A 114,372-nucleotide genomic window follows, 5' to 3' on the forward strand; every position below is an offset into this window, starting at 1 on the left:
GTTGGGGTGACGCCAGAGCGACCGGAACTGTCATTGGGTCGATGAGGCCACAGTCTAACGCCCCGGCGTAGCAAGATAACGACCGCCGGCTGCATATCACCTATGAACAAAATCGATTAGTTGGTTTAGGGCCTCTCAGGGATGCTGGCGCGCCAGTGGCTCGGCTACCGCGACCAGTTGCTGCCGCAGCCAGCGATGGGCCGGGTCATCCTGGTTGCGCTGGTGCCACAGCATCAGCAGGGAGAACGGCTTGTAGTCGAAAGGCAGGGGGGCGGTGGCAAACGGCTTCAGCAACTGGTTCGCCATGCGGCTGGGGGCGGTGGCAATCAGTTCGCTGTCCTGCAGGAAGGCCGGCAAACCGGAAAAGTTCGACACCGTGACGTCCACCTTGCGTTCCAGCCCCCGGGCGGTGAGGGAGCCTTCCAGGGCGGTGCGTTCGCCGGCGCCGAAGAAGATACCGATGTGGTGGGCCTGGAGGTATTCCGCCAGGGTGGCGGGGGGCTGACGGCGCCGGGCGTCGTAGAACATCACCATGCGATCATCCAGCAGCCGGCGCTGGATAATGTCGCTGGCCGACGGTGGGTGGGGCGAGATGATCAGGTCGCAGACATCCTTGCGCAGCATGTCGGCACTGGGGATGCCGGAGGGGATCACCTGCAGGTGAATCCCCGGCGCGGCGGTGCGCAGTGCTGCGGCCAGGGGGGGCAGCAGCAGGTCGCGCTGGTAGTCGTTGGCGGCAATGCTAAAGGTGAACTCTGCCTGACCCGGCTCGAAGGGCGGTCCGGAGGCCAGCGCCTGCAGATCGTCGAGGACCTGTCGCACGTTGGGCCCCACCCGCAGGGCGTAGCGGGTGGGTGCGATGCCCCTGCCGGACTTGACGAACAGCGGGTCCCCCAGCACCTGACGCAGCCGCTCCAGGGTATGGCTCACCGCCGACTGGCTGAGACCCAGCCGTACCGCGGCCCGGGAGACACTGCCTTCATCCAGCACGGCGATGAACACCCGCAGACTGCGGGCATCCAGGTTTAATGTATCGATGGGATTCATGAGTCCCAGTGTAGGGGAAAAGCGACCGGCGCTGAAGGTGTCAGTTCGAGCGCTGCGCCAGCCATTCCGCCATGTCCAGCCAGCTACTGGACGGAGCCTTGCTGCCGGCGAGGATGCCCATGTGGCCGCCGGGTATCACCCGGAAGCTCTTGTCGGTGGAGCTGACGTGGTCCATGACCCGCTTGGCGGCGCCGGGGGTGGCCAGGGTATCGCTGTCACCGGCGATTGCCAGCAGGTTGGCGCTGACGTTCTCCAGGCGGGCGACGTCGTTGCCGATCTGGATCTCCCCCCGGGACAGCTGGTTGTCGATCCAGATCCGCACCACAGTGTCCTGGATGATGCCGCCGGGGTAGGCCACCATGCGGTCGAGGAAGGCAGAGGTCGTGGCATGGTTGCTGACAAACTCGCGATCGCCGAGGCGCACCACCAGCTCCCAGTAACCCATGACGCTGCCGATGGGGTTGGTAAGCTTGAAGCCGATGGTGTTGGCCCAGCCCGGGGTGTGGAACCAGTGTGGCTGGAGGTCATGGAGCCGGAAGCCGGTGCGGCTGCGGACCACCTCGGCGACGCTGGAAATGCGCTGGTACAGCAGCCCCATCAGGCCGGAGGCGTGGCTGTCGATGGGCGAGCCCAGCACAATGGCGTTGCGGATGTGCTGGTCGCGGCTGAGGGCCGAGTAGAACAGGGTGAACATGCCGCCCATGCTCCAGCCGTGCAACGACAGTTCCTGCTCGCCGCTGTGCTGGCGCACCCGGTTGAGGTACTCCGGCAGCAGTTCCGCAACATAGGTGTGCATGTTGTAGTGGCTGTGCTCACGGGTGGGCACGCCCCAGTCGATCAGGTACACCTCAAACCCCTTGGCACGCAGGAAGCGGACCAGGCTGCGTTGGGGAAACAGGTCGTAGATCAGCATGTTGACCGCCAGTGGTGGCACAATCACGATCGGTGTCCGGTGTGACTGGTGATTGACCTCGATGGTCCGGTCGCCGAGTTCGATGTGGTCTTCGGTCAGCGGCGGGTAGTAGCGCAGGCTGACCAGGCCGTCGCTGTGCAGGGTCTGGAACGGCGTCTGTCCGGCCTGCACCAGGCTGGCGGCGCGGAATACCCGGTCAAAGGCGTTGCCGGCATAGAGGGCGGACTGGCGGCCCAGGCCGGCGGCCCGCTTGAGGGTGGACTGGATCAGGTTTGGCATGCTCGGGTCCGTTGGCGCGTGAATCGTGGTAATCGCCGAGTATAGGAGGGTGGTGTCGTGGCGCCATGGCACAAGTGTCTCCGGCCTCGGGCACATCAGTCACCTTGGGCCAGCACTGCCCAAGCCCTGCCGGCGTTGTTATCATGCGCGCCGGAGATGGAGTCCGGCGGCGATCCGCACGGCGGCTCCCAACATCAACAACAACACGGATTCTCACCCATGCTCAGCTTTTTGCCTGCCCCGGTAATCGGCGTTATCAATGCCCTGCTGCTGGGACTCAACACCCTGTTCTGGTGTCTGCTGCTCTACATTCCCGCGGTGTTGAAACTGATTGTGCCGATCCACGGTTTCCGGGTGTTCTGTACCCGCCTGATCATCTGGATCTCGGAATCCTGGGTCGCCTGCAACACCGGCTGGATGAAGCTGACCCACGCCACCGACTGGCGCATCAGCGGTGCCGACCAGCTGCAGCGTGAAGGCTGGTACCTGGTGCTGTGCAATCACCAGAGCTGGGTGGACATCCTGGCCATGCAGCGGGTGTTCAACCGCCAGGCACCGTTTCTGAAGTTTTTCCTCAAGAAGGAGCTGATCTGGGTGCCGGTGATCGGCCTGGCCTGGTGGGGCCTGGATTTCCCGTTCATGAAGCGCTATTCCCGGGAGTACCTGATCAAACACCCGGAAAAGCGTGGCGAGGACCTGCGCGCCACCCGGGCGGCCTGTGAGAAATTCCGCTACACCCCGGTGAGCGTGATGAACTTTGTTGAGGGCACCCGCTTTACCCCTGCCAAGCACCAGCGCCAGAAATCCCCCTACCACAACCTGCTGACGCCCAAGGCCGGCGGGGTCGCCTTTGTGCTGGATGCCATGGGCGATGCGATGCAAACGCTGGTAAACGTGACCATCGCCTACCCCGGTGGGGCGCCGACGTTCTGGGATTTCCTCTGCGGACGGGTGCCGTCGATCATTCTGGAGGTGGAGACCGTGGAGATTCCCGCGGAACTCAAGGGGCGTGACTACGCCAACGACGCCGAGCACCGTCGCAACGTCAAAGACTGGCTGGCAGGCTTGTGGCAGGCCAAGGATCGCCGTCTGGCGCAGTTTTTGGGAGACCGCAGCGGGGACTGAGTTCCCCCTCAGTCCCGCCGGTCGTCGTCCTCTTCCACCTCATCCGGGTGGTCCTGCTTGAAGCGTTCCCAGTCCTCCCAGTCAAACGGGGTACCGGCGTGGGGGCGCTTCAGATGCTTGGCGTGCTCCATTGCGTTGTGGCGCAGGCTGTGGTCACGCTCTTCCTCATCCTTGTCGAAACCGTACTTGCGCAGAAATTCATCGGGGCTCATGGGCATCGTGGATCACCTCGTCTGGTGTGCTCACTCCTACTCTTACGATGCGCCTGGCCCCGCTGGATTTCAAGCGTTGGTGCCGGTGGACTCGGCAGCTGCCTCGGTGGTGTCGGTCGCGGCCGCGGCCGTTTCCACCAGACGGAACAGGATCTGCTTGCGGGTCAGGTCTACCTCGGCGAGGGCCACCGTGACCGGCTGTTCCAGCTGGAAGGTGCGGCCGTTCTTGTTGTGCACCAGACGCAGGGTCACCGGATCAAAGCTGTACTTGCCCTCCAGACCCTTGCAGCTGACAAAGCCCTCCAGGCCGTTGCTGTCCAGGCGCACAAAGAAGCCGGCGGGAATGGTACGGACAATGGTGCCACTGAGTTCAGCGTCACCCAGGCTGGGTGCGAACTCGCACTTGAGCCAGTTCTCCAGGCTGTTGGCGGCCTGGCGGGCGGTGATCTGGCTGCGCTGCAGGGCATCGAGCTGGTCGGCGTCGAGGGCCGGGGCCGGCTGCTGCCACAACGCCGCCTTGATCAGACGGTGAACGTGGAAGTCGCTGTACTTGCGCAGCGGTGAGGTGAAGGTGGTGTAGGCCGACAGGCCCATGCCCTGGTGTGGCGCCGGCTGGAACGACAGCTCCACCCGGGCCAGCTGGCGGGCAACGATGGCCTTGACCGGAACCTCGGCGTCGAGCCCTTCGCTGCGCTGCATCAGCGTACGGAAATCCTCGGCCTTGGCCGGGTCCAGATCCGCCAGTGCGGGGGCGAAGTTGCCCAACAGGGTGCGAACATTGTCCAGACGGTCTTCCCGCAGGCCGGGGTGGGTGATGAACAGACCGCTGTCCTGCTGGCTGAGGAAGTCGGCGGCGCAGCGGTTGGCGGCGACCATGCATTCCTCCACCAGACGATGGGCTTCGGTCTGCAGGGCCGGCTCGATCTGGCGGATGCGCTTGTGTTCGTCCAGGCGCAGGCGGAATTCCGGCCGGTCGCTGCTGAGCAGGGCGTGTTCTTCGCGCCAGCGCCGCAGTGCAGTGGCGGCCTGGTGGAGCTGGTCCAGGCTGGTGGCGACGCCGTCGGCGAGGGCCCGGGTATCGTCACTTTCGCGGCCTTCAAGTACCTGTGCCACCAGCTCGTAGCTGAGCTTGCCGTGGGAACGGATCACCGCCTGACGGAAACGGTAGTCGCTGACGCTGCCGTCGTTGTTGACCTGCAGATCACACACCAGCGCCAGCCGGCGGCTGTCGGGCATCAGTGAGCACAGGCGAGTGCTGATGGCATCCGGGAACATGGGGCGCGGTTCGCCAGGGAAATAGATCGCAGTGGCACGGCTACGGGCTTCGAGCTCCGCCGGGCTGCCCGCCGCAATCAACGCGGTGGGATCGGCAATGGCGACGGACACGGTCCAGCCGGTGGCGTTGGCTTCCGCCATCAGGGCGTCGTCCATATCCTGGGTGCTGGGGCTGTCGATGGTGACGTAAGGCTGCGCGGTCAGATCTTCACGCTCGCCGGTCTGAGCTTCCACCGCCTGCTCGTCCAGCGCCTCGGCCTGTTGTTCGACGGCCTGGGGCCAGGCGTCGTCCAGGTCAAAGCTGGCCAGGGTGAATGCCCGTTCCAGTCCCGGATCGCCGGCCTGGCCGATGATCCGCAGAACCTTGGCCTGGCCCTTGCCATCCTTGATCGGATGCTTGTGGATTCGACAGTAGATGTAGTCGTCCGGCTGGGCGCCTTTGCGTTCCTTGGGCGGGATGAAGATCCAGCGATTGATGCCCGGGGTTTCCGGCACCACAAAGTGGCCCTTGCCCTTGACCAGGTAGCGGCCGACAAACGTGGTCAGCCCGCCGGACAGCAGTTCGTCCACCGCACCCTGGCTCTTGCCCTTGTCGTCCTGGGTCTCGGTGACGTTGATGCGGTCACCCGGCAGTACCTTCTGCATCTCTTCCGGTGGCAGGAACAGGTCCCGACCTTCGTCCAGGGCAACAAAGCCGAAACGGCCGTTGGTGGCTTTGACGGTGCCGGGAAAGACAACCTTGTTCTGCTTGATATCGGTCTTGAGCTGGCGCAACTGGGTGAGCGCATCGGCATTGAGCATTGGGGGTATACCTGGCTGGACTGGCTGGATGGCTTTGGCCGGAGAGTATACCGTTTTCCATCCCCAGCGTCAGACGGCGGCGCCTGAAATTGCTGCCATCTGACACCGGTTTGGACTCAGGGGTAGCTGGCGAACACCCGGCTCTGGCCGTCGTCGTTGAACAGCAGTACCTGATAGGCATCCCGCTGCTGGCCCACTTCCATGCCCGGAGACCCCAGTGGCATGCCGGGGACGGTGAGGCCGCGGGCGTCCGGAGCCTGGGCGAGGAGGCGGTGGATGTCGCTGGCCGGGACATGGCCTTCGATGACGTAGTCGTCGACAAAAGCGGTGTGGCAGCTGGCCAGGGCCGGAGTCAGGCCGGCGTTGGCCTTGATGCGGTTCATGGCGTTGGAGTCGATGGCCTTGACCTCAAAGCCATTGTCTTCCAGGTGACGCACCCAGTCGGTACAGCAGCCACAGGTGGGCGATTTGTACACGGTCACTTCCGGTGCCTCGTCGGCGTGGCTGTGGCCGGCGAGCATCAGGGTGCTCAGGCCCAGGGCCAGGGTCAGTCGTTTCATCAGTGCTTGCCTCGTTGCTGGGGGGCGGAATCGGATTTGCCGGCACGGGGTGACAGCCAGAACCACCAGACGATGGCGGCCATCAGGGCCAGTCCTGCGGTATTGACCAGAAAAGTCGTCATCAGTTTCTCCCTGTTTTGCCCGGGCGGAACAGCCGTAGGCGGTTGGCATTGGTCACGACGGTAACGGACGACAGCGACATCGCCGCCCCCGCCAGAATCGGGCTCATCAGGATGCCCCAGACCGGGTACAGCAGGCCGGCGGCCACCGGGATACCAAGGCTATTGTAGAGAAAGGCGCCGAACAGGTTCTGGTGGATGTTGCGGACGGTGGCGCGGGAGATCGCGATGGTGTCGGCGACCCCGTGCAGGGACCCTCGCATCAGCGTGACGGCGGCGCTTTCGATGGCGACATCGGTGCCGGTGCCGATGGCGAAGCCCACGTCGGCGGCGGCCAGCGCCGGGGCATCGTTGATGCCGTCACCCACCATGGCGACCCGGTGGCCCTTGCCCCGCATTTCTTCGACGATGCGGGCCTTGTCCTCCGGCAGGACGCTGGCGCGGTACTGGTCAACGCCGGCACTGCGGGCAATGGCGGCAGCTGTGGACTCGACGTCTCCGGTCACCATCATTACCTGGATGCCCGCGTCATGCAGCCGACGGATGGCGGCGGCGGAATCGTCCTTGATGGCATCGGCGACCCCGATCACCCCCAGCGGCTGATCAGCGAGGGTGAGAAACAGCGGGGTGCCGGCGTCATTGCTGATGTCGCGCTCGGCGTCGGTCAGCGCGCTCAGGTCCAGACCTTCCTGCTCCAGCCAGCGGCGGTTGCCAAGACGCAGGGGCTGGCCCTGGTAGCGGCCGGCAACGCCCTTGCCGTTCAGGGCCTCAAAATCCGTCACCTCGGCGAAACGCTGACCGGTGTTGTCGGCTGCCTGTACGACGGCCTGGGCCAATGGGTGCTCGGAATGCCGTTCCAGGCCGGCAGCCAGGGCCAGCAACTCATCGTCGCTGCCGGCGAGGGCGTGGCTGTGAGTGACCGTGGGCTGGCCGCGGGTGATGGTGCCGGTTTTGTCGAGGATCACCAGGTCCAGCTTGCCGGCGGTCTGCAGAGCTTCGCCCTGGCGAATCAGCGCGCCGTATTCGGCGGCTTTACCCACACCCACCATCACCGACATCGGGGTCGCCAGGCCGAGGGCGCATGGGCAGGCGATGATCAGTACGGTGGTGGCGGCCACCATCATGTGGACCACGGCGGGCTCCGGCCCCAGGTTGTACCAGAGCAGCGCAGAGATCACCGCAATCAGCATCACCGTTGGCACAAACACCGCCGAGATCCGATCCGCCAGACGGCCAATGGAGGGCTTGGCGCCCTGGGCTTTCTTCACCAGCCGGATGATCTGGGCCAGGGCGGTGTCGCTGCCGACCCGGGTGGCCTGATAGACGATGGCGCCCTGGGTGTTGAGGGTGCCGGCGGCCACGGTATCGCCGATGGTCTTGCTCACGGGCATCGGTTCGCCGGTCAGCATGCTCTCGTCGATGCGGGTCTGGCCTTCGCAGATGTCACCGTCCACCGGCAGTTTTTCACCGGGGCGGACCCGGATGCGGTCGCCGACCACCACTTGTTCCACCGGCAGATCCACTTCCTCGCCGTTGCGGATCACCCGGGCGGTGCGGGCGCGCAGGTCCAGCAGCCGGCGCACGGCCTCGGAGGTCTTGCCCTTGGCGCGCAGTTCCAGGGCCTGACCCAGGTTGATCAGGCCGATGATCATCGCCGACGCCTCAAAGTAGACGTGGCGGGCCGCCATGGGCAGCGCCTCGGGCACCAGCGCTACGGCCATGGAGTAGAGCCAGGCGGTGCCGGTACCAAGGGCGATCAGGGTGTCCATGTTGGCGTTGTGGTGGCGGAACGCTTTCCAGGCGCCGGTGAAGTAGTGGCCGCCGGTACTGAGCATCACCACCAGCGTGGCCAGGCCCAGCAGTTGCCAGCTGGTCTGGTTGGCGGCGGTGATGGTCATCGATCCAAACCCCATGCCCCAGACCATCAGCCCCAGACCCAGCCCGAGGCTGACCGCCATCTTTGCCAGCAAGCTGCGATAACGCTGGCGCTCCTCAATCTGACGGCGTTCGTCGTCGCGGTCCGGGTCCTCAATGGGGCGGGCGCCGTAGCCGGCACTCTCCACCGCCGCCACCAGGGCGTCGGTGCGGTCGCTGCCATAGACATCGGCGGTGCCATCAGCCAGGTTCATGCGGGCCTGGCTGACACCCGGCACCGCCAACAGGGCCTGCTCGATGGTACGGACGCAGGAGGCGCAGGTTGCACCGCTGACCGCCAGCTGCAGGGCAACCTCCTGCTGCGGCGCGGGCTCTGCTGCTGGCTCGGTCTCTGGACTGGTCTTGTTGGACTCGACGGGATTGGCAGCCTTGCAGCAGCTGGAGCCTGCTCGTTGAGCGGGGTACCCGGCTTCGGTGATGAGCCTGGCGGCGGCGTCCGGATCGGTACCGGCGGGCAGTTGCACCGTCTGTTGCTCGAGGTCGATGCTGACCTGCTCCGGGTCGGCGACCAGCTCTGCCAGGGCCTTGCGGATCTTGCGGGCACAGCCCTGGCAGGAAGCGCCGGAGATGGTCAGTTGTGGACGGGGCTGGCTGAGGTCAGTCATGGTTCAGCTCCTTGCTGGACACCGGGGTGGCGCTGGCCGTTGCGGGGCCATCGGCATCGTCCCAGTGCTCGATCAACTGGCAGATGGTGTGGCCATCGGGAGTGCCATCGGGCATCGCCTGCCAGGCCTTGAGGGCGGACTGCATGCGGTCCCGCAGTCGCAGCAGTTTGGCGATTTCCTGCTCGACGTGATCCAGGCGCTGTTCGAACACCTCACGCACCATCGGGCAGGGCGAGTGATGATCGTCGGCGCGATGCAGGATGGTCTTGATTTCCGGCAGCGAGAAGCCGAGCTGGCGGGCCTTGCGGGCGAAGCGCAGCCGGCGCAGGTCGTCAGCGTCGAACTGCTGGTAGTTGTTGGCCGGGTTGCGACTCGGGTTAAGCAGGCCTTCCCGGGTGTAATAGCGGACCGTGTCGGAGCTGGTGCCGGCGGCCTTGGCGAGTTCGTTGACCTTCATGGGCAATCCTCATCGCAGAGCGGGGGCCGTCATCGGCCCCTGGATGAGGATACCTTAAAACCTGTGAGCTACTCATGGGTCAAGGGACCTCTGACTGCTTCAAGAAGTCTGTTAGCGTTTCTCGCGACGGGCTGACGTGACCAAGGCTATCAGGTTAATCATTTTTTGGTGGCGTCATTTGGATGGAATGTTCATGGGTCAACTTTGGAGCATTGGCTTCGGAAGTAGAGATATCTTTGACTGGTTCTGATCCCAGAAGCCACTGAACTAGATTGTCAATCACAAGCGTGAAATCCGCTTGGCTTCTGTTCTTTACTGAGCATTCCCACACGGTGCAGACACGCCACCCTGTTGCTAGCAGTTTGTTACTGTTGCTGCGATCTCTCTTTCTGTTCTGGGTAATCTTCCTTCTCCAGAAGTCGGGTCTACTTTTTGGCCACTTGAAGAGAGAGCAAGAGTGGCCGTGCCAGAAGCAGCCGTTTACGAACACAACTGCATGATATTTTGGAAAAACAAGATCGGGACACCCAGGCAGTTCCTTCTTGTGGATCCTAAATCTGTAACCGAGACGGTGCAAGGCGGACCGGATAGCAAGTTCCGGCTTAGTGTTCTTGCTTTTTACCTTTGCCATCATCTTGGATCGAACGGCCTGATCAACGATATCACTCAATTTCCTGCTGCTCCTGGTTTTGGTATTTGTTAATGGTATCCTGTCAGTCTTTTCCCGGACTATCGCCCTTCAGATGAGTAAGCAGACCCTCATAGTTGATTTGTTCGCAGGCCCAGGAGGTCTAGGAGAAGGATTCTCCCGCTTTACCTATGAAGGAGAGAGACCCTTCAAACTTGCGGCTTCAGTTGAACAAGAGCCGAAGGCACATCGTACCCTGACGCTTAGAGCTTTTTTCAGGCAGTTCCAACGGGTGCCCGACGAGTACTATGAGTACGTTAGGTCAGGTGATGCTAGTCTTCGTGATGAGCTTTTTCGTCAATTTCTGCCTGAGAGTGAAGCGGCCGTAGAAGAAACGCTGGGAGGCCCAAGAACACTCGGTGATACGGACGATGATAGACAGATTTTTAGTCGTATCCGAGCGGCCTTGAGAAACCACCAAGGGCCCAAGGTCGTTATTGGAGGTCCTCCATGCCAGGCGTACTCTGTGGTAGGCAGAGCCAGAAACAGGGGTATCGAGGGATACGCACTTGAAAATGATGGGCGAGCTCAGCTTTACAGGGAGTACCTTGAGGTTTTGAACGAGGTAGAGCCCGAAGTCTTCGTTATGGAAAATGTGAGGGGAATTCTGAGTGCGAAAGTAAACGGTCAGCTCATCTTCGATCAGATCCTCAAGGATCTAAAAAAACCCTCCGAGAGCGTTGGGCAAAGTCATGGCCCGGAATACGACATCTTCTCTCTGGTTACCCCGCTACCGCCTGCTGATGTGCTCGGAGAGCGTTCGTATATCAGCAGCTCCGACTATCTGATCAAAGCCGAGAGCCATGGAATACCTCAAACCAGGCATCGAGTGATCCTGCTCGGAGTAAAACGAGGGCTTCTCAGTCACGACCCGGACATCCTCGATACTGGCCCGAGCACTCCTTTGACTACAGTGGACGCGATAGGCGACCTGCCCCGTATTCGTAGCGGCCTGACCAAGATTGCCAATACTCCTGAAAATTGGCATCGGAACCTGCGCGATGCTGCTAATGCTGTGAAAGAGATACTTGAGGAAGTGCGCGAAGGACTAAGTCTTCCGGATGGGTTTCCGTTAAACGGATCCGATACATCGCTTATCTCGCAAGGTGCAAACTTCCTGCCGTACGACACGGAGCCGGCAGGTAGTGCTTTACCTGGCGAACACCTCCGTAAATGGTTTTTGGACGATAGATTGGGCGGTGTGCTTAACCACAGTGCTCGAAGCCATATGCCGCCAGACATCTATCGCTACCTCTTCGCATCCTGCTTTGCCCTATTGAATGATGGAGCCTCTCCGACAGCCCGCAACTACCATCCGTCTCTGGAGCCGAAGCACAGGAACTGGGCTTCGGGCAAATTCGTGGATCGATTCAAGGTTCAGGCCAGAAACAGGACTCCGAGCACCATAACAAGCCATATTGCGAAAGATGGCCATTACTTTATCCACTATGACCCTACTCAGTGCAGGAGTCTTACTGTAAGGGAGGCGGCGAGGATACAGACCTTCCCTGACAACTATTTCTTCGAGGGCAATCGAACAGAGCAGTATGTCCAGGTTGGTAATGCGGTACCCCCTCTCCTGGCGAATAAGATTGCAAAAATAGTTCATGACATTCTGAGTCACCAGAAGACGAAATCGACAGGAGAGGTTGGTTATGATGCTGAGCACGCCTTGTGAAGGTGAGCGAGACTCCCAAGATCTGAAGGTTTAGTCAGCAGCGCTCTGTTCCGCATAGAGTTTTTTTCGTTTGTTTTCTCGTATAGTCTGAGAAAAAATGAACCAGCTGTAATGGAGTAGCTGACGCTCATGGATCAACATCAAATCCAGTCTTTTTTCAAACAAATCAAAAAACAGTACCCCAGCTGCGATAGTGTGGAACAGGCGGCCCAGAGGGTTAAAGAGGAGCTTGAGGCGTTTTTCCCGTTTACTCAAGAACACCTTGATGAGCTCGATGAGGCTCAGCGAATATTCTCAGAAAGCTTGAAGCCCATCGAGACGCTCCATAAGAACTCGATTTACAGTCGACACCGAGACTGGTACACGGGAACGGCTGCCGGTGATAGACATTGGCCTGCCTTGGAAGATTATATTGCCTACACAAAAGGCTGGGGCGAAGATACTGCTGGCAAAATAGGCACTGCGTCCTATGAAGTAACCTCGCTATTAGCCGACCCTAATCAAAATAGGTTCAAACACCGGGGCTTGGTTGTAGGTTATGTCCAGTCAGGCAAAACGGCGAACATGACCGCGGTGATCGCTAGAGCAGTTGATGCAGGGTACAACTTTGTCATCATCCTCGCAGGCCTCACGAACAAACTCCGGCAGCAGACTCAGCGCAGGATGGTCAAGGACCTTATTGAACGGCATCCAACGAGTTGGCACCAGTGGACGAGCGTCGACGATGATGGCGACTTTCGAATGCCTCCCGGAAGAAGTTTCTTGATGCCTGAGAATGTGCTTCAGCTATGTGTGGTGAAGAAGAACGTTTCACCACTCGATGCGTTCTTGAAAACAGTAGAAAAGTCGCCAGCCCCCATTCTGAATACGCTGAGAGTACTAATCATCGATGATGAATGTGACCAAGCGAGCGTCAATGCTTCTTCGAAGGAACTCGATGTTACAGCAATTAATGGACGTATTCGCGAGATTGTAAAAGCCTTTCCAGCGGTCAGCTACGTTGGTTATACAGCTACACCCTTCGCGAACGTTCTTATTAACCCCTACCCAAACGACAACTTGAAAATCGATGACCTTTATCCAAAAAATTTCATCACTGCCTTGGAGTTACCTGAAGGCTATTTCGGCACAGAAAAGTTGTTCGGTAAAGAACCCGTAGACGCCGATGATATCAAGCCCGATGAGGAAGGCTTGGACATGATTCGGGAAGTGCCCATCGAGGACGCAAGCCTTTTGCAGCCCTCCAGTCGGAAAGAAACTGAGGATTTCCAACCCGAAATCCCCCCCAGTCTTGAGGAAGCCCTACTCTATTTCATCGCTTGTACGGCAGCGCGAAGGGTCCGAGGAGATGAAGGCGAGCACATGACCATGCTTGTCCACACCTCCGTGCGTACCATAATGCACGAGAAGGTCGAATCACTGATCAGTGCATGGGTCGCGCTTCGCAAGCGTGATTTTAGAGGGGGGAGCAGAGAGTGGTTTGAGAGACTCTCGTCGACTTGGTCAAAAGAGTCCGGCAGACTTCCAGATGAAATAACACAAGCGTCACCGGTGCCTTTCGAAGAGCTAAGAACCCGAATACCTGAGGCCTTGGAGGCCCTTGAAGTTGTCGTCGAGAATGGTTTTAGTGATAACCGAATCGATTACGAAGGTGGCCCCAAAACCTACATTGTTGTTGGAGGCTCCGTGTTAGCGCGGGGCTTGACTCTCGAGGGCCTGATGGTTTCGTACTTCCTGCGCAGCACCAATCAATACGACACGCTGTTGCAAATGGGGCGTTGGTTTGGATTTCGCCCGAATTATGAAGATCTGCCCAGAATATGGACTACTGCATCCCTGGAAGATTCTTTCCGTAGCCTTGCGCGAATTGAATCAGAAGTCAGGGAAGATATCTCCGAATATGTTTCCAGGGGGAACATTACCCCCATGGACTTCGCCGTAAGGGTTCGCAGGATTCCGGGTATGGCAATCACCTCTGCCGCTAAAATGAGGGCTGCCCAAGTATGCGACATCAGTTTTGTTGGAAAGCACATTCAGACCATCCGTTTTGATCACAAGGATGAAGCGAAAGTTCTCAGTAACTGGCGTGCCGCGTCTGAACTGGTATCCAGTTGCAAGTCGCTCAACACAGCTGATGAGACTACTGAAGAGCTTTTGTTCAGGCGCGTGCCCAAAAACCTGATTCGTAAATTCCTGCTGAAATACGCGATTCAAGAGAACCACCGAGAACTGTCCACAGAACATCTAATTGGCTACATTGATTCTGGTGGCGATGAGCTATCTGAGTGGAATGTTGGTGTGTATCAAGCGAAGGGTGGTCAATGGTCCAGAGAACCGTTGGGCAACGCAGGACAGGTGAGGTTAACAAACCGCTCAAAGTTGCAGGCCCCTCCTGAAGAGGCCGCCGACATCAAAGCTCTTATGTCAAAGAAAGATGTTCTTTTCGATTGTCCTGAAACTATCCTTGGCGATGACAAATGGGAAGCTCTTAAACGGGCGAGAGAGCAAGAAATCGGCAAGGTCCCGCTTTTACTGGTTTATCCCATCGCACATGATTCAAAGCCGAAAAAAGACAATAGTGAGTTCCGCGAAAAACTCGATGCTGTTGGGGATTTGATTGGGTTTGGAATCATATTCCCGGGCGATTCAGAGGGCAGCGGTAGCTATTACCATGTAGTCGTGGATGCGCCTTCAGCAGACGAACTAGAAAGCCTCGATGAGGAGATCACCAAATACTTGGAGTCGGGTCATGTCATCTGATGGAGAGGCTTCCAAGGCATTTTGGAGACGCCTTCGGGAAGATAAGTGCGAAGCGGGTGCTCTATCCATTCCAACCATACCTGCCAGTGTCGTTACCCTGCACGGGCCTCCAAGACATGCATTAGGTCCGTTTGGAGAGGCGCGACTGCTTCTGCCTATCGGAGTGTCTGAGACTATTCCCAATTTGCCCAGCACCGCAGCTTTGGCAGTATCCGACTGTATCTATACCTATAGAGGCCGTTCTCAGAGGTTTCTGGACATAGTATGCCAGTCACCTGATCTTGAAAGGGTATTTTCTGAGGTTGTCGATGAGCTTTTAAGTAGGGTCAGCGAAGGTGTTAATGCTTTGGAAGCCGCCACATCGACACTTTACGATTTCCAGGAATTACTGATTCCTAGACCTGATAAAGCAGTGAATTTCGAAACCGTTATCGGTTTGGCGGGCGAGCTTGTGTTTCTCAGTTCTCTTTTGGATATTACTTCGGAAGCTATTCATTCATGGAGAGGTCCGCTGAAAGAGCGTCATGATTTCCGCAGGGGGGCCCTTGCTTTCGAGGTCAAAACCTCTAGCCGCGCGGGTAACCATGAAGTTGTTATCTCCGCAGTGGATCAGCTTTTGCAGCCAACCAACGGCAAGCTCATGCTCGTGCATCAAGTTTTAGAAGCGGTCAATGACGGCAATATTAGTATTTCAAGCCTTGCAGCAGAGGTAGGCCGAAAAACTGCCGATCCGAAGCTGTTCGCGGATTTACTCGAAAAAGCTGGCTGCACGGATCCAGATAGCGCTGTTTGGAACAAGTACAGTTTCAACAACGAGAATCAGGAGATATACCGCGTAGGGAACGATTTCCCCCGGATCATTCCAGAAACTTTCCAAGGCGGAAGCTTACCGAGAGGGGTATTGGGTATCTCTTACCCTATCGACCTTTCGGTCGCCTCTGCATTGCGCCTAGATGACATTGAAAGAAGAACGGCATTACAGGAATTCTGTTCGTGACTTTTCCTCGACTCCACCTCCACTCGGAGCGTTATTCCGTAAATGGCAACCTTTCGGCCGACGGTTTCAGAAAACTTCTTGGAACTCCGACCTTGGATCTGCTGCAAACTGTGGTCAGAGAATCGGTTCAGAACAGTTGCGATGCGGCTGATGACGACCATGTGCCAAAGGTCGTATTCCGTCTCAGGACGCTCTCCCAATCCCAATCGGAGGCGTTGGACTCAGCTTTCACCCAGTTTCCCGGTCCGGAAGCTTCCGGTGCAGCCATCCGGGACTTCGCGGCTACCGAAAAGAAATGGGTGTTGGAAATCTGTGACTTCGGCACCGGGGGATTGGGCGGTCCCACCAGGGCTGATCAATTGCCTGGGCCGGAAGAATCAACGGATTTCGTTGACTTCATGCGCAACGTGGGAACTCGAAGAGACACATACCAAGGAGGTGGCTCTTACGGCTATGGTAAGACTTCTCTTTATCTAAGCAGCGCCTGTTCGACAATACTGGTGGATAGCCAAACAACTAATAAAGGGGCTGACGTCAGACGCTTTATGGGTTGTCACTTGGGTTCAGCCTTCAGTGCTCCTTCCGAGGCAGGGGGCCAAATCAAATATACAGGCAGGCACTGGTGGGGGACGCCCGGAGACAATGACGATTATGTCGATCCAGTGGAGGGATCGGAAGCGGAGGTTATAGCCGAACGCTTGGGCTTCTTACAGAGAGGTCCAGAGGAGCGTGGAACCTCTATAATGATTTTAGATCCACTATTTATGCGCTTTGAGGATACAGACCCTAGGGTCACCGCCGGCCTGATTGCAGAAACACTTCTCTGGTTTTTCTGGCCTCGTCTTCTTGAAACTCAGCACAGTCCTCCGAGCCTGAACCTGGCGGTTGAGTTTGAAGGTGAAGAAGTATCCGTTCCCCGCCCGCAAGATTATCCGCCTTTAAATCTTTTTGCTCGGGCGATGCGGAAGATAAAGGACAATGAGGAAGACAGCCAGCAAGTCTATTCGCCGAGGTACAACCAAGTGTTGGGAGACCTTGCAATACATAAAGGTCCTCGTGCAGAACGAACACCGATCGTCCCGGAGAATAAGAGCATTATTCCGAAACAATGTGCCCACATCGCTGTTATGCGCCCGGTTGAGCTGGTAGTGAGGTATTTCGAAGGTGACCCATTTTCGAATGCTAATGCCGAATGGGCTGGCGTTTTCGTAGCGGGAAATGATGAGGAAGTCGAGGAAGCGTTTGCGAGTGCAGAACCTCCATCGCACGACGACTGGCTACCGAACATGTTGCCTAAGGGCAAACATCAAAGCTACGTGAACATAGCGTTGCGTAGGATAAAAGAGAAGGCCAAACAGGTTGCTCACTCCTCGCATACGATAAGTGAGCATGAGAGCGACAAAGAGCCTTTAGGGCTAGTCGCGAAAGCAATGGGTACATTTCTTTCTGGAGCATCGACCAGCCCTCTTCCACAGGCATCAGGAGGCAGGAAAAAAGGCAAGGTTGCTCCGTCTGTGAGTTACGTCCAATGGGCTTCTTTTAAGAAGCTTGAGGCTGGTAGAAATGGTCGTGTGATTGCGCTGTTTAGTGCTGATGTGCCCCATATCAAAGGGGATGCGATTATTGGCACAGCGACGCACTTCTTGGTTGTTGACGGTAAGCCTTTACCAAAAGAAGACGAGAACTTAGGCAGGCACTCAGTCGCAATCCTGTCATGGAAAAGCCGTGATGGTCATTTCTACGGAGAAGGTCATGAAGTTGAACTCGATGGCAATGCCAGCGATGTTCAAATTCGAGTAGAGATTCCAACAGACATGGCTGTGCGTTTAAAGATCGAATTTGGTGAAAAGGAGCTGGACTGATGGGTGATATTGCTTACCCGTTCTTGACTCTGGATCACTCCTCGGTGAACGCTGAGCCTTGGGAATGCCTGGATCCAGAGGGATGGACCAAACCAGTTTCAGGTATGGCAGAGACTTGGGATTATAACTCCGATTTGACTGTCACTCGGAAAATAGAAATCAATCGGGAAATAGCGGCTATGCAGCTGGATATCCCGATCGGTTCTTTAAATTTACAGCTCTGGGTTAGGGCGGGCACCGGTTCTGGAAACCTTCCCCGTATTTGGCTGCAACCGAAAGTTTTTGACTGCTGGGATGAATCGCTTCAAATCGATTACTTTGTGCGCGGTGAGGATCTCTCCAACAGACTGTTTCTCGAGGCCACTATTGTCGCCCTACCTGGAGAAAAATCAGGGACGCTATCGCCAAGCTTTCCTGCGTCCAAGGTATGGCAAGATCACCTCGATATACGACTCGAAGGTAGTGAGCCCCGGTTTCCAATTGAGCTGGCGAGTTTCTCAAGATTGTTTGCAAGCAGGCCTGAAATCCATGCGTTGTGGTATCTGGACTGGGTACCAAGTGAAATGTCTCGGGACTTTTCTGGATCAGTACGGCTGTTAATTAACAAAGACCACGAAAACTTTGCACAGAGATTCGTTTCGGGCGACAGGTATACGTTGCAGGTCATCATGGCTGACGTGATGAGCCAAATAATAACAAGCGCGATTCAGCTACCAGAGCCATTTCGAACGCTCGAAGCGTGTGAATTCGGAACGGTTGGAAGTTACGCACTTTACTGGATAAATCTTTGCTTCCCTGGGCAACGCAGTGAAACAATCATGTCGTCGCTAGAGCACACCCCGAGCAGGTTCCATGCTTCAATACAGAGTAACGCAGATATTGGAGAGGTATCTTGATGCTACTTTTCCCCAGACTTGACCGGGTTCAAGTTGACGCTCTTCTAGAGGAGTTTGAATTAAGGGAAACGGCTCCTAATCACCCGAATGGAATGTATGCACGCCATTTCGGAGCGACCGGAGGTAGCAGAATCAGTGACAGTGCACTGGCTGATTTAAGGCGTAAAATATTGGAGATTGCCAGTGAAAATGGCTTTCCAAATCCGAGCAATTCAGCCCAAAGGTCCACCTTTGACGCTCAACTGACCGCCTTTTTCGCAGATTATCCCAATCTGAACGCTGGTGAAGCTTTAAGGGATGATGTCTGGGCTTACATAACGACCGTTCTCGTCCCCGATGTCGTGGTTTGGCGATTCAAGGGAATTACCCGCAGACGTTTTCAAGGAGGAGTTCGAAACGCATTGCAAAGGCTGTGGCTGCGAGCAAAGGCCCTTGACCGTGGCCCAAAGTCAGAGGATCGCTGGAAGTTTGTTAACGCTCTTACTGAAGATGCATTCGTGCAAATCGTTGAGAGGCCATCTATCTGTAGTGATAGTAGACTAGCTCAGGCGATTGCCGACGGCTGGATAAAAATTGCCCAAAGAGTCGGGAAATCAGCAATGGAGCCTGTTATGCGAAGAGCGGTGGTTAATCTCAGATTGCGGGGGGAGATCCAGGTGCTATTTGCTTTGGATGATACTGATTTGGATAGCCTAGTTAACAGGATTTTTTTTAAGGCTGCGTCATTTTAGCTATTAGGCTCCCTGTTGCCTTTTGTGGATAAGAGAAGATTAACCGGTATTTTTTTAAAGAGAACGTGCCCTAGAAAACCGTGATTACGGATTCAGTTTGAGAGACTCATCGACGATCCGAAAACCTGATCAGCTACTACATCTAACTAATCGAGTTCACGGTATTTTCCCTCAAAATATCAAGTACCGCCTGTTCATCTTCTTGGAAATAGTAAGTATATAGAATTGCTGCTGGATCCCTAGCTCGTTCACAGTAATTAGAATCCTTTATTAATGAGAAGAATTTCGTCTCCTTTTACATAATGGTTGCGATAACAGTCTCGTCCCTATTACCTAAGGGGTACCCTTAAAACTGATCTTCCCCATCGTATATCTCGAGGACGTTAGCAACTTCGTGTACGGTAAACCGCACAATAGTGAGGCGTCCTTTTCGAATGAGTCCATCAGGAATTTCAGTTTCAAGTAGCTGTGTAATCCCCCATTTTTAACCGTTCTTTTGAGTAGGGGTTAAGCTATCCGCGGTAGCCTGGATGGGCTATCCCTCCAATAGTCCCAAGTCATTTTCGAGATTGGCAGAGAAAAACGCCGCAGTGGCGGCACTGGTCAGGCGCCATCAGTTTGGCCTGCCAGCCGATCTTGACGCCGCAGGCGGGGCAGGCCAGGCGCAGCTGCAGGATGATGATGGGGGTGACCAGGGCCGCCAGCAGCAACCCCAGAGGTCCCCAGCTGTCACCACTGGACAGGCCCAACTGGCTGCTGAAAATCAGCACCACGATGAGGGCGAAGAAGGCGAAGATGAAATAGCCCTGGTTGCAGGCTTCCCAGCGACGCAGGCGGCGGTCTTGTTCGGCGGTCAGGTATTGATTGGGCATGGTACTTCCGTCGGTGTCTGACAGGGGATTGTGTGAGGTTGTACCGACAGATTCAATCTTCGGTTCACTGGATGGGTTCTATTCGCTGACCAGCAGGCCCTCGTCCCGCAGCATCTGTTCCAGCAGCAGCGGCTGGATCGGGCGGCTGATCAGGTAACCCTGGGCCAGGTCGCAGTGGTTGTCCCGCAGGAACTGCAGCTGGGCGTCGGTTTCCACCCCTTCGGCGACCACTCGCACGCCCAGGTTGTGGGCCAGGTTGATCACCGCCCGGGTGATGGTGGCGTCATCCCGGCGTTCGGTGACGTTGGTGATGAAGGAGCGGTCAATCTTCAGCAGATCCACCGGAAAGTCCCGCAGGTAGGCCAGCGAGGAATAACCGACCCCGAAGTCGTCGATGGCCAGGTGCACGCCCAGCTCATGCAGCCGCACCAACTGGTTACGGTTGTGTTCGATGTTCTGGATGAAGATCTCTTCGGTCAGTTCCACCTCCAGCCGGCTGGCCGGAACCTCGTGGTGGCTCAGGGCACGCTGGATGGTGTCCACCAGATCGTCCTCGTCGAGCTCCCGGCCTGAGAGGTTGATGGCGATGCGCAGGTGACTGAGGGGGCCGTTGCGCCACTGGGCCAGTTGGCGACAGGCGGCATCGACCACCCAGCGGCCAATGTCGGTGATGCGACCGTTCTCCTCCGCCAGGGGAATGAATTCGAATGGTGGGATCATTCCGCGATCCGGATGACGCCAGCGGATCAGTGCCTCGGCGCTGTTGACCCGACCACTGGCCAGATCCAACTGGGGCTGCAGGTGCAGCTCGAACTCGTTCTGGGCGAGGGCCTTGTTGAGGTCCTTGTCCAGCTCCAGGCGGCGGAGTTCCCGATCCAGCATGCCCTCGGTGTAGAACTGGTAGCCGTTGCGGCCGTTTTCCTTGGCCCGGTGCAGGGCGATGTCGGCGTTGCGCAGCAGTACATCGCCGTCGAGGCCGCTCTGGGGATAGATGGCGATGCCCATGGTGGCAGTGATGTGGTGGGTCTGGCCCTGGATGGCAAAGGGCTCGGCAAAGCATTTCTGGATCTGTCCCAGTAGGTGAATCACGTCGTCAATCTCTTCGACGTGCTGCTGGCAGATCATGAATTCGTCGCCGCTGGAATAGGCCACCATCACCAGTTCGTCGCTGAGGGCATTGAGTCGGCCGGCGACCTTCACCAGCAGCTCGTCACCGAACTGGTGGCCGAGGGAGTCGTTAAGCATCTGGAAACGGTCCAGATCGATCATAAGCAGGGCCAGCTGGTGCTGTTGTCGCTCTGCCAGCATCAGGGTATGGGCCAGGTCTTCCATGAAGAAGCGGCGGTTGGCCAGGCCGGTGAGCGGGTCGGTGGACTCCAGCCGGGCCAGGTCCTGCTGGATGACTTCACGCTGGTGTATTTCCTGTTCCAGGGTATGGCGGGTCTTGAGCAGATCCTGATTGCGTTTGAGCACCAGTTGCACCAGCAGCCCCAGCAGGCTCATCAGCAGCCCCATCACCAGCAGGGTCACGAAGGTCACCCAGGGCAGGTTGCTCTGGTGCTGGGCCAGCCAGTGGACGGTCGGTGTCAGGGTCAGTTCCCAGGTGACGTTGGCCAGAGGAATGGTCACGGTGTGGCTGTACTGGGAGCGGACCGGCGCGTCCGGACTCAGACGGTACGCCGGGCGGCCATTCTCGACGATATCCACATGGAACTGCTGGCGAACCCGGTCGGTCAGCAGCAGAGTGGCCAGGCTCTCCATCCGGAACACTCCGGCGATAAAGCCGCGGTTATCCTCGCCGGCGCCAATGGGGGCGTAGATCACCAAGCCGGTGCCCCCCTGTTCCAGCTCGATGATGCCGGTGGTGTCCATCACCCCCTCGGTGGCGGCGTTTTCCAGTGCGGTGCGGCGGGCCTCGGAGAAGGCGACGTTGAAGCCGATGGCGGCAAGGTTGCCGTCGACCGGCTCCAGCCAGCGGATGATGAAGTTGCGGTCGATCCATTCGATGGCCTGGTAGACGTCAAAGTCTTCCAGGTAATGGCGGGCATCCTCACGCCACAGCCGCTCTTCCATGATGGCGGCGTCGGCCTGGCGACCGGCCATGCGGTCAATGGCGTCGATGTGGGCGCGAAAACGGGATTGCAGTTCCCGCGACATGGCATCGGCCTCGGTGGCCAGCGCGCTCTGCAGTTGTTGCTGCTGTTGTTGGTCGGAGCCCTGCTTGAGGGCGATGGCGGTGATCAGAAACAGCAGCAGAACCAGGGCGGGCAGGGCCGGATTGAGCATCACGGCGGCAAGCTGTTGGGATCTTGGTCTGGGAAATTGCACGGAAGGCTCCACACCCGTGGGCTTAGGCGCCCTTGCTCAGTCTGCTCAGGGGGCTGACGGGTCCATTCCGGCTTCCCGGCCTGCCACTCTCCCGGTATTGGGACGGTATCAATTTATCACTGCTAGTATAGGAAATCTCGCGGTCACTGATCAGCCATCGGCAGTGCAGCGAGGGCAAGGCCGACCGTCAGCGGAAACGCTGTTTTATCCTGCCGCTGTGTCCGCACCGTGTTCCTCCTGCCTAGCGTTGTATCTATATAAGATCAAACAGTTAGAAGTCGCAACTGCTTTTTGATGCGATTTTGATACGACGTGTCGATCCTATCTCGGGGTCATGTCTTGGTGCTCCAGTCCCAGTCGGGGAATTTCCCGCTTGGGGCAGCGATTCATCACTACCGTCAGTCCGGCCGCCTCGGCACGGGCGGCACCGGTCTCATTGATCACGCCAATCTGCAGCCACAGGGCGGGAATGTCCAGTTCGATGGCCTCATCGATCACGGCATCGGTGCGTTCCGGGGCGAGGAATACATCCACCAGGTCTGGACGGCATGGCAGCGACGCCAGATCGGCGGCGACGGTTTCTCCCAGCAGCGGCTCGCCCGCCAGCCGCGGGTTGACCGGCAGTACCCGGTAGCCCTGCTGTTGCAGGTACGCCATCACCTCATGGCTGGGGCGCTGGGGTTTGTTGCTGGCGCCCACCAGGGCAATGGTGCGCACGGACTGCAGCAGCGATCGAAGCTGCTCTGGCTGGTTACTGGGCATGGTCAGTGGTCCCGATGGGCCTCCAGAGAAACGGATACCGATTCGGCGTAACGTAACGCATGGGGCTTGTCGATTTCCACCCGCGCCCAGCACACCGGCTGGTGGTCCATGACAATCGCCAGCACCTCATGGGTCAGGCGCTCCAGCAGGGCGAAGCGGTTGCCGTCCACGTGATGGATGATCTGCTTGGTGATGGTGCGGTAGTTCAGCGCCGATTCGATTTCGTTACGGTGGATGGCATCGCTGGCGTCGTAGGTCAGACAGACGTTGATGCGGACATCCTGCTGGTTGTTGATCTCTTCGTCCTTAATGCCAATGTAGGTTCTCAGCAGCAGGTCTTTAATACGGACGGTGGCCAGTTGGCTGACATCGGATACGGCCATGGTGTCTCCCGGGTTAGCGTTTTTGGATCAGGGTAAGGAATTCGGTGCGGGTGGCCTGGGACTGACGGAAAGCCCCCAGCATCACCGACGTTTTCATCAGCGAGTTCTGTTTCTCCACGCCCCGCATCATCATGCACATGTGCTGGGCTTCAATGACCACTGCGACGCCGCGGGCGCCAGTCACCTGCTCAATGGCTTCGGCGATTTCGCGGGTCAGGTTTTCCTGGATCTGCAGGCGCCGGGCGTACATGTCCACAATGCGGGCGAACTTCGACAGCCCCAGAACCTTGCCCTGGGGCATGTAGGCGATGTGGCACTTGCCAATGAATGGCAGCAGGTGGTGCTCGCACAGGCTGTAGAGCTCGATATCCTGGACCACCACCATCTCATCCATGGTGGACTCGAAAATGGCGCCGTTGACCAGCTCATCGAGGGTCTGTTGGTAGCCGCGGGTGAGGAACTGCATGGCCTTGGCCGCCCGCTTGGGGGTGTCCTGCAGGCCTTCACGCTGGCTGTCTTCCCCCAGGTGTTCGATGATCTGGCGGTAGTTGTCTGTCAGTTGGTCGAGTGAGTCGGTCATGGCCGTGACGGTGTCCTGTCTGTCGTTGTCAGCTCTACAGCTTAAGCGAAACCATTCGCGGGCTCCATGCAGGAGCTGCTTATTAATTACGGTGCTCCGGAACAATCCGACCACGCCAACAGGGCCTTAATTGGCAAAATGCCTCTGGCAATGATGACGTCACATGTCCATTGGACTAAAGTGGCAGCTTAACAATTGTTCGGGGAGAGACTTGATGGAACAGGAATTTCCCGTCGTTCTGGAGCGCAGCCCGGCCCAGGCCGATGCCCTGACCCTGGAGGCCTGGCAACAGGGTGGCAAGTGGTTCCGTTACGACGGGCACGCCATTTTCAGCCGTATGGAAGGCCAGGGCGAAGACCTGGTGCTGGTGCACGGCTACCCCACCGCGAGCTGGGACTGGTCCCGGCTATGGCCGTTGCTGGTGCCCCACCATCGCGTGCTGACCCTGGACCTGCTGGGCTTCGGTTTCTCCGACAAGCCGCCTCACCACAAATACTGCATCGAAGACCAGGCCGACCTGATGCAAGGCTGGCTGGAGGGGCTGGGGGTGCGCCAGGCTCACCTGCTGGTGCACGACTATGGCTGCAGTGTGGCCCAGGAGCTGTTGGCGCGGGAGCAGGAAGGCCTGCTGCCGTTCCGCATCGCCAGTGTCTGTTTTCTCAATGGGGCGCTGTTCCCGGAAGTCCATCGGCCGCTGCTGATCCAGAAGCTGCTGGTGGGGCCGATGGGAGGGCTGGTCAGCCGGGGGCTGTCACGACGCACCTTCGACAGCCAGTTCCGGCGTCTGTTCGGGGGCCGGCACTGGCCGTCCCAGGCGGAGCTGGACGACTTCTGGCAACTGCTTACCTACAACAACGGCCGTGGCATCCTGCACCGGCTGATCCGTTTCATGGAGGAGCGTCGCTGCCACCGCAACCGCTGGGTCAGTGCGTTGCTCAAGGCCGACCAGCCGATCAAGGTGATTTATGGTCGCTCCGACCCCATCTCCGGCGTTGCCATGTGCCGGCGGTTCCAGGAACTGGACGCCAGCGTCGACAGCCAGGCGCTGCGGCGCGTGGGGCACTACCCGCATTACGAGGCACCAGTGGAGGTGTTCGAGGCCTATCAGGCGTTCCGCCAGCAGCGCGACTGATCAGATCGGCGTGGCGTCCGTGGGCAGTCCGTTCCGGCGATTGAGCAGATCGCGGCTGCTGACCATCCGGTTACGGCCTTGCAGCTTGGCCTGGTAGAGCGCCTGGTCGGCGCGATTGAGCCAGGTGGACCAGGTTTCCCCCCGTTTCACCTCGGTGACGCCGGCACTGGCGGTGACCTGGATTTCCCGCAGGAACGGCGCCGCGCTGATGTTGCCAATCAGTTGCTGAGCCAGCTGTTCCGCATCCTTCTGTCGGGTCTCCGGCAACACCAGCATGAACTCCTCGCCGCCAATGCGGAAGGCCTGATCGCTCTCCCGCAACCGCTTGCGAATCCGATCCGCGACTTCCTTCAGCACCTGATCGCCCGCGACATGGCCCCAGCGGTCGTTGATGTGCTTGAAGTGGTCCAGGTCCAGCAGGATCATGCTGGATACCCGCTCGTAACGTTCCCGCATCTGGATCTGGCTGTTGAGGATGTCCGCCAGTTGCGAGCGGTTGAGGCAGCCGGTCAATGGGTCGGTGGTGGCGAGGTGGATCAGCTCTTCTTTCAGCCGACCCACCAGCCAGGCAAACACCAGAACAAACACGCAGGTCAGGCCCAGAGAGAAGGTGATGCGCCAGAACGCCGGCTCCGGAAAGGTGAGGAAGGAAATGCAGGCCATGATCGCCACGAACACCACGTTGCAGGCAGTGGATTCCCGCAACGGCAACAGGAAACAGCAGGCGGCGATGCCGGGATAGGCCCAATAAAGCCCGGTGTGGCCATTGATTGCGGTGGAGTAGGCGGATGACGTCAGCGCCAGCAATACGAACGGCCAGCCCCTCAGGAAATACACTTGCCACCAGCGCAGACAGACGATCACCAGCACCGAGTTCAGGCTGAACAGTGCCAACAGAATGGCCAGCAGGGTGTGATCCTGACGCCACTGCACCAACACCAGGGGGGCCACCGCGATCAGGGCCCAGAAATGGATGTGGTAGATGATCTGGCGACGGAATCCGAGGATCACCAGGGTGGGGTTGGTGGTTGCTTTGGTGAATGCAACGTTTGGAAACGCCAAGGGATACTCCTGACAGTCGGTTGTGACACCCTCTTCCGCGCTGAGGGCTCGTGCTGAGTCTAGCACGGCCTTGGGGGGGGGACGATGGTTGGAATAGCACTGGTTCACGGTCACAAAGGTCGGGCAACGGTTGCGTGGATCCGTGTGATCGGGCCGATGGTGGCGTAGCGGGAACCGTCTTTGCTTGGTTACACTAGTCGGTTCACCTGGAGGAAGTGATATGACCGCAATTCATACCCGGCCACCGGCGCTGACCGTTCGTGCCGGTCGGCGGGCCCTGGCGCGTCTCAAGGCCGAGCCGCTGACGCCAGCGGACGTGCACGTGATTCCCGGCGCTGCCGGTGGTCCCAAGGCTCTGGGGCTGACGGGCCTGGATAAGGCAATCTTCGGCGACTGGCTGCCGCGGGCGCCCCAGGAAAGGGCATTGATCGGTTCGTCCATTGGTAGCTGGCGGTTTGCCGCGGTGGCGTCCAGCGACGACCCCAAGGCCCGGTTGGCGACGCTGGCGGAGCTTTACACCTGCCAGCGCTTCTCCAAGGGGGTCAGTGCCGCCGAGGTCAGCCGTAAGAGTGTGCAGTTCCTGGAGCAGTTGCTGGCGGGGCGGGAGGACTTCCTGCTCAAGCATCCCCATTACCGCCTCAACATTGTGGTGGTGCGCAGCCGTGGGTTGCTGGAGCACGATAGCCGTGGGCGTCTGGGGCTGGGGCTCATGAACGCCATCAGCGCCAATATGGTGAGCCGCCGGCACCTGGGGCGTTTCATGGAGCGGGGCATTGTCCACGACGCCCGCCTGCCGCTGCCGATGGCCAAGCTGGTGGATTTCCCCAGTCACCAGGTGGAGCTGAATCGGGACAACCTGTTGCCGGCCCTGCTGGCGTCGGCGTCGATTCCACTTGTGATGTCCGGGGTGCGCAACATTCCCGGTGCCCCGGAGGGCGTCTACCGTGACGGCGGGCTGCTCGACTACCACCTCGACCTGCCCTACGAGCAGCCCGGTGTGGTGCTTTACCCCCACTTCACCGACCGGGTGATCCCGGGCTGGTTCGACAAGTCCCTGCCCTGGCGCCGTGGTGACGCCACCCGGCTGCAGGATGTGCTGCTGATCGCGCCTTCGCCGGAGTACCTGGCGTCGTTGCCGGACCGCAAGTTGCCGGACCGCAAGGACTTTGAGCGTTACCTTGGCGACGATGCCGGCCGTGAGAAGGCCTGGCGGGGCGCAGTGGCCGCCAGCGATCAGCTGGGCGAGGAATTCCTGGAGCTGGTGGACAGCGGTCGCCTGAAGGATGTGCTGCGGCCGCTGGAAGGGCGTTAGTCTTCCCTGGCAGGGCTGTGCCGCGGTACGGCGCTGAGGCGGTATCCGGTGCAACCGTCGACCGGATGCAGTTGGGCCAGCACCCGTACCGTGACCGGGACGGGCTGGTCGTCAGCTCCCAGCAGGTCCAGATCAATACGTTGCATCTGCCGCTCTTCCCGTGCGGCTTTCAGGGTAGCGATAAAGTTGTCCCGGTAGGACGGTGGCACCCGCTGGGCCAGTGATTGCCCGCTGAGTTCGGCCACGGCAATGCTCAGCATGTCGGTGGCGGGCTCGGAAACGAACCCGATCCGCAGGTCTTCGTCCAGCTCGCAGACAAACCCACCCACCAGCCGGACCAGGTCACGGCTGCGGTCGCCGCTTTCCGCCAGTGCCTGGTGCAGAATGTGTTTTTCCACGCCAATGTTGTCGAGGCGCTGAGTGAGCTGTTGTCGGCTCTGATCCGCCAATGCCCGCTGGCGCTGGTCCCGGCGTCGGCCTGCCAGCAGCCAGGCCACCAGTATCGCCGCGAAGGCAGAGCTGGCCAGCCCCACCAGCCAGATGGTTTGCCGGCTGCGGGCGGTGGCCTGCTGGAACAGCCCGTGGGCGGGCACGGTGGTGACCATCCACTGACGGTTACCGACCCGGACCTCGGTACGCAGTGTCTGTGCGGGCAGGGCTTCACCCGACAGCGGGTATTCGAACAACGGGGCTTTGGTGTGCTGGGTCAGGTCATGGACCTTGACTCCCAGCTGGGCGGTGAGTTGACCGCCAAGGGTGGCACCCAGCCAGCGCTCCGGGGCGATAGCGACGGCGATCACCTCGTTGCCGGAGGCGGGTACAAACAGCCGAATGGTCTGGGCCGGCGTGCCATCGAGCTCCAGGCTGGCCAGCGCGGTGGCGGTGGGAGTCTGCTCACTCAGGGTGGTGGCCAGTTCCTGTCGCCACAGCGGCACCGAATCGGCGAGGATGCCGGCGGTGGTGCCACTGGTGCTGCGGGCCAAGGCCCAGCGCACCACCAGGTACTGGTCTCTCTCGGGAGCGGCATCGTCCGTTGCCTCCGACTGCCAGTCGCGGAACCGTACCGGCTGCTGGGCTTCCTGGCTGAGCTGGGTCTCGACAAGGTCCCGCAGGGCATCGGGGATACGGCGAATCACCTCCACGCCCCGAACGTCCGGATAGTGTTCCAGAAAACCGGTGGCCTGGTGCCGAAACTGCTGCAGCGAGTTGATCCGGGCGTCGGCCAGGCGGCGGGCGCTCTCCTGCATCAGTGCCAGGCGTTGTTCCAGCACCAGGGTGTAGCCCAACTGCTGTGCGGCCAGCCAGCGTTCGGTCTGGCGGCGGGTATCGTCCCGACTGCTGACATCCACTTGCCAGGTCAGTAGGGCGCCGGCAAGCACCAGCGCCAGGGGTAGCAGAGTCAGGGGGGACAGCAGGGGTTTGATGCGCGCCAGGCTCATGGTCGTCTCCGGAGAATCCTTTCTCACTGTAGACCAGGCCTCCGGGCTAGGGAAATGGCGGTGGCGCGGTTCAGGTCCGGGGCTGGCGCACCACGCCGTAAACCAGCACGAACAGGGCGAAGGCGGACACCACCACCGATGGCCCGGCAGGGCTGTCGGCAAACCAGGACAGGCTCAGGCCTCCGGATACCGCCAGCATGCCAATCACCACCGCTAGCAGCACCATCGCCTCCGGGGTCCGCGCCAGCCGTCGGGCGGTGGCGGCGGGAATGATCAGCAGCGCGGTGATCAGCAGTACGCCGACGATCTTCATCGCCACCGCAATCACCAGTGAGAACATCAGCATCAACGCCAGCCGCAGCCGTTCCACCGGAAAGCCTTCCACTCGCGCCAGTTCCTCGTGGATGGTGGCCATCAACAGGCCGCGCCAGAGCCGGTACAGCAGGATCAGAATGATGGTGGCGCCGCCGTAGATCCAACCCAGGTCGTTGCGGCTCATGGCCAGCAGGTCGCCGAACAGGTAGCCGCTGAGATCCACCCGCACCTGGGGCATGAAGCTGAGGGTGACCAGACCAATGGCCAGGGCGCTGTGGGCGAGGATGCCCAGCAAGGTGTCAGTGGCGAGGGTACGGCTGCGGGCCAGCACCACCAGCACCAGCGCCAGGGCGACGCAGGTGCCGGCAATGGCCAGGTTCAGCGGCAGCTGGAACAGGAACCCCAGGGCGATGCCCAGTAGCGCGGAATGGGCCAGGGTATCGCCGAAATAGGCCATCCGCCGCCACACCACAAAGCAGCCCAGAGGACCGGCAACCAGGGCGACGCCGAGGCCGCCCAGCAGCGCCCGCCAGAAGAAGTCACCCAGAATCGCATCAATGAACGCCATGGTGGCTGCAGCCCTCGACAGGTTGGGAGTCGACCACGTCTCCGTGAAGATCGTGACGATGGTTGTGATGGTGGTGGTAGACCGCCAGGCTTTCCGCCACGGTCTGGCCGAAGGTCTCGATAAACGCCGGATCGGTGGAGATATCGGCAGGGTAGCCACTGCAGCAGACATGCTGGTTGAGGCAGATGACCCGGTCGGTGGCGGCCATCACCAGGTGAAGGTCGTGGGAGATCATGATAACGCCGCAGTTGAGCTGGTCCCGGAGGGCGCGGATCAGGTCGTAGAGGGCGGCCTGACCGTTGATGTCGACGCCCTGGGCCGGTTCATCCAGCACCAGCAGGTCGGGGTTGCGGGCCAGGGCGCGGGCCAACAGCACCCGCTGTTTTTCACCGCCGGAGAGATGGTGGACCGAGGCCTCGAACAGGTGATCAACCCCGGTCTGGCCCAGGGCCTGGCGGCAGGTAGCGGCGGACTCACCGGTGAGCATCAGAAAGCGGCGCACGCTCAGGGGCAGAGTCGGTTGCAACTGCAGATGCTGGGGCACGTAGCCGATGCGGGCCTCCGGTTTACGCCAGATGGTGCCACTGGTGATGCGCTGGATGCCCAGTACCGATTTGATCAGGGTGGTCTTGCCAGCACCGTTGGGGCCGATGATGGTGACAATGTCCCCGCGGTTGAGGGTCAGGTTGATGTGATCCACCACCGGCGGGCCATCGAAGCGGACACAGACGTCGCTCAGCGTTACCAGCCGTTCAGTCATCATCGGTGTCCGCAAGGCAGTTGGGGCACTGCCCGGCAATTTCGATGGTGGTGTCTTCTGGCTGAAAGCCTTCGCCGGCCGCCGCGCTGCGGACGGCGTTACTGACGTCCGGTGCGGTCAGCTCCAGAGCGTTGCGGCAGTGCCGACAGATCAGGAACACACTGGTGTGGTGTTCGCCAGCGTGATTACAGCCGATGAACGCGTTCAGCGAGGCAAGACGATGCACCAGCCCATGCTGCAGCAGAAAATCCAGCGCCCGGTAGACCGTGGGTGGCGCGGCGTTGTGGCCGTCCTCGGCCAGCGCTGCCAGCAGGTCATAGGCGCCCAGCGGTTTATGGGATTGCCAGATCAGCTCCAGCACCCGCTCCCGGGTCGGCGTCAGCCGCGCGTTCTGCGACTGGCAGATACTGCGGGCGTCGGCCAGCGCCTGACTGACGCAGGCGGCGTGGTCGTGAGGGCGATAGGGCAAGGCGTTGCTAGACATGATGACCGCACGTTTGGGGAAAGATGAAACATTATAACATCCAGCCCTACGGTCGTCATGACAGCGTCGCCATCGTTCCCGATCAGTGGGTCCGCGCGGCTTCCAGTGCCAGCTGCTCGAGGTATTCCAGGTTGGGAATGCTGACGTGTTCGCCCTCCACGGTCACCATCATCAGGTCGGCGGGGCCGGCCTCGTCATCCACCGTCTGTACCTGATCGCTGGCCAGCCGGGTCTGGCTGGGAATGCCCTGGGTCACCACTGCCAGAAACGGCAGGCTGCTGTGGTTCTTGCCAATGGTGTTGAGTACCGCAATACGGCCGCGGTTGCCGGCGGGCATCCGCGCCTCACCGCCGTTGGCGGCGTCGTAGGAAATCACCGGCAGCCGCTGGCCCCGCCAGTCCAGATCGCCCAGCAGCCAGGCCGGGGCGTCGTCGCGGGTCTCAATGTGGTTGCAGTCGACAATCTCCGCCACCGAGACGTTGGGCAGCAGCAGTTGCCGCTCACTCATCGGGATCATGACGCAGGGGAGGATGTGGCTGGTGTCATTCATGGTTCGGTTCCTCAGGCGGAATCCCGTTGGTGCCGGCGCTTGAGCAGGCAGGATTCTTCAATGGTTTTGACGAGTTCACGGGCCAGTTGCGCTGGCGTCCCGGTAAAGCTGGTGCAGCCGGTTTCCGCCACCGAGTCCGGCATGGAACTGTTGGCGCAGCTGGCGCTGTCCTGGACCCAGATGCGACCGCCGTGGGCGCGCAGCAGCGGCGCCGCGATGGCGCCGTCGTTACCCATGCCGGAGAACAGGATGGCGTGACAGCGGGGGCCAAAGTGATCGCCGACGTTCAGCAGCACCTGGTCGATGGACGGGCCATAGGGGCCGGGCCAGGGGGTGGCTTTCTCGGTCAGGGTGCCCTGATGGGTGAAGGTCCACTCATGCTCCACCGGCAGCAACACCACGTCGCCGTTGTTGACGGTCATGCCCTCTTCGGCGTGGCGAAGGCGGTAATGGGCGTGTCGCCCCAGCACCCGGGTCAGCACCTCGGTAAAGTTGCCGTCGATGTGCTGGGCGTAGACAAAGCCCACCGGCAGGCCGGCGGGCAGATGGTCGAGAAAATCCTTGACCGCGGCAGGCCCACCCAGGGACGCACCCAGCACCCAGACTTCCTCTGCCGGCCGGTCCTTGGCTCCGGGGGTGATCCAGTGCGGCAGTTCCAGGTTGTCGGCGGGGGCCGGGTCGGTGCTGGCGAGTTCTTCCAGGCTGTCTTCGGAATCCAGTTCCTCCAGCGACCCCAGGTGTTTCTCCAGCTTGTGCTGCAACCGCCGTTCCCAGCGGAAGTAGTCGGTGCCGCCGGGCCTGGGCGCCGGGTCGACGCCGAACAGTACCGGGGCGTCGGTGTTGCCCAGCAGGTGATCAAACAGTGCCGGATGGTCGGCCTCGTCCTCCAGGGTGATCAGCCACAGCTGCGCGTCGGGCAGTGGCGAGTACACCAGCAGGCGGCTGGGGTCACCGCTGAAGCCGCCGGCCAGGCCGAACTTGGCCAGCGCCTCCTGCAGCCGGTGGCGCTGGAGAACGCTGTCGGAGACCACCGCCACCGTGGGACGGCCGCACCGGCTGGCCATCAGTTGTCACCGGTCAACCGTTCAATCGTGTCAAGCAACTCGGATTCCTGGAACGGTTTGCCCAGGTATTCGTTGACACCGATCGACAGGGCCCGCTCCCGGTGCTTCTGACCGGTTCGCGAGGTGATCATGCAAATCGGGGTGTCCCGGAGGGCTTCGTCGTGGCGTACGAAACTGGCCACTTCGAAACCGTCCATCCGCGGCATCTCGATATCCAGCAGGATGATATCCGGCCGGTGGTCCTGCAGTTGGGCGACCGCATCGAGGCCGTCTTTCGCGGTGACCACCTCCATGCCGTTGCGTTCCAGCAGGCGTGAGGTCACCTTCCGAACCGTGACCGAGTCGTCCACCACCATGACGACGGTTGCGCTCTCGTCGCGGCGGCCGGATTCCTGGGCGCCTTCCTGTTCGGCCAGACGCTGGCGCTCGGACAGAATGTCGGAACGGATCATCGCCGGCAGATCGAGGATCACTACCACGTTACCGTCACCGAGGATGGTTGCCCCGGATACGCCCCGGACTGAGCTGAACTGCGGTCCGAGGGATTTTACAACGATCTCGCGGGAGCCCATCAGGCTGTCCACCTGCAGCGCCATTGGCTGCTCGGCGCCGCGCACCAGGATCACCGGCAGCGGCAGGGCCTGGCCCTGGAGCTTGGGCTGGTGGTCACTGTTGAGCAGGCTGCCGAGGTACTGCAGGCGGTACTGCTGGCCGGCGTATTCGTACATTGGCGCTTCCGGCTTGTAGTACTCCTCCAGCTCGTAGGTGCTGACCCGCACGATGCCTTCGATGGTATTCAGCGGGATGGCGTAGAAGTCCTCGCCGGTGGACACCATCAGGGCGCGGTTGACCGATACTGTGAACGGCAGGCGCACGGTGAAGGTGGTGCCACGGCCGACCGCCGATTCGATGTCGAGGGCGCCGCCAAGCTGCTTGATCTCACTGGCAACCACGTCCATGCCGACACCACGGCCGGAAATCTGGGTCACCTGCTGGGCGGTGGAGAAGCCCGGCTGCAGGATGAACTGCAGGATCTCACGATCGCTGAGGTCTTCGTCCTCCCGCATCATGCCCTGGCGCACCGCCTTGTCGCGAATCACGCTGGTGGGGATGCCCTTGCCGTCGTCGACCATCCGCAGTACTACATCACCGCCCTCACGGGTCAGTGACAGCACCACCTGACCGGTGTCGGGCTTGCCGGCGGCCTGACGGTCGGCGGGGGCTTCGATGCCGTGATCGAGGGCGTTACGCAGCATGTGCTCCAGTGGGGCAATCATCCGTTCGAGGATGTTGCGGTCCATTTCACCCTCGGCGTTGCGAACGTCGAATTCCACTTTCTTGCCCAGCTCGCCGCTGATCTGACGCACGATCCGCCGCAGTCTTGGCACCATCGACGCGAACGGAATCATCCGCGTCTTCATCAGGCCTTCCTGCAGTTCGGTGTTGATGCGGGACTGCTGCACCAGCAGGGTTTCGGTATCGCGAATCCGGTCCGCCAGGGTTTCCCGCAGGTCCGCCAAATCCGATGAGGACTCGCTCAGGGCCCGGGACAGCTGCTGGATGGAAGAGTAGCGGTCCATCTCCAGCGGGTCGAAGTCGTCGCCGTAGTCGGGGCCATGCTCGCGCTCGGTGCGGAACAGGATCTGGGCCTCGGTCTCGATGTCCATCCGCCGCAGCTGCTCGCGCAGACGCTCGATGGTGGCGGCCATCTCGTCCAGAGTGTGGCCGAAATCGCTGGTCTGCTGTTCCAGGCGGCCACGGGTAATACTGGTTTCCCCGGCCAGGTTGACCAGCTCGTCCAGCAGCGGCGCCGATACCCGGATCGACTCCTGGTTGCCGCCGCGGTTGGCGGCCTTGGCTTTCTTGGCCGCCGGCTGAGTCGGTTTGGGCGCCGCCGGGGCCTTGGCCTTGGCGGGCTTGGCCGGAGTCTGGGTGGCTGCCGGCGCCGGCGCTGGCTGGGTTGCCGGCTGGGGCGCGGGTGTTTCCGGGGTCGCGGCCTGGCTCTGCTGCTCGTAACGGTCGCGGACGTCGCCGACCTGGGCGACCAGGGCGTCGTAATCCCGGGTAATGGTCTGCCAGGTGGCCTCGTCCGGCGCTTCCCCGCCGAGCGCGATCAGCTGGGATTCCAGGCCATGGGCCTGATCCCCCAGTTTCGGCAGCTGCGACAGGCGGGCGCCGCCCTTGAGGGTGTGAAGCACCCGCTGGGCTTCCTGGTTGAAGTGGTTATTGGCCGGCTCCTTGTGCCAGTCGGCGAGCAGTTGTTCGAGCTGATCGATCAGCTCGCCGGCTTCTTCCAGGAAGATCTCGATCACTTCCAGATCGGGCGCGTCGTCGTCCTGGGCAGTGGCGTCACTGGGCGCAGACACTTCGTTACCGCCGCGGACCTCAGTGAACGCCTCCAGCAGGGTGGTTTCCGGCGGTGGCTGGTGGCCTTCTTCCAGGGTCGCCAGCATGCGCTTGAGGGCGAGGTTGGCACGACTGCTCAGTTGCAGCACGGTGTCCTGGTTGCCGGTACCACTGATCAGCGCTTCCAGCGTTTCTTCCCAGCCCTGGGCCAGATCGGCCACGCTGTCGACGTCCGCCAGGCGGGCACCGCCCTTGAGGGTGTGCAGTTCCTGCTGCAGCTGGGTAATGCCGGTGAGCTGTTCGGGCTCTTCGCGCCATTGCGCCAGGCACTCGTTGATGGCCTCGTGAATCTCCAGACCTTCATCGAGGAAGATACCAATCAGGTCTTCGTCCACCGGCTCCAGATCCGTCACCGGTGACTGCTCGCGGCTGGCCGCGGCTTCGGTTGACGCGGCAGGTGCATCCTTCACCGAAGGAGCTTCAACCGGGGCACCGTCCATCACCGCACGGACCTCAGCCACCAGCTCCTGGGCTGGTGGGCAGGGCTTCTGGGTGGCTACCTGTTCCACCATCTGGGCCAGCCGATCGTGGCAGGCAAAGAGCAGGTTTACCATCGGCTCGGATGCGGCCAGGCGACCTTCCGCTACCTGCTCGAACAGGTCTTCCAGCACGTGGGTGAGGTCGCCAATGGCATCGACGCCGGCCATGCGGGCGCCACCCTTGAGGGTATGGACGTCACGCTGCAACTCGGCGGCGATGTCCCGGTTATCGGGGTTCTCGCTCCAGCTGTGCAGGGCACTGCCGGTGGAGTTGATCAGGTCGTAGGCTTCCTCTAGGAAGATGCCGACCAGCTCCGGGTCCAGTTCGGAGAGATTGAACTGGTCGTTGTGGGTCTCTTCCGGGATTTCCGCTGCATCCGGTTCGGCCACAGCGGCCGGTATTTCGGGGAGCTCCAACTCGATCTCGGCGTCCCCCACCGGTACCGGGCTGTCGTCGCTGAGGGCATCACGCAGCGCCTGCAGCAGTTCCGGCGCAGCCGGACAGGCGCCCCGATCGGCGATGGTCTCGACAAAGGCGGCCAGTTGATCGTGGGCACGCAGGGCCAGCTCGGTGCGGGCCGGGGTCGCCGCCAGACGGCCCTCGACAATACGCTCGAACAGCGTTTCCATCTCGTGGGCGATGTCGGCAACCGGGGTAATCTCGGCCATGCGGGCGCCACCCTTGAGGGTGTGCAGTTCCCGCTGCAGTTCTTTCACCAGATCGGCCTGTTCAGGCTGCTCCTGCCACTGGTACAGCAGTTCGGCACTGGTGTTGATGATCTCGCCGGCTTCTTCGAGGAAGATCTCCGCCAGCTCCGGATCCAGACCTTCCAGACCGCTGTCGCCGGACTCGGCGCTGTCGGTGGAGTCAGCGGCTGCCGCCTCTTCACCGGCATCGGCGCTGGCATCCGCATCGGCGGCGGGACTGGTTTGCGGTTCCGGCTGCTCACCCCGGAGGTAACCCTGGATGGCCGCGATCAGTTCGTCGGCCGGTTCCGGGGATTGTTGCTGTTCAATACCGTCCACCATGTTGGCCAGGCGGTCGTGGCACAGGAACAGCAGATCGCCGAGGGTGTCATTGGCGGCCAGCTGGCCGTCAGCCAGGCGCTCGAACAGGGTTTCCAGCTCGTGGGCGAGGTCGCCTACCGGGGCAATGTCGGCCAGCCGTGCGCCACCCTTGAGGGTGTGCAGATCCCGTTGCAGGCCGCGCAACAGCTCGTTGTTGTCCGGTTCGGACTGCCACTGCTGCAGCGCTTCGCCGGTGCTGTCCACCAGGTCGCGGGCTTCTTCCAGGAAGATGGCAGCCAGTTCCTGGTCGTCGTCTTCCTCCAGTGCCGGCAGTTCCGGCAGCTCATCGTCCTGCTCCGGCAGGGTCAGCTCGAGGCTTTCGTCGATGGCTTCCAGATCGCTGTCGAAGGCGTCGCTGAGTTCGTCACTGGCGGCGCTGTTCGCCAGCTGCTCCTGCAGCTGCTGCAGTTGCGACATCAGCGCTTCATCCGGCACCGTCGCCAGACCAGCGGCAACCTGATCCATCATGTCGATGAGATGATCATGGCCGGCCTTGGTGGTGGTGAAGAAATCAGCATCTGGTGTGACCTGGCTGAGTTTGGCGTGCTCGTAGACCGTGGCCAGGGAGCCGGCCAGATCGGTGACATCGTTGAGACCAACCTCGCGTCCGCCCTGGGCCAGGTGCTGCAGCTCCTGGATCAGCGTGTCGAGACGGGCGTTCCGATCCGGGTGACCGGCCCAGTCATCGAGAATGTTGTCGGCATCCAGCAGAATGTCCAGCCCCTCGTTGAGGAACAGTTGGACCAGTTGTGGATCGGTCTTGGGCTTGACTTCAGTGGCTTCAGTCTCGCGCAGGTTGCCAACGGTATGAGCTGCCAGCTGCGCCAGTCGCTCCAGGAAATCGTCGGTGCCGGCCAGCTCCGCCTGCGGGTTTTCGCGGATCTGGGCCAGGCCCTGCATGATGAATTCGCAGGCGTCGGCCATCAGTGCCAGGGCTTCGCGGTCAGCTTTGAGATTGGCGGCACGGGCGTCTTTGACAAAACGTTCCAGCGGCGTAATGACCCGGGCGATGGGGTCGATGGACGCGGTGTGGGCGCTGCCCTTGAGGGTATGCAGCGCGCGGGAGACGTCGTCGGTGTAGCTGGCGGTGGCCTTGTCGCCGGCGGATTCGAGGAAGTCCTGCAGGGTTTTGAGGTGGGTTTCCGCCTCACTCTCGAAAATGTCCAGCAGCACCGGATCGGCCAGATCGTCTTCGTCCAGGCTCAGATCGCTGCCGCCCGCCGCCATGGTTTCCGCCGGCTCCTGCTCGTGCTCATCGTCGTCGGCGCCGGGCATGCTGCGGGTATCGGGGATATCACCGTTGGCCAGGGCGTTGGCCCGGGACTCCAGCGGCGCGGTGTCGATCGAGGCCGGCCGGCGCAGCTCGAAATCCTTGACCAGACCGGGCACTTCCTCGGTGACGTCGGTCAGCAAGCGGGCAACATTCTCGTTCATCAGGATGCTGCCATCGATGACCCGGTTGAGCATGTTCTCCACCGCCCAGGCCAGTTCGCCCACGGCGTTGGCGCCGACCATCCGGCCACTGCCCTTGAGGGTATGGAAGGCACGGCGGATTTCGGTGAGGGCGCTGCGGTCATCAAGCTGACGCAGCAGCATGGGCAGGAATTCACGGATGGTGTCGAGCACTTCCGCGGCTTCCTCGATGAAGATCTCGACAATTTCGTCGTCGATCAGATCGTCTTCTTCGGCCTCCGGTGCGCTGGCGGTCGCCGCTTCCGTCTCGTCGGCAGTTTCTGGCTCAGTGACCGGGGCATCGACCGTCTCGTTGGCGGCTTGCGGTGCTGCGGCAGGCGCCGTATCCGCGCTGATCTTGCTGGTGGTGGCAAGGGCTTCGGCGCGTTCAATCAGCCCGGCGACATCGCCGTCGGCACGACCCTGGCGGAAGTCCTGGATCAGCTGGGGCAGGCGCTCGTTGACTTCGTCCACCAGGGTGAACAGGTCATCGCTGGCGCGGACTGTCTGGTCGATGACCCGATTGAGCAGGTTTTCCACCGACCAGGCCAGTTCCCCAAGGCTGCTGGCGCCCACCAGGCGACCACTGCCCTTGAGGGTGTGGAAGGCGCGACGGACTTCGGTCAGCGCTTCGTGATCGTCATGGTGCTGGCGCAGGCGTGGGTAATAGTTGCGGATGGTGTCGAGCACTTCCTCCGCCTCTTCCACGAAGATGGCAAGGATCTCGTCGTCCAGCAGTTCGGCGTCCGATTCCTTGGCCGTGGTGGCAGCCGGCGCTTCCGTGGGTGTTTCTTCTTCGCTATCAATGGCTTCCGCAATCGGCGCTTCGGCCTGCCAGGTTGGCTCGGCGCCAACCGGGAAGCCCAGGCTGGCGAGGCTGTCGGAGGCGACGGAAAGAATGGAATCGCTATCGCCCATGCCTTCGGCCAGGTGCTCGAGGTAGTACTCGATGCTGGTGATGGCGTCGGCCAGGGAATCCAGTTGTTTCCAGTCCGGTACCTGTTTGCCGGTAAGCAGTACATCGGAGATGTAGCGTTCTGCGGACGCCAGCATGTCGGCCACCCGGTCCAGCGGCACCAGCCGGAGACCGCCACAGATGCTGTGCAGCAGTCCGGGAACGTGCTCAATCTCGCGCTGATCCCACTGGGAGGCAATGAAGTTGACCACTGCGGTCTTCACCTGCTCCAGGGTGTTGCGGGATTCCCGCAACAGGGCGGTGTTGGCTTCGCCCAGTTCCTGGCTGCCCAGGTTGAGGCTGCCACTGTCAGAGTTGGCTGGTGTCTCCACCGCCCGGTCGCTGTCGAGACCGGCAAGGCTGGCTTCGACGTAGAGCAGGGCGCCGGCAATGTCCATCAGGGTGCCGTCATCGACGGTGGCCACCTGCTGGCTGAGTCTGCTGACCAGATCGATCTGGTCGTTGACCACCTGGCGGGGAATGCCCAGCCCCAGGACGGCGAGGGTGTTGGCCACCTGGCGCAGGCCGGGCAGCAGCTCACCGAGCTCGTCGTTCTGGCGGAATTCGGCGCGGACGAACAGGTCAAGCTGGTCTTTCAGCTTGGCAAGCTCTTCGTTAAGGGCGCTGACCACCGAATGAATCGCTTCCCGACCCGGGCCGGAGACCCGGTGACGGGCTTCGGAGACGTCGTCCTCGGAGGGCAGGGCGTCGTCCAGTTTGAAGGTCTTGCGCAGCTCCCGGACAAAGGGCGCGTCCAGGTCGCGGGCGCGGGCAACGTAGTACAGCAGGTGCTTGAACATCGCTTCCGGCAGCGGCTGCTGGAGGATGTCCACATGCTCTTCGATCAGTCGGCGCAGCTCGTTGTCCAGCTCCCGGAGGATGGATTTGGCCGCGGTGTTGACCGGATTGTCGCCACTTTGCAGGGTTTCCACCAGGCCGCCGGCGGCACGCCAGAGCTGCTCCCGGGGGGTGCGCTGACACAGCTTCACCAGCCGCTGGATCACCTTCTGCAGGTAATCAAACTGGGCGCCAAGGTTTTCCTCGCGCACCACGCCGGCGAGGGCGAACTGGTACATCTGCCGCAGTTTGCGCAGATGGCCGAGCACCTTGGGGTCCTGCAGCCGCTGCACCGCGCTATCGGACACGGGCTGTTGCACCGGACTGAGGTCCGGTTTGAACAGCGAGGTGTCGGACAGCAGGGCCTCGCCGCGGGCAGCCCGCAGGTCGTTCAGCAGTGGCAGCAGTACCAGCGGGAAGTCGTCCCGGCTGCTACCCAGGTGTTCCAGGTATTGCGGTAGCTGCAGGATGGCCTGCATCAGCACTTCAACGGCGTCGTCGACGTTGGCCACGCTCTCATTGAGTACGGCGGTGGTCAGCTGTTCCATCTCTTCGGTCAACAGCGCAGCGCCGTAGAGCTCCACCATCTTCAGGGTGCCGTGCACCTGATGGAGGTAGTTCAGGCAAAACCGCAGGCGTGCGGTGTCGTCGCGATTTTCGACGAATGCCTCAAGCGCCTGCTGACCCTGAATCAGCGTGTCCTGTATTTCTCCCCGAACCCAATCCAGGGCGATGCTGTCATGGTGATTGCCCATAACCACTCCGGTTATTCTTCGTCAGACTGGCGACGAATCCACGCCAGTACATTCTCCGAGGGAACCCGTTGCAGGCCGGGAGGCTGCCAATCGGTCAGCTCTCCCTGGCCGAGGACGAGTAAACCCCCGGGCGCCAGCCGCTCTGCTAGTCGTTTCACGATCTCCCGCCGCCGCCAGCGGCGGAAGTAGATCAGCAGATTCTGGCAGTAAATAATGTTCATGCCGTGCATGGGCGCGTGTTTCAGGTCCAACACGTTGAGGCGGGTGAAACACACCCGCTCCCGTATGCGTTCGACGATCTCCACGGAATTCCGCTCGGCGGGGCGGAAATACCGGGTTTTCAGCGCCTCATCCATACCCAACAGCTTGCGGGCGTTGAACAGTCCCCGCTGGGCCTTGTCGATGGCCGGTTTACTAATGTCCGATCCGGTGATGCCAAACAATGGCGGCAATTCCAGCTGGTTCATGCTTTCGTTGAGCAGCATGGCCAGGGTGTACGGCTCTTCTCCGGTAGAGCAGCCGACACTCCAGGCTTCCAGCGGACGCTGTTTCAGCACTTCCCGCGGGCGGGTGAGGATGTAGTCCGCCACCAGCTTGAAGGCATCCGGATCACGGAAAAACCGGGTTTCCTGGACGGTCAGCCGGTCCACCAGAGTGGACCACTCGACCACGGCGTCCGGACTGGACACCACTTTCTCGTAATAGGCCTGATAGCTGCTGCAGCCGATCTCGCGCATGCGAATCCCGAGGTTGGTTTCGAGAAACGACTTGCGCTCGGGCGCCAGGGAAATGCCGGTACGGTGCTCAAGCAACGTCTGCCACTGGTCGAACTGCGCCTCGTCCATATCTGGGAGTCGGCGCATCGACCAGCTGCCGGGAGCGGTGGACAGGTCGTTGCGGGTGGCAGCCATATACCGTCATTCGCCCTGGTGCGGCAATCAGCTGACCACCGGCACGTCTTCCAGTTCTTCGGCTTCGTGCTCGGCGGACTCTTCCTCCGGCAGGGTGAAACCAGCCACCGAGGAACGCAGTTCGGATGCCATTTCCGCCAGGTTCCCGATCGATTTCGCGGTGGCGTTGGTACCGGACGACGTCTGCGAGGTGATTTCCTGGATGACGTTCATGGTGTTGGAAATGTGGGCCGCGGACGACGACTGCTGACGTGCGGCGTTGGAGATGTTCTGGATCAGCTCCGCGAGGTTCATCGATACGTTCTCGATTTCCTCGAGGGCGATACCCGCATCCTGAGCCAGGCGTGCACCACGGACCACCTCGGCGGTGGTGTGTTCCATGGAGATAACCGCCTCGTTGGTATCGGACTGGATCGTCTTAACCAGGGCTTCAATCTGCTTGGTTGCTGCGGAGGAACGTTCCGCCAGGCGCTGAACCTCGTCCGCAACCACCGCGAAGCCTCGACCGGCGTCACCGGCCATACTCGCCTGGATAGCGGCGTTCAGGGACAGGATGTTGGTCTGGTCGGCAATGTCGTTGATCAACGATACGATGTCACCGATCTCCTGGGAGGACTCACCCAGACGCTTGATCCGCTTGGAGGTTTCCTGGATCTGCTCACGGATGTTGTCCATGCCGCGGATGGTGTTCTGTACCACTTCCGCGCCTTTCTTCGCGATCGCAACCGACCGCTCCGCAACCGCGGAAGACTCGGCGGCGTTGGAGGATACCTGGTCGATGGACACCGCCATCTCGTTCACCGCCGCAGAGGCGCCGGCGATTTCCTGAGCCTGGTGCTCGGAGGCGTCAGCCAGGTGCATCGCAGTTGCCTGGGTTTCCTGGGCGGCTGAGGAGACTCGTACCGCGGTTCCCCGAATCGCCTGTACCAGGCCACGCATCTGGTCGATCGCGTAGTTGATGGAGTCGGCGATGGCACCGGTGAAGTCCTCGGTTACCGTGGCCTCAGTGGTCAGGTCACCGTCCGCGAGGTCGGCGAGTTCGTCCAGCAGTCGCAGGATCGCGTTCTGGTTCTGTTCGTTCTGTTCCTGGGTGGTGGACAGACGGTCCTGGGCTTCGCGGTAGATGGTGATACCGATCAGTACCACGATACCGATCATGCCGGCCAGGATGATGAAGGCCAGAGTCGGGCTGACCAGACGGGAGCCGGCATCGCTACGGAACTGGTCGGCCAGTACCGAGATGTCGTCCAGCAGGGTCTGGGAGTTCTGGAAAATGTCGCTGGCTGCGGTACGGACCTTGAAGAGGTCGGGAGAAGCTTCAAGGATCGCGTCTACGTTCTGGCGTACGAATTCAAACAGCTCAGATACGGCTTCCAGGCCGTAGATGGCGTCTTCATCGCTTACCATGGTGATGCCCATGGCGGGGTTACCGTCCACCTGGCCTTCCAGTACGCGACCGAACAGGCTGGCGTCGCGACCGAAGCGGTCAGCGGCGATAACGGCGTCTTCATCACCGGACAGTACGTTGTTGACCGAGCGCACGATCCGCTCTGCCAGCAGGGACTGGCGTTGGGCCAGGGCGATCTGTTCCGCCGGGGCGTCGTTGTCGAGCAGGATCTGTACGATGTCGTCGTACTCCACCTGCAGCTGCGGAATCGTTTCGTTCAGGGTCTGGGCGACCTGGTGCAGGCCGAGCACGGCATCCTGGGTGGAGAGGATGCTGTCAGCGTTGGCGCGAACCGCGTCCCATTTGGCCTGGACGCCACTGTTGGCGGCCAGCTCACTCGCCGGCAGGCCGGTTTCCGGGTTACCTTCGACGATGTAGCTCCAGAGCTGGGCAAACTCGTCACGGGAGCGGCGCAGCTGGTCGAAGGCTTCCTCGGTACCGCCGGCGGCCTCCGTGGCGTTTTTGGCGATCTCCTGGGACAGTACCCGCAGCTCCGCGGCGTGGGCGATGTATTCCTGGTCGTGCTGGCTTTCCCTGTTGATAATGAACAGGACCACGACGAGCAGGACGGTTAATGCGATCAGCGCCGCGATCAGGCCGGCAACCAGCTTGTTGCCTCCCTGTCCCATGCTGATACTTCCGGCTCTCTTTTTCATCTTCTGGCTCCCGGCCTTTTCGTTGGCAAGTTAGGTTCTGTGGTTAGCTGGATGGGTGATGGTGTTCCTGCCATTGCCATCACCACTGGGCAACATCCAGAAAGCGTTCGTCGTTAACCAGTCCGGTGGTCGAGAACACTTTCCAGGTCTCGTCGTTGCGTTCATAGCCTCCCTGAACGAAAGGCTGAACGACTTGAGGAACATTGCTCGGCTCGGCGTCGAAGCTGTCTACCGCGAAGTACTGCATGCCGGAGACGCCATCGACCACCAGGCCACTGAACACGTCGCCCTGTTCAATCACCAGTACCCGGCGTTCCCTGACGCTGCGGGCACTGCGTGGCAGATCGAAGAAATGGGCCAGATCGATCAGTGGCAGCAGGCGGCCACGGACATTGGCGGCCCCCATCATGAACGAACGAACCCCCGGTATATGGGTGTACCGGGGGACGTGAAGGATCTCGACCACTTCACCCATCGGGGCGACATAGCGTTCGCCGGCGAGGGTAAAACCGATGCCGTTCCATAGCTCTATGGCTTCCTGCTGTTCCGGCAGGCCTGCCGCCATGGAGCGGCTACGTTGGGCGATATCCGTCAGAACGGCAAAGGGGGCGGCCTGGGCGGACATGCTTACTCCATTCGAAGAATCAGGCGATCAGACTGTTGATGGTTTTGATCAGATCGTCTTCGTTCACGGGCTTGACCAGGTAACCCTTGGCACCCTGGCGGGTACCCCAAACCCGGTCGGTTTCCTGATCCTTGGTGGTGACGATAACCACCGGGATAGATGCGGTCTCCGGCGCACGGGTCAGCTGACGGGTAGCCTGGAAGCCGTTAAGGCCAGGCATGACCACGTCCATCAGGACCAGGTCCGGGCTGTCAGAGCGGGCACGAGCCACGCCGTCGGCGCCGTTGTCGGCGGTCAGGACCTCGTGGTTGTGCTTCTCAAGGATGCTGGAGATCTTCTTAACCTCGGTGGGGGAATCGTCAACGATCAGAATGCGGGCCATGGTTTCCTCAAACTAGTTCTGGGTGTCAGCAGCGATCACTGTTCCGCCTGGGGAACGTACTGACGGATGGTATTGAGCAGTTCGTCTTTGCTGAACGGCTTGGTCAGGTACTGATCCGACCCGACAATGCGACCTTTGGCCTTGTCGAACAGGCCGTCCTTGCTGGAGAGCATGATCACCGGCGTTTTCTTGAAGGCAGAGTTGTTCTTGATCAGGGCGCAGGTCTGGTAACCATCCAGCCGGGGCATCATGATATCAACAAAGATGATGTCCGGTTGGGAATCGGCGATCTTGGCGAGAGCGTCAAAGCCGTCGGTAGCCGTGATGACTTCACAGCCCACCTTCTTGAGCAGTGTTTCGGCGGTTCGACGAATCGTTTTGCTGTCGTCAATCACCATGATCTTCAGATTCTCGAAGTTGTCATCCATTGTCCAACTGCCTTGCGCTCAATAACATGATTTGGATCGGGGTTTTAACACACTCTGGAAGGGTGATCTATAAGCCCCGCTTCTTTATAGAGTATCGATGGCCGGAGAAAAAGCATAAGTTTGTGACCAAATGTACCCATGACGCCCGGTTCACGCGCTGGCCCGATGCATTCACCGAGTGCATTCAGAATGCGGGTACACTACCATCTGTGCTCTCAGCATAGCACTTATTGTTGGCGCCGCTCTGCTGACCGGTTCCTGTTTTCGACAAACGATCTGAAGAGGCATTATGACAGTCCGACTCGGCATAGTAATGGACCCCATCGAGGCCATCCAATTCAAGAAAGACAGCTCTCTGGCCATGCTTTGGGCGGCCCAGCAGCGGGGCTGGCAGATCGAATACATGGAACTGCCGGATCTATACCTGGCGGGCGGCCAGGCCCGAGCCCGGACCCGGGATCTGACCGTGGCGATGGACCCGCAGGACTGGTACACGTTTGGTGACAGCCACGACCGGGCGCTGGGCGAGCTGGACGTGATCCTGATGCGTCAGGACCCGCCGGTGGATCGCGAGTTCCTGATGGCCACCTACATCCTGGAAGCGGCCGAGCAGCAGGGCGCACTGCTGGTCAATCCGCCGGCGGCCCTGCGGGACTGCAATGAGAAGCTGTTTGCCACCCAGTTCGACGATCTGACCCCGCCTCTGGTGGTCACCCGTTCCGCCGAACGGCTGCGGGCATTCTATGCCGAGCACGGTGACGTTATCATGAAGCCTGTGGATGGTATGGGCGGTCGTTCGATCTTCCGGGTGCGGGAGAACGACGCCAACCTGGGGGTCATCATTGAAACCCTCACCAACCACGGTGCCCACCAGGCGATGGCGCAGAAGTTCGTGCCGGAAATCAGCGACGGCGACAAGCGCATCCTGATGATTGAGGGAGAGCCGGTACCTTACGCGCTGGCGCGGATTCCGTCCCAGGGTGAAAACCGGGGCAATCTGGCCGCCGGTGGTCGCGGCGAAGGCCGGGAGCTGACCGCGCGGGATCGGGAGATCTGCGCCCGGGTTGCACCGGTGATCAAAGACAAGGGGCTGATTTTTGTCGGTCTGGATGTGATTGGCGATTACCTGACCGAGATCAACGTCACCAGCCCCACCTGCATCCGTGAACTGGACGCAGCGTTTGGCATCGACATTGCCGGTCAACTGATGGATGCCATCGCCCGCCGGCTGGATGCCGGACGCCAGGCTGGCTGAACAGTCAGCACATTATATAGATGCAGGAACGCAGGAAGTACTGAGCAATGGCAGCGCAGGTCAGCGATTTCGATCGCTTCACATTTACCCTGTTCATGGCGCTGGCGTTTCACGCGGTGGTGGTGCTGGGCATCACCATTGCGCCGGAATCGCCGCGATCGTCGGCCCAGACCATGGAGATCACACTCTCCCAGTTTGACGATCAGCAAGCCCCGGAACAGGCGGATTTCCTCGCCCAGACCAGCCAGCAGGGCAGCGGCAGCGAGGACGAAGTGCGGGAGCTTACCAGCCCCCAGCCTTCCCTGATGAATCAGCAGGCGGAGCAGCCGGTCCAGCCGCAGGCGCCGGCCCGGTCCGAACCGGTCCGTCAGCAGCAGCGCCAGGTGGTGCAGACCCAGGGCGAGAGCCGGCGCCAGGTGGCTCTGGCGGAAGATGCCGAGCCGACGCCGGAGCCGGATCAGCAGCGTCGCAGCCTGATGGAGCGCAGCCTGGAGATCGCCAGCCTGGAAGCGCGTTTTGACGCCCAGCGCCAGGCCTACGCCCGCAAGCCGCGGGTGCTGCGGGTGACCGCAGCCTCGACCCTGCGTTCCGACAACGCCTGGTACGTGCAGAACTGGGTCAGCAAGGTGACCCGCATCGGCAACATCAACTACCCGTCGGAAGCTCGCAGCAACAGCCTTTATGGTTCACTGCGGATGCTGGTTTCTCTGCGCAAGGATGGCACAATCAAGGAAATCGCCATTCTCAACTCCTCCGGCAGTACCGTGCTGGACGATGCCGCGATCAATATCGTGCGGATGGCGGCGCCGTTCCCGGCCTTTACCGACAAGATGAAGGAGCAGACCGATGAGCTTGAGATTATCCGTACCTGGTCCTTCCAGCGCCGGGGGCTGACATCGGGATGAGCGAGACCACCGCGACAGAAACGTCACTGCGCGATCATTTCCTGATCGCCTCACCCTACCTGGAAGATCCCCGCTTCCACGGTACCGTCATCTATCTGTGCGAGCACTCCGACGAAGGCGCGCTGGGGCTGGTGATCAACCGTCCGCTGGAAATCCAGCTGGGAGAAATCCTGGAACAGCTGGACATGGAAGGCGGCGAGCTGGAACAGCCGGTGCTGATGGGCGGCCCGGTGCAGAACGAACGTGGCTTCGTACTGCACCGTCCGGGCACCACCGACTGGCAGGGCAGCATGCTGGTCAGCGACCAGGTGTGCCTGACCACCTCCCGCGACATACTGGCGGCCATTGGTGAGGGCGAGGGCCCCGGCGAGTTCCTGGTGGCTCTGGGGTACTCCGGCTGGGCCGAGGGCCAGCTGGAAGAAGAGCTGGCCGGCAACTCCTGGCTGACCTGTCGCGCTGACGCCAACATGATGTTCCAGACCCCCTGGCAGGACCTCTACAAGGCCGCGCTGGCCGGCATGGGCATTGACCTGAACCAGCTCAGCGAGTCCACCGGCCATGCCTGACCCCCGCAGCGAACAGGTGCTGGCGTTTGATTTCGGCACCCGCCGGATAGGGGTTGCCTTTGGCCAGCAGCTGCTGGGCACCGCCCGTCCGGTCACCATGTTGCCGGCCCGCGACGGCATTCCGGACTGGAACCTGATCACCCGGCTGCTGGACGAATGGCGTCCCCAGCGCCTGGTGGTGGGCCTGCCACTGAACATGGACGGCAGCGAGAACGACATGTGCGCCCGGGCGCGGAAATTCGGCAAACGCCTGCATGGCCGCTACCACCTGCCGGTGGAAATGGTGGACGAACGGCTGACCAGCTTCGAGGCCAAGGGCGAAGTGATGGCGGAGCAGGGCAGCCGGGACTTTGGCCGTCACGGCGTCGATGACCTGGCCGCCGTACTGATCCTGGAAACCTGGTTCAACCAGCAGGCGGACCGGGCGCCGGACTGATTACCCTGTTCAGGGGCATCTTCAATTACCCAAGCGAGGCATCAATGACCGCATTGCTGAATATGGATGAGTTACTGGACCAGCTGGAGGCCGGGGTGCGCAAGCACCTGCAGGACCGGCAGATCGAACGGCCGGCGCTGATCGGTATTCGCACCGGCGGGGTGTGGATTGCCGATGTGCTGCAGAAGCGGCTGGGTCTGGACGAGCCCTACGGGGAACTCGACATCTCCTTTTATCGGGACGATTTCAGCCGTCTGGGTCTGAACCCCCGGGTCAAGCCCTCGCACCTGCCGTTTGAAACCGAGGACCGGGACGTCATCCTGGTGGACGACGTCATCATGAGTGGTCGCACCATCCGTGCGGCGATGAACGAGATCTTCGATTATGGCCGGCCAGCGAGTATCATCCTCGCCACCCTGATCGACCTCGGCAACCGGGAGCTGCCCATTCACCCCGATGTGGTGGCCCAGACCCTGACCCTGAAGGACTCCCAGCGGGTCAAGCTGCGGGGCCCGGACCCGCTGCGGATCGAAATGCGGGAGACCTGATGCCGCCTGGAGCGAAGGCAACCGGCGCCAGCCCCGCACGGGTGGCAAGACAGAACAGACACAGGCGACGACATGATCCCAAATGACCCATCCCCATCCCTGCAATTGACCGCCGCTGGCCAGCTCAAGCATTTCCTGACCCTGGACGGGCTGGATCGGGCGCTGCTCACCGACATTCTCGATACCGCCGATTCCTTTATTGAAGTGGGCGAGCGCCGGATCAAGAAGGTGCCGCTGTTGCGGGGACGCACGGTGGTCAACCTGTTCTTCGAGTCCAGCACCCGTACCCGCAGCACCTTCGAGCTGGCCGCCAAACGGCTGTCCGCCGACGTACTCAACCTGGATATCAGTACGTCCGCCACCTCCAAGGGCGAATCCCTGTCCGACACCCTGCTCAATCTGGAAGCCATGGCCAGCGACATGTTCGTGGTGCGCCATTCCCAGAGCGGGGCGCCTCACTTCATCGCCGAATCGGTGACCCCGGGGGTGGCCATCATCAACGCCGGCGACGGCCGCCATGCCCACCCGACCCAGGCGATGCTGGACATGCTGACGATCCGCCAGCACAAGGGCGGATTTGAGGGGCTCAAGGTGGCGATTGTGGGGGACATCCTGCATTCCCGCGTGGCCCGGTCACAGATTCGTGCACTCAATACCCTGGGGGCCGAGGAGGTCCGGGTGATTGCGCCGGGCACCCTGCTGCCGACGGACGTCGAGGCACTGGGCTGCCGGGTCGAGTACGACATGGCCGCCGGCATGAAAGACCTGGATGTGGTGATCATGCTGCGGTTGCAGAAAGAGCGGATGGAAGGCGCGCTGCTGCCCAGTGAGCGGGAGTTTTACCGGCTCTACGGCCTGAGTCAGGACAAGCTGGCGCTGGCCAACCCGGAGTGCATCGTCATGCATCCGGGACCGATCAACCGCGGTGTGGAGATTGAGTCGGCGGTGGCCGACGGCCCGCAATCGGTGATCCTCAATCAGGTCACCAATGGCATCGCCGTGCGGATGGCGGTGATGTCGATGGCAATGAGCGGCCAGGTGGCCGAGCGGGGACAGAACCAGGCAGCAGGAGAACAGGCGTAATGACTCAGCCCCAAGGCACCCTTCGAATTATCCATGGCCGGCTGGTGGACGCCCGCGGTGACAGCGGGTCGCCGCAGACCCTGCTGGTCCGTGATGGCCGTATCGAGGCCGTGGGCGCGGAGGCCGAACAGGGCCCGGCGGACCGGGTGCTGGATGCCAGCGGCTGTGTGGTCACGCCCGGCTTCTTCGACCTGCACTGCAACCTGCGGGAGCCCGGCAATGGCCAGAAAGGCAACATTGCCAGCGAAACCCTGGCCGCCGCCCATGGTGGTTTCACCACCGTCTGTGCGTCGCCGGAGACGTCACCGGTGAACGATTCCAGCGCGGTGACCCACGTCATCCTCGACGTCGCCGCCAGCCGGTCACCGATCCGGGTGCTGCCGGTGGGAGCGGTGACCCGGGGCCTGGCTGGCGACCTGCTCAGTGATATGGCGGGCCTGAAGAAAGCCGGCTGTGTTGCGCTGGGCAATGGTGCCCGGCCCGTGGCCAATGCCCGGGTGCTGCGCCGCTGCATGGCCTACGCCCGTACCTACGACATTCCGTTGATGATGACCCCGATCAACGAGGCGCTGGCGGCCGATGGCTATGCCCACGACGGTCTGGTGGCGTCCCGTCTGGGGCTGCTGGGCATTCCCGAGGTGGCGGAAACCACCGCGCTGATGGAGCTTCTCTTGCTGGCCGAGGAAACCGGCGTGCGACTGCACCTGGCGCAGCTGTCGTCGGCCCGCAGTGTGGCGATGGTGGCGGACGCCCAGGCCCGCGGCGTCGCGGTCACCGCGGATGTGGCCATGCATCAGCTGCTGTTCACCGAAGCGGCCCTGGCGGGCTTCGACAGCCGTTTTCACGTGCGTCCGCCGCTGCGCACCGAAGCCGACCGGCAGGCGCTGCTGGCCGGTCTGCGGGATGGTGTGATCGGCGCCATCGTGAGCCAGCACCAGCCCCACGATTCGGCCGCCAAGCAGGCCCCGCTGGGGGCCACCGAGCCCGGTCTGTCCACCATTGAGAGCGTGCTGCCCCTGGGGCTGCGGCTGGTGGCGGACGGCCAGCTGACCCTGAGCCAGCTGGTGGCGGGCCTCAGCCATGGCCCGGCTGCGGTCGTGGGTGAGCAGGCCCTGCTGGCCCCGGGCCAGGCGGCGGACCTGTGTGTGTTCGATCCGCGGGCACCGTGGCAGGCCAGCGATCACGCCCTGCGTTCCGCCGGCAAGCACGCCCCGGTGCGGGATCAGGCGCTGATGGGGGCGGTGCGCTACACCCTTCGCCAGGGTCAGGTGGTCTGGCAGGCGGTCGACTGACCCCTGTGATCGAGTTTTTCCGCCGGCCGTCCCTGTCCTGGGGACGGCCCGGTTGCCACTGCCCGGAATGAGGCAGGCGTTACGGGGCGCCTGTCGAATACGTCACACTTTCTCTCCTTTTTGCCTCAACGCCCTTGAAGCCAGGCACCTGTGCCAACGTATTCTTTGTGGGGCCGCTCTAGGCTCGAACCGGAACAGGTCGGATGCCACCAGCGACGGTCGCCTCCCGTCCGGTGTCTCACAACAATAACCAGGAGTTATCCCGTGAAACCACGCAATGCCCTTCGTAGGGTGGCGGCGGCCTCCGCGCTGCTCGCCAGTCTTGCCCTGCCCGCCCTGGCGGAGACCACCGCCGAACCCATCGAACGCAGCTTCTGCGTGTTCGACCCCGTGGGCGCCAATGGCCCCCTGTTCGCCATCACCAAGACTTTCCAGCCGGTGGCCCTGCGCGAGGGCATCAAGCTGGAACTGCGCGCCTACACCGATGAGAAGGTGGCGGCGGAAGACTTCAAGGCCGGCCAGTGTGACGCCGTGCTGCTGACCGGCACCCGGGCGCGGGAATTCAACCGCTTCACCGGCAGCCTGGAAGCCATGGGGGCGGTGCCCGGTGAAGAGGAAATGCGGCTGCTCTACAACACCCTGGCGCAGCCCAACGCCCGTCCGTTCCTGATCGAAGGCAACTACGAAGTGGCCGGGGTGTTCCCCGGTGGTGCGGTTTACCTGCACACCCGTGACCGCAGCATCGATACCGTCGAGGAACTCCAGGGCAAGAAGATTGCCACCCTCGATTTCGATGACGCCTCGCTGCGGATGGTGCGCCACGTTGGCGCGTCGGTGGTGGGCGCCAACACCGCCAGCTTTGCCGGCAAGTTCAACAACGGCAGTGTCGATCTGGCCTATGCCCCGGCGGTGGCCTACACGCCGCTGGAACTCTACAAGGGCGTGAGCCCGGACGGTGGGGTGTTCAAGTACGCCCTGGCCTACATGAACTTCCAGGTCATCATCCACCGCGACCGCTTCCCGGAGGACGCGGGCCAGATGGTGCGCAACGAAGCGATCAAGCGCATCGACGAGGCCTACGAGATCATTGCCCAGGCCGAATCCGAAATTCCGCAGGACGTGTGGATGCTGCCGCCGGAGGCGGACGTGGTGGAGTACGACAAGATGCTGCGGGAAGTGCGGCTGTCGCTGCTGGCCGAGGGCGTCTACGACGAGCGGGCGATCAAGCTGATGCGGGCCATCCGCTGCCGGGTTGATGGCAGCCGGGCGGAGTGCTCCTCCTGAATGGCATCGGGGCAGGGCGGAGACGGCCTGCCCCGACGGGGCTCAGTTGATGGCGTCCTTGAGGGCTTTGCCCGGTTTGAAGCCGACCGTGCGGGAGGCCGGAATCTGAATGGTGGCGCCGGTCTGCGGATTGCGCCCTGAACGGGCTTCCCGACTGCGGACGTTGAAGGTGCCAAAACCGATCAGGGTGACGTCATCCCCTCGGGCACTGGCGGCGGATATCTGGTCGGTAAAGGCGGTGATTACTTCACTGGCCTTCTCCTTGCTGAGTCCGGTCTGCTCCGCAATGGCGGCGGCGAGTTCAGGTTTGCGCATCAAAGGCTCCTTGTTGTTTTGCCGAGACCAGGGCGGAACCGTTCCACCCCGACAGATCAAGGTTTAGTGGAATCGCCGCCAAAGTCAATTACCGGCCCGGGCCCGGCGCCCACGGCAATGGCGCTTTGAGCGGCTGGTCTCATTAAAACATCTGATTTCCGACGATAATTCTTATCATTGTTACATCGTGTAACGAATCCTGTGGGTTCGCTGCATGGGCATGGACTCCACAGCAACGATTCACAACATCGATCCACAACAACAACGTAAAAGGTGATACAGCTATGACGGCTCTCCAGGGCTTCGTACAACGTTCCGGTCGCGGGTTTGCACGGCTCCGCGGTGTGGCCGCCAGCGTCGCAGTCAGCCTGGCATTGGGTGGCTGTGGGGTGGTCAACAACATGATCTACAAGACCACTGGCGATGTCATGCAGGGCTTTGCCAAGAGTCATACCGTGCCCTATCTGCTGGAATCCCAGGATCTGGCCATGGGCTGTGCCATGAGTCAGGCCACCGCGCCGCTGCTGATGTCCTTCGGTCGGGTCACCTCCGAGCCGGACCAGCTGGCGGTGATGCTGTACCTCACCTCTGGCGCCTGCATCGAGGAGCAGGCGCGGGAGTACGAACTGCAGGGACTGGCGCAGCTGCGGGCGATGTCGGCCGAGGGAGCGGAAGACGCCATGATCCGCCAGAAGCGCGCTTACGCGCTGGCTTCCGAGCGTTACTTCAAGGGCTGGCAGCACCACAACGCGTTCTATGGCAAGCCGGACGAGAGCGAGTGCCCGGATTTTGACGAGGACCTGGACGAGTTCGTCTACTTCGCCGGCCTGCTGACCGGGTTGCAGGCGCTCAATGCCGAGATCCAGTCAACCTCCTCCATCGGTGTTCCCAAGAACGTCGGTTCCACCGTCGCCAGGGCCACCAGCTGTCTGGAAAACGACAAGTGGTGGGGCGCCCCGATGGCGCTGCGGGCCACGGTCTGGGCGATGATCCCCGGCGCCCTGCCACAGGGTGAGGATGCCTTCCACCGGCTGGAGATTGCTGACCGCCAGGGAGAACAGGCCGGCGTGCGCATCAGTCATGTGTTCCATGCCATGGCGGCGATGAACCGGGGCGACACCGAACGCCTGCGGGGCATCATCCGCAGCCACGCCGAGTCGATCAAGGAAACGCCGTCCAACGACCAGTGGCGGATGGTGGATGCCATGGCGACTCAGCTGATCGTGGCGATGTCCGATCGCATGTGGATGGAGAATACCGGCCATCGCACACCGTTTGGCCAGCTCGGAACCTTCTGGGATGACCAGCCGGAAGCCACCGAAGTCATGGATCTGGATGATCTGCTGTAATTCCACGAGTCTGCCGAGTTCCACACTATGTCTGCACTAACCCTGAACCGCAGTGGCCGGGAGTGGTTTTCCTCCCTGCCGGCCTGCCTCCTGCTGCTGGCGGTCGTGCTGTTTTCGACCTCCAGTGACATCCACAACCAGATGCTTCGTCTTGGCGAGCAGTTCTGGTCCGGTTACTACAAGCTGCGGGTGGACATCGCACCGCCGGAATGCAATCCCAGCCGGGACATTGATGCCGCGGTGGCGGCGGAACTGGCCAAGGAAAGCGACCTGGGGGATATGGCGGCGCTGCTGGGCAGTGTCGAGAAGGACCCGGCGGACGTCCGGCGCTCCATTGAGCGCTCGGTGGCGGACTGCCAGGCCAGCCACGCCAGCTACCAGCAGCTGCGGGATCAGCTGACACCAACGGTGAAGGCCTATCGGGCGGTGGAGCTGTTCGTCGCCGATGTCATCGCCCTGGGGCTGGAGTCCCAGCGCTATATCCTCATTGTGGTGGTGATGCTATGTGCAGTGACCGCCACCCTGACCCGGCACCACATCGCCATGCGGCCGATGGAGACCCGGCTCGACTACACCGTCTCGCTGACCCTGCAGACCATCGCCAATGCCATGCTGCTGGGTTCCAGCGTGATCTTCCGCCAGACCACACTGGCGTCCGAGGCAGCGGTGTCGGCGGAGGAAATGATGCTGCACAACCTGTGGATCACCGGCTTCGCTGCGCTGACCCTGGCCAGCCTGTACCGGCTGTTCCGGGTGCCGGCTGACCTGGCGGACGGTGGCAGCCTCAACAAGGCCCTGCTGGCGGTGCCGCTGTATACGGTCATGTGCCTGATTTCCGGGACCTATTTCGGGCTGATCGGACATGCCTCGGGGATCGGTATCTACCTCGGCAAGATGATGGAACTGTCCGACATGTTCCTCAACGTCGGGCTCTACGTCTGGGTCGGGATGATGCTCAAGCAGACCCGGTTGGCGACCCTGGTGTTCAACGTATTCCGGCCCTGGCGTCTGCCGCCAGAGATGCTGGCGGTGGTGGCGGTCCTGGTGGCGGCGATACCGACGGCCTACACCGGGGCCTCGGGGATCTTCGTCATTGCTGCCGGTGCGGTGATCTACAGTGAGCTGCGGGCGGCCGGTGCCCGCCGTCAGCTGGCACTGGCGGCCACCGCCATGTCCGGGTCACTGGGGGTGGTGTTACGGCCCTGCCTGCTGGTGGTGGTGATCGCCTACCTGAACCGGGAAGTGACCACCGACGAGCTGTTCGGCTGGGGCATCTGGGTGTTCGTACTGACGGCGGTGATGTTCACCGCTGTGGCGCTGGCGGTCAATCGCCAGAGCCGCTTCGAGCTGGCACCGGCCAGTGAGGCCTGGCCCGCCACCCTGGCGGCGCTGCGGTCGTTGCTGCCATACGTGGCGGTGATTGTGGCGGTGGTGCTGTTCTATCGCTGGGCTCTGGACGTACGGATGGACGAGTTCTCGGCGCCGCGGCTGCTGCCGGTGATCCTGCTGGCGATCCTGGTGTTTGAGCATATCAGCCTCAAGGGCCGCAGCCACCGCGATGCGGAAGGGCTGGAGGTCAATCACCAGGGCCTGGAGCGCAGTGTCCGCACCGCCACCAATGACACCACCGCGGAGATCGGTGCGCTGTTGTTGCTGCTGGGCCTGTCGGTAAGCATTGGTGGGGTGATTGAGCGCTCCCACCTGATGGAAACCTTCCCCCAGTCCTTCGACAGTGCCTGGTCGGCAATGCTGCTGATGGTGGTGATCCTGGTGGTCCTGGGGATGATCATGGACGCCTTTGGCGCAGTGATCCTGGTTTCCGCCACCGTAGCCACCATCGCCTACGGCAGCGGTATCCACCCGATCCATTTCTGGATGGTCACCCTGGTGGCGTTCGAACTGGGCTACCTCAGCCCGCCGGTGGCGCTCAACCACCTGCTGACCCGCCAGGTGGTGGGGGAAGCGGAGGTGACCGCGGCCCAGCAGGAAGGCGGCACCTTCTACCAGCGCCATGAGCGCATCATCATGCCGCTGATCGCCATGGGCCTGTCGTTGTTGCTGGTGGCCTTCGTACCCCTGCTGTTCTACTGATTGTCTCAGCAGAACGCCTGCAGGCCGGTCTGTCCACGCCCAAGGATCAGGGCATGGACATCGTGGGTGCCTTCGTAGGTGTTCACCGCCTCCAGGTTCATGGCGTGGCGGATCACGTGGTACTCGTCGCAGATGCCGTTGCCGCCGTGCAGGTCCCGCGCCACCCGGGCGATGTCCAGGGCCTTGCCACAGTTGTTGCGTTTGAGCAGCGACACCGCATCCGCAGACGCCTCTCCCTGATCCATCAGCCGGCCCAGTTGCAGTACCGCCTGCAGGCCAAGGGTGATCTCGGTCTGCATGTCCACCAGCTTCTTCTGCACCAGTTGATTGGCCGCCAGCGGACGGCCGAACTGATGCCGCTCCAGGGTGTACTGACGGGCCGCATGCCAGCAGAACTCGGCTGCCCCCAGCACGCCCCAGCAGATGCCAAAGCGGGCCTTGGTGAGGCAGCTCAGGGGACCTTTCAGGCCCTGCACCTGGAGCCGGTTTTCTTCCGGTACAAACACCTCGTCCATAAAGATCGAGCCGGTCTCCGAGGCCCGCAGCGAGAACTTGCCGTCGATGGCGGGGGTCTCCAGGCCATCGCTGCCGCGCTCGATCACGAACCCGCAGACTTCGCCGTCGAGCTTGCCCCAGACCACCAGCACATCGGCGATGGGGGCATTGGTGATCCAGGTCTTGGCGCCACTGAGCCGGTAGCCGCCTTCCACCGCCCGGGCCCGGGTTTCCATGCCGCCGGGGTCGGAGCCGTGATTGGGTTCGGTGAGACCAAAGCAGCCCACTTTTTCGCCGCTGGCCAGCAATGGCAGCAGCCGCTGTTTGAGGGCCTCCTGGCTGTAGCGCTGGATCGGATACATCACCAGCGACGACTGCACGCTCAGGGCGGAGCGATAGGCCGAATCCACCCGCTCGACCTCCCGTGCAATCAGACCGTAGCAAACGTGGCTGAGACCCGGGCCGCCGTACTCCTGCGGTACCGTGGCACCCAGCATGCCCTGTTCGCCCATCTTCAGGAACAGGTTGCGATCAAAGCGCTCGTGACGATTGGCCGCAGTGATGCCGGGCATCAGCTGCTGGTCGCAGAAAGCGCGGACACTGTCCCGAACCTGGCGTTCGGTGGTGTCGAGTTGGCGGTCGAATAGCAGCAGGTCGTCCCAGGGGGCAGCCATAATGAGGTCCTCTCGCGGTCGGTCGGATGTGGGGTGGCTGGCGTCTCGGCTTGGGTGCCGATTTGCGTGTCGACTGGGGGCCGGCCGCCAGCGGGTCTGGAGCTATCATAGCGATGCCGGCGGGGCCGGGGAAAGCGTTGGCTCAGGCCGCTGCGGTCTGGCCGCCGAGCAGGATGCGCACCGCGGTGCAGGCATCCTCGAGCTCCTCGTCGCGGGGAGGGCGTCCGCTGATGATGTCGCTGTAGAGACAGGACTCTGCCAGTCGCACGATAAAGTAAGCCAGGCTGCCAATGCCCATGGCCGGGGTCAGCTGGCCCCGATCCACCTGGTCCTGGAGGATGCTGGCAAAGGCGTCCACGGTACGGTTGTGCAGCGGCGACTGGGAGGAGGTGAGAATGCGCAGGGCGTACTCCGGGTCCTGGCCGATAAAGCGCTGCAGGGGCTGGGAGTGCAGCAGGGTAGCGTTGATGTGGCGGTAGACGCCCACCACATAGTCGACGCCCTGGCCCGGGGTTCTGGCCTGGGCCTCCTGGCACAGTTCGTTGTACAGGGTCCACAGCGCCTCGCCCAGCAGCTTGTCTTTGCTGCCGACCCAGCGGAACAGGGTGGCCCGTCCGATGTTGAGTTCCGACGCCAGTTCGGCCAGGTGTATGCGGCGGCCTTTGACCCAGTGGCGGCGGGCACAGCGGATGGCATCGGCAGGGGTCACCCGGGGCGGGGTTGGCTTCTCGGACACGCGAACCTCTTGTTGGACGTTGCTGGCATTGTAGCCACAACCGCCAGGCGCCGCCACGGTGGCACCTGGCGTGATGGATTTGTGAAGTCTGGCACTTACACTGTGTTCAGGGTGCCACCCCGCAAGCCAGTGAGAGACAACATGAGCCGAACGGTACTGATCATCGAAGACAATCCCGGCATTGCCCAGTTGGTGCGGATGCACGTGGAGGACCTGGGCATGACGGCGGTGCACGAGCCGCGGGGAGACAGTGGGCTGGCGCGTTACCGCGCCGGTGGTGTCGACCTGGTGGTGCTGGATCTGATGCTGCCCGGGCTGGATGGCCTGTCGGTGTGCCGGGAGATCCGTCAGGACAGCGGCTATGTGCCGATCCTGATGCTGACGGCCAAGACCACCGAACTGGACCGGGTACTGGGGCTGGAAATGGGCGCCGATGACTACCTCACCAAACCGTTCAGCGTGGCGGAGCTGGCGGCCCGGATCAAGGCGCTGTTTCGGCGGGTGGATGCGCTGTCGGTAACGGCAGAGCCCGAGACCGCCAGCGACGTGATCGACAGCGACGGCCTGCACATTGACCCGGCCCGCCGCAAGGTGCGCATTGCCGATGCCGAGGTGGACCTGACCGCCCGGGAGTTCGATCTGCTGTTGCACTTTGCCCGTCATCCCGGCCGGGTGTTCAGCCGGGCCCAGCTGCTGGACGCGGTCTGGGGTTACAACCACGAGGGTTACGAACACACCGTCAATACCCATATCAACCGCCTGCGCAACAAGATCGAGCGCGATCCCGCCAAACCGGACTTTATCCAGACGGTGTGGGGCGTGGGTTACCGCTTCCGGGACTGAATGATGGCCAAAACCCTATACACCCGCCTGGCCCTGGGCCTGTTCATGCTGCTGGTGACCGTCGGTGTGCTGTACAGCGTGATCAGCTGGTACTCGCTGCGGGGCTACGTCACCTCGGTCAATCAGCAGCTGCACCGTGATCTGGCAGCAAACCTGGTGCAGGACCGCAACCTGGTAGACGAGGGCCGGCTGAACCAGGCGGCGCTGAAGGAGCTGTTCGATCTCTACATGACCATCAACCCCTCCATTGAAATCTACCTGCTGGACCCCCGGGGCGAGATTCTTTCCTACTCCGCCGATCCCGCCAAGATCAAGCGCAAACGGGTATCGATGGCACCCATTCGTGCCCTGTTGGCGGACAAGGGGGCCTATCCGATTCTCGGGGATGATCCCCGCAGTCATGAGCGCCGCAAGGTGTTTTCGGTCACGCCGATTCCCTCGGCCCGTCAGCCGGAGGGCTACCTTTACGTGGTGCTGCGGGGTGAGGAATTCGATATGGCGGAAGTGATGGCCCGCAATGGCCACTTCATCGAGATGAGCGCCTGGGCGGTGGGCATCGCGTTGACGGTGGGGATGCTGGCGGGGCTGGCGGTGTTCCGGCTGCTGACCCGCCGCTTAAGCCGGCTCACCGGTCTGGTGGAGCGGTTCGAGACCGCCGACCATGGCCATCTGCCGAGTGAACGCTGGCAGCAGCTGCGGCCGCAGGTTCGGGACGAGATTGATTACCTGGGGGTGGCGTTTGATCGCATGGCGGAGCGTATCGCCAGCCAGATTGACCAGCTGCAGGAGAAAGACGCCCTGCGCCGGCGCCTGGTGGCCCAGGTGTCCCACGACCTGCGTACCCCGCTGGCGTCGATGCAGGGCTATGTGGAAAGCCTGCGAATGAAGCGCCAGAGTCTCAGTGAACAGGAGCAGGAGCAGTTTCTGGACATCGCCCTGGCCGAGGGGCGGCGACTGAGCCGGCAGGTGGACGAGCTGTTTGAGCTGGCGGCGCTGGAAGCGAAGGAGAAACGGCCCCAGCCGGAACCGTTCCCGTTGCCGGAGCTGATTCACGACGTTGCCCAGAAGCACGGCGCCAGTGCCGCCGAGAAAGGCATCACCCTCGCGGTGGCCGGTATCCAGGCGATGCCGCCAGCCTACGGTGACCTGGGCATGACCGAACGGGTGCTGGACAACCTGATCGGCAACGCCATCGAATACAGCCCCGCCGACAGCCAGGTCACCCTGACCCTGGCCCAGCGGGATGGCCAGCTGGAGCTGGAGGTGCGCGACCAGGGGCCGGGTATCCCCGATGCTGATCTGCCCCATGTCTTCGATGCCTTCTACCGCGGCGATTCCGGCAATGCGCCGGGGCACGCCGGGCTTGGGCTGGCGATCGCCAAACGCATCATGACCCTGCAGGACGGTGCGATCCGGGTTGCCAACCGGCCCAGCGGCGGCAGTGCCTTCACCATTACTCTGCCACCAGCGCACTGAACGGAAGCTGTGATGAATTCGTAACAAACCCCAGACGTTGCCGTGAATCTTTCCGGGCACAGTGACTCCAACCAGTAACCAGTTGGGTATGAGAGGTAAGAGTATGAAACGCATTGTGCAGAGTTCCGTCCTGGCGCTTGGGCTGGCAGCCGCTGGCTGGGCCTTCAGTGCCAGTGCCCCCAACCCGCCCACCTCCGAGTACGCCCCGGCAGACGAGGGGCTGGCCATTGCCACCTTCGCCGGCGGCTGCTTCTGGTGTGTGGAAGCGGGCTTTGAAAAACTGCCGGGGGTGGTGGAAGCCGTTTCCGGCTATACCGGCGGTGACGAGGCCAACCCCGATTACCAGCAGGTGTCCTCCGGCCGTACCGGCCACACCGAAGCGGTGCAGGTGTACTACGACCCCAAGGTGATCACCTATCAGGGGCTGCTGCAGGGCCTGTGGCGGATGATGGACCCCACTGACGCCAACGGCCAGTTCGTGGACCGTGGCCAGCAATACCGCCCTGGCATTTTCTACCACGACGAGGCCCAGCGTCAGGCGGCGGAAGCGGCCAAGCAGGCGTTGATCGAGGCGGATCGCTACGACAGTCCGGTGGTCATCGACATTGCGCCGTTTCAGACCTTCTACGACGCCGAGGGCTACCATCAGGACTACTACAAGAAGAATCCGATCCGCTACAAGTTCTACACCTTCAATTCCGGTCGCTACCAGTTCATTGATGAAGTCTGGGGTGAGGAGCGCGAGATCGACTATGGTCAGTTCCGGCCCATGGCCGACCCGGCCGAGGGATTCGACCCTGCCGGCTTCCAGAAACCCGGCGATGACGAACTCCGGCAACGGCTGACGCCGCTGCAGTACCGGGTCACCCAGGAAGACGCCACCGAACGGGCGTTCAACAATACCTATTGGGATGAGAAACGGGCCGGCATTTACGTCGATGTGGTGTCCGGCGAGCCGCTGTTTTCCTCGGACGACAAGTACAAGTCCGGCACCGGCTGGCCCAGCTTCACCCGCCCCATCGAGCCCGGTGTGCTGGTGGAGCGGGAGGACAGCAGTTTCTTCATGACCCGGGTGGAAATCCGCAGCCGCTACGCCGACTCCCACCTGGGGCATGTCTTTGAGGACGGTCCGGCCCCGACGGGACTGCGCTACTGCATGAATTCCGCCGCCCTGCGCTTCATTCCCCGTGAACGCATGGTCGCCGAGGGGTACGGTGACTACCTGGATCGGGTGACCGAACCCGGTGGTACCGAAATGTAAGTGGTGTCGCAGGGTGGGCCGCCGTCTAACCGTGACGCGGCCTGCCCTCAGCGAATGCTTCCCTTGAGAATGGCCAGCCACCGTCCCAGCCGAAGCATGTCCATCAATGCCGCCGCAACGTAGGTCAGCGCAGCGGCCTTGAGTACCTGGCGGGCGGCGTCGTGCTGCTCGGGAGGCAGGTAGTTGCCCTTGATCAGGATCGGCATGGCCTTGTTGAAGCTGGCGTCCCACTCCAGCGGCAGAATAACCAGCTGGATCAACACCGCCACCAGCATGGCGGCCACGCCGATCACCGCCGTCAGTAACGCGGCATGGGGCACACGGAAAATGACGACAACCAGCGGAATGGCGAACAGCAACGTCACGGCCAGTCGCTGGATGGTGGTGGCCAGAGGCAGGTAGCGCTGCCGCAGTCGGGTAATCGCCTCCTGGCGGTGATACTGGATGGCATGACCCACTTCATGGGCCGCCACCGCGATGGCGGTGACGGAGCGACCGTGGAAGACCTCATCGGAGAGCCGCACAGCCCGGTTGGTCGGGTCGTAATGGTCGCCCTGCGGGGTGGTTTCCACATTTACCCCGTGGATCTCAAAGCGATCGATCAGATGCTGCGCCAGCTCACCACCGGTGCCGGGCATACTGGCGACGGGGCTGTCATGTTTGCGCATCACCCAGCGGATCCACAGTTGCGGGCCGAGAATCAGCGACAGAACGAGGAGCAGGGCAAGTAGAAAAAGCATGTCCGTTGCTTCGTGGTGGAGGATGGCAGAGTATACCAGCCAGCGAGGACAATTCGGGGGTTCCTCGGAGGCGACGCGATCCAGGGAAAGGAATCATGGACCGGCACCACTGGGAAATCATTGGTAGTCGAGGGGGTTAAGGGATGAGCGGAGCGAAAGCAATTGTGTGGGCTGTCGTTTGGGTGATCGCGATGACGACGATCGCGGCGGTCGCTGTGGTCCGGAATTACTCGATGCCCGAACTGGCTCTGAGCATCGTCAAACCCGAATCCGATGCCCTGCCTGCGGCGCTGAGTGAATACTACCTGCTACGCATCAAGACCTGGACGCCCGAGGATCTTGAGCAGAGCGGCACGCTGCCCTTTATTGTAAATCTGATGACCGAGCCGGGAGCGCATCGTGAAGCAGCCCGTCAGCTGGCTGAAACGCTGATAGCGCGTGGCGCTAATGTGAACCGGGTTGATCCGGCCACAGGCTACGCCCCCCTGCACGCTGCGGTGCTGGCCAATTCCGTTTCCACCGTCCGGTTTCTGCTCGATCATGGCGCTGATCGCACCCTGCGTGATGCCGGCCACAACCGCACCGCCCTGGCACTGGCTCGCCATCTTGCCGAGCAGTCACCGTTGTCACTGGACCGGTCAGCGGTGATTACATTGCTGTCAGATACCCCTTAGGGCCAACCTACAACCACAAATCCCGGATCGGCGTCTCGGGGGTAAAGTGGTGCTGTAGCTGCGCCTGCAGCAGCTCCGCCGTGGCCAGGGCGTCGGTGAGGGCGTGGTGGGGAGCGTAGTGGGGCAGGTGGTAGCGGCTGCGACTGTCGGCCAGGCGGATGGACACCGGTTGCTGGCCCAGCAGTTTTTTCCACCAGTTGGGGGTGCGATTGGGGTGCAGGTGCGCCTCGATGGCCATGGTGTCGATCACCGGGAAGGTGATGCCTTCCTGCAGCCGCCAGCGCAGGGCAACGTCCAGGAACGGCCGCTCGATCTGGCGGTAGTGCACCACCACAATCCGGCCCGCCAGCGCCTCCAGCACATCCCCCAGAATATCGTCCAGGTCCGGCGCGTTGTCGATATCGGAATGGGTGATGCCGTGGATGGTCACCGAGTCCTGTCGCAGTGGCAGCTTGGGCCGCACCACCCAGTGACGGGACCGGGCACACTGGATGCGCTGGCTGGTGAACGGCACCAGACCGATGCTGACGATGGAGTGCTTGTCCGGATCGAGGCCGGTGGTCTCGAAATCCACCGCCACCATCGGCACCTCGTGGATGGGCGTCTCCGCCGCGGGCCAGTCGGCCTGGTAGAACGCCTGCAGACGCGGGTCCCGGGCCATGCGACCGGCATTGGCCATGCGCAGCGGCCAGGGGGTATCGGTGATTTCCTGCTGGGAGCGTTGAACCATGCCGAGACCTATTGCAGGTGCCGCCCGGCGGGGGCGTTGTAGCGGTAGCGCAGGAACTTCTGGGCACTGCTGACCACCTGGAAAGCGTCCTTGAGGTGGCTGCGCTCAAAGGGCGACAGGTCTTCCGGCCGCACGTTGTTGTCGGGATCACGGCCATCCTCGATGGCCAGCGCCTGGTGGCGGATGCGGACAATGGCAATGAACTCGAGGGCGTCCCGCAGGTTCTCGGCACTGCCGTCCGGCAGCAGCTTGGTGTCGGCAATCGCCCGCAGCCGTTCAAAGGAGTTCTGGGCCTTGGAGCCACAGGCCAGGGCATGCACCCGGATCAGGTCCGAAATCGGCGCCGTGCCCCGGCGTTTGAGGTTGAATGTGTTGTTCTGCTTGCCGTCCTGTTCCATCACAAAGGTGCGGAAGAAGCCCAGTGGCGGCGTCCGGTTGAGGGCGTTCTTGGCCAGGAAGGCAAGGAACCGCTGACTCTGGCTGGCTTTGCTGGCCACCAGGGTCTTCAGGGTTTCCGCCATCTCGGTGGCGCCGTAGATGCCATCCAGGTCGAAGAAGATGTTGCTGTTGAGCAACGCCTCGGCCTTGGGGTTGTCGATCCAGTCGGTGAAGTACTCTTTCCACACCCGCAGCGGTTGGCGCCACTTCTTGTTGGTGGCCATGATGTCGCCGGTGCAGTAGCTGTAGCCACAGGTGGCGAGGCCGTCACTGACAAAGCGAGCCAGGGCCAGGAAGTAGTCGTCGTGCTGCTCCGGGTCGAAACTGTCGTCCAGGATCATGGCGTTGTCCTGGTCGGTCACCACCAGCTGTTCGTCCCGGGCCATGGACCCCAGGGCCATGAAGCAGTAGGGCACCGGCGGTGGTCCCAGCTGTTCCTCGCCCAGCTCCAGCAGGCGTTGGGTAAAGCTGCGGCCGATGCCGGCCATGGCGCTGCCGATCATGTGGGAGTTGGCGTCTTCATTGACCATGCGCACAAAGCTGTCGCGAACGTCCTTGCTGACGCGCTTTAGCCCCTTGACGGTCTGTTGGTGGAAGATATTGCTGACCAGGAACACACTGCTCTGGGATTCGTACTTGATCACGTCCGCCAGCGAGATCACCCCGCGAGGCTCTTCCTGGTACTTGTCCATTACCGGCAGGTGGTGGACGTTGTTGTGCAGCATCAGCAGCATCGCCTCGAAGATGTAGGCGCTGGAGCGGATGGTGATGAGCCCAGTGGACATGATGTCGCTGATCGGGGTTTCCGACGGCAGCGCCTCAGTCAGCGCGCGGGTGCGGAGGTCACGGTCGGTGATGATGCCGGTCATCTTGGGCGGCGTGGCGGTTTCATCCATCAGCACCAGCGACGAGACGCCTTCCTCGGTCATGATCCGCGCCGCTTCCTGCAGACGGATGGTGGTGGAGGCGATCACCGGTTTGCGGCCGATCAGCCGGGTGACCTTGGCGGTCATCAGGTCGTTGCCTTTCTCCCGCCGGGAAATGGCGGTGCGCAGCCGGGTCTGGTCCTCGATCTCAACGAAATCGGCAAAGGTTTCGTCGGTTTCCCACAGTTTCTGGAACACCTCGGCCGGAATTAGGTAGAGCAGGGTGTCCTCGAGCGCCTGGGCGGGAAAACGCACGGTCTTGTTCATCATCAGCCCGAACTGGCCGAAGAACTCGCCCTCGCTGAGACGGTTGTACAACTCGCCGGAGCGGCGGTAGATTTCCACCGCGCCACTGCGGATGTAGAACAGATGGTTGCTGGGATCGCCAAATTGGGCGATCGGGCTGCCGGCGCGGTAGTACGCCACCTCAATGTGTGAGACAACCTCATCCACCAGGTCATCCTCCATTTCATCGAAGGGAGGGTACTGGATAAGGTGATTGCGGATTTCGATCAGTTCGGCCTGCATGGTTCCGTCCAGAGTCAGTCGCGGGTCCGGTTTGTAGGCAATATAGCAGTTGCGGTGTTCGGGTTCAGTCCGACCCGCACGGATTCAGGGAAAATACCCATGCAGGCAACCAGAACCCATGCCCTGGTGTTGGGGGGCATTCGCTCCGGCAAGAGTGCACTGGCAGAACAGCGGGCCACCGCCTCGGGCGCTTCGGTGACCTACATCGCCACCGCCACCGCCGGCGATGGTGAAATGAGTGAGCGCATCCGCCGCCATCGCCAGCGTCGTCCGGCGGACTGGGGGCTGGTGGAGTGTCCGCTGGCACTGGGGGCGGAGCTCACAGCCCAGGCCCAGGCCGGGGCACCGTGTCTGCTGATTGACTGCATGAGTCTGTGGCTCAGCAATCTGCTCCATGCCGGCGATGAGGTGTTCCAGCGCGAGCGGGCGGAGTTTGTGGACGCCGTTGCGGCCTACCCGGGCAGCCTGGTGATCGTCAGCAACGAGGTCGGCCTCGGCACCATCGGCATGGACCCGCTCACCCGGCGCTTCTGCGACGAGCTGGGCTGGCTCAACCAGGCCCTAGCGGCGTCGTGCGACCAGGTAGTACTGACCGTGGCTGGTCTGCCGATGGTGCTGAAAGGCGAGTGATCGGAACCCCTCAGAAGTGATGCTGGCCCCGGTCAATCTCCTGCTGGCGGGTCTGATCCAGACGGCTGTAGGTCTGGGTTCCGGGGAGCCAGACAAACACCGGATCGGCCACCTTGGCGAGGTCATAGCCCTGGGCTTTGAGCGGGGCCTTCTTGTGCTTGAAGGTGCCGGTCTTCTCAACGTCCTTGCTGATGCGCAGGAACACCGGCACCGCGTAGGCAGGTAACTGCTGGCGCAGGCTCTGCAGCAACTGGCCGAAATCGAAGGCGTCGAGGTTGCAGTCCAGGCGGATCGAAGCCATACCGGCGCGACCGTTGGTGCCCGGGATCTCCACCCCGTAGACCACCGATTCGCTGACGTGAGCGCAGCCGTCGGTAATCTGTTCCACCTCGGTGGTGGACACGTTCTCGCCCTTCCAGCGAAACGTATCCCCCAAGCGGTCGACAAACTGGGCGTGCTTGAAGCCGATGTCCCGCATCAGGTCGCCGGAATTGAACCACTGATCGCCCGGCTCGAACACATCCCGCAGCACGCTGCCCTGGGTTTTCTGCTGATCGGTGTAGCCGTGGAACGGGGTCTTGGCGGTGATCTGGCCGATCAGCAGGCCCGCCTCGCCCCGGGCGACGCGGATCATCCGGCCACGCTGGTCGCGCAGCGGCGCCTCCTGTTCCCGGTCGTACTTCACGATGGCGTAGGGAAACGGACACAGGCCAACCGTGTTGTTGAAATTCAGCAGGTTGGTAAACCCGATGTTGCCCTCACTGGAGGCGTAGAATTCCATCACCCGGGCCACGCCAAAGCGGGTTTTGAACGGCTGCCAGATCGAGGGCCGCAGGCCATTGCCCACCATGATGCGGACCTCGTTGCGGTGGTCCTCCGGCGATGCTGGCTGTTCCATCAGGTAGCGGCACAGCTCGCCAACGTAGCCAAAGCCGGTGGCGTTGTGCCGGCGAATGTCGGCCCAGAAGTTGGAGGCGCTGAAGCGGCGGGCCATGACCAGCGCGGCATTTCCCGCCAGTACCGAGCCCCAGCACACCGCCAGCGCGGTGGCGTGGTAGAACGGCAGGCACACATACAGGCGGTCGCGGGCTGTCAGTTTGACAGCGGCAAAGCCGAACGAGCCATAGGCCTTCATGAAGCGGCCATGATTGAACACCACCGCCTTGGGCATGCCGGTGGTGCCCGAGGTGTAGATGTAGAAACACGGATCGTCGGCGCGGATCTCGTCAACGCTGGCGGGGGTGGTCTCGGAACACTGTGCGATCAGGTGTTCCAGGTTCTGCCAGTCAATCGGCGGCTCGGCGCCGTTGCGGTACACCTCGGTGTCCGGCACGTAGTAGCAGTTCTCGCGGGACAGCGATACCGCGTCTGCGACGTCGTTGTAGGCGCCGACCAGCTCCTCACCGACGATGGCCCGTTTGGGGGCAACCAGGTTGATGCTGTGGGCGAGCACCTTGCCACGCTGGGCGGTGTTGACCAGGGCGCTGACGGCGCCAATCTTGGCGCACCCGGCAATCACCGCGAGCAGTTCCGGACGATTCTCCATCATCACCACCACCGCGTCGCCCTTGCGGATGCCGCTGGCGTGGAGAAAGTTGGCGATGCGGTTGGACCAGCGACTGAAGGCCTCGTAGGAAATCTCCCGCCCCTCGAACACCACCGCCGGCCCCTCGGGGTTGCTGGCGCGGCAGCGCTCGAGGCACCGGCCGAGGCCAACCGCCCGGGTCTTGTCGGTGGTGTTGCCGATCCGCAGGCCTTTGACCAGGCCCGGGAGTCCGGACACCAGTTGTGGCACCTTGGCGGCGAGCTGGGGCAGGGTTATTACATCCTCGTGCTTCATCGACAGTCTCCTCGTTTGCGCTTTCGTCGGTCCCGGGCGGAGGCAGGTCTGCGCCCGCCGGGGCGTTGTTATGGGCTTGTTGTGATTGGGAAAGGGCGGGTTGTTGTTCTGAGGATCTATTCTAGGTCGCTGTTAACTTTGGAATTAATGTCGACTTGTCTTGTCGGGGTGGCAATTTGTCTCACGGTTGTGAACCAGGACGCGCGCCGGTCAGCGCCGTTGCGATTACCATGGTGTCTGGTGAAGATCGCGATAACCCCGGAGGCGTAGCTTGAAGGCAACAGAGTCTTTAACGGTATCGTCGGTATCGGTGCTGGATCTGTATGAGTCGCTCCGTGACGAGGGTTACGTCGGTGAGCGTGACGTGGCCGACCTGCTTCAGGCCCGCTCGGCACTGCTGGATGTGGAGGGCCGCTGGCCCGCCGAGACGGTGGTGCGGCTCTGGCAACTGGCGATTGCCCGTGGCGCCAGCTGCGATGTGGGTCTGCGGGTGGGGGAACGCCTCAACGACAACCACCGCGGCATGCTCTCCAACCTCATCATCAGCGCGAGTACCCTGGGTGAGGCGGTGCGTCTGTTCCAGCGCTACCTGCCGGTGATGAGTCAGGTGGATACGGTAGCGGTGCAACCGGTAGCGGCGGGCCTCAAGCTCAGCTACGGCTTCCGTGACCCACGCTTCTACAGCGGTTTGTCGGTGGCGCGCAGCATGAGCGCGGCGGTGGCCTGGGCCCGATACCTGACCGGCCAGCCGATTGAACCTGTGGCCGCTCACTTTCGCGCCGATACCGTTCGCCGGCCGGAGGAATACCGAAGGGTGTTCGGCGACCACTGCCGCTTTGCGATGACGGAAGATGCGCTGGTGCTGGCCACTGACGACCTGCAGCGGCCGCTGCGTCAGGCCAATCACTATGTTCACACCATCATCCGCGATCGGGTGGAGGACGTGCAGAAACTGCTGGTCAGGGCCGACGGCCTGGCGGACGTGGTCCGGCAGGTGATCGCAGACGATCTGCACCGCGGTGGCGTGACCTCAGAGTACGTCGCCAGCCGGCTCAACATCAGTCGTCAGACCCTGCACCGGCGACTGAGCCGTGACGGCGTCAGCTTCCGGAGCCTGCTGGCGGACACCCGGCGAGAGCGCGCGCGGCGTTATCTGAAGCAGGGCGACGGCAAGATCGAACACCTCAGCGAGCTGCTGGGTTACAGCGAGCCGAGTGCCTTCTTCAAGGCGTTCCGGAGCTGGTTCGGCTGCTCACCCCGACAGTTCGCCCTGATCGAGGCGCAGCGGCGCTCATCCGGGCCGCAGGGCTGATCCTCACTCCGTTGACAGCGCTTCACCGGAATCGATCATGACCTGGTTGCGACCCTGCTGCTTGGCCCGGTACAGCGCCTGATCGGCCCGCTTGAGCACGCCGTCCAGGGTGTCCTCGGCGCTGGCCTGGTAGCCGCCGATGCTGACCGTCACCGGCAGTGCCATGGCCCGTCCCTGCTGCTCGATGTTCACCCGCACCCGCTGGGCGGTGTGTTCCAGGGTGAGGGCGTCGCAGGGCGACAGAATCACCAGGAACTCGTCGCCACCCCAGCGCCCGGCAATGTCGTAGGGCCGCAGGCAGGCCCGTAGCCAATGGGCGACGTCGCAGAGAATGGCGTCGCCGGTCTGGTGACCACGTTCGTCGTTGATGGCCTTGAAGTGGTCCACATCCATCCACAGCACGCCGAAGCCGCTGCCCTGGCGGTAGGCCCGCTCGATTTCAGTGGCCAGGGCCTCGTCCAGCGCGCGGCGGTTGCCCAGGCCGGTCAGGGCGTCGATCCGGGCCAGTCGGTGTAACTCCTCGGTGCGGCTGGCGACCTGGGCCTGCAGGTCCTCGGTGGAGGCCTGCAGGGTGCTGGCCATGTCCTCGAAATGGCCGCTGAGACGGCCGATCTCATTGTCTGGCTTGGGCAGATTGCCGGTGCGGAAATTGCCCTCGCGCACCTGTTTGACCGCCCGTTCCAGCGCCACGATGGGGGTGAGCACCCAGCGCCGGACCAGACCGTGGAACAACAGCAGGGATACCAGCAGCGCAGCCAGGAACACCGCCACCAGCGGCCACAGGTAACTCACCGGCAGCAGGGTGTCCAGATCCAGCAGGGTGATCTCGAACCAGCCGATGGCCGGCAGGTAGGCCACGCCTGCTAGGTGGCGATGGCCGTCAATGGTGACGAAGCTGCTGGCCACGGCGCCGCTGTCGCCGCCGCGGTTCTTCAGCATCTGCAGCATGCCCAGTACTTTCTGCTGATCCTCCGGCGCCTCGAACAGCAGATCCACGGTGTTCTTCTGGCCTTCGGGTTTGATGATGCTGGCAAAGTCGATGTAGTTGCGATCCCGATACAGCTGGATGGCGCCGTTGAAGTCAACGAACAGGGTGGTGATGCCCTTCTGGCCGATGTCGACAATGTCCTGCAGAAAGCGATCCAGCTCCAGGCCAGTGCCCACCATGCCGAGAATCTGGCCACTGTCATCGCGCACCAGCACATCAATCCACAATTTGGTGACCCTCAGTTCTTCGTCCGGGTTGACGTTGAGGTGGAAATCCCGGCCCTCCTCAATCAGCCGGAAAAACCAGGCGTCGTCCGGGTCGTTGGGGTCAAGCTGGTAGCGCAACTGCTGGCCACCGAACTCGTTGTTGGCGTTGTTGAAATAGTACTGCCGGTTCTTGCGCAGGGCGACGAAGTAGGTGTTGTCGCGGAAGTTGCTGCGGAAGCTCTCCATCTGGCGAATGGCGGCGGTCTTGAGGGCCGGGTTGTCCGGCGTTGCGGCCCACTGCTGGATCGCCACCGAGTCCGCCATCTGCCGTGCCAGCCCGATTTCCCGCTCCAGCGACTGCAGCAAGCGGGCGCTGTCGTAGCGTACCTGGATTTCGGCCACCTGTTGGCCCCAGCGCTCAATGATGTCCTGGGACAGCGCGCGGTAGGCCAGCCAGGAGGCGGCAGCGGCCACAACCAGCAGAGTGGTGGCCAAGGTCAGGATGCGGGCGTTGAGGCTCAAATGGTTCGTCCCCGGAAAATGCGGTTGTTTTCATCATAGTCCACGGTCTGGCCGCGAGTGGCCGACGGTTATGGCGAAAGTCGTGGCTGAGGCGATGGTTGCAATCGTGTCTGGATACGTGACGTAACGAAAGGCTAACGATTTCATTCCTGAAATAATAGTTTCATGTCGATTGATGCGGCAGAATTGGCCCTGACAGAACATGACAACTTGGTAAGGAATCCAGGCATTGAAACATAATAACGACACCAAACTGATGACACTGCTGGCGGCAGCGCTGCTCAGCGCCTGCGGTGGAGAGAGCGATTCAACGACAACGGACACGGCGCTGAATCAGCAGGTGCGGGCGCTGGCAGACAGCCAGGGCCTGACCGGTGACCCCAGTCAGGGGCGGGCCCTGCCCAGCATTGAGTCGCCCCAGGCCCAGCTGGGCATGCAGCTGTTTTTCAGCAAGGGCTTGAGCGGTACCCTGGACACCGCCTGCGTTTCCTGCCATCACCCGTTCCTCGGCGGTGGTGATGACCTGCCGCTGTCGGTGGGTGTGGAGGCAGACCTGCCGGACCTGCTGGGTCCCGGGCGACTGCATTCCAGCGCCGGCCATCATTTCGACGGCGGCCCTACGGTGCCTCGTAACGCCCCCTCCACCTTCAACATTGCTTTTTACGACGATGTGCTGTTCCACGACGGCCGGGTGGAGAGTCTCGACAAGACGCCGGGCCTCAGCGGTGCCGGTGGTGGCATCCGTACCCCGGATTCGCCGTTTGGCGTGGCGGACCCGACCGCCGGCGATAATCTGGCTACGGCCCAGGCCCGTTTCCCGGTGACCTCGAAGGAGGAAATGCGGGGCTTTGAATTTGAGGCCGACGGCGATAACACCAGTGTGCGTGATCACCTGGCGTCACGGCTGCGGGGCGAGGTGGTGGCGTTGAGCGGCAACACCTGGCTGGAGGCCTTCCGGACCGGCCTGGAGCAGCCGGCGGCCAGCGCTGAGACGTTGATCACCTATGACAATGTGGCTGCGGCCCTGGCCAGCTACCAGAACTCCCAGGTGCTGGTGGACAACCCCTGGCGGGCGTTCCTGGCGGGAGATGATGACGCCATCGGTTCCGACGCCAAACAGGGTGCCCTGCTGTTCTTCACCGAGGTTGCCAATGGCGGCGCCGGCTGCAGCGGTTGCCACCAGGGCGATTTCTTCACCGATGAGCAGTTCCACGTGGTGGCAATGCCGCAGATCGGTCGCGGCAAGGGCGATGGTGCGGATGGCACGGACGACTTTGGACGCTTCCGGGAAACCGGTAATCCCGATGACCGCTACGCCTTCCGCACCCCGCACCTGCTCAACGTGGCGGACACCGGCCCCTGGGGCCACGCTGGCGGGTATGGCTCACTGGAGGCGGTGGTGCGCCATCACCTGAACCCGCGCCAGGCCATGGCCCGGTACGACGCCAGTCAGCTCGATCCCTCGATCCAGGTCAGTAACCTGCAGGCCAATACCGGGCGTGCCCTGGACCAGCTGGATGCGCTGCAGGCAGCTGGCAAGTCAAAACTGGTGACGGCGGCGCTGGATGATGACCAGGTGCAACAATTGGTGGCGTTCCTGAACGCCCTGACGGACCCCTGTGTCACCACCCCGTCGTGCATGGCCCAGTGGATTCCTGAAGATGCCCTGCTGGACCCGGACAGCCTGCGGTTGCACGCCGAGTTTCAGTAACGCCGACGCTGTTGCGGTTGCGGTCTAACCGTGCCGCAACAGGCTCTGGTAGCAGCTGGTATCGGTGTGGTCGACCCGGACCTGGCTACGGCAGGCGTAGGGCACCGCCAAGCCGGCGAAGGAGCGGGCCAGGGGAATGCCCAGCACATCCGCCAAAATCATTCGGATGACCCCGCCGTGGCACACCACCAGCGCCCGCTGGCCGACCAGTTCGGTGCGCCAGTGCTGCCAGCCCGCCAGCACCCGCTGCTGGAAAGCTTCCAGGGCTTCGGCTCCGGGCGGGGTATTGGCCACTGGGTTGTCCCAGAACCGGGATAAGCGGTCGCCATCGCGCGCCAGGATCTGCTCCGAGGTCAGCCCCTCCCAGTCACCAAAACCAATCTCCCGCAGCCGTGGTTCCACCTGCAGCGGCAGCCCGCGTTGCTGCGCGACCTCCTCGGCAAAGCGGATACAGCGCAGCATGGGTGACGCCAACACCACATCCCAGTGATCGTCCGCCGCCACCGCTGCCCGCATCTGCTGCCAGCCGGTGTCGCTGAGCGGATCGTCCTGGCTGCCGCGGAATTTTGGTCCACCCTCGGGCTCGCCGTGACGCATCAGATCCAGCCAGGTGGTGATCGGGTCCATCGCCATGATCAGTCCTCCCGGTTGCTGACGCCGGCATCGCGGAACGTCGCCATGCTGTTGTGCAGGCTGCAGGCCGCCCGCAGCAGGTTGACCGCGACCGCGGCACCACTGCCTTCGCCGAGCCGCATGCCCAGATCCAGCAACGGCCTGGCCTCCATCGCTGCCAGTACCCGGTCGTGGCCGGGTTCGGCGGAGCGGTGGGCGAAGTGCAGCCAGGCCCGGGCACCGGGCCGTTGCCGTACCGCCACCAGGGCTGCCACCGAGACGATGAAACCATCCACCAGCACCGGAATGCGGCGGGCCGCGCAGCCCAGCAGGGCACCGGTGAGGGCGGCAATCTCCAGACCGCCGAGGGAGGTCAGCACCGCCAGTGGGTCGCGATTGTCACCATGACGCTGCAGGGCACGGCGGATCACCTCGGCCTTGTGGCTGACGCCGGCAGCGTCCAGTCCGGTACCGGGGCCGGCCAGCGCCTCCGGATCGTCACCCAGCAGTGCACAGGCCAGTACCGCGGCGGTGGTGGTGTTGCCAATGCCCATGTCGCCACCGATGAACAGCTGCGCACCGGCACTGGCGGCGCGTTCCGCTACGGCGTCACCGGCGCAGAGGGCGGCGGTAACCTGATCGTGAGTCATGGCCGGCTGTTGCGCCAGGTTGGCGGTGCCTGGCGCAATCTGCAGGTTGTTGACACCGGGCAGGTGTCCCAGGGGTTCCACCGTGCCCAGGTTGAGCACTTCCAGGGTGGCCTCGAGGTGGCGGGACAGCACGCTGATGGCGGCGCCGCCTTCGGCAAAGTTGGCGATCATCTGCCCGGTGACCGCCTGGGGAAACGCCGAGATGCCTTCGTCACAGACGCCGTGATCGCCGGCAAACACCGCCATGTGCACCTGGTCGGCTCGCGGGCGGTGAGTGGCCTGCTGCGCCGCCAGGTCAACCGCCAGCTGTTCCAGCCGGCCCAGGGAACCGGGGGGCTTGGTCAGCAGCTGTTGGCGATCGAGGGCCTGTTGGCGATAGGCAGCGTCGGGAACAGGAACGGGGGAGGTCCAGCTTGCAGGCAGGGTCATGGCAGGTTTGCTTCCGGAAAGATGTAAACGATTGATGGTCGTATCCGTGCCCGGGAGTGTCAAGGCCGATCACGTCTCAGTTAAACTGGGCGACTGTTTCGCCTCCGGGAATTCCGCTGTGTTGTCGCTCACCGCCACCGCTCTTGCCTGTGTCATTGCCCTTGTTCTGGACCGTCTGTTGGGAGAGCCCCGACGTTGGCATCCGCTGGTGGGATTTGGCTGGCTGGCCGGGCGGCTCGAAGCCCGGCTCAATCGGCCTGGATCGGCGCCGGTTTGGCGGGGCCTGGTAGCGGTCCTGCTGGCGGTGGTGCCGCTGACAGCGGCGGCAGCGTTGGTGTTTGTACTGTTACCGCCCAGCGGTCAGCTGGTGTGGGCCAGCGTGGTGCTGTGGCTGGCGCTGTCCCTGCGGGGACTGACAGAACATGGCGAGGCGGTGGCGATTCCGCTGGCTGCGGGGGAGTTGGCGCAGGCGCGTTGCCAGGTGGGCCGCATTGTCAGTCGCCAGGCCGAGGCGCTGGATGACCGTGGGGTCGCGGCGGCGGCCACCGAATCGATGCTGGAGAACGGCGCCGATGCGGTCTTCGCCAGTCTGTTCTGGTTCCTGGTGGCGGGGGTGCCCGGGGTGGTGGCTCACCGGCTGGTCAACACCCTGGATGCCATGTGGGGCTATCGCAACGACCGCTTCCTTTACTTTGGCCGCGTCGCGGCGCGGCTGGATGATGCCATGAACTGGCTGCCGGCCCGGCTTACCGCGCTCACCTACACCCTGCTGGGCCAGTCGGCCACCGCCTGGCGCTGCTGGCGTACCCAGGCCGCCAGCTGGGACAGCCCCAATGCCGGACCGGTGATGGCCGCCGGTGCCGGCGCCCTTGCGGTTACTCTGGGCGGGCCGGCACCTTACGCCACCGGCATCAAGTCGCGGCCAGTACTGGGCGCGGGTGGGCCTCCTTCGGCAGCCTCCATCACCGCCGCCATTGCCCTGGTGCGGTGGGGAACCTGGCTGTGGCTGGCGGTGCTGGTGCTGCTGGCGGCGATGGTGGAGCTCGTGCAATGAGTGAGCTGCACCATGGTGGTCGCCTGAATCAGGCGGTCCGGGACTGGGGCATTCCCCGCGATCAGTGGCTGGACCTGTCCACTGGCATCAATCCGGTGGGCTGGCCGGTGCCGGCGCTGCCTGCGGCGGTGTGGCAGCGTCTGCCGGAGCCGGACGACGGTCTGGAGCGCCAGCTGCAGGACTGGTTCCAGGCGCCGTCCCGGGCCGCCCTGCTGGCCGTGCCCGGCAGCCAGTGGGCGATCGAAACCCTGCCCCGGTTGCGGGCACCGTGCCGGGTTGGGGTGCCGGAGCCCGGTTACGCCGAACATCGTCACCACTGGGCCAGTGCCGGCCACCAGTTGGTGCCGGTGCCGCTGGCCCAACTCGATGAAGAGGACGACCGCTGGCTGGAGGCACTGGACGTGCTGGTGTGGATCAACCCCAACAACCCCGGCGGCCAGGCGTGGCCCGCCGCCGCCCTGCGGCGCTGGCATCGGCAGCTGGCGGCCCGGGGTGGCTGGCTGGTGGTGGACGAAGCGTTCGCGGATGGCCAGCCGGCGCTGTCCCTGGGGTCAGCCACCGGCGTACCGGGGCTGGTGGTGCTGAAATCCCTGGGCAAGTTCTTTGGTCTGGCGGGGGTGCGGGCCGGTGCCGTGGCGGCTGATCAGGCGTTGATTGACCAACTGGCCGCTCGCCTGGGCCCCTGGGCCCTGAGTGGTCCGGCGCGTTGGGTCATGGCCCGTGCGCTGGCGGATTGGCGCTGGCAGCAGGCGACCCGGCAGCGACTCGGGGTGGACAGCGAGCGTTTGGGGCGGCTGTTGCAGGATCGGGGACTGACGGTGACTGGCCGCACCCTGCTGTTCCAGACGGTGCACTGTGCCGGTGCCGCGGAATTGGCGCAGCGACTGGCGGCGGCAGGCATTCTGGTGCGGGCGTTTCCGCCCTCCGCGGTGCTGCGGTTCGGACTGCCGGGCAAGGAAGCCGACTGGCAGCGGCTCGATGACGCCCTGTCCCAGTGGCAGGCAGAGACGCGCTAACGCGCCTCTGCCAGTGGTGACGTTTTACTCGCCGTCGATTTCAGTGAACGCCACGCCTGTAGGCAGCAGGGTGGTCTGGATGAAGGCCTGTTCGCTGTTGTCGGCGGTGGCGAGGATGCGGATGCCCGGGTTGTTGGCAGTGGCATCGGCCAGCCACAGGTTGCCTTCGGGGCTGAGTTCGATGTCGCGGTAGTCGCCACCGGCGTAGTTGGCGACCGTGGTGAACTCGATGGTGTCGGCGGACGGGTTGAAGCTCTGCAGCGTGGTGTCTTGCCAGTCGGCGTAGCTCAGCACGTAGCCCTGGGTGTCGCTGACGATCACCAGATCACTCAGCAGATCGTCGGTGTCGGCGTCGGCAATCAGCGGCTCAATGGCGAAGGTCTCCGGATCGATGCGGTCGACACCGGTCTGTTCCTTGGTGTCGTAGCTGCCGGTGTTCTTCACCAGAATACCCAGGTCTTCGTGGTACTGGATGCCGCCGGGGTTGCGACCAATCAGCGGAATGCCCTTGAGGCCATTCTCGCCCATGCCGGTGTCGATTTCAGTGTCAGTGTCGGTGTCGAACACGGCCACGTAGGCGGTGTTGGTGGGGTCGTATTCCGAGTCCAGCCGCTGCAGGGTGATAAACAGCTTGCCGTCCACCACCACGCCGGAGGCCATGTTGGGCGCGCCCTGGGTGTTGTCAGGCAGGTAGCCGGAGAGATCCAGGGTCTCGCCGGAGAAGAACTCGTCCTCGCTGGTGGCGGACGGATTCACGATCCACGCTTCGCTGGTGTTGTAGCGCAGCAGGTAGGCCTTGGTGTCGTTGACGAATACCAGGGCGTAGGGGTTGGAGGAGGCGGTGTCGCCGGCACTCAGGGTGGAGTACTGCCAGATCTCCTGGGCCGGGTTTGCCACGTCCACTTTCTGCAGGGTGTCGATGTTGAAGCGGCCAAAACGGTAGTAGTGCTGGCCGCGGGCGGTGACACCAATGTCGGAGCCGGTGGGGAAGTAGGCACCGGAAGCCACCGGGTCCGTCTCGCTCATGTCGATCAGTTCGACGGCGCCGGAGGTGAAATCAGATGCTACGGTGGAAACCACACCAACAAGGCGGGCGTCCTGGCCTGGCTTCAGCGGTGTGCTGTCGTCAGAGGAACCACAACCGGCAAGGGTCAGGGTGAGGGCAAGGCCGCCGGTGCCGAGCAGGCTGCGCAGGGAAATGGGTGTGTGCATGGATGTCTCCTTGGAATAGGTATCGTTAGAGGGTGTGTGTCAGATTGAGGAACCAGCTTCGGCCCTGGCCGGGGAAGCGGTTGAAGTCCTGGTACAGCTCGTCGGTGAGGTTACGGACTTCCAGGCGAACGTCGGTCTGCTGGCGGTTGTGCCAGGTGTGGCGCCAGCTGACGCCGGCGTTGACCAGCTGGCGGGCGTCGGCGGCCAGCAGGTTAGCGGCGTCATAGTAGAGATCGTCGTCGTACTGATAGGACAGGTCGACTTCGAAGGGGCGTAGTTGCCAGCGGCTGCTCAGCAGCAGGGACTGGTGATAGATCCCCGGCAGCTGCTTGTTGTGACGATCCCGCACCGAGGCCGAGGTGTTTTCGGAATCCTGGACGGTGGCGTTGGCGGCCAGGCGCCAGTCAGGCGTCAGGTGCCAGGCGGTGTCCACCTCCACTCCCATCACGTCGGCGGACAGGTTGACGTAGCGGCCCACGCCACGGGCGTCGTAGATCGCTGCCACCGCCGGGTCCAGTTCGCGCCGGTACCCGGTCACCTCGATGTGACCCCAGCCCCGGTCGGTACGCACCGACAGTTCGGCATTGTTGGACTCTTCCGCCGCCAGGTCCGGGTTGCCCACAAACAGGCCTTCCTGGCCGTACCGCTCCTGCAGTGTGGGAACACGGACCTGCCGCGACAGATTGGCAGACACTACCCAGCTGTCGCCCAGGTAGCGGCTCAGACCGAGCTGCCAGCTGTGGTAGGCGTCGTGGCTGGAAACCCGTTCGGTGCTGCCGTCTCCCTGGCTTTCATCGGAGGTGTCGTCGACATCAAACCGCCGCAGCGACGCCTGGGTGCGCCAGCGATGGTCGTCGCTCTGCCACTGGTGGCCGAGGGCGGTGGTGAGCTGGCGGCGTTCACGCTCATCGGCGCGGTCGGTGTCCAGGCGGTCGTCCTGGTCGTAATCAAACTGGCTGATGTCGACGGTGGCACTGACGGTGTGGCTACCCAGCAGCAGGCTCGCCGTGTTCACCAGGCCCAGTCGTTGGCTGTCGGTGCGGACATCGGCGGTCCCCAGCCCAACCAGACCATCGCGATTGTCATAGCGGTCGCTGGCATCGCTCCAGATCAGCCGGTGACTGGTGTGGAGGCGGCCATTGGCCCAGCCCTGCTGGCGGTAATGCAGTTGGGTGCGGACGGTGTGACCGCTGAGACGGGCGTGGTTGTTGCGCCAGTTCTGGATGGTGGGCACGCCCTTGTCGTGATCACTCCACTGGATCAGGGCGTCCAGCGCACTGGTGTCGCTGATGGCCCAGCCCAGTTTGGTGCTGGCGTCGGTCTGCTCGTAGTCGGCATTGCGACGGGTGGTCTCGCGGCCGTCGTTGGGGTTGAACCAGTCGCGCTCATTGGGGTAGCGGAAGTCGTTGTCGCTGCTCTGACGATTGAGCGACACCCAGTAGTAGACATCGTCATGGCTGTCGCTGTTGAACACCCCGGCCTTGTCGGTGCCGTTGGCGCCGAGGCCCAGGTTGAGGCGGGTCTGGGCCTCGGTGTCCCGGCCCAGGGTTTCCATGATGACCACACCGCCGATGCCGGCGTGGGCAAACTGGGCGGGGGCGTTGCCGGGATAAACCTGGACCCGGCGGATGTCGTTGAGGGTCAGCTGGCTGATGTCGACGCCGCCGGTAACCGGGTCGTTCAGCAGCATACCGTCGACCACCACTTGCACCTGGCGGCTGGTGGAGCCTCGCAGCGACAGCGCCGAGTAACTGCCCAGACCGCCGCTCTGGCGGATCTGCACACCGGTCTGGTCCCCCAGGGCGTCGGCCAGGGTGACGGTGCGGTTGGCGAAGTGGTCCCGGTTGATGATCCGTACCGGGCCGGTGGCCTCGGCCGGGTCAATGTCGGCGGCGGAATTGATTCGGGCCCCTTCCACCACGATGAACGGCAGTTCGTCGGCGGAAACGGGCAGGGCCGCGGCACTCAGCAGCAGGCCGGCAGTTAGACAACGCATATGGACAGCAGCACCCAGGGCAAGCCGGTCGATAGAACGGTGACGGCTCCGTGTGTCACCAACCAAACAGCTACCAACAGAGGCGGGTGCCGGCGTTCGCCAAGGCCACAACCCCGTGCTGCTGACCCTCCGTCAGCGGGCACTGATAGCCGGTAGCAGGCCGGTCTCCGGGCTTGCGGCTGGCCGAGGGGCCAGAGTACGATGCCTTCCCACAGAATATCTGCAGTGGCTGGCTGATTGACCTATCGTACTCGTCTCAGGGTGTCCTGAGCCGCTCACCGTTGCGGGGGCAGCGTCGGTTTTACACCGAACTTCCCGGTTTCACTCCATGGTTGGGCCGCCGGCCCCTGTTTGGGCGGGTGGCGGCTGGAGCACCTGCTACGGATAGATTAAAAATTGGCAAAAATGATAAGGGGGCGGCTGGCTGTGAGTCAATGTTGGGCCTTTGAAAGACGTGGCAACCCGGGACGTCGGCGGCTGCATCAACGTGCGCTGCTGGTGCTGTTGATGCTGGTTTCCAGCCTGGTGCGGGCGGAGATCTGCGAGCGCGACGACCGTGGCCAGACACTGTGCCTGGCCCAGCCGGCGATGCGGATTGCCACGCTGTCCCCGGGCGCTACCGAGCTGGTGTTTGCCGCCGGTGCCGGTGACCGGGTGGTGGCGGTGGTGGAATTCAGCGACTACCCGCCGGAGGCCAAGGCGATCACCTCGGTGGGCAACCACGGCCGCATCGACCTGGAAACCCTGGTGGCACTGAAGCCCGACCTGGTGATCGACTGGGTCAGCGGCAATAACGCCCAGAAGGACAAGCTCGACGCCCTCGATTTCCCGGTCTTTTCCATCGAACCCCAGACTTTTGAGGGGGTCTCTACCGCTCTGGAACGGTTGGGCCGACTCGCCGGCACGGCAGCAGCCGGTCAGTCGGCAGCGGATGACTTTCGCGATGGCATTGCCGATCTGGCCCGCCGCTACCGCGACCAGCCACCGGTGACGGTGTTCTATGAGGTCTGGGAAGAGCCGCTGATGACGGTCAGCGATCAGCAACTGATCGGCAAGGTGATCACCCTGTGCGGTGGCGACAACGTCTTTGGCGACCAGGACAGACTGATCCCCCGCATTGATGTGGAATCGGTGCTGGCCGCCAACCCCGAAGCCGTCCTGGCCGGCGGTATGGGTGAGGCCAACGACCGCTGGCTGGAGCCCTGGCGCCAGTACCCCGGACTGCTGGCGACCCAGCGGGCCAATCTCTTCTTCGTGCCGCCGTCGCTGGTGCAACGGCCAACCCCCCGTCTGCTCGAAGGCAGCCGTATCTTCTGTGATCACCTGGAGCGTGCCCGTGGCCGTCGCTAGCCCTCGATTGGCCGCTGCCGGGCGGGTGTCGGAATGATCCAGCGGCGGGCCTGGTGGCCACCGTTGCTGGTGCTGGCGCTGGTCAGCCTGGCGGCGATGGTGGTGGCGGTGGGGTTGGGCAGTGTCAACGTGGCGCCGGCGGATACCCTGGCGGTGCTGGCGGGGCAGGGCAGTGAACTGCAGCGGACGCTGATCCTTGAATTGCGACTGCCCCGGGTGATCGCCGCCTTCGGCACCGGCGGCCTGCTGGCGGTGGCCGGCGCGCTGATGCAGGTACTGCTGCGCAATCCCCTGGCCGATCCTTACATCCTTGGTCTGTCTGGCGGCGCCGCCCTGGGTGCGTTGCTGGCAATGCTGGTGAGTGCGGCGGCGGTGCTGGTGTCGGCGGCGGCCTTTGGTGGGGCCCTGCTGGCCACTCTGCTGGTGTTCGGTCTGGCCCATGGTCGTGGCAGCTGGACGCCGTCACGGCTGTTGCTGACGGGGGTAGTGGTTGCCGCCGGCTGGGGTGCGGCCATTACACTTATCCTTGCCATCGCACCGGCCCAGAAACTGCCGGGCATGCTCTACTGGCTGATGGGGGACGTCGCCTACGCCCGCCTGAGCTGGCCATCGGTGTTGGTGTTGGTGCTGACCTGCCTGGTGGTGTTGCCGCTCGGCCGCAGCCTCAACGTGCTGGCCCGTGGCCCGGTGCAGGCGGCCGCGCTGGGGTTGTCGGTGCGACCGCTGGAATGGCTGGTGTACGTGCTGGCGAGCCTGCTGACCGCCACCGCGGTCACCACCGCTGGCAGCATCGGCTTTGTAGGTCTGGTGGTGCCCCACATCCTGCGACTGGTACTGGGCAATGATCAGCGCCTGATCCTGCCGGCCAGTGCCTTTGCCGGCGGAACCCTGCTGGTGCTGGCGGATACCGCCGCGCGCACGGTGATCGCTCCGGAACAGTTGCCGGTGGGTGTCTTTACCGCGCTGATCGGCGTGCCGATGTTCCTCTATCTGCTGCACCGGAGCCGCTGATGCAAACCCTCAACTGCCAGCAGCTGCTGATCGACATTCCCGGGCGGCCGTCCGGACGGCCGCTGGACCTGCGCATCGAGGCCGGCCAGGTATGGGGTATTCTGGGTCCCAATGGCGCCGGCAAGTCCACCCTGCTGCATACCCTGGCGGGTTTGCAAAGTGCCCGCTCGGGCCGGGTTTTTCTGGGTGAGCGGGCGCTGACTGACCTGCCGCGAAAACAGGTGGCCCAGCAACTGGGCCTGGTGTTCCAGGAGCGCCAGGACGGCTTCCCGGCGACGGTGTTGGAGACCGCGCTGATCGGTCGCCACCCCTGGCTGTCGCCCTGGCAGATGGAAACCGCGGACGATCTGGCGCTGGCGGAGCGCTCATTGCAGCGCCTTGACGTCGACCACCTGGCGGATCGCCTGGTGAGCACCTTGTCCGGCGGCGAACGCCAGCGGGTGGCGATTGCCACCACCCTGACCCAGTCCCCCCACACCTGGCTGGTGGACGAGCCCACCAACCACCTCGATCTGCACCATCAGGTGGCGGTGATGGAACTGCTGACGGAACAGGCGGCTGGTGGCTGCGCGGTGCTGATGTGCCTGCACGACCTCAACCTGGCCGCGCGCTGGTGCGATCATCTGCTGCTGCTGTTCCCGGACGGTGAGGCCTGCTGGGGCGAGGCCGCCAGCATGCTGGTGCCGGAGGCTCTGGAACAGCTTTACGACCAGAAACTGGCCACCGCCGAAGTGGACGGCGCCCCGGTGTATGTGCCGGTACGCTAGTGTCCCGACAAACACAGATTTTACGAACCCAGGAGAGTCCCGATGAAAGAACGCGCCTACGATCCCGAACGTCACGCCGCCCGCATGGCCGCCAAGCAGAAAATTATGCAGGAACGCATCGCCCGGGCCCAGAACGAAAAAGGCATCCTGCTGGTGCTGACCGGCGCCGGCAAGGGCAAGAGCAGCTCCGGTTTTGGCATGGTCGCCCGCGCCCTTGGCCACGGCATGAAGGTGGGCATCGTGCAGTTCATCAAAGGCTCTTTTACCACCGGCGAGCACACCTTCTTCAAGGACCTGCCCAATGTGGACTATCACGTCATGGGCGAGGGCTATACCTGGGACACCCAGGACCGGGAGCGCGATGTGCAGACCGCCGAGGCGGCCTGGGAGATTGCCAGCAAGATGCTCAAGGACCCCAGCTACGACATGGTGCTGCTGGACGAGCTCAACATTGCCCTGCGCTACGACTACCTCAACCTGGATCGGGTGATGGACGATCTTCATAACCGTCCGGAGATGCAGCATGTGACCGTCACTGGCCGCTACGCCCCGGACGTACTGATCGAACTGGCCGACACCGTCACTGAAATGAAGCCCCTTAAGCACGCCTTCAAGGACCAGGGTGTGAAGGCCCAGAAGGGCGTGGAACTGTAACGCCATGACCACCTTGATGATCCAGGGCACCACCTCCGATGCCGGTAAAAGCACCGTGGTGGCCGCCCTGTGCCGGTGGTTGCAGCGCCAGGGCGTGGCGGTGGCGCCGTTCAAGCCCCAGAACATGGCCCTCAACAGCGCGGTTACCGTGGACGGTGGCGAGATCGGGCGCTCCACCGCACTGCAGGCCCTGGCCTGTGGTGTGGAGCCCCACAGCGACATGAATCCGGTGCTGCTCAAGCCCCAGAGCGACTGCGGTGCCCAGGTCATCCTGCGGGGGCAGGTCTACGGCAATATGAACGCGGTGGACTATCACGCCTACAAGGCCGAGGCCCGGCAGGCAGTGTATGACGCCTGGCAGGCACTGAGCGCACGCTACGATGTCATCATCGCCGAAGGCGCCGGCAGCCCGGCGGAGGTGAACCTGCGGGCCAACGACATCGCCAACATGGGGTTCGCCGAGATGGTGGATTGCCCGGTGCTGCTGGTGGGTGACATCGACCGTGGCGGTGTGTTTGCCCAGCTGGTGGGGACCCTGGTGCTGATCTCCGAGTCGGAGTGCAACCGTACCCGGGGCTTTATCATCAACCGCTTTCGCGGTGACCTGGCCCTGCTGGAACCCGGGCTGGACTGGCTGACCGAGCGTACGGGCAAGCCGGTGAACGGCGTGCTGCCGTACCTCCACGGCCTGGTACTGGATGCCGAGGACTCGGTGGGCACGGCCGGTGAACACCAGGCTGGTGCCCTGCGGGTGGTGGTCCCGGTGTTGCCACGCATCAGCAACCACAACGATTTTGACCCGTTACGGCTGCATCCCGGGGTGGAGCTGACGTTTGTCGGCCCCGACCAGAGCCCGCCACCGGCGGATGTCATCCTGCTGTCCGGCAGCAAGCATACCCGTGGCGATCTGGCCTGGTTACGGGCCAACGGCTGGGAAGCGGTTATCGAACGTCACCTGCGGTACGGCGGCCATGTTTTTGGCATCTGTGGCGGCTTCCAGATGCTGGGGCAGCAGGTTGATGACCCCGAGGGCCTGGAAGGTGAACCCGGCATCACCGCCGGGCTGGGCTGGCTGGATACCCATACCCGGATGGTGGCCGGCAAACAGCTCACCCGCGTTAGCGGTACCTTGACGCTTCCCGGCGCCGAGGCGCCGGCTGCGGTTTGCGGCTACGAGATCCACAATGGCGTTACCACCGGTGCGGACCTGGCGCGCCCGCTGGTCACCCTGGCTGACAAGGTGGACGGCGCCATCAGCGCTGATGGCCGGGTGATGGGTACCTACCTCCACGGCCTGTTCGACGACCCCGCTGCCTGCGCCGCCCTGCTGGCCCACTGGGGGCTGCGGGACCAGGGCCAGGCTGTCGACTACGCCAGCCACCGGGAACAGCAGCTGGATCGGCTGGCGGACGCGGTGGAGGAATGTCTGGATACCGATTGGTTGAAGCGGTTGTTGGGGATGGCCTGACCATGCCTGGGTATGCCGCACGGGGCCGGTAACACCGCATTTCGTCATCGTCTACATCTGCATGACAAGGGCAAGAACAGGGTTAATCAGAGGTTTCCTAAATGACAATGGCTGATCGGACATTGTCCGGGACTCAAGTCTACTGCCAACCGTAGTCAAGGTACTCAGGATTGACCGAGAACTCAGCCGCCCCGATGTCCAGTTTGGGGCGGGCAAAAGGAATCCGGAATTCACCCCAGTTTGCATCAAGGGCGTAGTCCGACGATTTTCGCATCCAGACGCCGGCATACAGATTGTCTCCCCGCAGGTAGCGATCATTGCCCACATCATTTCGTGTGATCGAGCCATTTTCCATTAACATCCAGGTTACTCGATGGCGCCCCCGCAGTGTTCCGGCGCAGTTTTCGGTGCCCATGGTCTTAAGTGAAAAGGAGCCGAATACAAATCCCTGGCGACTGATCCCTGAATTCCGGTGTTCATTGTCCACGCCAAAATCCAGCCGCTTCAGGTCGTGGCTATGCTCAACGTGGATGGTACCCTCCAGATTACAGTGCAGCGCTCCTTTCCTTAGGTAACCTGAGACCAATACCCTGGCTTCTGCTTCCTCAACAGGGTGCACTTCGGTGAATCCGATATGCAAACGGTAATAGTCAGACCCGATATATCCCAGAAACTCCCCTTCCGGCTCAACCAGTTGAGCGAGAATCTCCGATGTCATGAAATCTGCATCGATTGCGGCGGTAAGGCGCTCCTTCTCCCAGGTGGCCATATCGAAGAAGACAGGGATGTCCTCTCTGGGATTGGCGACACTCACCATGGAGGTAAGGCCCAGAAACATGCTGACTAACACTGCGTATACTGTCATATTTTTGTACCCGCGAATGGTTCGAAGCTTTTTATCACAATCGATGCACCGCTTTCGATCATGGCATTGTTCTGGGCCCGCCACCGCATTACTCTAATCGCTGGCCCGTTGAAATTAGGGAGGAAACATGTCAAAGGAATTGAAAGCCTCACCCGTAAAAGTACAGGAGTTCCTGTCTCAGCATGGCCAGGACTTTGTGGTTCAGCAGGTGCCGGGCTCAACGCGTACGGCGGAAGAGGCCGCCGAGTCGATTGGTTGCAGGGTTTCCCAGATAGCGAAGTCCCTGATTTTTAAACACGGCGAGACCGGTGAGCCCGTGCTGGTGGTGGCATCGGGTACCAACAGGGTGTGCGCTGACAAGGTCAGGGAAGCGACGGGTATTGTGCTCAAGAAGGCCGATGCGTCGTTTGTACGAGAGAAAGTGGGCTACGCGATCGGCGGTGTTCCGCCCGTGGCGCATAACGCCTCGGTTCAAACCATCCTGGACCAGGACTTACACCAGTACAGCGAAATCTGGGCGGCGGCTGGAACACCGAACTCCGTGTTCCGACTGAACCCACGGCATTTGGGCGAGCTCACTCAGGGGCAGTGGGTAGATCTGGCACAATAGGGTTAGTAGCTCTCTGATTAACAATGCTTGTCCAGTTAATCCGAGGTTCCTTGATCCCCCAGATAGCCCTGAAGCAATGATTCCAGCGTGCCATCCGCAGCCAGTGCCTCGAACCCACGGTTGAGTCGTTGCACCAGTGCCCCGGCTCCTGGGTATTGCCGGGAAACCATCATATGGAACTGATCTGCCTCCACCCCTGGAATGGGTTCTGCGGTCAGGCCCTCCCGCAGGTGATTCTGGCCAAGAGCCGAGAAGCCGGCGAGTATCTCATAGCGGGCAAGAAACGCATCGCAGCGACCGGCAAGCGTCTTGTTGACGACCTGATCAAAGGTGTTGGTTCCCTGATCCACGTTTTCGTTCGCAACGCCAAAGCCCGTGTAGTTGTAGCCCCTGAGGCCACATAGCCTGTAGTTCATCAGATCAGCGGGCTCGCTGACATTCAGCCCATTCGGATAACGATTCCTGTCGAAGATATAGCTGGGCTGAACGGTGTAGTAAGGCTCCGTTAACAGGTAGGTTTGCGCCCGTTCAGCACTGTACGAGGCACTCAATGCTATGTGATAGGCGCCGGTTTCGGTGAGTCCCGTGCAACGTGCCCAAGGCTGCATTTCCACCGTAAAAGACACGCCTGCGGGCGTGAGTATTCTCTCGAGTACATCCACGTCATAACCGGCGACCTCTCCGTCCAGTTCATAGGTGTAAGGTGGCCACCCTGCGCCGTCTCCACACACCCTGATCTCTTCGCCGTCCATCGCCAGCGCGTTCAGTGACAAGCCGGCGGCAAGCGCGATGAACCAACGGATAGGGCCCAGTGTCATAACAGCAACCTCCAACTCAACATGCGTTTACGGCCCACCCATTCCGAGGGCTGTCACCTTTTCTGTGTCAGTCAACCGATAGCAGTAAGGACACACTCTGCTGCAGGGAAAGTCCAGTGGCTCCTGTCAGTACCTAATCAACCGAGCGAAGTGATATCCTCTCGAACCGCTATCAAGTACGCAAATCAAGCCTGAATGCCGAGATCCGGCCGGCAACCTTCAATTTGGAGTTTGAGCCTTACCCATGAAATTGATTGTACGTCTTTTTTTCCGCACCCTGCGCCTGGTCCTGACACCGTTCATGCTGCTCAGTGAAAAGCTCAGTACGCCTAAAAGCGTGACCCGCACCCTTGAAGAGCAGGCAGTCGTTGACCAGGCCAGCAAAGATCTCGCGCTTTACCAGTTCAGTGCCTGCCCGTTCTGTATCAAGGTACGCAAGGAAATCGCCCGACTTGGCCTGAACATTGAAACCCGCAATGCCCAGCATGACCCCGAGCATCGTGCGGCACTGGAGGCCGGTGGCGGCCGCATCAAAGTGCCCTGCCTGAAGATTCGACAGGATGATGGCAATGAGCGTTGGCTGTATGAATCCTCCGAGATCAACGCATGGTTGCAGGAACGATTCGAGCCGAGTTAATTAGCAGTCGCTGATATTCGATCATTGGTCGAACTCCCCTCGGTTTTTTGTTCGTTGCGCTCATCACTTGCCTGGGGAGACGTTCGGACGCGTACCCCCGGCTACACGCTCACCGAATACTTCAGATCACGGGCCTCGTCGCCGGTCATGCCGCGAAAGCCCCAGCAGTGGGCGGGTTGTTCCTTGATGGTGATTTCCACATCCACCGGTGAGATGCCGATTTCCGCCTGGATACGTTGGAACAGGGCCTTGATCAGCGCCTTCTGGGTGTCGGCGGTGCGGCCTTCCATCATGTTGATCTCGATCACGGTGTAGGCCGGTGTGCGGCCGCCGGGGTAATAGAAGTCCTCGGCATCCAGGGGGATGAAGCGATGAGCCCGTTTGTCCTCAGGCATCCCCAGCACCGATTGCATGCAGCTGTGGATAACATCCGAAAGTTTGGGTTTGATCGGGTTGAGGTATTCCCGGATTCCGTAGATGACGATCACGTTGCCTCCTGGCGTTGTGTGGGTGTGCCCGTCGGGCGCCAGCGTCGAGGGCTAGCCGGCCTGGCCCTGCATCGCCCGCAGATCCTCAAGATCCACCGGGCGCGAGAGTGCGGATTTATAGCTCACCAGATCTTCCTTCATCATCAGGGGCAGCTCAAGCCCCAGCAACGTGACCGTCACACTGCGGGTCAGGTCGATGGACAGTGGTATCCAGCGCTGCTGGCGGGCATCGAAGATGCGTGGCTGGTCGGTGCTGCCCACCTCAATCTTGACGCCGCTGTGGACAAACTGCACGTAGGTCAGGTCCCAGCCTTCCTCGCAGTAGTGGCCAGCGGGTTTGGAGATGTGCGCGTCGCCATCGGCCACCACCGTCTGAAAATGCTCGCCAGGCACAAACAGGTCGATGTCGTTGAGTGCGCGGTTTGCGCCATAGCCCCGGGCGGCCAGTCCACCGCAGATCTGGAAGGGGATGCCCCGGATGTTGAGAAGGGTGACGATCCAGTACAGGGCCTGCCGATGCATGATGTGTCCTTTCTGAAGTTGCTTATCGTTCCGTCTGGCCTGCCGTGGCCCGCTCTACCACGCCGTCCCGCTCGGTCATTACCGCAATCACCTCGGCATCGCCGTCGCCTTCGGCAAGGTAGATGTGGCCGATCTCGCTGTTGAAGTAGGCGGTTTCCCGTTCTCCCAGGCTGATGTGCTCGCCATTTTCGAAATGGATGCGCACCCGGCCGGACAGCACCATGGTGAATTCCTGCCCCGGGTGACGGATGAAGTCATCGAACTCACTGAGGTCCCGGGCCATGATGCGGGCGTAAAGCGGGCTCATGGTGCGGCCGGGAAACTCGCCGGCAATGGGGTGGTACTCGTAGTTGCCGGTGCCGTAGCCGGTGGTATCGGCAATCCGGTTGACCACGGCGGTGGGCTGGTTGGTGCCGTCGGTGTCGCCGTCGTCGGGGGTGAACAGCTGGGACAGGTCGATGTGGAGGGCGCGGGCGGCGGCGGCGAGCTTGTCGTAGCTCACCGTGGCCTGGCCCAGCTCCATCTTGGACAGGGTCGACAGCGCGACCCCGCAGCGTTCTGACAGCTGCTTGAGGGTCAACTGCTGGCGTTTGCGATGGGCCCGGAGTCGGGCGCCCACCAGGGCCCGATCGATCAGCGGGTGGGCGGTCTGCGATGGGGGAGTGGTCATGGTGGCTGGTGCGGAGTCCGGTGGAGCATGAGGTGGTAGTTTATCCCGAGAGCGGCTTGACTCTAAAGTTCTCATATCTGATATTCTCTAATCAGAGAATTAACTAAAGCCACCCAGTGAGTGATAACCATGACTGAAAGCATAGTGCGATACCCCAGTGAACTGCCGTTTCCGTTTTCCCGTGCGATCCGGGTTGGCGGCTTCCTGATGCTGTCGGGCCAGGTGCCGATGACCACGGACGGCACCGTGGTTAAAGGTTCCATCCAGGAGCAGACCGAGGCCGTGATGAGCCGCATCGGTGACACCCTCCAACATTGCGGTGCGGATTTCTCCCAGGTGGTAAAAGCCACGGTCTGGCTGTCTGACATGGCCCACTTTGCCGGCTTCAACGAGGTCTACCAGCGCTATTTCGAGGGTGCCCTGCCGGTGCGGTCCACGGTCACCGCCGGGCTTGCTCTGGGGGTAGACGTGGAAGTGGAAGTCCAGGCCTGGGTCGGTGAGGCCTGATTAAGACGCGGCTCAGGGATCTCCAACAACAACAAAAATGGGGTGAAAACATGAAAGATGTGATCAGAATCGCCGGTGCCTTTGTCGGTGTGCTGGTGGGCGCCGGATTTGCATCCGGCCAGGAAATCCTGGTGTTCTTCGTCAACTTCGGCCTCTGGGGGCTGCTCGGAACGTTGCTCAGTGCGGCGGTGTTCGTGTTTCTGGGGATGGCGTTGGCGGGTATGGGCAGTCGGTTGCAGGCGCAGTCCCACAAGGTGGTGGTGGATGCGATCTGTGGGCCCTATCTGGGCCGTTTGGTGGACGGGCTGATCACCTTTTTCATGTTTGCGGTCACCGTGGTGATGCTGGCTGGCGCCGGGGCGTTGCTGGAGCAGCAGTTCGAGTTCCCCGCAGCCCTGGGCAGTGCCCTGGTGACGGTGGCAGTGGTGGCGGCCGTGTGCCTGGACGTGCGACGGGTGATCACCCTGATTGGCGCGGTCACCCCGCTGTTGGTGCTGGTGTCCGTGGCTGTGGCGGCCTACGCGGTGTTCACCCGGGAGGCGGACACGGCGACGCTGGAAACGATCGCCTCAGAGCAGACCGCCGGCGCCCGTTACTGGTGGCTTGGGGCCTTGCTCTATGTGTCCTATAACATCGTTGCCGGGGTGCCGATTCTGGCGATCATGGGCGGCACCGCCCGCAACGAACGCACTGCAGCCTGGGGCGGTCTGTTGGGTGGCCTGGTGCTCGGTGGCCTGATGCTGGCTATTGCCCTGGGCTTGCTGTCGCGGCTGGACACGGTGGCTGGAGCGCCCATGCCGATGCTGATGCTGGTATCGGAAGTGTCGCCAATGTTGTCGCTGCTGGTGGCCCTAGTGATCCTGGGGATGATCCTCAACACCGCGGTGGGAACGCTGTATTCCTTCTGCGCGCGTTTTTTGCCGGCCGGTACGTCCCGTTTCCGTCTGGGTACGGTGGTGATCGGTCTGGCGGCCTATGGTTGCAGCCTGCTGGGCTTTGTCAGCCTGGTGGGTAAGGTCTACCCCATCTTTGGTTATCTGGGTTTCTTCCTGATGGCGGCCATTCTGGTGGCCTGGATACGCCAGCGGCGGTCACCGTTGCTGGCTAACCCTGACGATGTGAGAGCTACGTAATCGCTATGTCCCGTGACATTCTGGTCCTTGGCGCCGGCATGGTCGGCGTCTCGGTGGCCTGGCATCTGGTGCAGCGGGGTCATCGGGTGACCCTGCTGGATCGCTGCCAGCCAGGCCGTGAAACCTCTTTCGGCAATGCCGGCATCATCCAGCACGAGGCGGTACGCCCCTACGCGTTCCCCAGGGACCTGGCCACCCTGTTGCGGGTATTACCCAACCGCCAGGTGGATATACGCTACCGGCCTTCCGGCCTGCTTGATGCCGCGGCGCCCCTGTTCCGCTACTGGCAGAACTCGGCGCCGGCCCGCTATGAACGGCTGGTGCCGGCCTACGCGGCGCTGATCGGTCGCGCCCTGGAGGCTCACCGCCAGATGATTGCGGCCACCAACAGCCAGCGGCTGATCCGTCGCCAGGGCTATGTGAAGGCATTTCGCACCGGTCGCGCCCTGGCGGAGGAAAGCCGTCAGGCGGAAACCATCCGGGAACGTTTCGGCGTTGCCTACCAGGCACTGGATGGTCGCGCCCTGGCGCGGCTGGAGCCGGATCTGGCGCCGGGACTGGCTGGTGCCATTCACTGGACCCAGCCCTGGACCACAACCGATCCCGGTGGGCTGGTGGCGTCGTATGCCGATCACTTCCAGGCCAGTGGCGGTACGCTGGTGCGGGCATCGTTACAGAAACTGAGCCGTCAGGGTTCAGGCTGGCAGGCACAAACCGACACCGGAACGTTGCAGGCCGAGCAGGTGGTGATGGCGATGGGGCCCTGGAGCGCCCACTGGCTGGCGCGCCAGGGGCTGTCGGTGCCGCTGTTCGTTAAGCGGGGTTACCACATGCATTACGGTTGCCGGCCCGGGGCGTCGTTACGGCACTGGGTGATGGACGCCGAGGTCGGCTATCTGCTGGCGCCGATGCAGGCCGGCATCCGCCTGACCACCGGTGCTGAGCTGACCCGTCAGGACGCGCCGCCGGACCACCGCCAACTGGTGGCCGCTGAAACCGTAGCCGGCCAGTTCTTCCCGCTGGGTGAGCGGCTCGATAACGAACCCTGGATGGGGGGACGGCCCTGCACCCCGGACATGAAACCGGTGATCGGACCGGCACCGGGGCAGCACGGCTTGTGGCTGGCGTTTGGCCACGGTCACCAGGGCTTTACCCTGGGCCCGGTTACCGGCGAACTGCTGGCACAGATGATGGACGGCGATACGCCGGCGGTGGATATGAGCCCTTACCGGGCCAATCGTTTTTGACCCCTTTCCACGGGGGATCATCGTACCCAATTTGGGGATTGTCGGCCCCTTTTTGGGGCCGTTTGCCGGATCAAAGGCCCCTAGCCAGCCGCCATCAGCAGCAGCCACACCAGCTCAGACAGCACCACGCTGGCGCCGAGGGCATCCCCGGTATAGCCCCCGAGTTGACGCTTCAGCAGGCGCCCCCACACCAGTGCGGTGCCGGCGATGGCCAGCAGGGCCCACAGCACCAGATAGCCCTCCCAGGCACTGGCGATCAGCGCCACGGTCAGGGTGAAGAGGGTGGCGACCAGCAGCCGGTCGGCACTGAAGGTCTCGGCCACGGGCTTGCTCTTGCTGCGGTCCGGATCGGAAACGTAATCCAGATAGCGCATCAGCAGCAGTGGTGTCAGCCGGGCCAGGCAGGGAGCCAGCAGCAACGCCAGAGCGATGTGGGCGCTGCCCAGCAAAAGCAGCAGCTTGAGCCCCAGGGCCACCACCAGGGTGGCGGTGCCGTAGGTGCCAATGCGGCTGTCTTTCATGATCCGCAGCTTGTCCTCAACGGTGTAGCCGCCGCCAAGGCCATCGGCACAGTCCGCCAGACCGTCCTCGTGGAAACAGCCTGTGAGCCAGAGGTGGAACGCCAGCACCAGGGCAATGGCGATCACTGGACTCCAGAACTGACCCAGCAGCAGGAAAAGCCCGGCGTAGAGTGCGCCCAGCAGCAGACCCACCAGGGGGAAATAGAGGCTGCACTGGTTCATCAGTTGGGGGCTGTAGTCAATCCGCACCGGCATCGGGATGCGGGTAAGGAACCCCACAGCCAGCCAGAAGGCTTGCCATTCCCGGTATATACCTTGCTGGGTCAATCTGTTCTCCAGTCATTCACTTGAAGAGTGGCATTGTATCCTCAACGAATCACAGATCGAAGCTGGCCGCCTTTCAACCGCCCGGGCCCATCCAGCGGCCCGGGTGTTCGGTGGTGAACTGCTGGTGGCGGTTCGGTCGGGGGCAGCCTGGCAAGCGCTGGTTCATGCCCAGTAGCAGCCAGTGTTGACGGTGGGCGACACCCAGCTCGATGGCGCCGTCCTTGCGGTAGCACTGTAACGGTTGGTCCTCACTCACCAGCAGGTATCGGTCTGGCGCCTCGGCCTGCCAGTGCCAGGCGTTGCGCTCCTGTTCCCGGTCCGGCGCCAAATAGCTGAAGTGGGTCACGTCGAGCTTGGAGAACAGAATGAACTGTTCGCGAAAGCCAATCAGGCCCAGCGAGGCGCCCTCAGGCAAGCGCTGTTCCGCCGCCGCCAGAACATTGCGAGGCGTTCGCAATGGTTCGAGAATCTGGTAGCCCCAGGTTGCCAGGAGCAGCCAGCTCAGCATCGTGGTGAAGAACCATCGTGTCAGGGCGCTTCGCCACCAGATGGCCAAACCGGCAAGCCAGAGCAGGCCAAGCGACAGCAACAGACTGCCGGCTCGGTGGAGGTTCGCAGGATGGCGGCTGTAGTCAGCAAGCTTCGCCACCAATCGTGGGTGTTCGGTCCAGGCAAGCATGCCCAGAGCGATCAACGCCAGGGCCAGGCCGGCCTGCATCAGGGTGAGGGCCGGATTGAACCAGCGGGCCGGCTGGTACTGGCGCATCAGGGCGCCCAGTACCAGGGCGAACATGGGCAGGGCCGGCAGCACATAGACGCCGCGCTTGCCCGGACTGATGCTGAAGAACACTACCACCAGCACCACCCAGCCCAGCTGAGCCGCAATGACCGGTTGGTCACGGAGTGCATCACGCAGTGGCCGGACCAGAGCCAGCAGCAACAACGGCAGTGGAAACCAAAGTGACGGAATCACATTGGCAATAAAGTAGTGCCAGGGCTGAATGTGTCCCCAGGCGTTGGCATAACGTTCGCCGGTCTGCTTGAACAGAAGGTTGTCGCGGTAGGCGAGAGCGGCATCACTGCCAACCTGCTCAACGTACCAAACCATTGGCAGCAGCCAGGCTGCGGCCACTGCCACCATCACCAGCGGCCCCAGCGCGCAGCGCCAGCGAAGCCGGCCGCTGAAACGTTGCGGATGTTGCCAGCCCTGCCACAGGATCGGGATCAACAGCAGCACTGGCAAGAACCCGACCCCTTTGGTGATGATGCCCAGGCCCATAAAAGCCCATGCTGAAAAGTACCAGCGCCAGTGCGGTCCGAGATAGAAGTGCCTGATGAGTCCGTAGCAGCCCAGGGTTATCCAGCAGGCCACCATGCCGTCGATCTGGGCGTTTTTGGCTTGCACCATAAACTGAGGAGCGATCAACAGCAGGACAACCGACCACAACGCCGCCTGGCGACCCCATAACCGGTAGGCCAGATCAAACACCGTAGCAATGATGATCAGACCGCAGATGGCGTTCGGCAACAGGAACGCCACTTTGAGGTTACCGGTCAGCCAATACAGTGCCGCGATGGCCCACATGAATACCGGTGGTTTGTCCGGGTAGAACTCGCCACCCCGCATGGGGATCAGCCACTGCCCCGAGGCCACCATCTCCCGCGCAACTTCGGCGAACCGGGGCTCGTCTGCAGGCCAGGGCGAACGCAGGCCAATGCCCATGAACAGGATGATGGCCGCAAATGCCAGCACCCAGAGCAGCAATCGCTGCTGGGAAAGTGTGAACAGGATGTGGTTACCATTCCGGAGGTTTGAGGAAAGCGGCATGTTGAGATAAGGATCTGGAAGGGAGTGAATGGGCCAGGGACTGGTGGCGTTGCTGGTGGTAAAGATAGCCACCAAGCAGTGAGCTGATGACCAGTAACCCCGCACTGAGAGCGAACTGGAGCTGGCTGGTATTGCCAACACCGGAGCCGGCGAGCGCAAACACCAGCATCTGGGGCAGGTAACCCAGACCACTGCCCACGATGAACGGCCAGAAGCGGATGCCCGCTGCGCCAGCCGCGAGGTTGGTGAGCAGATTGCTGCCAACCGGAAACAGCCTGACCAGCAGAATCTTGCTGGCGGTTCTTCGGGCGAACAGCTGTTCGAACCGGGAGATCTGCAAGCCCAGACGTTTTGTCAGAATGGGTCGAAGCAGCGTTCGGGCAAGCAGGAAGCACAAACCGGCGCCGACCAGGGTGGCCAGGGTTGAGAACACCACACCCTGACTGGCATCCAGAGCGTAACCCAGGGCAAACGCCAGCAGCTGACGGGGGCCACCCACCGCAGTGAACAGACTGCCGGCGCCCAGCACCAGCCACAGTCCGGTGGCGTTGTGTCGATGCAGGAAGTGGGTGAGCTGGTCGCCATCGGCCAGAAAATCCAACCAATGCTGTTGCAGCGCCACCCAGATCAGGAGCAGCAACGACCCGACGAACAGACGTCTTGACCAGGCAGCCATATCAGCGCGACTCGGGCCCGGTCTGCGTTTGTACCTGGGCCACCCGGGTGCGGTGCAGCAGCCACATCACGCCGGCAAGGTCCAGCAATCCGGCCCAGGCACGGTTCCAGGCGTTGTAGTTGGAGCGGCCGCTTCGGCGTTCGCGATGATTGACCACCACCATGTCCAGCTCCCCGCCAATGCTTTTTACCAGGGCCGGCAGGAAACGGTGACCGTGATCAAACCAGGGCAGTTTGAGGAAGGTCGCCTTGGGAAACAGTTTTAGGCCACAGCCGCTGTCGGGAATGCCGTCGCCCAGCAGGGTACTGCGAATACGGTTGGCCAGGCGCGACTGCAGGCGCTTCCAGGTAGTATCACGACGGTTGATGCGGAATCCGTTAATGCAAAAGTCGCGGCCCCGATAGCTCTGCGCCAGCCTAAGCATCTCCGGGATATCGGTGGGATCGTTCTGGCCGTCGCCGTCCATGGTGACGATCAACACGCCGGTTGCGGCCCGAATGCCCGTCAGCAGGGCACCGCTTTGGCCAATGCTGTACTCGTGACGCAGCCCCTGGAAAGGACAATGCAGTGCTTCGGCAGTTCTTCTCGCGGTCTCCAGGGTGTGATCATCACTGCCGTCATCCACTACGACGATTTCATAGTGAGGGTAGTCCCGCAGTACCTGGTGAATTTCCGTAACCAGTTGGCCAATGTTTCCTGCCTCGTCCTTGGCCGGTATAACCACAGAAAGAGAATTGTCGGTAGACATGAGCGCAGACCTCGTAAAGGCTTCCCGGGCGGTGCAAGTTGCCTGGTCAGGAAGCAGTGACAGAAAACCGCAGAGACAGCACGGCGATCAGGAGTCTGCTGGGGAAAGCTTAATTGAACATTAAGGAGGTTCTGATTGGCTCGGGTTGATGGTTGTCGGATGTGACGGGATCGTCAGCTCGACGCACAGCCCGGACGTACCATCCGCCCGCGGCATCAGGCTCAGTTTACCGCCGTGGAGCTCCGTGATGCGGAGCGCGATTGCCAGCCCCAGACCGGCACCCTGGCCTTGTCGCTGGTCCAGCCGAACGAAGCGCTGGACGGCCCGGCGGCGCTCACCCTCTGGAATACCGGGACCCTGATCGCAGACCTGGAGCCGATAGCCATCGGGTGACGCCTCGAGGCAGGTGGTGACCTTGGTACCGGTAGGGCTGTATTGAATGGCATTTGCCAACAGGGTGCGTACCAGGGTGCTTATCAGGGCGCTGTTGCAGAGCACGATGGCCTGCGCGGTGCTATCGTGCAGCTCCGGTTCTATCTGCTTCCTGAATGCCAGTGGCGCCACCTCGGCAACGCTCTGCTCAAGAATGGCGGACAGGTTGTGGTACTCCAGTTTGAAGCCCTGGCCACTGTCGACCTTGCTGAGCAGCAGCATCTGCTCCACCAGGTGGGACATCCGGTCGACGGAGCGAATCAGGCCGTCGTATTTTTCCGGCGCCTCGGCGCTGACTTTCTCCAGGTTCAGACGCAGGGCCGCCAGCGGTGTCCGCAGTTCGTGTGCGGCGTCGGCGGAGAACCGGCGTTCCCGGTCCAGGGCATCGTCGAGCCGTTGCAGCAGGCCATTGATCGCCTGTACCAGGGCCTGCACCTCTTTCGGAGCGGCGTGTTCGTCCAGCGGGTGCAGGCGCTCCGGGGCCATGTGCCGCAACGGTGTCGCCAGTCGTCGTAGTGGTCGCAGGCCCAGGCGGATCGCGAGCACCAGGGCAATGGCCAGCAACGGCAGCGCCACCAGCAGCGGCAGTACGTTGCTCACTGCCAGTTCCTCACTCAGCTCCTGGCGAATGTCGTTGCGTTGTGCCGCCCGTATCCATACGCCGGTGGCGGGGTCCTGCAGGGTGAAGGTGCGCCAGGCAAAGCCCTGGGACTCCGCCCAGGCGTAGCCGGGCCGGGGATTGAAACCGGTGTCGTGAAGCTGGGTGCTGAGGTACAGCTCGCCGTCGGCGGACCAGATCTGGAAGGCAATTTTTTTCTCATATTTGTGGCCGGAGCCGTCCGGCAGTATCTCCTCAAAATCGCCTTCCTGGCGAGCGCCCGGTGGCAGCGCCAGGGTGTCTTCCAGAATCTGTTGCATGGACGCCAGAGACTGGCTCTGAACCAGATGGCGGACCAGCCCCTGGACAATCCGGGTACTCTGGGCCAGCTCGGCGTCGAACAGTTCCTCCAGTTCGTGGTTGCTCTCCACGTAGCTCCAGATGGCGGCCAGCCCGGCGATCACCAGCACGGTGGCCAAGATCAGCAGGGTCAGGGTTCGGGTCAGGGACATGGTGTGGACGCAACCTCCGTTGCTGCCTGGCTGTCCAGCAGGTAACCAACCCCCCGTACCGTGCGGATCAGCGACTTGCCTATGCGCTTGCGCAGGTGGTGGATGTGGACCTCCAGGGCATTGCTTTCGGCGCCGGCTTCCCAGCCATAGAGTTGCTCCTCAAGCCGCCGGCGGGTGGCGACCTGGTCGGGGTGGCGCATCAGGTAGTGAAGGATCTGGAACTCGCTGCGGGGGAGCGACATACGGGTCTCGCCGATCTTGAGCAGGTAGTGGGCCGGGTCCAGGGCGAGGGCGCCCACGCGCAGTTCCAGCTCGGCCTGGCCCTGGGCGCGCCGGCTTACGGCCCGAATACGGGCTTTCAGTTCCGCCATCACAAACGGCTTGGTGAGGTAGTCGTCAGCGCCGGCATCCAGCCCCTGCAGTTTCTCCGCCAGGTCACCGCGGGCGGTGAGGATGATCATCGGTGTACCCACGTTCCGCTGCCGGCTGCGCCGCAGAATATCCAGCCCATCGACCCGCGGCAGGGTCAGGTCGAGGATCACCAGGTCAAAGTGTTCCTCGGCAATGGCTGCTTCGGCCTGTTGGCCATCGTCCAGCCAGTCGACGGCGTAATGATCCTCCCGCAGCATCTCGAGCATGGTTTGGGCCAGGAGGTGGTCGTCTTCCACCAGCAGGATGCGCATGGCGTGCTCCTCTAACAGCACAGTGACTCGAATTAACAGCACAGCTTTTCGAATTCTGGCACACAAACCTTAAGGTCGGCTTAAGGATTTGGCGGGCCCGGCTTAAGGCTGGGTTAAGCCCGCCCCGCTAGCTTGGGATCGTGCGTTTATTCCAGAGGCCAGGGAGCTGCTGCGATGTCTGATCCGATGACCCTTTCCACCACCTGCTCGGTGCTGTCCGATGAGGTCCAGCCGCGTTTTCGCTGTGCCGGGCGCCTGCTGTGCGAGGTGGCGCCGGGCTCTGCCACCGAGGCCGCCGCGGTGGCGTTTATCCAGCGTCGCTTTCACCAGGCGTACGGGGCAATGCCGGCACTGCAAGTACCCCGCCTGCTGGTTCTGACCAGCCGCCAAGGTTCGTTGCTCGCCGCCGTCGGGGTCCGCCAGGCGGCAGCAGAACCATTGTTTCTGGAGGCTTATACCGGTCAGCCAATCGAGCAGCTGTTGCCGGGATCGCCCCGACCATCGCGGGAGACTGTGGCAGAGATAGCCCACCTGGCCGGCGTGGAAGCGGGCGTGTCCCGCTACCTGTTCCCGCTGTTGACGGTCTGGTTGCAGGCCCAGGGCTACCAGTGGATCGGCTTTACCGGTACCGACCAGTTGCGCAACAGCTTTGAACGCCAGGGTATCCAGACCCACTGGCTGGCACCGGCGGACCCGGTACGTCTGGCGGACGGTGGGCAGGGCTGGGGCCGTTACTACGATCATCACCCCCAGGCGATGGCTGCCGCCGTGGCAGAGGGGTATCGCAGCCTGGCCCGGCAGGGTGTGCTGCAGCGGGTACAGGCCTGGAATCTGGCTGACCGGGAGGCCCGCTATGACTGGATTGCCTGAACGGCTGGCCCGGTTGGCGGCCGAGCAGCCCGGTCGGCGGGCCCTGGAGTCCGCCACGGAGTGCCTGAGTTATCGGCAGTTGTGGACGGAGGTGACGGCTCTGGCGGCGCGTTTGCAGGCGCAGGACGGGCAACGCCTGGGCCTGGCCGGGGACAACAGCGTTAACTGGGTGCTGGCGGATTTGGCCTGCCGTCTGGCTGGCCGCGTCTGCGTGCCGATTCCCGGGTTCTTCTCCAGCGCGCAGCGGCAGCACCTGGAAGGCAGTGCCAGTCTGGACGCCATCCTCCAGGTTGCGGACACGGGCTCCGGCCAGCCGTTGCGAGCGGGCCTCTGGCTGCAGCCGGTGGCCAAGACCGGTGAGCCACAGGCGATGCCGGTGGGCACGGGCAAAGTCACTTTCACCTCCGGCAGTACCGGTCAGCCCAAGGGGGTTTGCCTGGCCCACCAGCAACTGGATGCCACGGTCGCTGCCCTTGCTCGCCGGCTGGAGGGCGTGGCGCTGTCGCGGCATCTTTGTGTGCTGCCCCTGGCCACCCTGCTGGAGAATATCGCCGGGGTCTACCTGCCGCTGTCGCTGGGCGCCACCGTGGTGTTGCGGCCCCTGGCGGAACTGGGGTTTCACGGCAGCAGCGCGCTGGATACGGCGCAGCTGGTGGCCGCGCTGGCCGCGGAGCGGCCGGACTCGCTGATCCTGGTGCCGGAGTTGGCGATGGTGATCGTGCAGGCGGTGGCCGAGGGTCAGCTTGATCCCGAGTGCTTCCACTTTCTGGCCGTCGGCGGGGGCCGCGTGGCGCCGGAGCTGATCCGTCGTGCCCGGGCCCTCAGCGTTCCGCTGTATCAGGGTTATGGGCTGTCGGAATGCGGCTCGGTGGTGGCCCTGAACGTGCCCGGTGACGACCACCTGGAACGGGTGGGGCGACCGCTGGATCACCTGTCGGTGAGCATCCGCGAGACGGGCGAGATCCTGGTGCAGGGGCAGGCCTACCTGGGCTACCTCGGCGAGCCAGCCAACCGTTGTGGGGAGGTGGCAACCGGGGATCTCGGTGCGCTGGACCAAGACGGCTTCCTGTCGGTGAGCGGCCGCCAGAAAAATCTCATCATCACCAGCTTCGGTCGCAACATCAGCCCGGAATGGCTGGAAAGCGAACTGTTGCAGACCCTGGCCGTGCGACAGGCGCTGGTGTTTGGCGACGGCGAGCCCCAGCCCTCGGTGCTGCTGGTGCCCCGGCCGGAACAGACGCCGGAGGCAATCCGTGAGGCGGCGCAGCGGCTGAACGCCCGGTTGCCGGACTATGCCCGCCTGCGTTGCCTGTATCTGTTGCCCTGGTCACTCACGACCGATCAGGGCCATGTCACCGCCAATGGCCGACTGGTCAGGCAGCGCCTGCTCGCCGACCTGCCTACGCTGCTGGCCCCGGCCGCCCGGGTGTTGCTGGTGGCGCCAGCGTCATCGTTTCCACCGGACGGCGACCCGTCGGCCGGACTTTCCATCCTTTCTGAGTGAGGAGTCTCACCATGGCATTTTTCGATACCCTGCAAACCGCCACCGCCGATGCGCGTCGCCACGTCACCGAAGCCCCGGTGCTGACCGCCATTCCCCAGGGCCGGTTCGATCTGGACAGCTACCGCTACTTCCTGACCCAGGCCTACCATCACGTCAAACACACCGCGCCGCTGATGATGGCCTGCGGTGGACGGTTGCCGGAGCGGCTGGAGTTCGTGCGCAAGGCGCTTGTGTCCTACATCGATGAGGAGTATGGCCACCACGAGTGGATACTGGCCGACCTGGCGGCCTGCGATACGGCGCCGGAGCCGGTGCGTCGGGGGCAGCCCGATCTGCCGATCCGGCTGATGGTGGCTTACCTCTATGACCTGATCCAGCGCGGCAACCCGGTTGGGCTGTTTGGCATGGTGCAGGTGCTGGAAGGCACCAGCATTGAGCTGGCCACCAGCATGGGGCAGATGATCCAGCAGCATCTGGGATTGCCCAACGAGGCCTTCAGCTACCTCTACTCCCACGGCGAGCTGGACCAGGACCATTTCGAGTTTTTCCGGACCCTGATGGATGGCATCACCGACCCGGACGACCAGGCTGCCATCATCGATACCGCGCGGATCTGCTACCGCCTGTACGGCGACATGCTGCGGGCGATTCCTCTGCCGGAGGTGAGCCATGCAGCTGCGTGATCGCACCTTTCTGTTGCTGGGAGGCACTGGTGGTATTGGTCGGGCCCTGATCGAGCCGTTGCAGGCCGCCGGTGCCCGCCTGGTGGTGGCCAGTCGCTCCCAGCCCGTATTGCCCCTGCCGGATTGCGACTGGGTTCAGCTCGATCTGGCGGCGGCGAACCTTGGCGCCGAACTGGCCCGGGTGTCGGAGCAGCATCCGCTGATTGATGGCGTCATCCATTGTGCCGGACAGAACCGGTTCTGCCGGCTGGACGCCCTGGCGATGGCGGACTGGCAACAGTTGATGGCGGTCAACCTGACCAGCGCCTTTGCCGTGTCGGCCCACTTTGTGCCGAGGTTCCGGGAGCGGGGGCAGGGGGGCATGGTGTTTGTTGGCTCGACCTTCGGCAGCATCGGCTTTCCGGGCTACAGCGCCTATTGCGCCACCAAGTTCGGCTTGCGCGGATTCACCGAGGCGTTGCGACGGGAGCTGGCGGACACCCCGATCGACGTCCTTTATGTGGCCCCCAGGGCCACCCAGACCGCGATGAATCCGGGGGCGGTGGACGCGCTCAATCAGGCCCTGGGCAATCGGGTTGATCCGCCGGAGACGGTGGCCAGGGACATCGTAGACACCATGGTCCGGAGCCAGACTCGGCGTTATCTGGGCTGGCCGGAGCGGTTCTTTGTGATGCTGAACGGTCTGTTGCCCCGGTTGGTGGATCAGGCCATGCGCCGGCAGCTGCCGGTGATCCAGCGGTTTCTGATGACGGAGGGTTCGAAATGAAGCGGTTGTTGGTGGTCATGGTAGTGGCGCTCTGGGCGAGCGCGGCGGTGGCGGATGAGTTCGCGGATCAGCTGCTGTCGATCCAGCATCGCTGGGCGGAGATCCAGTACCAGTTGCCGGAAAAGCAGCGGGAGGCGGCCTTTGAGCAGCTGGTGGCTGAGGTGACGAGCTGGCGCGAGAGCCACTCGCAACGGGCCGAGGCCTGGATCTGGCAGGGCATCGTGCTGAGCACCTACGCGGGTGCCAAGGGCGGACTGGGGGCTCTGTCGCTGGTGGGTGATGCCCGGGAGGCGCTGGAGCAGGCCCTGGCGCTGGACGGAACGGCCCTGGCGGGCTCTGCCCACACCTCCCTGGGCAGTCTCTACTACCAGGTGCCGGGCTGGCCATTGTCCTTTGGCGATGACGAGGAGGCCCGGAACCATCTGCAGGCGGCGTTGCGGCTGAATCCGGATGGCATCGATCCGAACTACTTTTACGGCGATTACCTGATGCAACAGGGCGAACCCGAACGGGCCCGGAGCTACCTGGAACGGGCTCTGCTGGCGCCGGCCAGACCGGACCGGCCCCAGGCGGACGCCGGCCGACGGCAGGAGATCCAGGCCCGGCTGGATGAGCTGATGGCCCGGTGAGTGAAAGCCGGGGCCGTTTCTTAATCGATAAACAGTTCCTTAGCTTTTTGTATGATCGATCTGGTGGATGACAAATATCGAGAAGCTCCGTTTCAGAGCGGTTATTTCAAAATGTTATAAATCTATAACCTTTTGATTGGCGTCCTGTCGGCGCTGATGGTTGTCTCTGATTCAGGTTGTTGCCATGTCGATCCAGCGTTTCCTGCCCTGCCTGCAATGGTTGCCCCACTATCACCGCGACACCTTCGCCAGCGACCTGGTCGCGGCGGTGGTGGTCACCGTGATGCTGATTCCCCAGTCCCTGGCCTATGCCCTGCTGGCAGGTGTGCCGGCGGAGTATGGACTCTACGCCAGTATCCTGCCGCTGGTGCTGTACGGCATCTTTGGCACCAGCGGGGCACTGTCGGTGGCGCCGGCGGCGGTGGCGTCGCTGATGACCGCGGCGGCACTGCAGCAGCTCTTTGTGGCGGGCAGTCCGGAGTACCTGGCCGGGGCCATCGTGCTGAGTGTGCTGTCGGGCCTGTTGCTGGTGCTGATGGGGGTCTTCCGTCTCGGCTTTCTGGCCAACTTCCTCAGCCATCCGGTGATCTCCGGCTTTGTGTCTGCCTCCGGGGTCATCATCGCCACCAGCCAGGTGGGGCACCTGATCGGCGTTGAAGCTGCCGGTCACAACCTGCTGGGCATGGGGCAGCAGTTGCTGGGTCACCTGCACCAGGTGCACTGGCCGACCCTGGCCATCGGCGTGGCGTCGCTGCTGGCGCTGGTGGCGGCCAGGCGGGGACTGGTACCGGCGTTGGTGGCCCTGGGCCTTGGGCCGCGCAGTGCCGGTCTGGCTGCGAAGGCGGCCCCGGTGATGGTGGTGGCGCTGGCGACCCTGGCGACCTGGGCCGGGGATCTGGCCGGGGACGGTGTGGCGGTGGTCGGTCAGGTGCCGTCCGGGCTGCCGACCCTGGTGATGCCGTCGCTGGAGCCGGGGTTGTGGCAGCAGCTGTTCCTGGCCGCGCTGTTGATCGGCGTGGTGGGGTTTGTGGAATCCATTTCCATTGGCCAGACCATGGCGGCCAAACGCCGCCAGCGGATCGATCCGGATCAGGAGCTGGTGGCCCTGGGGGCGGCCAACCTGGGGTCCGGGTTCTCCGGTGCGATGCCGGTGGCGGCGAGCTTTTCCCGTTCCGCGGTCAATTTCGAGGCCGGAGCGGCGACGCCGGCGGCCGGGGTATTCACCGCCATTGGCATCGTGCTGGCGGCGCTGTTCCTGACACCGTTGCTGACGGAGCTGCCGAAAGCTGCGCTGGCGGCGACCATCATCGTGTCGGTGTCCAGTCTGGTGGACCTGCCGGCGCTGGTGCGGACCTGGCGCTATTCCCGGGCGGATTTTCTCGCCATGCTTGCCACCATCCTGCTGACTCTGGGCCACAGTGTGGAGGCGGGCATCCTGGCCGGTGTCAGCCTCTCCATTGCGCTGTTCTTGTACCGCACCTCCCGGCCTCACACCGCGGTGTTGGGGCGGGTGCCGGGTACCGAGCATTTCCGCAACGTGCGCCGCTTTGAGGTGGAAACCAGCGAGCGCCTGGCGCTGCTGCGGATCGATGAGAGTCTCTATTTCGCCAATGCCCGCTTCCTGGAGGAAACGGTGCTGGAGCTGGCCGGTGAGCGCCCGGAGCTGCACGACGTGGTGATGGTGTGCCCGGCGATCAACCAGATCGACGCCTCGGCCCTGGAAAGTCTGGAGGCCATCAACGATCGTCTGGCGGACGCCAATGTGCGACTGCACCTGTCAGAGGTGAAGGGGCCGGTGATGGACCGGCTGCGGCAGACCGACTTCCTGCAGCGACTCAGCGGCGAGGTGTTCCTCAGTACCTACCAGGCCTGGCGCAAACTGGCTGCGGCCTGATCGCAATGCCGCTCCTGGCCATCGTGGCCGTGGCACCGAACGGCGCTGAGACCGTATCATAGGGTGTTTCGAGTGGTTTCTTGCTGAACGGGATGTCGTCATGGGGATGACCCTGCAGATCTTTTCCACAACCCAACTGGTGGTCACGGCCGCGCTGTTCTGCCTGATTCTGGCTGCCGCGGTGCGCCAGGCCGACTGGGCCCGGCTGAAGACGGACCAGGCGCTGCAGCACAGTCTGTTCGGGGCCGCGGTGGCACTGGGGTTCCTGTGGCAGCTGCGGGCCGGGCTGTCGCCGGGGCTGACCATCCACATCTTCGCGATGACGGCGGTGACCCTGATGCTGGGCTGGCCACTGGCGGTGATGGCGGGGCTGATGGCGCTGGTGATCGTGGTGGTCACCGGTCGCGAGCCCTGGCAGCTGTTTGCCGCCAACGGTCTGATCACGGTGATGGTGCCGGCGCTGGTCAGTCACGGCATCATGCTGTGGGAGCGTCACAAGGACTTCCGCAACTTCTTTGCCTACATCTTCTTCTGTGGTTTTTTCGGCGCCGCCGGGGCGGTATTGGTGGCCGGCGGCACCATGGTGCTGATGCTGTGGTCGTCCGGTTCCTACAGCTGGGATGAGCTGGTGCACGAGTACCTGCGGTATCTGCCGTTGATCGTGCTGCCGGAAGCCTTCGTCAACGGCACCGTGGTGTCCGGGCTGATGGTGTTCAACCCGGAACGGCTGCTGACCCTGGACGAACGCCGCTACCGCCGCTGAGGCGGGGTGGGGTAGCGCTGGCGCCAATCCCGGAGCCAGTGCAGGAAGTCGGCGGCGGGCAGCGGTTTGGCGATGCCATAGCCCTGGATCTGCTCACACCCCATCTGCCGCAGTACGTCGGCGTGGTCGAGGGTTTCCACCCCTTCGGCCAGCACCGGTCGCCGGAACTGCTTGGCCAGGAAGATCACACTCTCGACAATCGCCCGGTCGCTGGTGTCCGCCATCATGTTGCGGATGAAGCTCTGGTCGATCTTGATCAGATCGATGGGCAGGGCGCGGAAGTAGGTCAGTGACGAGTAGCCGGTGCCGAAATCGTCCAGCGCCACCTGGAAGCCCATGCCCCGGCATTCGCCGATCACGTTACCGGCCCGCTGCATGTCATCGAGGGCGGTGGATTCCAGCACTTCCAGGGTCACCATGGCAGGGTCCATCTCCGGGTGGTCCAGCAGGTGGCTGCGCAGGTAGTCGGTAAAGCCCGGGTCCATCAGGTGGTTGGCACTGATGTTGATGCTGACCTGGAGGTTGAGGCCGGCCTGTTGCCAGGCATCAAGCTGGGCCAGGGCGTTGCGGATCACCCACTGGCCCATCGGTACTTCCAGCTCGCTGCCGGTGACCACCGGCAGGAATTCCCCGGGGGACAGCAGACCACGGCGGGGGTGGCGCCAGCGGATCAGCGCTTCGGCGCCGATGACGGCGTTGTCCGCCATCTGCACCTGGGGCTGGTAATGCAGCTCCAGCTGGTCCTGGCGAATGGCCTCGCTGAGTTCTCCCAGCATCTGCAGCCGCAGTTCCCGGTGGCGGATCACGCCCGGATCAAACCGATGGCAGCCGTCGCCGCCATTCTCTTTCACCAGGTACATGGCCTGGCCGGCGTGGCGGATCAGCCGGTCCGGCTCCGAGGTGTCTTCAGGGTAAAAGGTGACGCCGGCGCTGGCGGTGATGGACACCGTGGTGGGCCCCACCGCCACCGGACCGCGTACCTGGGCCAGCAGCCGCTGGCAGGCCTCGAGGTCGTCTTCCAGATCCGGCAGCAGCAGCACGAACTCATCGCCACTGAGGCGGGCCAGGGTGTCTTCCTTGCGCACGGCGGCCTTGAGGCGCTTGGCGATGGTGGCAAGTACATGGTCGCCGGCGGCATGGCCAAAGCGGTCGTTGATCTGTTTGAACTGGTCCAGGTCCAGTTGCATTACCGCCAGCGCGGTGCCACTGCGATCCGCCTCCGCCAGCGCCCGGTACATGCGGGACGTCAGCAGGCGCTGGTTGGGCAGGCCGGTCAGGTCGTCGTAATTGGCGACCCGATCCATGGCCTCGGCGTGGTTCTTCAGCGCGGTGATATCGGAAAACACCGCGACGTGGTACCACTCGTCGGGATGGTCCAGCTGTACCCGGTTGATAGACACCAGCTCGGTAAACAGCTCGCCGTTCTTGCGCCGGTTGGTGATCTCGCCCCGCCAGCTGTGACGGCGCTCAATGGCGCCCCACATGGCCTGGTAAAACTCCCGTGAGTGCTGGCCGGAACTCAGCACCGCCGGACTCCTGCCCATCACCTCGGCCTTGCCGTAGCCGGTGATGCGGCTGAATGCCGGGTTGATGTCGATGATCCGGTTGTTCTGGTCGGTGATCATGATGGCATCGTGGCTGCGCTCAAACACGCTGGCGGCGATGCGCAGTTCGCGCTGGGACTCCTTCAGCCGGGTGATGTCGTTCTGGATTGCGATAAAGCCGTCGTGGCCACAATCGTCCCGGTCCAGGGGGCTGCAGTTGATGCGGAACCAGATCGGGTCGCCGTCGCGGGTGTAGTTCAGCACTTCCTCGTCAAAACCTTCGCCCCGGGCCAGGCCGTCCCGCATCCGGGTAATGGTGCCGGGATCGGTGCCGGTGCCCTGCAGCAGATCACCGGGCTTGCGGCCGATGGCCTCCTCCTTGCTGTAGCCGGTGGAGCGGACAAAGCTGTCGTTGACCCAGCGGATCTGGCCGCCGCGGTCGGTGATCAGTACGGAGTTCCGGGTGTACTGGGTCAGGATGGCCAGGCGGTTGGGGCCAACGGACAGAAGGTCGGATAGGTCGTTGTCGGAGCGGTCGGTCATGCTGGGCTGAAGCCGTTGGGTTCGGTCTGAGCGGCAAAAAGGTACGGGATTCTATAGGGAATGCCATCCGTCCGAAGTCGTAAGGTGTACGTATTATGATCGAAAGTTGAGCTTAATCAATTTGATAGCACTCATTACCTTGACCGTATCAGAGGCTCCCAGGCAAAAAAGGCCCGTCGCCGGGGCGGCGCGGGCCTTTTTTGCGCCTGCTGGCTTAGTTGGCGGCCGCGCGGGCCTGCTCCAGCCAGCCGTCGAAGGTGTCGCGGTGGCTGTCGATCCAGGCGCGGGTGTGGGCCTGGATGTCGCGCTGGCTGTCTTCGCCGTTGCGGATCTGCATGTTCTCGGCACTGACGTCGTTGACCGACAGGGTCATGATCTCAAACAGCTTGGCGGCTGCGGGGTTGGCTTCGGCCCAGTCCTTGTTGGCCACAATCCGCTCGCTGTTGATTTCGAAACCGTAGTTCTTGCCGTTGGGCAGCTCGGTGTCGGCGCCATTGGGGTTGGAGGAGTAGGGCACCTCCAGCCACACCACGTCCTTGCCCGGCACCAGGATGCCGGAGACCCAGTAGGGGGTCCAGGTGTAGTAGAAGATCGGATCGCCGTCCCGATAACGGGTGATGGTGTCGGAGATGATGGCGGCGTACTGGCCCTGTTTGTGAGTGACGGTGTCACGCAGGTCGAAGGCGTCCAGTTGGTGCTCAATCACCCCCTCGCAGCCCCAGCCGGCCTGGCAGCCGGTCAGGTCGGCCTTGCCATCGCCGTCGGTGTCAAAGATGGCGGCGATTTCCGGCTTCTTGAAGTCCTCGATGTTGTCGATGTCGTGGGCTTCGGCGGTTTTCTTGTCGATCAGGTAGCCCTGGGCTGCGCCGCTGATGTAGTGGCCCTGACGGAAGAAGACGTCGTCGCCGCCGGCATTTGCGTACATGGCGTTGTGCAGCGGGTACCAGTTCACCGCCATGTAGGTGGCGTCACCGTTGGCGATGGAGGTGTAGCCGGCGCTGTAGTCCACTTCCTGGATCGGCTGAACGTCGTAACCCAGCTCTTTCAGGGCTTCGTTGACCAGCATGGTCTGGAAGGTTTCCTCGGCGATCGGGCTCTGGATCGCCTGGACCGTGACGCCCTTGCCGGGCATGGTGTCAGCCGAGACGTTGACGCTGATGCTGCCGGCGAGGATCGCTGCAGCCAGGGTAGCTTGCGTTTTCATCGTTCGTGCTCCTGCTCTTTGAGTGATTGGCGAGGCGGAAGTGCCGGCGTGTGGCGCCGGTCAGGCCTTTTTTTTATTTTTGATCAGTGCATGGATCAGCCCGGCCGGGCCGGACTCGTACCAGTGACGGACGCCGCGTTCGCGGGCGTCTTTGCCCAGCGCCTGGGTCATCCGGTCGAGGATGATGGCGAGGATAACGATGCCGATGCCGCCGACGGTGGCCAGCCCGATGTCGAGCCGGCCAATGCCCCGCAGCACCATCAGCCCCAGGCCCGGCACCGCAATCATCGAGGCGATCACCACCATCGACAGGGCCAGCATCAGGGTCTGGTTGACCCCGGCCATGATGGTGGGCATGGCCAGTGGCAGCTGGACCTTGAACAGCAACTGTCGCGGGCTGGCACCGAAGGAGCGCGAGGCCTCCACCAGATCCCCCGGCACCTGGCGGATGCCCAGGTTGGTCAGGCGGATCACCGGGGCGACGGCAAAGATGATGGTAACGATGACTCCGGGCACATTGCCGATGCCGAACAGCATCACGATCGGTACCAGATAGACAAACGCCGGGGTGGTCTGCATGGCGTCGAGAATCGGCCGCACCACGCCGGCAACCCGGTCGCTCTTGGCCATCCAGATGCCGGTGGGAATCCCCAGCGCCATGCAGAACAGCACCGAGGTAATCACCAGCGACAGGGTGGTCATCGCCTGTTCCCAGGCGCCGATGGCGCCCATCGCGATCATCCCCACCATGGCGGCGATGCCGAGGCGCAGGCTGGAGAGCTGCCAGGCCAGCAGGCCGAACAGCAGCACCATCACCAGTGGATGAATGCTCAGCAGGGCGGTGTCGAAGACCGTCAGCGCCAGGTCCACCGGCTGCTTGACCAGTTGGAAGAACAGCCGGAAGTTTTCCACCACCCAGTCGATGCCGGTTTCGACACCACCCTGGATGTCGAACCATTCGGTCTGGAACGGGTCGCTCCAGGTGTTCTTCGGGGCCTCCTGGAGTGCCGACTGGGACAGCCAGTCGCCGCCGGTGGGCTCCGGTTCGCTGCCGGCACTGCCCCAGGGGTCCGCCGCGCTATTGGCGTCGGTGGCGGGTTCCGTTGCCGGAGCGGTGACATCCGCCCAGGGGTTGGCGCCGGTGGAGGTGTCGTAGGGGACCGGCTCGTGGCCGGTGTCATTCTGTTGGTCTGCCATGGTCAGTCTCCCTCCCGGTCAAGGGCCTGTAGCAGGGAGGCCTTGGAAATCACCCCCAGGTACGTGCCGTTGTCGTCGGTTACCGGCAGGCCGCAGGGTGCGGCGGCCACGGTGCCAATGATGTCGTGTAGCGAGCTGTTGCCCTTCAGCGCTTCCACCTCGCTCAGGAAGGCGCTGTTGAGGCTGCCTCCGTTCTTTTCCGCTGCCAGCAGGGAATCCAGGGAGATGGTGCCCTGGTAACGCTGCTGCCGGTCGATCACATAGCCGAAGTCGCGCTCGTTCTGGCGCAGCCGTTCCAGTGCGGCCGGCACACCGGCACCCTCGCGCTCGATCACCGTCACCTGCTTGCGACGGGCGGCATCGGCCGCGGTGAACACGGTGGATTTGTCGACCCCTCGGAAGAACGACCGCACATAGTCGTCCGCCGGGTTCTTGAGAATCTCATCCGGTGTGCCCACCTGAACCACCCGGCCGCCTTCCATGATGGCGATGCGGTCACCGATGCGCATGGCTTCGTCGAGATCGTGGGAAATGAAGATCACGGTGCGGTCGGAGTCCTGTTGCAGCTTGACCAGCTCGTCCTGCATCTCGGTGCGGATCAGCGGGTCGAGGGCGGAGAAGGCCTCGTCCATCAGCATGATGTCGGGGTCGTTGGCCAGTGCCCGGGCCAGCCCCACCCGCTGCTGCATGCCGCCGGACAGCTCATCCGGGTAGCTGTTGACGTTGGCTTCCAGGCCGACCTGGGCGAGGGCGTTGCGGGCGCGTTCATGGCGCTGCTCCCGGGGCACCCCGGACAGTTCCAGGCCGAAGGCGGCGTTGTCGATGACATTGAGGTGGGGCATCAGCGCGAACGACTGGAACACCATGCTGATCTTTTCCCGCCGCAGCTGGTTCAGATCTTTTTCGGACAGCGAGGCGATGTCCTGATCGTCGATCCAGACTTCGCCGTCGGTGGGTTCGATCAGGCGATTGAGCAGACGCACCATGGTGGACTTACCGGAACCGGAAAGCCCCATGATGACGAATATTTCGCCCTCAAATATTTCGAAGGAGGCGTCCATGACGCCGATGGTCTGTTGGGTTTTTTCGAAGATTTGCTGCTTGGGGATCCCCTGGCGAACCATGGCCATGGCTTCATCCGGGCGATCTCCGAAGACTTTGTACAGGTTTTTGACTACAACCTTGGGCTTCATTGGGGATCACTGCCTTTGGGTTTTTTATTGTGTACGTAGCAAGAAGCGGACCTGGATCCCTCCCCATCCGGATAATTGCTTATAACTCTAATAGTAGCATGACGTGATCCGTCGTAATTTTCTATAGATGGACAATAGATCTCTAGTTCGGCGGTAGATCTCTGGATAGGCGATCAATCATGGCTTCCTGCCGGCAGATCATGACTTTTTACCCATAGGAAAGTCCGGAGGTTGTTGGCAAGCTGTGCTGGCGCATCAGCGCGATGGCCAGTTGCGTTGCATCTCCACGAACAGGAACGAGGCGCTCCAGGTGATCAGGATCAGGCCGGTCAGCGCTTCGATGCCGGTGAGGTAGCGGATGTGGCCGAACGGCTCGATGTCGCCGAAGCCGAGGGTGGTGAAGGTGGTGAAGGAAAAGTAGGCGCAGTCCATCAGGGTACCGCTGAAGTTGCCGGTCAGGTGACCCCAGGTATCGGCGTGGTGCATCAGGTAGTAGGCGCCAGCGAAGATCCACACCTCGACGGCGTGGGCCACCAGGGTACCGAGCACCGCCAGGGAAATGCGCTCGCGGTGAAAATGTTCACCAAATCGGGGCAGCAGGCGGCCCATTTCGTGCAGGAACTCGTAGTGCACGGCGACTACGATGACGACAATCAAGCTGTTGATCAATATGACCTGGAGCACGGCACTGGATTCTTTCTGGCAACAAAATACGTTCAGTCTAACATCCATCTGTCGGGTCGCCCGATCACTCGGCTGCAAATAACGACGTGCTGTTTTCCAAAGCTGAAGGGGCCGGCCGTGGCTCCACTGGATTTCAAGGAGTCCCCATGCGACGACGTCTGATCGCCCTCGCCATCCTGGCCCTGGGTATTGCCGGCTTTCTACTGCTCAAGTACACCCGGCCGGAACCTGTCGAGGTCAAGGCCGAGGAGCGCAGCTGGCGGGTTGAAACCCAGACCGTGCGTCCCGCCCGCCATCAGCCGGAGCTGTCGCTCTACGGTCAACTGACCGCTCCCCAGCAGGTTACCCTGTCAGCGCCGGTGGCGGCGGTGGTGGCGGAACGCCCGGTGCAGGAGGGTGAAGCAGTCCGGCGCGGGCAGGTACTGCTGCGGCTGGCGGATGCCGACCTGCAGCCGCTGCTGGCGGACGCCGAGGCCGATGTCGCCGACAGCCGGGCGCAACTGACCTCGGAGCGGGTCCGTCACCGGGCTGATCAGGCCGCGCTGGAGAGTGAGCAGGACATCGTCGCCAACGCCGAACGTCAGTTGTCGCGGATCGCCACCCTGGTGGAGCGCAATCTGGCGTCCCGGGATCAGCTGGAGGCCGCCACCGATGCGCTGGCCCGAGCCCGGTTGGCGCTGGTGGCGCGTCAGCAGGCACTGGACGACCATCCCAGCCGGCTGCAGCGGTTGCAGGCGCAACTGCAACGGGCGAGCGCCCGCCTCAGTTCGGTACAGCGGGACCTGCAGCGCAGTGAGGTGGTGGCGCCGTTCGACGGTCGGGTCACCAACCTGCAGGTGGCACCGGGGGATCAGGTCAATCGCTACCAGGCGTTGCTGACGGTGTACCCCGACGAGGGCCTGGAGTTGCGGGCCCGCGTTCCCCAGGGCTATCGCCAGGAGCTGGCAGCGGCACTGGCCGAAGACACTCCGTTGCAGGCGAAGGCAGTGGAGGGCAATGCCCGCTTCCGCCTGGTGCGCTTTGCCGGCCAGAGCGACCCCACCGGCACCGAGGCCATCTTTCGGCTGCAGGGCCGCGCCGATGGTCTGCGTCCCGGTGCCATGGTGCCGGTGATTCTGCAGCGTCCCGCCGTGACCGACGCCGTGGCAGTCCCCTTCAGTGCGCTCTATGGCAACGACAGTGTCTACGTGGTCAATGACCAGGGGCGCATGCAGCGAATCGCCGTTACCCGCCTGGGTGAGCTGCGCCAGGGCCGGTCACGCCCCTGGACCCTGATTGCCTCACCCGAGCTGGCGGCGGGCCAGCAACTGGTGGTGACCCACCTGCCAAACGCCGTCAACGGCCTGCGGGTGGACGTGGTCAAGGGGGCGGATAGCTGATGGCCAATCGACGGGGTGTCATCGGTTTCTTCGTTCACCACCGGGTCGCCGCCAACCTGGTGATGCTGGTGATGCTGCTCGGCGGCGTGCTGGCGATGAGCAGGATGAACATCCAGTTCTTCCCCACCTTTGCCCTCGACATCGTCAGTGTGCGGGTGCCCTGGAGCGGGGCGTCCGCCGAGGACGTGGAGCAGGGCATTACCGATCCCCTGGAGCAGCGGCTGCGCAATCTGGAGGGGCTGAAGAAAATGACCTCCACCTCGGCCCAGGGCATCAGCAACATCTCCCTGGAATTCCACGAGGGCACCGATCCGATCCAGGCACTGGACGATGTCCGTCAGCGGGTGGACGAGTTCACCAACCTGCCGGTGGATGCCGAGGAGCCCCAGGTGGCCCGGATCGAGCGGTATGACCCGGTCGCGCGGCTGCTGGTGTTCGGCGACCTCACCGACGACGAGCGGCGGGCGCTGGCCTACCGTTTTGAGAACGAACTGCTGGACGCCGGCATCGACCGGGTGGACCTGAAAGGCCTGCCGGAGCTGCAAGTCAGCATCGAGATCCCGGCGGCCGAGCTGGACGGCCTGGGTCTGTCGCTGGACCAGATTGCCGACCGGGTGCGCTCGGTGTCGCGGGACCTGCCGGCGGGATTGCTGGGCCAGCAGGACGCCACCC

The 114,372-nt window shown here is 62.7% G+C and carries 102 protein-coding genes and 1 riboswitch (1 of these 103 only partly in view); of the genes, 47 read left to right on the plus strand and 55 right to left on the minus strand.

What is annotated here, in order from left to right; translation table 11 throughout:
• Window positions 1-135: 135 nt before the first annotated feature.
• Together J2887_RS00005 and J2887_RS00010 are read right to left on the minus strand one after the other, a co-directional pair.
• Window positions 136-1,047 (minus strand): LysR family transcriptional regulator, encoded by a 912-nt coding sequence (locus tag J2887_RS00005; protein ID WP_227173196.1) that lies wholly within the window; start codon window positions 1,045-1,047, stop codon window positions 136-138.
• 40 nt (window positions 1,048-1,087) lie between these two features.
• Window positions 1,088-2,239 (minus strand): alpha/beta fold hydrolase, encoded by a 1,152-nt coding sequence (locus J2887_RS00010; protein WP_227173197.1) that lies wholly within the window; start codon window positions 2,237-2,239, stop codon window positions 1,088-1,090.
• A gap of 219 nt (window positions 2,240-2,458) precedes the next feature.
• On the opposite strand from J2887_RS00010, the gene J2887_RS00015 reads away from it, so the two are divergent.
• Window positions 2,459-3,364, plus strand: coding sequence for an acyltransferase (locus tag J2887_RS00015; RefSeq protein WP_227173198.1), 906 nt, complete (start codon window positions 2,459-2,461; stop codon window positions 3,362-3,364).
• A gap of 8 nt (window positions 3,365-3,372) precedes the next feature.
• Here J2887_RS00015 and J2887_RS00020 read toward each other — a convergent pair whose 3' ends face one another.
• The 7 genes from J2887_RS00020 to J2887_RS00045 all read right to left on the minus strand — a co-directional run bounded on the left by J2887_RS00020 (window position 3,373) and on the right by J2887_RS00045 (window position 9,962).
• Window positions 3,373-3,582: a hypothetical protein gene (locus J2887_RS00020; protein WP_227173199.1), complete on the minus strand. Its 210-nt coding sequence runs from the start codon at window positions 3,580-3,582 to the stop codon at window positions 3,373-3,375.
• Between the two features lie 63 nt (window positions 3,583-3,645).
• A complete protein-coding gene (locus J2887_RS00025; protein WP_227173200.1) occupies window positions 3,646-5,652 on the minus strand; it encodes a ribonuclease R family protein in 2,007 nt (668 codons plus the stop codon).
• 116 nt (window positions 5,653-5,768) lie between these two features.
• A complete protein-coding gene (locus tag J2887_RS00030; RefSeq protein WP_227173201.1) occupies window positions 5,769-6,212 on the minus strand; it encodes a DUF411 domain-containing protein in 444 nt (147 codons plus the stop codon).
• Complete coding sequence (locus J2887_RS21690; protein WP_267461605.1) at window positions 6,212-6,334, minus strand: hypothetical protein; 123 nt, start codon at window positions 6,332-6,334, stop codon at window positions 6,212-6,214. Before J2887_RS21690 ends, J2887_RS00030 begins: the two co-directional genes overlap by 1 nt.
• Window positions 6,334-8,871, minus strand: coding sequence for a heavy metal translocating P-type ATPase (locus J2887_RS00035; RefSeq protein WP_227173202.1), 2,538 nt, complete (start codon window positions 8,869-8,871; stop codon window positions 6,334-6,336). Before J2887_RS00035 ends, J2887_RS21690 begins: the two co-directional genes overlap by 1 nt.
• On the minus strand, window positions 8,864-9,328 hold the full coding sequence (locus tag J2887_RS00040; RefSeq protein ID WP_227173203.1) for a MerR family transcriptional regulator: 465 nt from the start codon (window positions 9,326-9,328) through the stop codon (window positions 8,864-8,866). The genes J2887_RS00035 and J2887_RS00040 overlap by 8 nt, the downstream gene beginning before the upstream one ends.
• A gap of 154 nt (window positions 9,329-9,482) precedes the next feature.
• Window positions 9,483-9,962, minus strand: coding sequence for a very short patch repair endonuclease (locus tag J2887_RS00045; protein ID WP_324197268.1), 480 nt, complete (start codon window positions 9,960-9,962; stop codon window positions 9,483-9,485).
• A gap of 109 nt (window positions 9,963-10,071) precedes the next feature.
• Between J2887_RS00045 and J2887_RS00050 the strand changes: the two genes are divergently transcribed.
• The 6 genes from J2887_RS00050 (at window position 10,072) to J2887_RS00075 (ending at window position 18,940) form a co-directional block, all read left to right on the plus strand.
• The gene (locus J2887_RS00050) at window positions 10,072-11,694 is read left to right on the plus strand and encodes a DNA cytosine methyltransferase (RefSeq protein WP_227173205.1); all 1,623 of its coding nucleotides are present in this window, start codon (window positions 10,072-10,074) and stop codon (window positions 11,692-11,694) included.
• 129 nt (window positions 11,695-11,823) lie between these two features.
• Window positions 11,824-14,454, plus strand: a complete 2,631-nt coding sequence (locus J2887_RS00055; protein ID WP_227173206.1) for a Z1 domain-containing protein — start codon at window positions 11,824-11,826, stop codon at window positions 14,452-14,454.
• Complete coding sequence (locus J2887_RS00060) at window positions 14,444-15,451, plus strand: PD-(D/E)XK motif protein (protein ID WP_227173207.1); 1,008 nt, start codon at window positions 14,444-14,446, stop codon at window positions 15,449-15,451. Before J2887_RS00055 ends, J2887_RS00060 begins: the two co-directional genes overlap by 11 nt.
• Window positions 15,448-17,313: a hypothetical protein gene (locus J2887_RS00065; RefSeq protein ID WP_227173208.1), complete on the plus strand. Its 1,866-nt coding sequence runs from the start codon at window positions 15,448-15,450 to the stop codon at window positions 17,311-17,313. The genes J2887_RS00060 and J2887_RS00065 overlap by 4 nt, the downstream gene beginning before the upstream one ends.
• A complete protein-coding gene (locus tag J2887_RS00070) occupies window positions 17,313-18,209 on the plus strand; it encodes a hypothetical protein (protein WP_227173209.1) in 897 nt (298 codons plus the stop codon). Before J2887_RS00065 ends, J2887_RS00070 begins: the two co-directional genes overlap by 1 nt.
• Window positions 18,209-18,940, plus strand: coding sequence for a DUF6339 family protein (locus J2887_RS00075; protein ID WP_227176189.1), 732 nt, complete (start codon window positions 18,209-18,211; stop codon window positions 18,938-18,940). Before J2887_RS00070 ends, J2887_RS00075 begins: the two co-directional genes overlap by 1 nt.
• 557 nt (window positions 18,941-19,497) lie before the next feature.
• On the opposite strand, the gene J2887_RS00080 is transcribed toward J2887_RS00075, so the two are convergent.
• The 5 genes from J2887_RS00080 to folE all read right to left on the minus strand — a co-directional run bounded on the left by J2887_RS00080 (window position 19,498) and on the right by folE (window position 23,865).
• A complete protein-coding gene (locus J2887_RS00080) occupies window positions 19,498-19,812 on the minus strand; it encodes a hypothetical protein (RefSeq protein ID WP_227173210.1) in 315 nt (104 codons plus the stop codon).
• Window positions 19,813-19,890: 78 nt separating this feature from the next.
• Window positions 19,891-22,140 carry a putative bifunctional diguanylate cyclase/phosphodiesterase gene (locus J2887_RS00085; protein ID WP_324197234.1) on the minus strand — a complete coding sequence of 750 codons (2,250 nt, stop codon included), beginning with the start codon at window positions 22,138-22,140 and terminating at the stop codon, window positions 19,891-19,893.
• Between the two features lie 321 nt (window positions 22,141-22,461).
• Window positions 22,462-22,902 (minus strand): CoA-binding protein, encoded by a 441-nt coding sequence (locus tag J2887_RS00090; protein WP_227173211.1) that lies wholly within the window; start codon window positions 22,900-22,902, stop codon window positions 22,462-22,464.
• A 2-nt stretch (window positions 22,903-22,904) separates the two neighbouring features.
• Window positions 22,905-23,285: a dihydroneopterin triphosphate 2'-epimerase gene (gene folX, locus J2887_RS00095; protein ID WP_227173212.1), complete on the minus strand. Its 381-nt coding sequence runs from the start codon at window positions 23,283-23,285 to the stop codon at window positions 22,905-22,907.
• A 13-nt stretch (window positions 23,286-23,298) separates the two neighbouring features.
• Window positions 23,299-23,865 carry a GTP cyclohydrolase I FolE gene (gene folE / locus J2887_RS00100; RefSeq protein ID WP_227173214.1) on the minus strand — a complete coding sequence of 189 codons (567 nt, stop codon included), beginning with the start codon at window positions 23,863-23,865 and terminating at the stop codon, window positions 23,299-23,301.
• A 214-nt stretch (window positions 23,866-24,079) separates the two neighbouring features.
• Here folE and J2887_RS00105 point away from each other — a divergent pair, with 214 nt between their 5' ends.
• A complete protein-coding gene (locus J2887_RS00105; protein WP_227173215.1) occupies window positions 24,080-24,997 on the plus strand; it encodes an alpha/beta fold hydrolase in 918 nt (305 codons plus the stop codon).
• Here J2887_RS00105 and J2887_RS00110 read toward each other — a convergent pair whose 3' ends face one another.
• Window positions 24,998-26,059 (minus strand): sensor domain-containing diguanylate cyclase, encoded by a 1,062-nt coding sequence (locus J2887_RS00110; RefSeq protein WP_227173217.1) that lies wholly within the window; start codon window positions 26,057-26,059, stop codon window positions 24,998-25,000. It lies immediately after the preceding gene.
• A 220-nt stretch (window positions 26,060-26,279) separates the two neighbouring features.
• Here J2887_RS00110 and J2887_RS00115 point away from each other — a divergent pair, with 220 nt between their 5' ends.
• Window positions 26,280-27,371 (plus strand): patatin-like phospholipase family protein, encoded by a 1,092-nt coding sequence (locus J2887_RS00115; RefSeq protein WP_227173219.1) that lies wholly within the window; start codon window positions 26,280-26,282, stop codon window positions 27,369-27,371.
• Here the strand turns inward: J2887_RS00115 and J2887_RS00120 are convergent.
• The 12 genes from J2887_RS00120 to pilG form a co-directional block, all read right to left on the minus strand.
• On the minus strand, window positions 27,368-28,810 hold the full coding sequence (locus J2887_RS00120) for a PAS domain-containing protein (protein WP_227173220.1): 1,443 nt from the start codon (window positions 28,808-28,810) through the stop codon (window positions 27,368-27,370). The genes J2887_RS00115 and J2887_RS00120 overlap by 4 nt on opposite strands.
• A 70-nt stretch (window positions 28,811-28,880) precedes the next feature.
• Complete coding sequence (znuB, locus tag J2887_RS00125; RefSeq protein WP_227173222.1) at window positions 28,881-29,693, minus strand: zinc ABC transporter permease subunit ZnuB; 813 nt, start codon at window positions 29,691-29,693, stop codon at window positions 28,881-28,883.
• Window positions 29,680-30,453, minus strand: coding sequence for a zinc ABC transporter ATP-binding protein ZnuC (gene znuC, locus J2887_RS00130; protein WP_227176191.1), 774 nt, complete (start codon window positions 30,451-30,453; stop codon window positions 29,680-29,682). The genes znuB and znuC overlap by 14 nt, the downstream gene beginning before the upstream one ends.
• A complete protein-coding gene (locus J2887_RS00135) occupies window positions 30,446-30,937 on the minus strand; it encodes a Fur family transcriptional regulator (protein ID WP_227173224.1) in 492 nt (163 codons plus the stop codon). The genes znuC and J2887_RS00135 overlap by 8 nt, the downstream gene beginning before the upstream one ends.
• A gap of 82 nt (window positions 30,938-31,019) precedes the next feature.
• Window positions 31,020-31,487: a chemotaxis protein CheW gene (locus J2887_RS00140; RefSeq protein ID WP_227173226.1), complete on the minus strand. Its 468-nt coding sequence runs from the start codon at window positions 31,485-31,487 to the stop codon at window positions 31,020-31,022.
• 11 nt (window positions 31,488-31,498) lie between these two features.
• Window positions 31,499-32,551, minus strand: a complete 1,053-nt coding sequence (locus J2887_RS00145; RefSeq protein ID WP_227173228.1) for a chemotaxis protein CheB — start codon at window positions 32,549-32,551, stop codon at window positions 31,499-31,501.
• Entirely contained in the window at window positions 32,551-40,503 is a 7,953-nt protein-coding gene (locus J2887_RS00150) for an Hpt domain-containing protein (protein WP_227173229.1), read from the minus strand. The genes J2887_RS00145 and J2887_RS00150 overlap by 1 nt, the downstream gene beginning before the upstream one ends.
• Before the next feature lie 11 nt (window positions 40,504-40,514).
• The gene (locus tag J2887_RS00155; RefSeq protein ID WP_227173231.1) at window positions 40,515-41,414 is read right to left on the minus strand and encodes a CheR family methyltransferase; all 900 of its coding nucleotides are present in this window, start codon (window positions 41,412-41,414) and stop codon (window positions 40,515-40,517) included.
• A gap of 27 nt (window positions 41,415-41,441) precedes the next feature.
• On the minus strand, window positions 41,442-43,517 hold the full coding sequence (locus J2887_RS00160) for a methyl-accepting chemotaxis protein (protein WP_227173233.1): 2,076 nt from the start codon (window positions 43,515-43,517) through the stop codon (window positions 41,442-41,444).
• 79 nt (window positions 43,518-43,596) lie between these two features.
• A complete protein-coding gene (locus J2887_RS00165) occupies window positions 43,597-44,142 on the minus strand; it encodes a chemotaxis protein CheW (RefSeq protein WP_227173234.1) in 546 nt (181 codons plus the stop codon).
• A 19-nt stretch (window positions 44,143-44,161) separates the two neighbouring features.
• Window positions 44,162-44,524, minus strand: coding sequence for a twitching motility response regulator PilH (gene pilH / locus J2887_RS00170; protein ID WP_227173236.1), 363 nt, complete (start codon window positions 44,522-44,524; stop codon window positions 44,162-44,164).
• A 35-nt stretch (window positions 44,525-44,559) separates the two neighbouring features.
• Complete coding sequence (gene pilG / locus J2887_RS00175) at window positions 44,560-44,952, minus strand: twitching motility response regulator PilG (protein WP_227173238.1); 393 nt, start codon at window positions 44,950-44,952, stop codon at window positions 44,560-44,562.
• Between the two features lie 289 nt (window positions 44,953-45,241).
• Between pilG and gshB the strand changes: the two genes are divergently transcribed.
• The 8 genes from gshB (at window position 45,242) to J2887_RS00215 (ending at window position 52,321) form a co-directional block, all read left to right on the plus strand.
• Window positions 45,242-46,207: a glutathione synthase gene (gshB, locus tag J2887_RS00180; RefSeq protein ID WP_227173239.1), complete on the plus strand. Its 966-nt coding sequence runs from the start codon at window positions 45,242-45,244 to the stop codon at window positions 46,205-46,207.
• A gap of 47 nt (window positions 46,208-46,254) precedes the next feature.
• Entirely contained in the window at window positions 46,255-47,112 is an 858-nt protein-coding gene (locus J2887_RS00185; RefSeq protein ID WP_227173240.1) for an energy transducer TonB, read from the plus strand.
• Window positions 47,109-47,678 carry a YqgE/AlgH family protein gene (locus tag J2887_RS00190; protein ID WP_227173241.1) on the plus strand — a complete coding sequence of 190 codons (570 nt, stop codon included), beginning with the start codon at window positions 47,109-47,111 and terminating at the stop codon, window positions 47,676-47,678. Before J2887_RS00185 ends, J2887_RS00190 begins: the two co-directional genes overlap by 4 nt.
• Complete coding sequence (gene ruvX, locus J2887_RS00195) at window positions 47,671-48,114, plus strand: Holliday junction resolvase RuvX (RefSeq protein WP_227173243.1); 444 nt, start codon at window positions 47,671-47,673, stop codon at window positions 48,112-48,114. Before J2887_RS00190 ends, ruvX begins: the two co-directional genes overlap by 8 nt.
• Window positions 48,115-48,158: 44 nt before the next feature.
• Window positions 48,159-48,662 (plus strand): bifunctional pyr operon transcriptional regulator/uracil phosphoribosyltransferase PyrR, encoded by a 504-nt coding sequence (gene pyrR / locus J2887_RS00200; protein ID WP_227173245.1) that lies wholly within the window; start codon window positions 48,159-48,161, stop codon window positions 48,660-48,662.
• Between the two features lie 72 nt (window positions 48,663-48,734).
• Window positions 48,735-49,745, plus strand: coding sequence for an aspartate carbamoyltransferase catalytic subunit (locus J2887_RS00205; protein WP_227173247.1), 1,011 nt, complete (start codon window positions 48,735-48,737; stop codon window positions 49,743-49,745).
• Window positions 49,745-51,037, plus strand: a complete 1,293-nt coding sequence (locus J2887_RS00210; protein WP_227173249.1) for a dihydroorotase — start codon at window positions 49,745-49,747, stop codon at window positions 51,035-51,037. Before J2887_RS00205 ends, J2887_RS00210 begins: the two co-directional genes overlap by 1 nt.
• 264 nt (window positions 51,038-51,301) lie before the next feature.
• Window positions 51,302-52,321 carry a putative solute-binding protein gene (locus J2887_RS00215; protein ID WP_227173251.1) on the plus strand — a complete coding sequence of 340 codons (1,020 nt, stop codon included), beginning with the start codon at window positions 51,302-51,304 and terminating at the stop codon, window positions 52,319-52,321.
• Between the two features lie 42 nt (window positions 52,322-52,363).
• On the opposite strand, the gene J2887_RS00220 is transcribed toward J2887_RS00215, so the two are convergent.
• A complete protein-coding gene (locus tag J2887_RS00220) occupies window positions 52,364-52,636 on the minus strand; it encodes an HU family DNA-binding protein (protein WP_227173253.1) in 273 nt (90 codons plus the stop codon).
• A 284-nt stretch (window positions 52,637-52,920) separates the two neighbouring features.
• On the opposite strand from J2887_RS00220, the gene J2887_RS00225 reads away from it, so the two are divergent.
• Together J2887_RS00225 and J2887_RS00230 are read left to right on the plus strand one after the other, a co-directional pair.
• Window positions 52,921-53,985, plus strand: a complete 1,065-nt coding sequence (locus tag J2887_RS00225; RefSeq protein ID WP_227173255.1) for a hypothetical protein — start codon at window positions 52,921-52,923, stop codon at window positions 53,983-53,985.
• 27 nt (window positions 53,986-54,012) lie between these two features.
• Window positions 54,013-56,076, plus strand: coding sequence for a TRAP transporter large permease subunit (locus J2887_RS00230; RefSeq protein WP_227173256.1), 2,064 nt, complete (start codon window positions 54,013-54,015; stop codon window positions 56,074-56,076).
• A gap of 5 nt (window positions 56,077-56,081) precedes the next feature.
• Here J2887_RS00230 and J2887_RS00235 read toward each other — a convergent pair whose 3' ends face one another.
• A complete protein-coding gene (locus J2887_RS00235) occupies window positions 56,082-57,245 on the minus strand; it encodes an acyl-CoA dehydrogenase (RefSeq protein ID WP_228752828.1) in 1,164 nt (387 codons plus the stop codon).
• Window positions 57,246-57,387: 142 nt separating this feature from the next.
• Window positions 57,388-57,981: a QsdR family transcriptional regulator gene (locus J2887_RS00240; protein ID WP_227173258.1), complete on the minus strand. Its 594-nt coding sequence runs from the start codon at window positions 57,979-57,981 to the stop codon at window positions 57,388-57,390.
• Between the two features lie 141 nt (window positions 57,982-58,122).
• On the opposite strand from J2887_RS00240, the gene J2887_RS00245 reads away from it, so the two are divergent.
• From J2887_RS00245 to msrB, 3 genes are all read left to right on the plus strand, one after another.
• A complete protein-coding gene (locus J2887_RS00245) occupies window positions 58,123-58,824 on the plus strand; it encodes a response regulator transcription factor (protein ID WP_227173260.1) in 702 nt (233 codons plus the stop codon).
• Window positions 58,825-58,827: 3 nt separating this feature from the next.
• Window positions 58,828-60,300, plus strand: coding sequence for a sensor histidine kinase (locus J2887_RS00250; RefSeq protein ID WP_227173262.1), 1,473 nt, complete (start codon window positions 58,828-58,830; stop codon window positions 60,298-60,300).
• Between the two features lie 103 nt (window positions 60,301-60,403).
• Entirely contained in the window at window positions 60,404-61,561 is a 1,158-nt protein-coding gene (msrB, locus tag J2887_RS00255; protein ID WP_227173264.1) for a peptide-methionine (R)-S-oxide reductase MsrB, read from the plus strand.
• A gap of 47 nt (window positions 61,562-61,608) precedes the next feature.
• Here msrB and J2887_RS00260 read toward each other — a convergent pair whose 3' ends face one another.
• Window positions 61,609-62,301, minus strand: coding sequence for a zinc metallopeptidase (locus J2887_RS00260; protein WP_227173266.1), 693 nt, complete (start codon window positions 62,299-62,301; stop codon window positions 61,609-61,611).
• A 233-nt stretch (window positions 62,302-62,534) separates the two neighbouring features.
• Between J2887_RS00260 and J2887_RS00265 the strand changes: the two genes are divergently transcribed.
• Window positions 62,535-62,975, plus strand: a complete 441-nt coding sequence (locus J2887_RS00265) for an ankyrin repeat domain-containing protein (RefSeq protein WP_227173267.1) — start codon at window positions 62,535-62,537, stop codon at window positions 62,973-62,975.
• 7 nt (window positions 62,976-62,982) lie between these two features.
• On the opposite strand, the gene J2887_RS00270 is transcribed toward J2887_RS00265, so the two are convergent.
• Entirely contained in the window at window positions 62,983-63,705 is a 723-nt protein-coding gene (locus tag J2887_RS00270) for a 3'-5' exonuclease (RefSeq protein WP_227173269.1), read from the minus strand.
• 8 nt (window positions 63,706-63,713) lie between these two features.
• Window positions 63,714-65,597 (minus strand): putative nucleotidyltransferase substrate binding domain-containing protein, encoded by a 1,884-nt coding sequence (locus J2887_RS00275; protein WP_227173271.1) that lies wholly within the window; start codon window positions 65,595-65,597, stop codon window positions 63,714-63,716.
• A 99-nt stretch (window positions 65,598-65,696) separates the two neighbouring features.
• Between J2887_RS00275 and cobU the strand changes: the two genes are divergently transcribed.
• On the plus strand, window positions 65,697-66,227 hold the full coding sequence (gene cobU / locus J2887_RS00280) for a bifunctional adenosylcobinamide kinase/adenosylcobinamide-phosphate guanylyltransferase (RefSeq protein WP_227173273.1): 531 nt from the start codon (window positions 65,697-65,699) through the stop codon (window positions 66,225-66,227).
• Between the two features lie 10 nt (window positions 66,228-66,237).
• Here the strand turns inward: cobU and J2887_RS00285 are convergent, their stop codons facing one another.
• The gene (locus J2887_RS00285; protein WP_227173275.1) at window positions 66,238-68,067 is read right to left on the minus strand and encodes a long-chain-acyl-CoA synthetase; all 1,830 of its coding nucleotides are present in this window, start codon (window positions 68,065-68,067) and stop codon (window positions 66,238-66,240) included.
• 271 nt (window positions 68,068-68,338) lie between these two features.
• Here J2887_RS00285 and J2887_RS00290 point away from each other — a divergent pair, with 271 nt between their 5' ends.
• Window positions 68,339-69,379: an AraC family transcriptional regulator gene (locus J2887_RS00290; RefSeq protein ID WP_227173277.1), complete on the plus strand. Its 1,041-nt coding sequence runs from the start codon at window positions 68,339-68,341 to the stop codon at window positions 69,377-69,379.
• Between the two features lie 3 nt (window positions 69,380-69,382).
• Here the strand turns inward: J2887_RS00290 and J2887_RS00295 are convergent, their stop codons facing one another.
• A complete protein-coding gene (locus tag J2887_RS00295; RefSeq protein ID WP_227173278.1) occupies window positions 69,383-71,095 on the minus strand; it encodes a diguanylate cyclase domain-containing protein in 1,713 nt (570 codons plus the stop codon).
• A gap of 229 nt (window positions 71,096-71,324) precedes the next feature.
• On the opposite strand from J2887_RS00295, the gene J2887_RS00300 reads away from it, so the two are divergent.
• Complete coding sequence (locus J2887_RS00300; RefSeq protein WP_227173279.1) at window positions 71,325-72,806, plus strand: cytochrome-c peroxidase; 1,482 nt, start codon at window positions 71,325-71,327, stop codon at window positions 72,804-72,806.
• 24 nt (window positions 72,807-72,830) lie between these two features.
• On the opposite strand, the gene J2887_RS00305 is transcribed toward J2887_RS00300, so the two are convergent.
• Both J2887_RS00305 and cobT read right to left on the minus strand, forming a co-directional pair.
• Entirely contained in the window at window positions 72,831-73,439 is a 609-nt protein-coding gene (locus J2887_RS00305; protein ID WP_324197235.1) for a histidine phosphatase family protein, read from the minus strand.
• A gap of 2 nt (window positions 73,440-73,441) precedes the next feature.
• Entirely contained in the window at window positions 73,442-74,497 is a 1,056-nt protein-coding gene (gene cobT / locus J2887_RS00310) for a nicotinate-nucleotide--dimethylbenzimidazole phosphoribosyltransferase (protein WP_227173281.1), read from the minus strand.
• A gap of 118 nt (window positions 74,498-74,615) precedes the next feature.
• Here cobT and cbiB point away from each other — a divergent pair, with 118 nt between their 5' ends.
• A complete protein-coding gene (gene cbiB / locus J2887_RS00315) occupies window positions 74,616-75,551 on the plus strand; it encodes an adenosylcobinamide-phosphate synthase CbiB (RefSeq protein ID WP_227173283.1) in 936 nt (311 codons plus the stop codon).
• Window positions 75,548-76,567 carry a threonine-phosphate decarboxylase CobD gene (gene cobD, locus J2887_RS00320; RefSeq protein ID WP_227173284.1) on the plus strand — a complete coding sequence of 340 codons (1,020 nt, stop codon included), beginning with the start codon at window positions 75,548-75,550 and terminating at the stop codon, window positions 76,565-76,567. Before cbiB ends, cobD begins: the two co-directional genes overlap by 4 nt.
• Window positions 76,568-76,591: 24 nt before the next feature.
• Here cobD and J2887_RS00325 read toward each other — a convergent pair whose 3' ends face one another.
• Both J2887_RS00325 and J2887_RS00330 read right to left on the minus strand, forming a co-directional pair.
• Complete coding sequence (locus J2887_RS00325) at window positions 76,592-77,779, minus strand: hypothetical protein (protein WP_227173285.1); 1,188 nt, start codon at window positions 77,777-77,779, stop codon at window positions 76,592-76,594.
• Between the two features lie 25 nt (window positions 77,780-77,804).
• Complete coding sequence (locus J2887_RS00330) at window positions 77,805-79,775, minus strand: TonB-dependent receptor plug domain-containing protein (protein WP_227173287.1); 1,971 nt, start codon at window positions 79,773-79,775, stop codon at window positions 77,805-77,807.
• Window positions 79,776-79,915: 140 nt separating this feature from the next.
• Window positions 79,916-80,169, minus strand: a riboswitch (cobalamin riboswitch).
• A gap of 32 nt (window positions 80,170-80,201) precedes the next feature.
• Here J2887_RS00330 and J2887_RS00335 point away from each other — a divergent pair.
• The 5 genes from J2887_RS00335 to J2887_RS00360 are packed head-to-tail and all read left to right on the plus strand — an operon-like array spanning window position 80,202 to window position 85,025.
• A complete protein-coding gene (locus tag J2887_RS00335) occupies window positions 80,202-81,125 on the plus strand; it encodes a cobalamin-binding protein (protein ID WP_227173289.1) in 924 nt (307 codons plus the stop codon).
• A gap of 33 nt (window positions 81,126-81,158) precedes the next feature.
• Window positions 81,159-82,136, plus strand: coding sequence for a FecCD family ABC transporter permease (locus tag J2887_RS00345; protein ID WP_248165561.1), 978 nt, complete (start codon window positions 81,159-81,161; stop codon window positions 82,134-82,136).
• A complete protein-coding gene (locus J2887_RS00350; RefSeq protein ID WP_227173293.1) occupies window positions 82,136-82,903 on the plus strand; it encodes an ABC transporter ATP-binding protein in 768 nt (255 codons plus the stop codon). The genes J2887_RS00345 and J2887_RS00350 overlap by 1 nt, the downstream gene beginning before the upstream one ends.
• Before the next feature lie 42 nt (window positions 82,904-82,945).
• The gene (gene cobO / locus J2887_RS00355) at window positions 82,946-83,557 is read left to right on the plus strand and encodes a cob(I)yrinic acid a,c-diamide adenosyltransferase (RefSeq protein ID WP_227173294.1); all 612 of its coding nucleotides are present in this window, start codon (window positions 82,946-82,948) and stop codon (window positions 83,555-83,557) included.
• Window positions 83,558-83,561: 4 nt separating this feature from the next.
• On the plus strand, window positions 83,562-85,025 hold the full coding sequence (locus J2887_RS00360; RefSeq protein WP_227173296.1) for a cobyric acid synthase: 1,464 nt from the start codon (window positions 83,562-83,564) through the stop codon (window positions 85,023-85,025).
• Between the two features lie 139 nt (window positions 85,026-85,164).
• Here the strand turns inward: J2887_RS00360 and J2887_RS00365 are convergent, their stop codons facing one another.
• Window positions 85,165-85,890 (minus strand): hypothetical protein, encoded by a 726-nt coding sequence (locus tag J2887_RS00365; RefSeq protein ID WP_227173298.1) that lies wholly within the window; start codon window positions 85,888-85,890, stop codon window positions 85,165-85,167.
• Window positions 85,891-86,017: 127 nt separating this feature from the next.
• Here J2887_RS00365 and J2887_RS00370 point away from each other — a divergent pair, with 127 nt between their 5' ends.
• Entirely contained in the window at window positions 86,018-86,500 is a 483-nt protein-coding gene (locus J2887_RS00370) for a YbaK/EbsC family protein (protein ID WP_227173299.1), read from the plus strand.
• Window positions 86,501-86,535: 35 nt separating this feature from the next.
• On the opposite strand, the gene J2887_RS00375 is transcribed toward J2887_RS00370, so the two are convergent.
• The gene (locus J2887_RS00375) at window positions 86,536-87,318 is read right to left on the minus strand and encodes a substrate-binding periplasmic protein (RefSeq protein ID WP_227173301.1); all 783 of its coding nucleotides are present in this window, start codon (window positions 87,316-87,318) and stop codon (window positions 86,536-86,538) included.
• Window positions 87,319-87,562: 244 nt separating this feature from the next.
• On the opposite strand from J2887_RS00375, the gene J2887_RS00380 reads away from it, so the two are divergent.
• Window positions 87,563-87,955, plus strand: coding sequence for a glutaredoxin family protein (locus tag J2887_RS00380; protein WP_227173303.1), 393 nt, complete (start codon window positions 87,563-87,565; stop codon window positions 87,953-87,955).
• 101 nt (window positions 87,956-88,056) lie between these two features.
• Here the strand turns inward: J2887_RS00380 and J2887_RS00385 are convergent, their stop codons facing one another.
• The 3 genes from J2887_RS00385 to J2887_RS00395 are packed head-to-tail and all read right to left on the minus strand — an operon-like array spanning window position 88,057 to window position 89,635.
• Window positions 88,057-88,443, minus strand: a complete 387-nt coding sequence (locus J2887_RS00385; RefSeq protein WP_227173304.1) for a tautomerase family protein — start codon at window positions 88,441-88,443, stop codon at window positions 88,057-88,059.
• A 51-nt stretch (window positions 88,444-88,494) separates the two neighbouring features.
• Entirely contained in the window at window positions 88,495-88,965 is a 471-nt protein-coding gene (locus tag J2887_RS00390) for a nucleotidyltransferase (RefSeq protein WP_227173305.1), read from the minus strand.
• A 22-nt stretch (window positions 88,966-88,987) separates the two neighbouring features.
• Entirely contained in the window at window positions 88,988-89,635 is a 648-nt protein-coding gene (locus J2887_RS00395; RefSeq protein ID WP_227173306.1) for a helix-turn-helix domain-containing protein, read from the minus strand.
• Window positions 89,636-89,764: 129 nt separating this feature from the next.
• On the opposite strand from J2887_RS00395, the gene J2887_RS00400 reads away from it, so the two are divergent.
• Genes J2887_RS00400 through J2887_RS00410 form a run of 3 tightly spaced genes read left to right on the plus strand, consistent with a single transcriptional unit; the run spans window position 89,765 to window position 92,522 of the window.
• Complete coding sequence (locus tag J2887_RS00400) at window positions 89,765-90,142, plus strand: RidA family protein (protein WP_227173308.1); 378 nt, start codon at window positions 89,765-89,767, stop codon at window positions 90,140-90,142.
• Between the two features lie 50 nt (window positions 90,143-90,192).
• Window positions 90,193-91,275, plus strand: a complete 1,083-nt coding sequence (locus J2887_RS00405; protein WP_227173310.1) for a hypothetical protein — start codon at window positions 90,193-90,195, stop codon at window positions 91,273-91,275.
• A 5-nt stretch (window positions 91,276-91,280) separates the two neighbouring features.
• Window positions 91,281-92,522 (plus strand): NAD(P)/FAD-dependent oxidoreductase, encoded by a 1,242-nt coding sequence (locus tag J2887_RS00410; protein ID WP_227173312.1) that lies wholly within the window; start codon window positions 91,281-91,283, stop codon window positions 92,520-92,522.
• Between the two features lie 80 nt (window positions 92,523-92,602).
• Here the strand turns inward: J2887_RS00410 and cobS are convergent, their stop codons facing one another.
• From cobS to J2887_RS00440, 6 genes are all read right to left on the minus strand, one after another.
• Window positions 92,603-93,370, minus strand: a complete 768-nt coding sequence (gene cobS, locus J2887_RS00415; RefSeq protein WP_227173314.1) for an adenosylcobinamide-GDP ribazoletransferase — start codon at window positions 93,368-93,370, stop codon at window positions 92,603-92,605.
• A 73-nt stretch (window positions 93,371-93,443) separates the two neighbouring features.
• Window positions 93,444-95,198, minus strand: coding sequence for an ArnT family glycosyltransferase (locus J2887_RS00420; protein WP_227173315.1), 1,755 nt, complete (start codon window positions 95,196-95,198; stop codon window positions 93,444-93,446).
• Window positions 95,167-95,874 carry a TVP38/TMEM64 family protein gene (locus J2887_RS00425; protein ID WP_227173317.1) on the minus strand — a complete coding sequence of 236 codons (708 nt, stop codon included), beginning with the start codon at window positions 95,872-95,874 and terminating at the stop codon, window positions 95,167-95,169. Before J2887_RS00425 ends, J2887_RS00420 begins: the two co-directional genes overlap by 32 nt.
• A 1-nt stretch (window position 95,875) precedes the next feature.
• Window positions 95,876-96,622 carry a glycosyltransferase family 2 protein gene (locus J2887_RS00430; protein WP_227173319.1) on the minus strand — a complete coding sequence of 249 codons (747 nt, stop codon included), beginning with the start codon at window positions 96,620-96,622 and terminating at the stop codon, window positions 95,876-95,878.
• 120 nt (window positions 96,623-96,742) lie between these two features.
• The gene (locus tag J2887_RS00435) at window positions 96,743-98,164 is read right to left on the minus strand and encodes an ATP-binding protein (RefSeq protein WP_227173321.1); all 1,422 of its coding nucleotides are present in this window, start codon (window positions 98,162-98,164) and stop codon (window positions 96,743-96,745) included.
• The gene (locus J2887_RS00440; protein ID WP_227173323.1) at window positions 98,155-98,847 is read right to left on the minus strand and encodes a response regulator transcription factor; all 693 of its coding nucleotides are present in this window, start codon (window positions 98,845-98,847) and stop codon (window positions 98,155-98,157) included. Before J2887_RS00440 ends, J2887_RS00435 begins: the two co-directional genes overlap by 10 nt.
• 174 nt (window positions 98,848-99,021) lie before the next feature.
• Between J2887_RS00440 and J2887_RS00445 the strand changes: the two genes are divergently transcribed.
• The 7 genes from J2887_RS00445 (at window position 99,022) to J2887_RS00475 (ending at window position 105,956) form a co-directional block, all read left to right on the plus strand.
• On the plus strand, window positions 99,022-99,717 hold the full coding sequence (locus J2887_RS00445) for a thermostable hemolysin (protein ID WP_227173324.1): 696 nt from the start codon (window positions 99,022-99,024) through the stop codon (window positions 99,715-99,717).
• Entirely contained in the window at window positions 99,701-101,221 is a 1,521-nt protein-coding gene (locus tag J2887_RS00450) for an AMP-binding protein (protein WP_227173325.1), read from the plus strand. The genes J2887_RS00445 and J2887_RS00450 overlap by 17 nt, the downstream gene beginning before the upstream one ends.
• An 11-nt stretch (window positions 101,222-101,232) precedes the next feature.
• Window positions 101,233-101,904 (plus strand): TenA family transcriptional regulator, encoded by a 672-nt coding sequence (locus J2887_RS00455; protein ID WP_227173327.1) that lies wholly within the window; start codon window positions 101,233-101,235, stop codon window positions 101,902-101,904.
• Window positions 101,891-102,670, plus strand: coding sequence for an SDR family oxidoreductase (locus J2887_RS00460; protein ID WP_227173329.1), 780 nt, complete (start codon window positions 101,891-101,893; stop codon window positions 102,668-102,670). Before J2887_RS00455 ends, J2887_RS00460 begins: the two co-directional genes overlap by 14 nt.
• Window positions 102,667-103,299, plus strand: coding sequence for a tetratricopeptide repeat protein (locus J2887_RS00465; RefSeq protein WP_227173331.1), 633 nt, complete (start codon window positions 102,667-102,669; stop codon window positions 103,297-103,299). Before J2887_RS00460 ends, J2887_RS00465 begins: the two co-directional genes overlap by 4 nt.
• 184 nt (window positions 103,300-103,483) lie before the next feature.
• Window positions 103,484-105,193, plus strand: a complete 1,710-nt coding sequence (locus tag J2887_RS00470) for a SulP family inorganic anion transporter (RefSeq protein ID WP_227173333.1) — start codon at window positions 103,484-103,486, stop codon at window positions 105,191-105,193.
• A 100-nt stretch (window positions 105,194-105,293) separates the two neighbouring features.
• A complete protein-coding gene (locus J2887_RS00475) occupies window positions 105,294-105,956 on the plus strand; it encodes an energy-coupling factor ABC transporter permease (RefSeq protein WP_227173335.1) in 663 nt (220 codons plus the stop codon).
• Here J2887_RS00475 and J2887_RS00480 read toward each other — a convergent pair.
• From J2887_RS00480 to J2887_RS00500, 5 genes are all read right to left on the minus strand, one after another.
• On the minus strand, window positions 105,944-108,043 hold the full coding sequence (locus tag J2887_RS00480) for an EAL domain-containing protein (RefSeq protein WP_227173337.1): 2,100 nt from the start codon (window positions 108,041-108,043) through the stop codon (window positions 105,944-105,946). The two genes, J2887_RS00475 and J2887_RS00480, sit on opposite strands and share 13 nt — an antisense overlap.
• Window positions 108,044-108,257: 214 nt before the next feature.
• Window positions 108,258-109,247 carry a glycine betaine/L-proline ABC transporter substrate-binding protein ProX gene (gene proX / locus J2887_RS00485; RefSeq protein ID WP_227173338.1) on the minus strand — a complete coding sequence of 330 codons (990 nt, stop codon included), beginning with the start codon at window positions 109,245-109,247 and terminating at the stop codon, window positions 108,258-108,260.
• Window positions 109,248-109,307: 60 nt separating this feature from the next.
• Window positions 109,308-110,444 (minus strand): glycine betaine/L-proline ABC transporter permease ProW, encoded by a 1,137-nt coding sequence (gene proW / locus J2887_RS00490; RefSeq protein WP_227173339.1) that lies wholly within the window; start codon window positions 110,442-110,444, stop codon window positions 109,308-109,310.
• A 2-nt stretch (window positions 110,445-110,446) separates the two neighbouring features.
• A complete protein-coding gene (gene proV, locus J2887_RS00495) occupies window positions 110,447-111,637 on the minus strand; it encodes a glycine betaine/L-proline ABC transporter ATP-binding protein ProV (protein WP_227173340.1) in 1,191 nt (396 codons plus the stop codon).
• 255 nt (window positions 111,638-111,892) lie between these two features.
• Window positions 111,893-112,321, minus strand: coding sequence for a potassium channel family protein (locus tag J2887_RS00500; protein ID WP_227173342.1), 429 nt, complete (start codon window positions 112,319-112,321; stop codon window positions 111,893-111,895).
• Between the two features lie 146 nt (window positions 112,322-112,467).
• Here J2887_RS00500 and J2887_RS00505 point away from each other — a divergent pair, with 146 nt between their 5' ends.
• Window positions 112,468-113,700, plus strand: coding sequence for an efflux RND transporter periplasmic adaptor subunit (locus J2887_RS00505; protein ID WP_227173344.1), 1,233 nt, complete (start codon window positions 112,468-112,470; stop codon window positions 113,698-113,700).
• On the plus strand, window positions 113,700-114,372 hold the 5' portion of the coding sequence (locus J2887_RS00510; RefSeq protein WP_227173346.1) for an efflux RND transporter permease subunit. 2,465 nt of this gene lie beyond the right edge of the window; the window shows 673 of its 3,138 coding nt (coding positions 1-673); the start codon lies at window positions 113,700-113,702; the stop codon falls past the right edge of the window. Before J2887_RS00505 ends, J2887_RS00510 begins: the two co-directional genes overlap by 1 nt.

This window comes from Marinobacter sp. CA1, assembly GCF_020546665.1.
GTDB classification, from domain to species: Bacteria; Pseudomonadota; Gammaproteobacteria; order Pseudomonadales; family Oleiphilaceae; genus Marinobacter; species Marinobacter xestospongiae.

Excerpts from the sequence above, each read along its gene's own strand:
- J2887_RS00250 (WP_227173262.1), top strand. The coding sequence starts at position 58,828 with ATGGCCAAAACCCTATACACCCGCCTGGCCCTGGGCCTGTTCATGCTG.
- J2887_RS00150 (WP_227173229.1), bottom strand. The coding sequence starts at position 40,503 with ATGGGCAATCACCATGACAGCATCGCCCTGGATTGGGTTCGGGGAGAA.
- proV (WP_227173340.1), bottom strand. The coding sequence starts at position 111,637 with ATGAAGCCCAAGGTTGTAGTCAAAAACCTGTACAAAGTCTTCGGAGAT.
- J2887_RS00220 (WP_227173253.1), bottom strand. The coding sequence starts at position 52,636 with ATGCGCAAACCTGAACTCGCCGCCGCCATTGCGGAGCAGACCGGACTC.
- J2887_RS00090 (WP_227173211.1), bottom strand. The coding sequence starts at position 22,902 with ATGCCCAGTAACCAGCCAGAGCAGCTTCGATCGCTGCTGCAGTCCGTG.
- J2887_RS00465 (WP_227173331.1), top strand. The coding sequence starts at position 102,667 with ATGAAGCGGTTGTTGGTGGTCATGGTAGTGGCGCTCTGGGCGAGCGCG.
- J2887_RS00445 (WP_227173324.1), top strand. The coding sequence starts at position 99,022 with ATGTCTGATCCGATGACCCTTTCCACCACCTGCTCGGTGCTGTCCGAT.
- J2887_RS00455 (WP_227173327.1), top strand. The coding sequence starts at position 101,233 with ATGGCATTTTTCGATACCCTGCAAACCGCCACCGCCGATGCGCGTCGC.
- J2887_RS00210 (WP_227173249.1), top strand. The coding sequence starts at position 49,745 with ATGACTCAGCCCCAAGGCACCCTTCGAATTATCCATGGCCGGCTGGTG.
- J2887_RS00005 (WP_227173196.1), bottom strand. The coding sequence starts at position 1,047 with ATGAATCCCATCGATACATTAAACCTGGATGCCCGCAGTCTGCGGGTG.
- J2887_RS00460 (WP_227173329.1), top strand. The coding sequence starts at position 101,891 with ATGCAGCTGCGTGATCGCACCTTTCTGTTGCTGGGAGGCACTGGTGGT.
- J2887_RS00060 (WP_227173207.1), top strand. The coding sequence starts at position 14,444 with ATGTCATCTGATGGAGAGGCTTCCAAGGCATTTTGGAGACGCCTTCGG.
- J2887_RS00225 (WP_227173255.1), top strand. The coding sequence starts at position 52,921 with ATGACGGCTCTCCAGGGCTTCGTACAACGTTCCGGTCGCGGGTTTGCA.
- J2887_RS00155 (WP_227173231.1), bottom strand. The coding sequence starts at position 41,414 with ATGGCTGCCACCCGCAACGACCTGTCCACCGCTCCCGGCAGCTGGTCG.
- J2887_RS00040 (WP_227173203.1), bottom strand. The coding sequence starts at position 9,328 with ATGAAGGTCAACGAACTCGCCAAGGCCGCCGGCACCAGCTCCGACACG.
- J2887_RS00205 (WP_227173247.1), top strand. The coding sequence starts at position 48,735 with ATGATCCCAAATGACCCATCCCCATCCCTGCAATTGACCGCCGCTGGC.
- J2887_RS00365 (WP_227173298.1), bottom strand. The coding sequence starts at position 85,890 with ATGACAGTATACGCAGTGTTAGTCAGCATGTTTCTGGGCCTTACCTCC.
- cobT (WP_227173281.1), bottom strand. The coding sequence starts at position 74,497 with ATGACCCTGCCTGCAAGCTGGACCTCCCCCGTTCCTGTTCCCGACGCT.
- J2887_RS00230 (WP_227173256.1), top strand. The coding sequence starts at position 54,013 with ATGTCTGCACTAACCCTGAACCGCAGTGGCCGGGAGTGGTTTTCCTCC.
- J2887_RS00370 (WP_227173299.1), top strand. The coding sequence starts at position 86,018 with ATGTCAAAGGAATTGAAAGCCTCACCCGTAAAAGTACAGGAGTTCCTG.
- J2887_RS00470 (WP_227173333.1), top strand. The coding sequence starts at position 103,484 with ATGTCGATCCAGCGTTTCCTGCCCTGCCTGCAATGGTTGCCCCACTAT.
- pyrR (WP_227173245.1), top strand. The coding sequence starts at position 48,159 with ATGACCGCATTGCTGAATATGGATGAGTTACTGGACCAGCTGGAGGCC.
- J2887_RS00190 (WP_227173241.1), top strand. The coding sequence starts at position 47,109 with ATGAGCGAGACCACCGCGACAGAAACGTCACTGCGCGATCATTTCCTG.
- J2887_RS00015 (WP_227173198.1), top strand. The coding sequence starts at position 2,459 with ATGCTCAGCTTTTTGCCTGCCCCGGTAATCGGCGTTATCAATGCCCTG.
- J2887_RS00035 (WP_227173202.1), bottom strand. The coding sequence starts at position 8,871 with ATGACTGACCTCAGCCAGCCCCGTCCACAACTGACCATCTCCGGCGCT.
- J2887_RS00330 (WP_227173287.1), bottom strand. The coding sequence starts at position 79,775 with ATGCGTTGTCTAACTGCCGGCCTGCTGCTGAGTGCCGCGGCCCTGCCC.
- J2887_RS00080 (WP_227173210.1), bottom strand. The coding sequence starts at position 19,812 with ATGCCCAATCAATACCTGACCGCCGAACAAGACCGCCGCCTGCGTCGC.
- J2887_RS00115 (WP_227173219.1), top strand. The coding sequence starts at position 26,280 with ATGACCGCAATTCATACCCGGCCACCGGCGCTGACCGTTCGTGCCGGT.
- J2887_RS00165 (WP_227173234.1), bottom strand. The coding sequence starts at position 44,142 with ATGTCCGCCCAGGCCGCCCCCTTTGCCGTTCTGACGGATATCGCCCAA.
- folX (WP_227173212.1), bottom strand. The coding sequence starts at position 23,285 with ATGGCCGTATCCGATGTCAGCCAACTGGCCACCGTCCGTATTAAAGAC.
- J2887_RS00045 (WP_324197268.1), bottom strand. The coding sequence starts at position 9,962 with ATGATGGCAAAGGTAAAAAGCAAGAACACTAAGCCGGAACTTGCTATC.
- J2887_RS00010 (WP_227173197.1), bottom strand. The coding sequence starts at position 2,239 with ATGCCAAACCTGATCCAGTCCACCCTCAAGCGGGCCGCCGGCCTGGGC.
- proX (WP_227173338.1), bottom strand. The coding sequence starts at position 109,247 with ATGAAAACGCAAGCTACCCTGGCTGCAGCGATCCTCGCCGGCAGCATC.
- J2887_RS00420 (WP_227173315.1), bottom strand. The coding sequence starts at position 95,198 with ATGCCGCTTTCCTCAAACCTCCGGAATGGTAACCACATCCTGTTCACA.
- J2887_RS00475 (WP_227173335.1), top strand. The coding sequence starts at position 105,294 with ATGGGGATGACCCTGCAGATCTTTTCCACAACCCAACTGGTGGTCACG.
- J2887_RS00405 (WP_227173310.1), top strand. The coding sequence starts at position 90,193 with ATGAAAGATGTGATCAGAATCGCCGGTGCCTTTGTCGGTGTGCTGGTG.
- J2887_RS00435 (WP_227173321.1), bottom strand. The coding sequence starts at position 98,164 with ATGTCCCTGACCCGAACCCTGACCCTGCTGATCTTGGCCACCGTGCTG.
- J2887_RS00120 (WP_227173220.1), bottom strand. The coding sequence starts at position 28,810 with ATGAGCCTGGCGCGCATCAAACCCCTGCTGTCCCCCCTGACTCTGCTA.
- J2887_RS00020 (WP_227173199.1), bottom strand. The coding sequence starts at position 3,582 with ATGCCCATGAGCCCCGATGAATTTCTGCGCAAGTACGGTTTCGACAAG.
- J2887_RS00185 (WP_227173240.1), top strand. The coding sequence starts at position 46,255 with ATGGCAGCGCAGGTCAGCGATTTCGATCGCTTCACATTTACCCTGTTC.
- J2887_RS00030 (WP_227173201.1), bottom strand. The coding sequence starts at position 6,212 with ATGAAACGACTGACCCTGGCCCTGGGCCTGAGCACCCTGATGCTCGCC.
- J2887_RS00380 (WP_227173303.1), top strand. The coding sequence starts at position 87,563 with ATGAAATTGATTGTACGTCTTTTTTTCCGCACCCTGCGCCTGGTCCTG.
- folE (WP_227173214.1), bottom strand. The coding sequence starts at position 23,865 with ATGACCGACTCACTCGACCAACTGACAGACAACTACCGCCAGATCATC.
- J2887_RS00050 (WP_227173205.1), top strand. The coding sequence starts at position 10,072 with ATGAGTAAGCAGACCCTCATAGTTGATTTGTTCGCAGGCCCAGGAGGT.
- J2887_RS00345 (WP_248165561.1), top strand. The coding sequence starts at position 81,159 with ATGATCCAGCGGCGGGCCTGGTGGCCACCGTTGCTGGTGCTGGCGCTG.
- J2887_RS00430 (WP_227173319.1), bottom strand. The coding sequence starts at position 96,622 with ATGTCTACCGACAATTCTCTTTCTGTGGTTATACCGGCCAAGGACGAG.
- znuB (WP_227173222.1), bottom strand. The coding sequence starts at position 29,693 with ATGGCGTTCATTGATGCGATTCTGGGTGACTTCTTCTGGCGGGCGCTG.
- J2887_RS00450 (WP_227173325.1), top strand. The coding sequence starts at position 99,701 with ATGACTGGATTGCCTGAACGGCTGGCCCGGTTGGCGGCCGAGCAGCCC.
- J2887_RS00360 (WP_227173296.1), top strand. The coding sequence starts at position 83,562 with ATGACCACCTTGATGATCCAGGGCACCACCTCCGATGCCGGTAAAAGC.
- J2887_RS00105 (WP_227173215.1), top strand. The coding sequence starts at position 24,080 with ATGGAACAGGAATTTCCCGTCGTTCTGGAGCGCAGCCCGGCCCAGGCC.
- J2887_RS00400 (WP_227173308.1), top strand. The coding sequence starts at position 89,765 with ATGACTGAAAGCATAGTGCGATACCCCAGTGAACTGCCGTTTCCGTTT.
- J2887_RS00275 (WP_227173271.1), bottom strand. The coding sequence starts at position 65,597 with ATGCAGGCCGAACTGATCGAAATCCGCAATCACCTTATCCAGTACCCT.
- ruvX (WP_227173243.1), top strand. The coding sequence starts at position 47,671 with ATGCCTGACCCCCGCAGCGAACAGGTGCTGGCGTTTGATTTCGGCACC.
- J2887_RS00235 (WP_228752828.1), bottom strand. The coding sequence starts at position 57,245 with ATGGCTGCCCCCTGGGACGACCTGCTGCTATTCGACCGCCAACTCGAC.
- znuC (WP_227176191.1), bottom strand. The coding sequence starts at position 30,453 with ATGACTGAACGGCTGGTAACGCTGAGCGACGTCTGTGTCCGCTTCGAT.
- J2887_RS00025 (WP_227173200.1), bottom strand. The coding sequence starts at position 5,652 with ATGCTCAATGCCGATGCGCTCACCCAGTTGCGCCAGCTCAAGACCGAT.
- msrB (WP_227173264.1), top strand. The coding sequence starts at position 60,404 with ATGAAACGCATTGTGCAGAGTTCCGTCCTGGCGCTTGGGCTGGCAGCC.
- J2887_RS00075 (WP_227176189.1), top strand. The coding sequence starts at position 18,209 with ATGCTACTTTTCCCCAGACTTGACCGGGTTCAAGTTGACGCTCTTCTA.
- cobU (WP_227173273.1), top strand. The coding sequence starts at position 65,697 with ATGCAGGCAACCAGAACCCATGCCCTGGTGTTGGGGGGCATTCGCTCC.
- J2887_RS00505 (WP_227173344.1), top strand. The coding sequence starts at position 112,468 with ATGCGACGACGTCTGATCGCCCTCGCCATCCTGGCCCTGGGTATTGCC.
- J2887_RS00265 (WP_227173267.1), top strand. The coding sequence starts at position 62,535 with ATGCCCGAACTGGCTCTGAGCATCGTCAAACCCGAATCCGATGCCCTG.
- J2887_RS00070 (WP_227173209.1), top strand. The coding sequence starts at position 17,313 with ATGGGTGATATTGCTTACCCGTTCTTGACTCTGGATCACTCCTCGGTG.
- J2887_RS00390 (WP_227173305.1), bottom strand. The coding sequence starts at position 88,965 with ATGCATCGGCAGGCCCTGTACTGGATCGTCACCCTTCTCAACATCCGG.
- J2887_RS00055 (WP_227173206.1), top strand. The coding sequence starts at position 11,824 with ATGGATCAACATCAAATCCAGTCTTTTTTCAAACAAATCAAAAAACAG.
- J2887_RS00395 (WP_227173306.1), bottom strand. The coding sequence starts at position 89,635 with ATGACCACTCCCCCATCGCAGACCGCCCACCCGCTGATCGATCGGGCC.
- J2887_RS00270 (WP_227173269.1), bottom strand. The coding sequence starts at position 63,705 with ATGGTTCAACGCTCCCAGCAGGAAATCACCGATACCCCCTGGCCGCTG.
- J2887_RS00480 (WP_227173337.1), bottom strand. The coding sequence starts at position 108,043 with ATGACCGACCGCTCCGACAACGACCTATCCGACCTTCTGTCCGTTGGC.
- J2887_RS00145 (WP_227173228.1), bottom strand. The coding sequence starts at position 32,551 with ATGGCCAGCCGGTGCGGCCGTCCCACGGTGGCGGTGGTCTCCGACAGC.
- J2887_RS00410 (WP_227173312.1), top strand. The coding sequence starts at position 91,281 with ATGTCCCGTGACATTCTGGTCCTTGGCGCCGGCATGGTCGGCGTCTCG.
- pilG (WP_227173238.1), bottom strand. The coding sequence starts at position 44,952 with ATGGATGACAACTTCGAGAATCTGAAGATCATGGTGATTGACGACAGC.
- proW (WP_227173339.1), bottom strand. The coding sequence starts at position 110,444 with ATGGCAGACCAACAGAATGACACCGGCCACGAGCCGGTCCCCTACGAC.
- pilH (WP_227173236.1), bottom strand. The coding sequence starts at position 44,524 with ATGGCCCGCATTCTGATCGTTGACGATTCCCCCACCGAGGTTAAGAAG.
- J2887_RS21690 (WP_267461605.1), bottom strand. The coding sequence starts at position 6,334 with ATGACGACTTTTCTGGTCAATACCGCAGGACTGGCCCTGATGGCCGCC.
- gshB (WP_227173239.1), top strand. The coding sequence starts at position 45,242 with ATGACAGTCCGACTCGGCATAGTAATGGACCCCATCGAGGCCATCCAA.
- J2887_RS00140 (WP_227173226.1), bottom strand. The coding sequence starts at position 31,487 with ATGAATGACACCAGCCACATCCTCCCCTGCGTCATGATCCCGATGAGT.
- J2887_RS00440 (WP_227173323.1), bottom strand. The coding sequence starts at position 98,847 with ATGCGCATCCTGCTGGTGGAAGACGACCACCTCCTGGCCCAAACCATG.
- J2887_RS00260 (WP_227173266.1), bottom strand. The coding sequence starts at position 62,301 with ATGCTTTTTCTACTTGCCCTGCTCCTCGTTCTGTCGCTGATTCTCGGC.
- J2887_RS00325 (WP_227173285.1), bottom strand. The coding sequence starts at position 77,779 with ATGCACACACCCATTTCCCTGCGCAGCCTGCTCGGCACCGGCGGCCTT.
- J2887_RS00425 (WP_227173317.1), bottom strand. The coding sequence starts at position 95,874 with ATGGCTGCCTGGTCAAGACGTCTGTTCGTCGGGTCGTTGCTGCTCCTG.
- J2887_RS00245 (WP_227173260.1), top strand. The coding sequence starts at position 58,123 with ATGAGCCGAACGGTACTGATCATCGAAGACAATCCCGGCATTGCCCAG.
- cobO (WP_227173294.1), top strand. The coding sequence starts at position 82,946 with ATGAAAGAACGCGCCTACGATCCCGAACGTCACGCCGCCCGCATGGCC.
- cobD (WP_227173284.1), top strand. The coding sequence starts at position 75,548 with ATGAGTGAGCTGCACCATGGTGGTCGCCTGAATCAGGCGGTCCGGGAC.
- J2887_RS00350 (WP_227173293.1), top strand. The coding sequence starts at position 82,136 with ATGCAAACCCTCAACTGCCAGCAGCTGCTGATCGACATTCCCGGGCGG.
- J2887_RS00160 (WP_227173233.1), bottom strand. The coding sequence starts at position 43,517 with ATGAAAAAGAGAGCCGGAAGTATCAGCATGGGACAGGGAGGCAACAAG.
- J2887_RS00305 (WP_324197235.1), bottom strand. The coding sequence starts at position 73,439 with ATGGCGATGGACCCGATCACCACCTGGCTGGATCTGATGCGTCACGGC.
- J2887_RS00375 (WP_227173301.1), bottom strand. The coding sequence starts at position 87,318 with ATGACACTGGGCCCTATCCGTTGGTTCATCGCGCTTGCCGCCGGCTTG.
- J2887_RS00285 (WP_227173275.1), bottom strand. The coding sequence starts at position 68,067 with ATGAAGCACGAGGATGTAATAACCCTGCCCCAGCTCGCCGCCAAGGTG.
- J2887_RS00135 (WP_227173224.1), bottom strand. The coding sequence starts at position 30,937 with ATGTCTAGCAACGCCTTGCCCTATCGCCCTCACGACCACGCCGCCTGC.